Annotated in this window: 101 protein-coding genes, 1 tRNA gene and 2 pseudogenes (2 of these 104 cut by a window edge); 48 read left to right on the top strand and 56 right to left on the bottom strand. The window is 43.9% G+C overall.

Annotated elements, in window-relative coordinates:
• Positions 1-1,084 carry the 5' portion of an acetylornithine deacetylase gene (gene argE / locus AC58CZ_RS00725; protein WP_494223651.1) on the bottom strand. It extends 155 nt beyond the left edge of the window, so the window shows 1,084 of its 1,239 coding nt (coding positions 1-1,084); it begins with the start codon at positions 1,082-1,084; its stop codon lies off the left edge, out of view.
• A 106-nt stretch (positions 1,085-1,190) separates the two neighbouring features.
• Positions 1,191-1,844 (bottom strand): UPF0149 family protein, encoded by a 654-nt coding sequence (locus tag AC58CZ_RS00720; protein WP_071003031.1) that lies wholly within the window; start codon positions 1,842-1,844, stop codon positions 1,191-1,193.
• A gap of 212 nt (positions 1,845-2,056) precedes the next feature.
• Here AC58CZ_RS00720 and AC58CZ_RS00715 point away from each other — a divergent pair, with 212 nt between their 5' ends.
• Together AC58CZ_RS00715 and AC58CZ_RS00710 are read left to right on the top strand one after the other, a co-directional pair.
• Positions 2,057-2,497, top strand: a complete 441-nt coding sequence (locus tag AC58CZ_RS00715) for a hypothetical protein (RefSeq protein WP_071003030.1) — start codon at positions 2,057-2,059, stop codon at positions 2,495-2,497.
• 107 nt (positions 2,498-2,604) lie between these two features.
• A complete protein-coding gene (locus AC58CZ_RS00710) occupies positions 2,605-3,057 on the top strand; it encodes a cell division protein ZapA (protein WP_494223652.1) in 453 nt (150 codons plus the stop codon).
• A 133-nt stretch (positions 3,058-3,190) separates the two neighbouring features.
• Here AC58CZ_RS00710 and AC58CZ_RS00705 read toward each other — a convergent pair whose 3' ends face one another.
• From AC58CZ_RS00705 to AC58CZ_RS00690, 4 genes are all read right to left on the bottom strand, one after another.
• A complete protein-coding gene (locus AC58CZ_RS00705; protein ID WP_494223653.1) occupies positions 3,191-3,487 on the bottom strand; it encodes a hypothetical protein in 297 nt (98 codons plus the stop codon).
• A gap of 249 nt (positions 3,488-3,736) precedes the next feature.
• Positions 3,737-5,830, bottom strand: a complete 2,094-nt coding sequence (gene glyS, locus AC58CZ_RS00700; protein ID WP_494223654.1) for a glycine--tRNA ligase subunit beta — start codon at positions 5,828-5,830, stop codon at positions 3,737-3,739.
• 9 nt (positions 5,831-5,839) lie between these two features.
• The gene (glyQ, locus tag AC58CZ_RS00695) at positions 5,840-6,838 is read right to left on the bottom strand and encodes a glycine--tRNA ligase subunit alpha (protein WP_494223753.1); all 999 of its coding nucleotides are present in this window, start codon (positions 6,836-6,838) and stop codon (positions 5,840-5,842) included.
• Positions 6,839-7,301: 463 nt separating this feature from the next.
• Positions 7,302-7,514, bottom strand: coding sequence for a PspC domain-containing protein (locus tag AC58CZ_RS00690; RefSeq protein ID WP_201597988.1), 213 nt, complete (start codon positions 7,512-7,514; stop codon positions 7,302-7,304).
• Positions 7,515-8,096: 582 nt separating this feature from the next.
• Between AC58CZ_RS00690 and nadR the strand changes: the two genes are divergently transcribed.
• The 3 genes from nadR (at position 8,097) to AC58CZ_RS00675 (ending at position 10,649) form a co-directional block, all read left to right on the top strand.
• A complete protein-coding gene (gene nadR, locus AC58CZ_RS00685; RefSeq protein ID WP_494223655.1) occupies positions 8,097-9,155 on the top strand; it encodes a multifunctional transcriptional regulator/nicotinamide-nucleotide adenylyltransferase/ribosylnicotinamide kinase NadR in 1,059 nt (352 codons plus the stop codon).
• 115 nt (positions 9,156-9,270) lie between these two features.
• Complete coding sequence (gene pnuC, locus AC58CZ_RS00680) at positions 9,271-10,002, top strand: nicotinamide riboside transporter PnuC (RefSeq protein ID WP_494223656.1); 732 nt, start codon at positions 9,271-9,273, stop codon at positions 10,000-10,002.
• Between the two features lie 212 nt (positions 10,003-10,214).
• Complete coding sequence (locus tag AC58CZ_RS00675) at positions 10,215-10,649, top strand: Mpo1 family 2-hydroxy fatty acid dioxygenase (RefSeq protein WP_075107150.1); 435 nt, start codon at positions 10,215-10,217, stop codon at positions 10,647-10,649.
• A gap of 176 nt (positions 10,650-10,825) precedes the next feature.
• On the opposite strand, the gene AC58CZ_RS00670 is transcribed toward AC58CZ_RS00675, so the two are convergent.
• From AC58CZ_RS00670 to AC58CZ_RS00660, 3 genes are all read right to left on the bottom strand, one after another.
• Entirely contained in the window at positions 10,826-11,437 is a 612-nt protein-coding gene (locus tag AC58CZ_RS00670) for a nitroreductase family protein (RefSeq protein WP_058025043.1), read from the bottom strand.
• 207 nt (positions 11,438-11,644) lie between these two features.
• A complete protein-coding gene (locus AC58CZ_RS00665; protein WP_494223657.1) occupies positions 11,645-12,598 on the bottom strand; it encodes a pirin family protein in 954 nt (317 codons plus the stop codon).
• Positions 12,599-12,665: 67 nt separating this feature from the next.
• Positions 12,666-13,379 (bottom strand): pirin family protein, encoded by a 714-nt coding sequence (locus AC58CZ_RS00660; RefSeq protein WP_494223658.1) that lies wholly within the window; start codon positions 13,377-13,379, stop codon positions 12,666-12,668.
• Positions 13,380-13,538: 159 nt separating this feature from the next.
• Here AC58CZ_RS00660 and AC58CZ_RS00655 point away from each other — a divergent pair, with 159 nt between their 5' ends.
• Positions 13,539-14,444 carry a LysR family transcriptional regulator gene (locus AC58CZ_RS00655; RefSeq protein ID WP_075107146.1) on the top strand — a complete coding sequence of 302 codons (906 nt, stop codon included), beginning with the start codon at positions 13,539-13,541 and terminating at the stop codon, positions 14,442-14,444.
• Positions 14,445-14,530: 86 nt separating this feature from the next.
• Here AC58CZ_RS00655 and AC58CZ_RS00650 read toward each other — a convergent pair whose 3' ends face one another.
• From AC58CZ_RS00650 to AC58CZ_RS00635, 4 genes are all read right to left on the bottom strand, one after another.
• Positions 14,531-14,935 (bottom strand): roadblock/LC7 domain-containing protein, encoded by a 405-nt coding sequence (locus AC58CZ_RS00650; protein WP_143506577.1) that lies wholly within the window; start codon positions 14,933-14,935, stop codon positions 14,531-14,533.
• 8 nt (positions 14,936-14,943) lie between these two features.
• The gene (locus tag AC58CZ_RS00645) at positions 14,944-15,477 is read right to left on the bottom strand and encodes a GTP-binding protein (RefSeq protein ID WP_494223659.1); all 534 of its coding nucleotides are present in this window, start codon (positions 15,475-15,477) and stop codon (positions 14,944-14,946) included.
• A gap of 4 nt (positions 15,478-15,481) precedes the next feature.
• A complete protein-coding gene (locus AC58CZ_RS00640; protein WP_289115065.1) occupies positions 15,482-16,210 on the bottom strand; it encodes a BLUF domain-containing protein in 729 nt (242 codons plus the stop codon).
• A 185-nt stretch (positions 16,211-16,395) separates the two neighbouring features.
• Complete coding sequence (locus AC58CZ_RS00635) at positions 16,396-16,755, bottom strand: hypothetical protein (protein ID WP_058023797.1); 360 nt, start codon at positions 16,753-16,755, stop codon at positions 16,396-16,398.
• 463 nt (positions 16,756-17,218) lie between these two features.
• On the opposite strand from AC58CZ_RS00635, the pseudogene AC58CZ_RS00630 reads away from it, so the two are divergent.
• Positions 17,219-18,328 (top strand): annotated as a pseudogene (locus AC58CZ_RS00630) (IS3 family transposase).
• 241 nt (positions 18,329-18,569) lie between these two features.
• On the opposite strand, the gene AC58CZ_RS00625 reads toward AC58CZ_RS00630, so the two are convergent.
• Positions 18,570-18,644, bottom strand: a tRNA-Gly gene (locus AC58CZ_RS00625).
• 583 nt (positions 18,645-19,227) lie between these two features.
• Here AC58CZ_RS00625 and AC58CZ_RS00620 point away from each other — a divergent pair.
• From AC58CZ_RS00620 to AC58CZ_RS00605, 4 genes are all read left to right on the top strand, one after another.
• On the top strand, positions 19,228-20,040 hold the full coding sequence (locus tag AC58CZ_RS00620; RefSeq protein WP_494223660.1) for a M48 family metalloprotease: 813 nt from the start codon (positions 19,228-19,230) through the stop codon (positions 20,038-20,040).
• Between the two features lie 228 nt (positions 20,041-20,268).
• A complete protein-coding gene (locus tag AC58CZ_RS00615) occupies positions 20,269-20,589 on the top strand; it encodes a BolA family protein (RefSeq protein ID WP_058025709.1) in 321 nt (106 codons plus the stop codon).
• Between the two features lie 60 nt (positions 20,590-20,649).
• Entirely contained in the window at positions 20,650-21,009 is a 360-nt protein-coding gene (locus tag AC58CZ_RS00610) for a SirB2 family protein (protein WP_186473680.1), read from the top strand.
• Positions 21,010-21,194: 185 nt separating this feature from the next.
• Positions 21,195-21,596, top strand: a complete 402-nt coding sequence (locus tag AC58CZ_RS00605) for a hypothetical protein (RefSeq protein ID WP_494223661.1) — start codon at positions 21,195-21,197, stop codon at positions 21,594-21,596.
• Between the two features lie 139 nt (positions 21,597-21,735).
• On the opposite strand, the gene trxA is transcribed toward AC58CZ_RS00605, so the two are convergent.
• Complete coding sequence (trxA, locus tag AC58CZ_RS00600; RefSeq protein ID WP_494223662.1) at positions 21,736-22,173, bottom strand: thioredoxin; 438 nt, start codon at positions 22,171-22,173, stop codon at positions 21,736-21,738.
• Between the two features lie 140 nt (positions 22,174-22,313).
• On the bottom strand, positions 22,314-23,186 hold the full coding sequence (locus tag AC58CZ_RS00595; protein ID WP_494223663.1) for an MBL fold metallo-hydrolase: 873 nt from the start codon (positions 23,184-23,186) through the stop codon (positions 22,314-22,316).
• A gap of 182 nt (positions 23,187-23,368) precedes the next feature.
• On the opposite strand from AC58CZ_RS00595, the gene AC58CZ_RS00590 reads away from it, so the two are divergent.
• The 5 genes from AC58CZ_RS00590 to AC58CZ_RS00570 all read left to right on the top strand — a co-directional run bounded on the left by AC58CZ_RS00590 (position 23,369) and on the right by AC58CZ_RS00570 (position 27,494).
• The gene (locus AC58CZ_RS00590; RefSeq protein ID WP_494223664.1) at positions 23,369-23,842 is read left to right on the top strand and encodes a metalloregulator ArsR/SmtB family transcription factor; all 474 of its coding nucleotides are present in this window, start codon (positions 23,369-23,371) and stop codon (positions 23,840-23,842) included.
• A gap of 54 nt (positions 23,843-23,896) precedes the next feature.
• Positions 23,897-25,606, top strand: a complete 1,710-nt coding sequence (locus AC58CZ_RS00585) for a SulP family inorganic anion transporter (protein ID WP_494223665.1) — start codon at positions 23,897-23,899, stop codon at positions 25,604-25,606.
• Positions 25,607-25,831: 225 nt separating this feature from the next.
• Positions 25,832-26,158 (top strand): protein tyrosine phosphatase family protein, encoded by a 327-nt coding sequence (locus AC58CZ_RS00580; protein WP_058025715.1) that lies wholly within the window; start codon positions 25,832-25,834, stop codon positions 26,156-26,158.
• Between the two features lie 73 nt (positions 26,159-26,231).
• Entirely contained in the window at positions 26,232-26,564 is a 333-nt protein-coding gene (locus AC58CZ_RS00575) for a protein tyrosine phosphatase family protein (RefSeq protein WP_071003008.1), read from the top strand.
• Positions 26,565-26,744: 180 nt separating this feature from the next.
• Positions 26,745-27,494 carry a glutathione S-transferase N-terminal domain-containing protein gene (locus AC58CZ_RS00570; RefSeq protein WP_494223666.1) on the top strand — a complete coding sequence of 250 codons (750 nt, stop codon included), beginning with the start codon at positions 26,745-26,747 and terminating at the stop codon, positions 27,492-27,494.
• A 73-nt stretch (positions 27,495-27,567) separates the two neighbouring features.
• Here the strand turns inward: AC58CZ_RS00570 and AC58CZ_RS00565 are convergent, their stop codons facing one another.
• Together AC58CZ_RS00565 and ahpF are read right to left on the bottom strand one after the other, a co-directional pair.
• Positions 27,568-29,016, bottom strand: a complete 1,449-nt coding sequence (locus tag AC58CZ_RS00565) for an amino acid carrier protein (protein ID WP_494223667.1) — start codon at positions 29,014-29,016, stop codon at positions 27,568-27,570.
• 264 nt (positions 29,017-29,280) lie between these two features.
• Positions 29,281-30,858, bottom strand: a complete 1,578-nt coding sequence (gene ahpF, locus AC58CZ_RS00560; protein ID WP_494223668.1) for an alkyl hydroperoxide reductase subunit F — start codon at positions 30,856-30,858, stop codon at positions 29,281-29,283.
• A 362-nt stretch (positions 30,859-31,220) separates the two neighbouring features.
• Between ahpF and AC58CZ_RS00555 the strand changes: the two genes are divergently transcribed.
• Positions 31,221-31,469, top strand: coding sequence for a DUF465 domain-containing protein (locus AC58CZ_RS00555; RefSeq protein ID WP_494223669.1), 249 nt, complete (start codon positions 31,221-31,223; stop codon positions 31,467-31,469).
• A 432-nt stretch (positions 31,470-31,901) separates the two neighbouring features.
• Here the strand turns inward: AC58CZ_RS00555 and ahpC are convergent, their stop codons facing one another.
• Positions 31,902-32,468, bottom strand: a complete 567-nt coding sequence (ahpC, locus tag AC58CZ_RS00550; RefSeq protein ID WP_058025494.1) for an alkyl hydroperoxide reductase subunit C — start codon at positions 32,466-32,468, stop codon at positions 31,902-31,904.
• Positions 32,469-32,734: 266 nt separating this feature from the next.
• Here ahpC and AC58CZ_RS00545 point away from each other — a divergent pair, with 266 nt between their 5' ends.
• Entirely contained in the window at positions 32,735-33,643 is a 909-nt protein-coding gene (locus tag AC58CZ_RS00545) for a hydrogen peroxide-inducible genes activator (RefSeq protein WP_058025493.1), read from the top strand.
• Positions 33,644-33,666: 23 nt separating this feature from the next.
• Entirely contained in the window at positions 33,667-34,338 is a 672-nt protein-coding gene (locus tag AC58CZ_RS00540; RefSeq protein ID WP_494223670.1) for an HD domain-containing protein, read from the top strand.
• Here the strand turns inward: AC58CZ_RS00540 and AC58CZ_RS00535 are convergent.
• From AC58CZ_RS00535 to AC58CZ_RS00505, 7 genes are all read right to left on the bottom strand, one after another.
• Positions 34,316-34,918, bottom strand: coding sequence for a methyltransferase domain-containing protein (locus AC58CZ_RS00535; protein WP_494223671.1), 603 nt, complete (start codon positions 34,916-34,918; stop codon positions 34,316-34,318). The genes AC58CZ_RS00540 and AC58CZ_RS00535 overlap by 23 nt on opposite strands.
• A gap of 210 nt (positions 34,919-35,128) precedes the next feature.
• Entirely contained in the window at positions 35,129-35,776 is a 648-nt protein-coding gene (locus tag AC58CZ_RS00530; protein WP_494223672.1) for a YgjP-like metallopeptidase domain-containing protein, read from the bottom strand.
• A 49-nt stretch (positions 35,777-35,825) separates the two neighbouring features.
• The gene (locus AC58CZ_RS00525; RefSeq protein WP_494223673.1) at positions 35,826-37,361 is read right to left on the bottom strand and encodes a DUF1513 domain-containing protein; all 1,536 of its coding nucleotides are present in this window, start codon (positions 37,359-37,361) and stop codon (positions 35,826-35,828) included.
• A gap of 3 nt (positions 37,362-37,364) precedes the next feature.
• Positions 37,365-38,516, bottom strand: coding sequence for an imelysin family protein (locus AC58CZ_RS00520; protein ID WP_494223674.1), 1,152 nt, complete (start codon positions 38,514-38,516; stop codon positions 37,365-37,367).
• An 83-nt stretch (positions 38,517-38,599) separates the two neighbouring features.
• Positions 38,600-40,249, bottom strand: a complete 1,650-nt coding sequence (locus tag AC58CZ_RS00515) for a di-heme oxidoredictase family protein (RefSeq protein WP_494223675.1) — start codon at positions 40,247-40,249, stop codon at positions 38,600-38,602.
• 265 nt (positions 40,250-40,514) lie between these two features.
• Complete coding sequence (locus AC58CZ_RS00510; RefSeq protein ID WP_494223676.1) at positions 40,515-41,972, bottom strand: imelysin family protein; 1,458 nt, start codon at positions 41,970-41,972, stop codon at positions 40,515-40,517.
• 431 nt (positions 41,973-42,403) lie between these two features.
• Complete coding sequence (locus AC58CZ_RS00505; RefSeq protein ID WP_186473662.1) at positions 42,404-43,060, bottom strand: YiaD family glycine zipper/OmpA-like lipoprotein; 657 nt, start codon at positions 43,058-43,060, stop codon at positions 42,404-42,406.
• A gap of 451 nt (positions 43,061-43,511) precedes the next feature.
• On the opposite strand from AC58CZ_RS00505, the gene yihG reads away from it, so the two are divergent.
• The 5 genes from yihG to minE all read left to right on the top strand — a co-directional run bounded on the left by yihG (position 43,512) and on the right by minE (position 48,330).
• Positions 43,512-44,477 (top strand): 1-acylglycerol-3-phosphate O-acyltransferase, YihG family, encoded by a 966-nt coding sequence (gene yihG / locus AC58CZ_RS00500; RefSeq protein WP_494223677.1) that lies wholly within the window; start codon positions 43,512-43,514, stop codon positions 44,475-44,477.
• A gap of 341 nt (positions 44,478-44,818) precedes the next feature.
• Entirely contained in the window at positions 44,819-45,910 is a 1,092-nt protein-coding gene (locus tag AC58CZ_RS00495) for a hypothetical protein (RefSeq protein WP_494223678.1), read from the top strand.
• Positions 45,911-45,986: 76 nt separating this feature from the next.
• Entirely contained in the window at positions 45,987-46,814 is an 828-nt protein-coding gene (gene minC, locus AC58CZ_RS00490) for a septum site-determining protein MinC (RefSeq protein WP_494223679.1), read from the top strand.
• A 413-nt stretch (positions 46,815-47,227) separates the two neighbouring features.
• Positions 47,228-48,040: a septum site-determining protein MinD gene (gene minD, locus AC58CZ_RS00485; protein WP_058025481.1), complete on the top strand. Its 813-nt coding sequence runs from the start codon at positions 47,228-47,230 to the stop codon at positions 48,038-48,040.
• A 2-nt stretch (positions 48,041-48,042) separates the two neighbouring features.
• Complete coding sequence (gene minE, locus AC58CZ_RS00480; RefSeq protein WP_058025500.1) at positions 48,043-48,330, top strand: cell division topological specificity factor MinE; 288 nt, start codon at positions 48,043-48,045, stop codon at positions 48,328-48,330.
• A 143-nt stretch (positions 48,331-48,473) separates the two neighbouring features.
• Here minE and AC58CZ_RS00475 read toward each other — a convergent pair whose 3' ends face one another.
• From AC58CZ_RS00475 to pilG, 9 genes and pseudogenes are all read right to left on the bottom strand, one after another.
• Positions 48,474-48,995, bottom strand: coding sequence for a cytochrome b/b6 domain-containing protein (locus AC58CZ_RS00475; RefSeq protein WP_494223680.1), 522 nt, complete (start codon positions 48,993-48,995; stop codon positions 48,474-48,476).
• Between the two features lie 141 nt (positions 48,996-49,136).
• Positions 49,137-49,634 carry a hypothetical protein gene (locus AC58CZ_RS00470; RefSeq protein WP_494223681.1) on the bottom strand — a complete coding sequence of 166 codons (498 nt, stop codon included), beginning with the start codon at positions 49,632-49,634 and terminating at the stop codon, positions 49,137-49,139.
• A gap of 17 nt (positions 49,635-49,651) precedes the next feature.
• Positions 49,652-50,653, bottom strand: a complete 1,002-nt coding sequence (locus AC58CZ_RS00465) for a chemotaxis protein CheB (RefSeq protein WP_494223682.1) — start codon at positions 50,651-50,653, stop codon at positions 49,652-49,654.
• Positions 50,643-57,557, bottom strand: a complete 6,915-nt coding sequence (locus tag AC58CZ_RS00460) for an Hpt domain-containing protein (RefSeq protein WP_494223683.1) — start codon at positions 57,555-57,557, stop codon at positions 50,643-50,645. Before AC58CZ_RS00460 ends, AC58CZ_RS00465 begins: the two co-directional genes overlap by 11 nt.
• 30 nt (positions 57,558-57,587) lie before the next feature.
• Positions 57,588-58,523: a CheR family methyltransferase gene (locus AC58CZ_RS00455; RefSeq protein WP_494223684.1), complete on the bottom strand. Its 936-nt coding sequence runs from the start codon at positions 58,521-58,523 to the stop codon at positions 57,588-57,590.
• Positions 58,524-58,632: 109 nt separating this feature from the next.
• Positions 58,633-59,706 (bottom strand): annotated as a pseudogene (locus AC58CZ_RS00450) (methyl-accepting chemotaxis protein); the annotation flags it as partial.
• A 514-nt stretch (positions 59,707-60,220) separates the two neighbouring features.
• Positions 60,221-60,751 (bottom strand): chemotaxis protein CheW, encoded by a 531-nt coding sequence (locus AC58CZ_RS00445; protein WP_071002987.1) that lies wholly within the window; start codon positions 60,749-60,751, stop codon positions 60,221-60,223.
• A 3-nt stretch (positions 60,752-60,754) separates the two neighbouring features.
• Entirely contained in the window at positions 60,755-61,117 is a 363-nt protein-coding gene (locus tag AC58CZ_RS00440; protein ID WP_071002986.1) for a response regulator, read from the bottom strand.
• Between the two features lie 231 nt (positions 61,118-61,348).
• Positions 61,349-61,726, bottom strand: coding sequence for a twitching motility response regulator PilG (pilG, locus tag AC58CZ_RS00435; RefSeq protein WP_057761576.1), 378 nt, complete (start codon positions 61,724-61,726; stop codon positions 61,349-61,351).
• 678 nt (positions 61,727-62,404) lie between these two features.
• Between pilG and AC58CZ_RS00430 the strand changes: the two genes are divergently transcribed.
• The 7 genes from AC58CZ_RS00430 (at position 62,405) to AC58CZ_RS00400 (ending at position 71,028) form a co-directional block, all read left to right on the top strand.
• On the top strand, positions 62,405-63,661 hold the full coding sequence (locus tag AC58CZ_RS00430; protein ID WP_286708236.1) for an efflux RND transporter periplasmic adaptor subunit: 1,257 nt from the start codon (positions 62,405-62,407) through the stop codon (positions 63,659-63,661).
• Between the two features lie 298 nt (positions 63,662-63,959).
• Positions 63,960-64,682 carry a response regulator transcription factor gene (locus AC58CZ_RS00425; RefSeq protein ID WP_058025471.1) on the top strand — a complete coding sequence of 241 codons (723 nt, stop codon included), beginning with the start codon at positions 63,960-63,962 and terminating at the stop codon, positions 64,680-64,682.
• Positions 64,683-64,758: 76 nt separating this feature from the next.
• The gene (locus AC58CZ_RS00420) at positions 64,759-66,834 is read left to right on the top strand and encodes an ATP-binding protein (protein WP_494223685.1); all 2,076 of its coding nucleotides are present in this window, start codon (positions 64,759-64,761) and stop codon (positions 66,832-66,834) included.
• 254 nt (positions 66,835-67,088) lie between these two features.
• Complete coding sequence (locus tag AC58CZ_RS00415; RefSeq protein ID WP_178379262.1) at positions 67,089-67,859, top strand: methionine ABC transporter ATP-binding protein; 771 nt, start codon at positions 67,089-67,091, stop codon at positions 67,857-67,859.
• Positions 67,860-67,878: 19 nt separating this feature from the next.
• Positions 67,879-68,565: a methionine ABC transporter permease gene (locus tag AC58CZ_RS00410; RefSeq protein ID WP_427618336.1), complete on the top strand. Its 687-nt coding sequence runs from the start codon at positions 67,879-67,881 to the stop codon at positions 68,563-68,565.
• A 169-nt stretch (positions 68,566-68,734) separates the two neighbouring features.
• Positions 68,735-69,715, top strand: a complete 981-nt coding sequence (locus AC58CZ_RS00405) for a MetQ/NlpA family ABC transporter substrate-binding protein (RefSeq protein ID WP_071002981.1) — start codon at positions 68,735-68,737, stop codon at positions 69,713-69,715.
• Positions 69,716-70,179: 464 nt separating this feature from the next.
• Positions 70,180-71,028, top strand: a complete 849-nt coding sequence (locus AC58CZ_RS00400; RefSeq protein WP_186473639.1) for an aldo/keto reductase — start codon at positions 70,180-70,182, stop codon at positions 71,026-71,028.
• Positions 71,029-71,109: 81 nt separating this feature from the next.
• On the opposite strand, the gene ccmE is transcribed toward AC58CZ_RS00400, so the two are convergent.
• From ccmE to ccmA, 5 genes are all read right to left on the bottom strand, one after another.
• Complete coding sequence (gene ccmE / locus AC58CZ_RS00395; protein ID WP_186473638.1) at positions 71,110-71,610, bottom strand: cytochrome c maturation protein CcmE; 501 nt, start codon at positions 71,608-71,610, stop codon at positions 71,110-71,112.
• A gap of 254 nt (positions 71,611-71,864) precedes the next feature.
• Complete coding sequence (gene ccmD, locus AC58CZ_RS00390) at positions 71,865-72,086, bottom strand: heme exporter protein CcmD (RefSeq protein WP_186473637.1); 222 nt, start codon at positions 72,084-72,086, stop codon at positions 71,865-71,867.
• A gap of 16 nt (positions 72,087-72,102) precedes the next feature.
• On the bottom strand, positions 72,103-72,891 hold the full coding sequence (locus tag AC58CZ_RS00385) for a heme ABC transporter permease (RefSeq protein WP_058025463.1): 789 nt from the start codon (positions 72,889-72,891) through the stop codon (positions 72,103-72,105).
• A gap of 230 nt (positions 72,892-73,121) precedes the next feature.
• Positions 73,122-73,778: a heme exporter protein CcmB gene (locus AC58CZ_RS00380; RefSeq protein ID WP_186475475.1), complete on the bottom strand. Its 657-nt coding sequence runs from the start codon at positions 73,776-73,778 to the stop codon at positions 73,122-73,124.
• A gap of 135 nt (positions 73,779-73,913) precedes the next feature.
• Entirely contained in the window at positions 73,914-74,543 is a 630-nt protein-coding gene (gene ccmA, locus AC58CZ_RS00375; RefSeq protein ID WP_427618329.1) for a heme ABC exporter ATP-binding protein CcmA, read from the bottom strand.
• Positions 74,544-74,689: 146 nt separating this feature from the next.
• On the opposite strand from ccmA, the gene AC58CZ_RS00370 reads away from it, so the two are divergent.
• The 4 genes from AC58CZ_RS00370 (at position 74,690) to AC58CZ_RS00355 (ending at position 77,886) form a co-directional block, all read left to right on the top strand.
• Complete coding sequence (locus AC58CZ_RS00370; protein ID WP_494223686.1) at positions 74,690-75,799, top strand: hypothetical protein; 1,110 nt, start codon at positions 74,690-74,692, stop codon at positions 75,797-75,799.
• Positions 75,800-75,829: 30 nt separating this feature from the next.
• The gene (locus AC58CZ_RS00365) at positions 75,830-76,603 is read left to right on the top strand and encodes a YbjN domain-containing protein (protein WP_494223687.1); all 774 of its coding nucleotides are present in this window, start codon (positions 75,830-75,832) and stop codon (positions 76,601-76,603) included.
• 87 nt (positions 76,604-76,690) lie between these two features.
• Positions 76,691-77,608, top strand: a complete 918-nt coding sequence (locus AC58CZ_RS00360; protein WP_494223688.1) for a histone deacetylase family protein — start codon at positions 76,691-76,693, stop codon at positions 77,606-77,608.
• Between the two features lie 71 nt (positions 77,609-77,679).
• Positions 77,680-77,886 (top strand): DUF2905 domain-containing protein, encoded by a 207-nt coding sequence (locus AC58CZ_RS00355; RefSeq protein ID WP_071002974.1) that lies wholly within the window; start codon positions 77,680-77,682, stop codon positions 77,884-77,886.
• Between the two features lie 155 nt (positions 77,887-78,041).
• On the opposite strand, the gene AC58CZ_RS00350 is transcribed toward AC58CZ_RS00355, so the two are convergent.
• Positions 78,042-78,824 carry a TSUP family transporter gene (locus AC58CZ_RS00350; protein ID WP_494223689.1) on the bottom strand — a complete coding sequence of 261 codons (783 nt, stop codon included), beginning with the start codon at positions 78,822-78,824 and terminating at the stop codon, positions 78,042-78,044.
• A 42-nt stretch (positions 78,825-78,866) separates the two neighbouring features.
• Positions 78,867-80,249 (bottom strand): bifunctional phosphopantothenoylcysteine decarboxylase/phosphopantothenate--cysteine ligase CoaBC, encoded by a 1,383-nt coding sequence (coaBC, locus tag AC58CZ_RS00345; protein ID WP_494223690.1) that lies wholly within the window; start codon positions 80,247-80,249, stop codon positions 78,867-78,869.
• Positions 80,250-80,377: 128 nt separating this feature from the next.
• On the opposite strand from coaBC, the gene radC reads away from it, so the two are divergent.
• The 3 genes from radC (at position 80,378) to AC58CZ_RS00330 (ending at position 86,199) form a co-directional block, all read left to right on the top strand.
• Positions 80,378-81,061, top strand: coding sequence for a RadC family protein (gene radC / locus AC58CZ_RS00340; protein WP_494223691.1), 684 nt, complete (start codon positions 80,378-80,380; stop codon positions 81,059-81,061).
• A gap of 362 nt (positions 81,062-81,423) precedes the next feature.
• Entirely contained in the window at positions 81,424-84,330 is a 2,907-nt protein-coding gene (locus AC58CZ_RS00335) for an acyl-CoA dehydrogenase (RefSeq protein ID WP_494223692.1), read from the top strand.
• Between the two features lie 492 nt (positions 84,331-84,822).
• Positions 84,823-86,199, top strand: coding sequence for a cation:dicarboxylate symporter family transporter (locus AC58CZ_RS00330; RefSeq protein ID WP_494223693.1), 1,377 nt, complete (start codon positions 84,823-84,825; stop codon positions 86,197-86,199).
• A gap of 93 nt (positions 86,200-86,292) precedes the next feature.
• Here AC58CZ_RS00330 and AC58CZ_RS00325 read toward each other — a convergent pair whose 3' ends face one another.
• Positions 86,293-87,048 (bottom strand): TSUP family transporter, encoded by a 756-nt coding sequence (locus tag AC58CZ_RS00325; protein ID WP_238038848.1) that lies wholly within the window; start codon positions 87,046-87,048, stop codon positions 86,293-86,295.
• Positions 87,049-87,547: 499 nt separating this feature from the next.
• Here AC58CZ_RS00325 and nhaA point away from each other — a divergent pair, with 499 nt between their 5' ends.
• The gene (gene nhaA, locus AC58CZ_RS00320; RefSeq protein WP_058025452.1) at positions 87,548-88,750 is read left to right on the top strand and encodes a Na+/H+ antiporter NhaA; all 1,203 of its coding nucleotides are present in this window, start codon (positions 87,548-87,550) and stop codon (positions 88,748-88,750) included.
• A gap of 377 nt (positions 88,751-89,127) precedes the next feature.
• Positions 89,128-90,480 (top strand): oxygenase MpaB family protein, encoded by a 1,353-nt coding sequence (locus tag AC58CZ_RS00315; RefSeq protein WP_494223694.1) that lies wholly within the window; start codon positions 89,128-89,130, stop codon positions 90,478-90,480.
• 10 nt (positions 90,481-90,490) lie between these two features.
• Here AC58CZ_RS00315 and AC58CZ_RS00310 read toward each other — a convergent pair whose 3' ends face one another.
• Complete coding sequence (locus tag AC58CZ_RS00310) at positions 90,491-91,225, bottom strand: NUDIX domain-containing protein (protein WP_494223695.1); 735 nt, start codon at positions 91,223-91,225, stop codon at positions 90,491-90,493.
• Between the two features lie 764 nt (positions 91,226-91,989).
• Between AC58CZ_RS00310 and AC58CZ_RS00305 the strand changes: the two genes are divergently transcribed.
• From AC58CZ_RS00305 to AC58CZ_RS00295, 3 genes are all read left to right on the top strand, one after another.
• Positions 91,990-92,805 carry an SDR family oxidoreductase gene (locus tag AC58CZ_RS00305; RefSeq protein WP_494223696.1) on the top strand — a complete coding sequence of 272 codons (816 nt, stop codon included), beginning with the start codon at positions 91,990-91,992 and terminating at the stop codon, positions 92,803-92,805.
• Positions 92,806-92,809: 4 nt separating this feature from the next.
• On the top strand, positions 92,810-94,081 hold the full coding sequence (locus tag AC58CZ_RS00300) for an AGE family epimerase/isomerase (RefSeq protein ID WP_494223697.1): 1,272 nt from the start codon (positions 92,810-92,812) through the stop codon (positions 94,079-94,081).
• Positions 94,082-94,348: 267 nt separating this feature from the next.
• Positions 94,349-94,912 carry a zinc ribbon domain-containing protein gene (locus AC58CZ_RS00295; RefSeq protein WP_494223698.1) on the top strand — a complete coding sequence of 188 codons (564 nt, stop codon included), beginning with the start codon at positions 94,349-94,351 and terminating at the stop codon, positions 94,910-94,912.
• 81 nt (positions 94,913-94,993) lie between these two features.
• On the opposite strand, the gene AC58CZ_RS00290 is transcribed toward AC58CZ_RS00295, so the two are convergent.
• Entirely contained in the window at positions 94,994-98,074 is a 3,081-nt protein-coding gene (locus AC58CZ_RS00290; protein WP_494223699.1) for an insulinase family protein, read from the bottom strand.
• A 417-nt stretch (positions 98,075-98,491) separates the two neighbouring features.
• Here AC58CZ_RS00290 and AC58CZ_RS00285 point away from each other — a divergent pair, with 417 nt between their 5' ends.
• Together AC58CZ_RS00285 and AC58CZ_RS00280 are read left to right on the top strand one after the other, a co-directional pair.
• The gene (locus AC58CZ_RS00285; RefSeq protein ID WP_494223700.1) at positions 98,492-98,953 is read left to right on the top strand and encodes a universal stress protein; all 462 of its coding nucleotides are present in this window, start codon (positions 98,492-98,494) and stop codon (positions 98,951-98,953) included.
• A 175-nt stretch (positions 98,954-99,128) separates the two neighbouring features.
• Positions 99,129-99,590, top strand: a complete 462-nt coding sequence (locus AC58CZ_RS00280) for a universal stress protein (protein WP_058025444.1) — start codon at positions 99,129-99,131, stop codon at positions 99,588-99,590.
• A 99-nt stretch (positions 99,591-99,689) separates the two neighbouring features.
• Here AC58CZ_RS00280 and AC58CZ_RS00275 read toward each other — a convergent pair whose 3' ends face one another.
• Positions 99,690-100,625, bottom strand: a complete 936-nt coding sequence (locus AC58CZ_RS00275; protein ID WP_423725721.1) for a LysR substrate-binding domain-containing protein — start codon at positions 100,623-100,625, stop codon at positions 99,690-99,692.
• 222 nt (positions 100,626-100,847) lie between these two features.
• Here AC58CZ_RS00275 and AC58CZ_RS00270 point away from each other — a divergent pair, with 222 nt between their 5' ends.
• Complete coding sequence (locus AC58CZ_RS00270; RefSeq protein ID WP_494223701.1) at positions 100,848-101,972, top strand: YeiH family putative sulfate export transporter; 1,125 nt, start codon at positions 100,848-100,850, stop codon at positions 101,970-101,972.
• Between the two features lie 185 nt (positions 101,973-102,157).
• Here the strand turns inward: AC58CZ_RS00270 and cspE are convergent, their stop codons facing one another.
• On the bottom strand, positions 102,158-102,367 hold the full coding sequence (gene cspE, locus AC58CZ_RS00265) for a transcription antiterminator/RNA stability regulator CspE (protein ID WP_025644841.1): 210 nt from the start codon (positions 102,365-102,367) through the stop codon (positions 102,158-102,160).
• Between the two features lie 233 nt (positions 102,368-102,600).
• Positions 102,601-103,026, bottom strand: a complete 426-nt coding sequence (locus AC58CZ_RS00260; RefSeq protein ID WP_494223702.1) for a DUF454 family protein — start codon at positions 103,024-103,026, stop codon at positions 102,601-102,603.
• An 845-nt stretch (positions 103,027-103,871) separates the two neighbouring features.
• On the opposite strand from AC58CZ_RS00260, the gene AC58CZ_RS00255 reads away from it, so the two are divergent.
• A complete protein-coding gene (locus AC58CZ_RS00255; RefSeq protein WP_494223703.1) occupies positions 103,872-104,768 on the top strand; it encodes an ABC transporter substrate-binding protein in 897 nt (298 codons plus the stop codon).
• Between the two features lie 398 nt (positions 104,769-105,166).
• Here the strand turns inward: AC58CZ_RS00255 and AC58CZ_RS00250 are convergent, their stop codons facing one another.
• Positions 105,167-106,144, bottom strand: a complete 978-nt coding sequence (locus AC58CZ_RS00250; protein WP_494223704.1) for a hypothetical protein — start codon at positions 106,142-106,144, stop codon at positions 105,167-105,169.
• A gap of 293 nt (positions 106,145-106,437) precedes the next feature.
• Entirely contained in the window at positions 106,438-109,383 is a 2,946-nt protein-coding gene (locus AC58CZ_RS00245; protein WP_494223705.1) for a valine--tRNA ligase, read from the bottom strand.
• A 290-nt stretch (positions 109,384-109,673) separates the two neighbouring features.
• On the opposite strand from AC58CZ_RS00245, the gene AC58CZ_RS00240 reads away from it, so the two are divergent.
• Positions 109,674-110,828, top strand: a complete 1,155-nt coding sequence (locus AC58CZ_RS00240) for a formate/nitrite transporter family protein (protein WP_494223706.1) — start codon at positions 109,674-109,676, stop codon at positions 110,826-110,828.
• Between the two features lie 166 nt (positions 110,829-110,994).
• On the opposite strand, the gene AC58CZ_RS00235 is transcribed toward AC58CZ_RS00240, so the two are convergent.
• From AC58CZ_RS00235 to AC58CZ_RS00210, 6 genes are all read right to left on the bottom strand, one after another.
• Positions 110,995-111,918 (bottom strand): bile acid:sodium symporter, encoded by a 924-nt coding sequence (locus AC58CZ_RS00235; protein ID WP_494223707.1) that lies wholly within the window; start codon positions 111,916-111,918, stop codon positions 110,995-110,997.
• Positions 111,919-112,230: 312 nt separating this feature from the next.
• Positions 112,231-112,764 (bottom strand): heavy metal-binding domain-containing protein, encoded by a 534-nt coding sequence (locus tag AC58CZ_RS00230; RefSeq protein WP_494223708.1) that lies wholly within the window; start codon positions 112,762-112,764, stop codon positions 112,231-112,233.
• Positions 112,765-112,842: 78 nt separating this feature from the next.
• Complete coding sequence (locus AC58CZ_RS00225) at positions 112,843-113,280, bottom strand: heavy metal-binding domain-containing protein (protein ID WP_494223709.1); 438 nt, start codon at positions 113,278-113,280, stop codon at positions 112,843-112,845.
• A 108-nt stretch (positions 113,281-113,388) separates the two neighbouring features.
• Positions 113,389-113,946 carry a UPF0149 family protein gene (locus AC58CZ_RS00220; RefSeq protein ID WP_093069248.1) on the bottom strand — a complete coding sequence of 186 codons (558 nt, stop codon included), beginning with the start codon at positions 113,944-113,946 and terminating at the stop codon, positions 113,389-113,391.
• Between the two features lie 248 nt (positions 113,947-114,194).
• A complete protein-coding gene (locus AC58CZ_RS00215) occupies positions 114,195-114,431 on the bottom strand; it encodes a PA3496 family putative envelope integrity protein (protein WP_057761656.1) in 237 nt (78 codons plus the stop codon).
• Between the two features lie 185 nt (positions 114,432-114,616).
• A protein-coding gene (locus tag AC58CZ_RS00210) for a hypothetical protein (protein WP_494223710.1) crosses the window boundary here: on the bottom strand, positions 114,617-115,343 show its final stretch. Its footprint extends 740 nt past the window's final position; only the last 727 of its 1,467 coding nucleotides appear in the window; its start codon lies off the right edge, out of view — the gene reads right to left on this strand; the stop codon is at positions 114,617-114,619.

Genomic DNA, 115,343 nt, shown 5'->3' with positions numbered 1-115,343 from the left:
CTTCTGTTGCGTAAGCGACTTTATGACGCTCATCATCCCCTGTCAGAGCTGCTATTAATGATTGTAGCTCAGCGCTGTTATTATCCGTCATGGCAGGAACACTCTCTTCCTGCATCAGCTCGATACCCGTCTCAGGCGCACGCGCTTGCATTTGCGCATTTAACTCAGCAACTTTTGCTTGAATGGGCGCTAGTATATCGTCTTGGGTCATGTGCGGCAGGTTGCGATAGTCAAAGGTGAACTCACACAGATTGGGCACGATATTGGTGGCTGTACCGCCGTGTATAGTCCCTACTGACAATGTCGAATAAGGCACGGTAAACAATGCATCATTGTCATCACGAGCGCTCAGTTCTTCAGCAAGCGTGTCGACATAGCCCACCAATTTGCTAGCGTAGCTGATCGCATTGACCCCTTGTGCAATCAATGAAGAATGTGCTGATTTACCATGGACACGGCAACGATACACCGCGATGCCTTTGTGTGCAACCACCATCGCCATATTGGTTGGCTCACCGACGATGCAATAATCAGGGGTGATACCGCGCGCTTTTAAATCCGCCAACATCAATGGCGCACCCAAACAGCCCACCTCTTCATCGAACGACAGCGCGAGGTGCAATGGGCGACGCAGCTGACCGCTATTAGATAGCTGTACAGCTTGTGGCAATATTGTCAGCGCACACGCAATAAAACCTTTCATATCGCACGCACCGCGTCCGTATAGCTTGTCACCACGTATCGTCGCGGTGAACGGCTCTGATGTCCAGTCTTGACCATCGACAGGCACGACATCAGTATGACCTGAGAGCACCAAACCGTTATTAATTTGGTCAGCGTTTTCGCCAGCGGGTACGGTCACAAACAAGTTGGCCTTGGTCTTTGCCTCGTTAAAGGTCAAATCTACCGTCAGACCAAGCTGCTCACAATACGCTCTCACATCATGAATCAATGCTAGATTGGAGTGTCGACTGACCGTATCGAAAGCGATAAGCCGTGTCAGCCAATCAAGGCTATTACTCGGGTGCGTAGCAGGGTTTAACTGTTGGTCATTGCTAGCATTGTCATTAGTATCTTGGATCATAAAATATCCCTATTATGATTTTTAAGAACTATGTCTTAAAGAATTATGTCTTAAAAGTCATTTCTTAAAAGCCATTTCTTAAAAACTATGAGGCATCAGATTTGTCTTATGATGGATTATTCTGATTCATCACGTCAAGCACGGGTGGCATCGGTTTTGGCAACTTGCCTTCTGCTTGTAGCTCTTTGGTAGTTTTGGCATTGATAGATAGTCCAGCAATCAGGGCGATGTCTTTTACAGGCTTGCGCTTACGCGTCGCAAAGCTCACTGGCACCATACGAGCAAACTCGTAGATATAAAGATAAGACTCCTCTCCCCCCTCAAAATCCTCTTCTTCTTCTAACCGAATGCCACCAATTTTAGCCAAATCTGAGAGCATCTCATTCTCTTCGCTACTCAAATTACAATCAGTAATACCAAAACCCGTCATAAAGCCGTTTGACCACTGTTTCAATGCCATCACGCGCTCGTATAAATCATGTTCATCATCAGGGATCAGCGGCATGTAAGCATACGCATCATCTTTATCTTTTAACTGAAACACCGTGTCTTCTGCTTCTTCTGTCAGCAACGTCAATGCCGCCTCTGGTAGTGGCGCAAAGCTCAGCTCTTCAAACACCTTTGCCCATGTGGCCTCATCAGGCGCGTTACACGCCGTCATAAGCCCTGTCATCAGGCCGTGCACCTCACTGATAGACACGTCCGTCCAATCATCAAACGCAGTCAGCCAAGTATTCCAGCCAGAGATATTATCATTCATAATAGAGGTCCTAGTAGTTGATTACTGTTCAAAAAATAAAAATCGTCACGACAAAATGTCTGGGACAAATCATCGATAGATAAAAGTAAAAAGACAAAGCCTCGTACTTGTAATTACTTTGTTGATATAGATATTATGCGGTCACCTATGGCATTATTAAATGCAGCGAACAAAATTCATTCACGCTTACTTGTTAAGGATAAAAACTGACTATGTATGATCAACTTAGAATATTAGAAAAAATGGTACTCGACATCAAAAAACAGTATCAGCTTGTCAGTGCTGAACTTAGCAGCCTAAAACAACACCCTGTTAGCGATGCAAAAGAAGTCTCTGCTCTAAAAAACAAGCTTGATGCCAGCCACAGCGAGCGTGATGGCGCAAAAAAGCAACTGAACGATCTCGACAAGCGCTATCAAAGCCTTGCTGAAGCGCACCATATGATTGGTGAAGAACAAGACAAACTACAAAAACAAATCAGCCAATTACAACAACAAAATAGCGAGTTGCAAAAGCACAATAATGAATTAAAGCAGCAGTATAGCAATATCAAACAACAAAACAGTGAACTGCAAAAGAAGAATCAGTTGGCAGCAGAGCGTACGCAAGTCGTCTTGCAACGCTTAACCCGCATCGATCAAGCAGAAAGCTAACGCATTCCTGTAATAGATAGCAAAATATGCTACTTATTAAACCGCCCAACGCTATTTGTAAAACCTGATATCACTCATTTCACTGACCAGACATTGTAGGATGTATCATGACCGACAACCAAAGCAACGCTATAGAAAAACAGCCAGAAAATAACCCATCACAAAATACTCAAGCACCGAATAAAGACGTAGCCGTACCAAAATCCACTCAATCGGGGGCGAGCACATCCAGCACATCGTCTCAAGCCAATGGTAAAGCGACTGAGCCCCAGATCAAAAAAGTCGATATCGCGATTGCAGGCGTGACTTATCCAATTTTTTGTCCCGTTCATGAGCAAGAAGAGCTACTATCGGCGGTCTCTTATATCAATAACTATGCGCTTGATCTAAAGCGAGACGCACCAAGCCTCAGTCAAGAAAGCATACTGGTGCTGTGCTGCTTGAATTTATACGAAAAAATCCATGCCAACCAAAGAAGTGATGAAGACCGCTTGCAAAAAGATAAGCAATCACAGGCATTGCTAAATAAAATCATGAAAGACGCCCACTCTATTTTGTAATAGTCGCGGCGTTGTATCAGCAGACAGGTTATTCGAAAGGATAGACAGTCTGATAGAGAGCCGTTCAGCCTATTAGCGCTTAGTTCATCCATACTAAGCGCTTTTTTATGGTCAATCGTTTTTATCTATCTGCTTACGCATAAGGTTTGTAAGTCTTGCCTGCGTGAAAGTCTGCCTGATGCTCATAATTGCAAAAGAATAATTCTTGGGCTGATTCAGTATTACCATCACTGGTTGTCGCTAAGCTAGGCTTAGTTTCAAGGACACCGCGATACTCCGCCAAACGGTTACCGCAAAAATTGCACTGACGCGGTGTGGTGACATCACCCTCTTTTGGCATCATGCTTTTGGGTGGACGTGGGTACATAAACTTGTAAAAAGCCCACATGGAAGCCCAGATAATAAGAATGACAATAATAACGGCAAACACGGCAGCGCTCCTTCAACGACAAATAAACGTAATGAATAACAAGAGTGATGACACTTACCATGATCCAAGACGCTCGAATGCCTAAATTTTACCGTCAATAATGGTAATGGCACAATGCCTTTACGGTTAATTGTCGATGATGCTGGGTTGTCATGCATGGCACTGACGAATAGCCAAGTGCTATAGCAACAAAAAACTGGCCACAGTGAGCCAGTTTTTGTATCAAAATCTAAGATTAAAGGCTAGCAGTTATAGCTGTAGCTCGCTGATATCTGCCACAGTCAAGAACAAGGCGCGTACCTGCTTGAGCAATGCCAAGCGGTTATTTTTGAGCGCCGCATCGTCACTATTGACCATCACGTTATCAAAGAACTGTGTCAATGGCTCATCTAAGCTCGCCAGCGTTTGCAATACTTGCGTATAGTCCGCTTGCTCAAGCAATGGCTGTACCACTGTCTGTGCTTGCTGCACATTTGCATATAAATTTTGCTCAGCAGTCTCAGATAGTAGCGTCTCATCAACCGTATCAGCAACATCGACTTCTGACTTGGCCAATATATTAGCCACGCGCTTGTTGGAATCCGCGAGCATTGACGCTTGTGACAGCTCGCTAAATGCTTGTACGGCACGGATACGCTGATCAAAATCAAGCGGCATATGCGGGTTAATCGCTTGTACCGCCTGAATCGTATCGACGCTAACGCCCTGCTCGGTATACATCGCACGATAGCGCGAGTTTAAGAACGCCATCACTTGGGTAAAGGTGTCACCCATTTTGGCAATTTTGCTACCTTCAGCATCGCTATAGCCTTTAATCGCTTGCTCAACCAATGCGACAAGATTAATTGGTAACTGCTTTTCGATCAAAATACGCAAAATGCCAATAGCAGAACGACGTAGGCTAAACGGATCCTTTGAACCCGTCGGTGCTTGGTCAATCGCAAAAATACCAACGAGCGTATCTAGGCGATCAGCTAACGCTAAGCAAATACCAACTGGTGTTTGTGGTAATACATCACCACTGAACTTGGGCAGGTATTGCTCTTCCAAGCTTGCCGCAACTGCCTCAGGTTCCTCATTCAAACGTGCATAATACGTACCCGCGATACCTTGCAATTCAGGATATTCACCAACGAGCGAGCTGGCCAAATCTGCTTTGGATAAAATACCCGCACGTACAGTGTCATCGACGTTGATATCGTGGCCTTGCTGCTGCATTAGGGTAGCAATAAACGCGGCAAGCTTAGCAATACGCTCAGACTTCTCCCAAATCGTACCCAATTTGTCTTGGAATACACGAGTTTTTAGGCTCTCTGTGAGTGCAAATAACGGCTGCTTTTGATCTTGTAAGAAGAAAAACTCGGCATCAGCCAAACGTGGACGCACAACTTTTTCATTACCTTCAATAATCTGATTGGGGTCTTTAGACTCAATATTGGTGATAAAGATAAAGTACGGCTGCAATTTGCCCGTTTTATCCGTCAAGCAAAAATACTTTTGATCCGCTTGCATGGTCGAGATAAGCGCTTCTTGTGGCACTTGTAAAAAGCGCGCTTCAAAGCTTGCTCGTAGCGCAATGGGGAAATCAACCAATGCGGTAACTTCGTCCAACAAATCCTGCGGTACGATAGCATCAGAATTAACTTCATCTGCCAATGCTTTGACTTGGTTTTTGATCAGCATTTGGCGCTTATCAAAATCTGCCACGACTTTTAGACCATCTAACAGTTGCTCATAGTTATTGGCATGAGCAATATCATGGTAGTCAGGGCTGTGGAAACGGTGCCCACGAGTTTGCGAGCCTGTCTCATGCCCTTGGATAGTGGCATCAATAACAGTGTCATCCTGCATCAATACTACCCACTGGACGGGACGGACAAACTCGTTGCGACTTGCGCCTGAGCGCATACGTTTGGCAATCGGTAGGCTATCTAACGCCGTTTGAAAAATAGCTGGCAGTAGCTCGGTAGTCGCTTGACCACTGATCGTTTGCTCAAAGCCGACATAGTCACCTTTATCGGTGTTAATGGTCGTAAGCTCGCTCGCTTCAATACCTAAGCCTTTAGCAAAACCCATCGCCGCACGGGTTGGATTGCCATCGCTATCAAATGCCGCTTTGATGGCTGGTCCGCGTTTTTGCTCAGTGCGGTCAGGCTGCTTATCGCTAATGCCTTCAATTTGAATCGCCAAACGGCGCGGTGCGGCAAAGGCTTTGATGCTATCAAAGGTGATCTCAGCTGCAGATAATTGCTCAGTGACACTAGTTTGCAGCGCATCACGCAATGGTTTTAGGCTTTTTGGAGGCAGCTCTTCACACCCCAGTTCAAATAGAATAGTACTCATGGGATGCTCCTATTGTTTGTTCGTCGGTTGATTGTTAGTGCTTTCTTTGGCTAAGCTGTCTGTTGATGAGCCTTCTGTTACCGCGTCTTCTTTTGGCAAATACTTCTCAAGAGCTTCGGCGCGGTGCGCCTCATCAGCCAATGGGAAGCCTAACTTGGCACGAGCTTCGACATAACCAAACGCAACCTTACGCGCAAGCGTACGTACACGCAGGATAAAGCGCTGACGCTCTGTGACCGAAATCGCACCGCGGGCATCAAGCAAGTTAAACGCATGAGAGGCTTTTAACACCATCTCATAAGCAGGCAACGGCAGGCCTGCTTCAACCAACTTATCTGCCTGCTGCTCATAAAAATCAAACATCTCACCCATCATTGGCACATCAGCGTGCTCAAAGTTATAGGTCGATTGCTCAACTTCGTTTTGATGGAACACATCGCCATAAGTGACGCGGCCAAACTCGCCATCTGCCCAGACCAAGTCATAGACGCTATCAACGCCTTGCACATACATCGCCAGACGCTCAAGACCGTAAGTGATCTCGCCTGTTACTGGGAAGCACTCGATACCGCCGACTTGCTGGAAATAGGTAAACTGGGTCACTTCCATACCGTTGAGCCAAATCTCCCAGCCAAGTCCCCACGCGCCAAGCGTTGGTGATTCCCAGTTGTCTTCCACAAAACGTACATCATGCACCAATGGATCGATACCAATAGCGCGTAGCGAGTCCAGATATAGCTCTTGAATGTTAGGTGGGTTCGGCTTTAGTACGACTTGGAACTGATAGTAGTGTTGTAAACGGTTTGGATTGTCACCGTAGCGACCATCAGTCGGGCGACGCGATGGCTGTACATACGCTGCGTTCCAACGCTCAGGACCTAACGAGCGCAAAAACGTGGCGGTATGAAACGTGCCCGCGCCGACTTCCATATCGTAAGGTTGCAATACCACGCAGCCTTTGTCAGCCCAATAATTCTGTAGGGTTAGGATTAAGTCCTGAAAAGTCATCGGTTGAGGAGTTTGGTCTTGTGTCATCGGGGTTGTCGCTTCGGATGTCATAGTTTGGGTTTTCATAGTAAGTCACTGTGAAATGGGTATGATTAAATAAATCTCTGATAGCACTCATCACCTATTTGGCAACGACGCTATTTGCCTGCTCACCTTACTAAAAATTGACTATTTTATCCATATTTACGTTAACTAAATTTGCGTTGTCGATAAAAACACGCGACTATATCCCTGATTTACGACCGAACCATCATAAAAAACGCCTGACCGGCGACTAATCTTGAAAACAAAAAAATACCCAAATGCGTGAGCATTCGGGCAGGAGGAAAATTGTATCTTGGGCATCCTGATGATTCAGGCTTTTTATTTTTGGAGACTGCTTGTTGGACAGCTGCTTGTGGTACAGATTTATTTCTTTTAACGGGTATTAATGCCTAAATATTAAGCTTGGTTACTGACTTGGTTACTGATAGGAATCGCTATTGGCTTTTGGCATGATTATCCATAATACGATATAGATCAAAATACCCGGTACAGCAGCGCTTAGCGACGAGACAATTACAAATAGTAATCTGACCCACGTAGGTGACCAGCCGACATATTCTGCAATACCGCCCATCACGCCCGCTATCATGCGATTATTTTGTGAGCGATGTAATTTTGCTAACTTAGCCAAACTAAATACCTCTCTGTTATCTATTTTTATAATGTATTTTTTGTTTTTTTCTTGCTTCTTTAGTCTCAAGGCTACCTTGCCTTGCCATCTTATAAATAAGTATATCAATTCTTGAAAATTTATCTGTTGAAGGTATAGACGTACTTTGTGAGTTTATGATACGTAAGCTTGCCCTAACCTGTCATACCACCACGCAAGCCCCTGATTTTAAATAGTTATTTCAAAATGTTTCAGAATTTACTTTGTTGCTAAAACCTTGCTCTAGCTATTTACACAGTTCATTATTTTTTAAATGGATCAAAGAGATAAGTAGTGTTTTGATAGCGACTTGACAGTGGTAATGAATGCTCAAATCTTCAATTGTCAAAAAATCATCACTCGCTTTTTATTTTTAGATTCACACAAAAACCGCTGATGAAAAACATAATAATCTGTGTAAGAGTCAAATATAAGTCAGATTTACAATAACCTACCTGTAAATCCTCCAAAACCTTTATACCATGCTCATAAGTAACTCAGGTTTTAGAGAATTTATCCTTAAACCTGAAACAAATATAAGCCCAAAACAGAATAAGGATGGCTATGTACGACAACGGATTGATGATTGGACACTTTGAGCCCTTACATTTGGGGCAAATGCGCAGCATATTAGAAGCAGCAGGACAAGCAAAGACCCTGCATATCGTCATTATGACGCATCCATCACCGCATCCAGATTTTACGATCACCTTACAAGACAAAGCGCGTTGGCTACAGATGGCCTGTGCGGATTTGCCATTTATTCATATTCATACTACTGATGAGATCGAGTTACCGCTTCATGAGCATCTTTATGATAGTAGCGAAAATGTCAGGATCGATGTGGCGACTAGTAATGCCAAATTGCAGCGCTTGATAAAGGCATTAGCACTCCCTGCAGAGACAGCATTGTTTATGGCGGAGAACCACCCACTGACGCAGAGTGATGTACAAGAGCAACTTATCCTACAAGTGGTCACTACTACGCTACAGCCTGAGTTCGACTCGTACGCCATTGCTCGCGACCCAGTCGCCCATTGGTCAGCAATCCATCCAGAGGCACGCGCTAACTATACAAAAACCGTTGCGATCGTCGGCGGCGAAAGCTCTGGCAAGACAACACTGGTGCATAAGCTGGCTAATTACTATGGTGCCAGCTTTGCGCTGGAGATGGGCCGTCTGTATGTGGGCACAGATTTGGGCGGTAGCGAAGTTGGGCTACAGTACAGCGATTACGGCCCTATTTGTCTGGATCATGCGCAAGCGATACGCGATGCTAAAGCCAATGCAACGGCTCCGGTTACGATCGTTGATACGGATTTTGTGACCACACAAGCGTTTTGTGAAGAGTACGAAGGTCGCACGCATCCTTTTGTCGCTGCTTGCGTTGATGAGTTTCGCTTAGACCACACCATCATGCTCGATAACAATACGCCATGGGTTGATGACGGCATGCGCTCTTTAGGTACGCCTGAAGCACGTGGACGGTTCGAGCAGCGCCTACTAGACATTTTTGCTCGTCACGATATCGCGCCGCATATGATTGACCAGCCCGATTACGATGCTCGTTATCAGCAAGCACTGCAATTTATCGATCAGCATATTTATGGCAAAACATTATAAGAGGCATCAAAGAGTGCCCTATTTATCATCATTTATTCAGCTAGCGCGTTGCAGTTAACATTATGTTGTCGTTAGCACTATATTGAAATCAGTATCAATTTTAGAGGAAAAATTTATGCGTATTCAGCTACTGGATAACATCACCGGAAAATGGTCGATGCAATGGATCATCGTTTGGTTTATTTGCGGGGTCATTGCCTTATCCGCAGGTTTTTGGCTCACAACCGACCATACCATGCTTGATTGGTTTTACTTGGCTGTCTCGTTTATTGGTCTGATTTGTGTGGTGTCACTGTCATTTCGCAAAAACGTCATGGGCAATGGCTTTGGTATGGGCGCAACCGCAGGGGAAGTCATTGTACAGGCCACATCTGGCGCAGTGGGTCTGATGCTCGCGCCCCTATTTAACTTTTTTACCCATGTCTATGGCATCTTTTACTGGTCAAAACACACCGACCCTGATGGCGACATGATCCCAAAATCAGCGAGCAAAGCGGTGTGGTTGATCACTGCCGCATTTATCATCATCGGTCTTGCCCTTTTCCCAACCGTCAATGATCTACTGGCGAGCTACGGTTATGCCGTCGTAGAGGATGATAATAGCCTGTTTTTGGGATTCATCTCTTTCTTTTGGATCAACGTCATTGCCTTTGTGCTGTCTATTACCGCGCAAGCTGCCATGATCCTGCGTTATTCCTTTAACTGGTGGTTATGGATCATCGTCAACTTTGTCTGGCTGATCGTCAATCTCATGTCTGGCAACTATATTTTTGCGATTCAGACGATGGTGTATCAGGTAAACGCCTTTGTCGGTCTCTATGAGTGGCATCGCAGCGAACGAGGTTAATAGCAACATCTGTAGAAAAAAGCGTTTGAGATATTGAGATAAGTCTTACCAATATAGCATTGGCAATACGAGCGAAATTGACTGTGCCGTCTAACAGATAACATGGTGGACACGCGCAATTAGTGCTACAACTGGTACTAATTGCGCATGTTAATATTTAAATTGATAGCGCATGTCAGCGTCTTATTTCATTTACTAACAAGGAGGTTAGTATGTCTCGTCAACCCAAAATATCCAAACGCACGCTTGAGCAGTGGCTCAGTGAGTATGCAGTCAGTCACCAAAACCTGATTAATAAGAAAATCCATTGGCTATGTGTGCCGACGATTTTTGTGAGTTTGTTGGGGATGGGAATGTCGCTGTCTGTATGGTTTACTCTCGTACTGAGCGCATTAGTCTTATTATTTTATATACGCTTATCGACGCCGCTATTTTTGGCAATGGGGCTGTTTATTCTGATTTGTCTGTCGGTTATGGCGGCTATGCCATGGGGATTCAAAGCGTGGGCGGCAGTATTTGTTGTTGCTTGGATTGGTCAGTTTATTGGTCATAAAATCGAAGGCAAAAAACCCTCGTTTTTTGAAGATTTACAGTTTTTATTAATCGGTCCAGCATGGGTCGCCAACAGTTTGATGCAACGTAAATAATCATTAAATTGTCGCATCAGTTCTGCAAATATCCAATGTAGCTGTACTGTCTTTAATATTTATTATTCATAAAAAAACGCCACCCGATGCTTGGGTGGCGTTTTTTACGTGCTCTGTAGTTTATTTAGCAAACTTCCTAAGCAAGGCCATAGGTTGTCTATTCTCAAACAACAACATTAAGCACCAAATACTTTCATACGCTCATCAAGTGGCTTGAATTCTTTGTCGCCTGCTGGCTGCTCAATCTTACCAAATACCATTTGCGCTTTTAGTTCCCAATCTGCATCGATGTTCCAAGTGCTCGCGACTTTCTGGTCGATTACTGGGTTATAGTGCTGCAAGTTCGCACCAACATCAATGCTTGCTAGCGCCGTCCAGATGACGTACTGATGCATCGCGTTGGTCTGAGTTGCCCAAATTGGGAAATTATCAGCATATAAAGGCGCCGCTTCTTGCATGCCTCTCACCACTGCTTTATCTTCAAAGAACAATACCGTACCAGCACCCGCTCTAAAGCCAGCAATTTTGTCTTTGGTAGATTTAAACGCTTCTTCATCACCGACGATTGCACGTAGTACATCTTCAGTCATATCCCATAGTTTGTGATGATCATCGCCGAATAACACAACGACACGCGTTGATTGCGAGTTAAATGATGATGGTGTATGCAAGACAGCATGCTCAACTACTTTTACGACTTCATCGTTAGATACTGGCAACTGGTCGCTTAGTGCATAGATAGAACGGCGCTTTTCTGCTAATTGCTGTAAGTCTTTTAGTTCTGACATGGTACTTCTCCATATTGTTGTAGGAATGATTTGCTCTGGGTTGATAGACCTTGTCAATCTTATGATCAACAAGTTTTTATGAAATAGTTTGTTTATGTGGGCTATTATCGGAACAATTTACCTGAAACCCCATGTATTTTTTGTAAAAAAACTTAACGATGATGATTACCTTTGAAAAATAGATTAATAAATTTTGCGTATTAGTGGTTAACCTTTGAAGCCTTTGGGTAGTTCTGGTGCCACCAGACGCTGCATATCAGAATCCACTTCACCAAAACGCTCATGACCATTGTTCCAATCAATGACCGATTGCTTGAGCTCCTCTTTGTTGTCAGCGACAAAATTCCACCACAGTAATACTTGGTTGCTTAGAGGCTCCCCACCAATGAACATCAAACGTGTGCCTTTCTTTGCGACCAGCGTTATCGTTGTATCGTTAGAAACGTCTGTACGATGAAAACGTAATAACTGGTCTTTCTTGTATACTTGACCTTCAAACTCTAGCGCACCGACAACCACTAAAATACCGTACTCAAAGCTCGCCTCCAAATTCAGCGTGACGTCTCCATCTTCTAAAAAATGTACATCGATACCAACTATCTTTGAGTACTGCAACGTTGGCGCTTGATGGTGCTCACCAAATGCTGATTTGTAACTGCCCGTGGTCAGAATCAGCTCGACGTTGCCCTCAGTCCATGCTGGCAGCTCTGGGTAATGATGAAAACTGCGTTCAATCTGCTGGTCAGTGGGTAAAGCAATCCACAGCTGTATCATATTGATACTACGTGCAGCGACGCTTGAATCAGTATTGTCTGAGTCAGCATTGTCCAAAAAAACGCTTTGCTCTGTATGGCTGATACCTTGCATCAGCCCAGTACCTGCTGTCATGAGGTTGACTTGGTTTTTGGCAATGACTTGCGCGCTACCCAAGCTGTCTTTGTGTAAAATCTCACCATCAATCATCCAGCTAAACGTCTGTAGATTGGTATGCGGATGGCGACCAACTTGAACCCCTAAATCATCTTGAGCAAACTCAGCTGGCCCTGCATGATCCAAAAAGCACCATGCGCCAATCGGTTGTTTGCCTTTATTGGGTAATAACCGTGCGATAGGAACACCACCAACCTCCGTTGATCGTGGCTCTAGAGTTCTAATCGTCATGTGGCACCTCTTGATCTGTATGCGGTTAGTCGAGCGAACGAACGATGCTACGGCGCTCATCCGTGATCTACATAGAAAGCGGCACTTCCATCAGCAATACTTTTGCCGCCTCTTTCACTTCCATAGTGAAGTGCTTAGTATCCCAAACCCCAAGGCCATCTCGAGTAGACAAAATGTTACCGTCTATCACGACTGTTCCTGCAATCACAAAAATATAAACACCATTATTAGGATTGTTTAGTTGGTAGGTCTGCGTCACGCCTTCATCAAACTCTCCCATACTGAACCAAGCATCTTGATGAATCCAAACCCCTGCATCATCTGCATTTGGTGATAGCACCTGATTGAATTCATTGGGCGTCATGATGGTTCCCATGTGCACTTGCTGATAGCGAGGAGCAACACTCATTTTATTTGGCATGACCCAGATCTGTAAAAATCTCACAGCTTCTTCACGACTGCCATTCATTTCACTATGAGTGATGCCTGTGCCCGCTGACATGACTTGGATCTCACCCGTCTCAATCATGCCCTCATTACCGATGCTATCGCCATGCGCAAGTTTGCCAGCTAGAGGAATGCTGATAATTTCCATATCACGGTGCGAGTGCTTGCCGAACCCTTGACCACCAATGACAAAATCATCATTGATGACACGTAACACCCCGAAGCCAATACGTTCAGGATTATAGTAATTGGCAAAACTAAAAGTATGACGGCTTTTGAGCCAGCCGTGATTGGCATTACCGCGGGAGTCTGCTGCATGATAGATCGTTTTCATTATTTATCCTTAACTGTCCATACGTTTATTATCTATATATTTGTTATTAATTCACGTGATTGAACAATGTATCTATTATAATTGTTGACTATATAGAGATAAACAGACATAAGTGCAAATAACTATTCTTTTTATTAGAACAATAATGAGGCATCGATAATGGGACAGTTAGAAGACATGGCGATGTTTGTACGCATTGTCGAGGCAGGCAGCATCACTAAAGCCGCCGAACAATTAAATATTGCAAAGTCTGCCGTTAGCCGCCGCCTAAAAGACTTGGAGGCGCGCCTAGGCACTCAGTTGATCAGCCGTACGACGCGCCACTCTCACTTGACACAAGCAGGTGAGCAGTATTATCAGCAGGTCAACAGTATCTTAAACGCGGTTGATGCCTTGAACGAGACTACCAATGATACGCCAACGCGCATTGGGGGTACGCTAAAGATGACCGCGCCATTATCGTTTGGTCTTATGCATCTGACTGATGTGATTGATGAATACGCCAATCAGCACCCAAACCTGAAGTTTGAATTGGATTTTTCTGATCGGCATGTTGATCTGATTGAAGAAGGATATGAGCTGGCTATTCGAATCAGAGAGCTACGAGATTCTAGTTATCAAGCAAAGCCGCTGGCACGGATTCGTTGCGTCATCTGCGCCAGCCCCGACTATTTAAAAAAAATGGGCACACCTGATACATTAGAAGATTTGGAGGGGCATGAGTTTTTGCAATACAGTCTTGGTCAAACAAACAATATAGAGCTGATTGACGCACAAGGAAAAAAGCATTATCACGCGATGAACGCCAAAATTAAAGCCACCAATGGTGAGTTTTTAACGGATTTGGCAGTAAAAGGACATGGCATTACTGTCATTCCAACTTTCATCGCTTATAAAAAGCTGGCGCGTGGCGAGCTTGTACCGATTTTGCAGCAGTATCAATTGCCAATACTAAACGCTTATGCCGTCTATCCAAAAAATCGGTTTTTATCGCAGCGTTGTCGTTATTTAATTGACTTCATTGCTGAGCGCTTTGGTGATCATCCGTATTGGGATGATTTTTGATAAGATTTGATTGAGCAAGGTTAATCTTTTACAAAGCATAGCGTTGCAGCTACTTTAAGAAGCGATCTACTAGCAATAATTTCACGTTACTCAGTAATAGATGAGATTTCACCAATCAGCTTTTTAGTCTTATATCTTGCTTCTGCTAATGCCATCTTGTCTTGTGCCACAACGGTCAATACACATGGTTTGCCGATATAGTCTGTTTTGACAAACAGCATATTGCCAGACGTGGCTTCAACGATTGTGATATCGCACTTACCTTGTTTCATCTGGGCAGCTGATGAGTCGCTGAGCGCTGATAGCGTACTGCTCATCGCCGCAAACTTGTCGGATTGGTTGCTCAACTCTTTGATCGAGAAGCAGCTAATAGGAAAACCATCTGTGGTGCATAAGCTGACCAATATGATTTCTCTATTGGCCTCACACAACGCTTTCATGTGACCCAAAAGTGCTATTTTTGCAGGTGATTTTTCGTTTTGTGTAGTCATATCTAACATCAACCTTGATTGTTCAGGGTATTAAATAATGATAATAGAGACACAGCGGACTCTTTGTTTCTTGGATCTACATTGATCACAGGCGCGACTATATCGTGTTCCATCAGCATGACTCTGATCTCTTGTCCGAGCACAGCCACGCTTTGTTTATCGGCATCTTCGCAGTGAGTAATACCAACGATACAGGTCGTCTGCTTTTTTGCTGGTGCAAAAAAGTGTAGCAGTTTATCTAAATTTGCATAATCAGGCGTCTCGCCATGCTTGATTAAGATGAGCAAGCCCCACAAAGAGTGGTTGACAAATTCCCACAAAAAAGAAAAACGCTCTTGACCTGGAACTCCATAGATACCTAGTGCCATATCATCAGATAAAGTAATTCTGCCATAATCGATACCGACAGTCGTGTACTCTTTACCAATATCGATACTCGATCTTGCCTCTGTCTCAAAAGGGTTAATTTCACTCAACGTCTTAACCATTTGAGTTTTTCCAGCACCTACCTCACCAATGATAGCTAACTTCTGATAATTCAATTTTTTACCTCATTCCTAAGAATTTCTTGATCGCGCCATAAAACTTATTAGGCTTTTTTTCATTAACCTTTGGCTCGTCTAACGGCTGTGTCTCTGTCACGCTCAGTATACCTGATTGATCAAACCCATTGATTATTTCTGTGACTTGAGGAGAAGATCCAAACTCACCACTAGCGACCAATGTATCAAACGGATAAGGTTTTTTTGTCAGTTTGACACATAAATCCATAATCATTTGAGGATTACTGACATGATTTAGGTCAGGCCAAGCCAATAATTTGAGACTTTTACCTTTATAATCCTTTTGGGAGGCGGTATTAGACTTGTGTATATCAAAAAAGGGCTGAATACGTTTTGTTTGCTGCTCATCGAAACTGTTTAAGACAACGCTATTTTTTTCAATAAAATCATCAAAAAAAGTGCCTTGATCCACAAAGTCGAACACGCTGATGCCCCAATTACGAAAGCTACGTTCAGTTACACTTTTATTCAGAAAAACCCAGATATTTTCATGCCTAGTATCAGATGATATCTTAGCCATCAGTCTATCTACTTCAATATCAGGACCTTCCAGCACCTGAAGATACTGCCCTTCACGATAGGATATGATGCCTGTAATGTGTGACTGTGGATTGTGCTTACTAGAGACGCTAATGATGTCTGATAACCCACTAGGCATACGAATACTGCGATATTTGATAGGCACTCTGCTGACGTATGCAATACATTTCATTTTGCCACCATTTGATAGAACATCTAAAACTTAATTAAGTTCTTATAACTATATATAAATTAATAATTCGTTATATACATACTGTATATAACGAATTTGACCTTATTGTGTATCCTAGGTAATACATCAGATGTAATAAGGCAGAATCAATAAACTAGTGACTGGCTCAATTGATTTTGGCCAAATTATATTTCTAGTTTGCTTTCGATTGACTGTACTTTACGGCGTGCCAATGCAAGGTTCGCTTTTGATTTATCAAGTACTAAGTAGATAAATAAATCTTCATGATTGGCTGTCGGACGAATGATGTGTAGCTGAGACTCTAGTGTGATCAACATATCTTCGATTTCACCTTTGATGTCGAGTGATTTCATCGTTGCTACTTTTGCCTTTACAACTTGTGAGTTACCGGCAGCAGCCAGCTCAAGATCGACACCGCCACCAATCGTGCCTAACACCATACCTGACATATAATCCACAATGCAGGCACCCATCGCACCATCAAGATCCATTAACTCTTGTAAAGACTCATTGATATTTGACATACTTTTTCCTATTTTTCTGTGTTGAGATAATTCTCGATTAGAGACACTTGCATAATCGAGCAATATCAAATTATGCTAAGCTGAATTGACTATATAAACATTAGTATAACTTAAATATGCTTACTTACACTTAAGGAATTATGATAATTGAATACGAATAATTAAATGTATTGTTAAGTACAGGAACTATAGCGTAATCGTAAACAAATTTCCGTAGTGACTGTTATTATATTCTATATACGGGGTCAGGTCACATTTCTACTCGACCATTCAAGGAGAAATAACGACCACTAGGTAGGAAAAATCATACTAATTGATAATGATTATATTTTAGAGCCTAGAAACTACTTTTTTGACGTTAAATGGTAATCACTCCAAAAAATAATAACACTTAAAAGTAGAAACTAACTGCTAAAATACCAGCAGGAGTTTTGATATGAGCAAACGAATGACTGAGACCTAAATCGTATCGATATTAAAAGAAGCAGAAGCTGGGATACCTGCTAAAAAGCTGTGTCGTAAATACGGGATTGATAGCTCGACTTTTATAATGAGGAACGTTAAGAAACAGTCTGGGATACTGTTTTAGTGACGCAAGACGAAGCGATAGCGAAGTTAGATCCAAGTATGGAGGTATGGAAGCCTCTGATGTTAAGCGATTAAAAGAGCTTGAAGAAGAAAACCGTAGGCTCAAACAGATGTATGCTGATTTAAGCCTTAAAGCGCAAATGCCCGAAGAGATCATAAAAAAGCTATAGCGCCTGTACCCGAGCGCAAAGTCTGGGCGCAAGAATTGCAGGCGCAGTATGATGTCAGCATTGCAGTGAGTTGTCAGGTGGTCTGCATGAGTCGAACCGCTTACTACTATAAGCCTATGCTATCTGATGATAGTGAGATTATTGATGTCTTAAACAAGCTTACTGACAAGCACAATCGTTGGGGTTTCCCTAAGTGCTTTAAACGCATACGTAAGCTTGGCTATCAATGGAATCATAAGCGAGTACACCGTGTTTATACCGCGTTAAACTTAAACCTACGCCGTAAGTCTAAAAGACGGCTACCAGCACGTAACCCCCAGCCGTTAAGTGTGCCAAATGCATTGGGTCATACTTGGTCTATGGACTTTATGAGCGACAGACTACACAACAATATTCGCTTTCGAATCTTTAATGTGATTGATGATTACAACCGTGAAGTATTAGGTATTGATATTGGTACCAGTATGCCCTCACTTCGAGTAATTCGCTACCTTGACCAGCTAGCCGAGTGGCATGGCTATCCTAAGCAAATTCGTGTGGATAACGGCAGCGAGTTTACATCCAGCATATTCACTGATTGGGCATCAGCTCATGGCATCTATATTGATTATATCGAGCCTGGCTGTCCTTATCAGAATGCTTATATTGAACGGTTTAATCGCAGTTACCGCAATGAGGTTTTAGACTGTTATCTTTTTAATAATTTAAACGAGGTTAGTAAGCTGACTGAAGACTGGATCAAGGTTTATAACAACGAAAGACCCCATGATTCACTTAATGATATGACACCTACTGAGTACAGGCAGGTGGCTTAATTATTCTACGATGATGTTGTGTTAAGAATGGGGTATTTACAAAAGTACTCAAGTATTTAAGTTGATACGTCTAGTGCATAGCACTCATGACAGCTATTGCTACCTTGTTTTCTTTCCATAGAGCGTCGATCTGTCCTTTATCTTCCATTATTTATCTAAAAAGTAGCGCTAAGTCGGATTTTACGCATAAAAAAAAGCCTCACTATAAAGTGAGGCTTTTTGCGCTTTTTCAAGCCATATTTGGAGCGGGAAAAGAGATTCGAACTCTCGACCCCAACCTTGGCAAGGTTATGCTCTACCACTGAGCTATTCCCGCTTATTATCGAATCATCGTGTTGTCAACAACTACTCCGTCTCGATAGGCTGGCTATTTTAGCAAATATTCTGTGGGTGTCAACACCTTTTTTTAAAATTATGGCTGATATTTTCAGTCCAGACCTTCGTTTTTGAGAAAATACCACATAAGCAATTGATTTAAAGAAGGAATTGCTTTTAGAAAAATATAAATTATTTCATATTAATAATAGCACTTTAAGGTTTATCCTCTGACATTGATACCTACTACTTCATTTAAACCCTATCAGTCCACAGTTTACCTTACATCACGTTTGTAAAAGATTATAAATTTTTTTGCTATCATTAAAAGCAAAACGTTACTTCATTATGAACAATGTCTATTTCACTTACAATCATACGCTCTATTGTTACTTTTCCTATCTTGGTTTTACTTGGTTAACATTATTATACTTATTTACAATGATAGCTTAAACAGGCTTTTACTGTCTTAGTAGGTGATTGGGCGTCGATAAATAGCCATAAAAAATAGCGCCATTACTTGCTGCAACGAGATTTACTTTGTTTGATTTTTCTTTTTACCATTTATCGAGAGGATGCTTTTTATGAAAAAACTATTGACCACTGGTGTGATGACGGCTTCATTGTCAGCGCTCACATTGACAGGCTGTACCAGTACGACCAATACAGGTGCCGTTGGCGTCGATCGTCAGCAGTTATTGTTGGTTTCTAGCGAGCAGGTATTGCAACTGTCAGCACAGAGCTATACCAAAACACTACAAGAGGCAAAATCAAAAGGTCTACTAGACACCAATAGAGCTCAACTCAACCGTCTAAAAAATATCGCCAACCGTTTGGTAGGCCAAGTGGGTGTTTATCGTGCAGATGCAGCAAAATGGAAATGGGAAGTACATACGATCAAATCTGATCAGTTGAATGCTTTTGTTATGCCAGGTGGTAAGGTTATGTTTTACTCAGGCATCATTGACCGTTTGAACTTAACTGATGATGAGATTGCTGCGATCATGGGTCATGAAATCTCTCACGCATTACGTGAGCACTCACGTGAACGCATCTCACGCGAATACGCGACCCAAACAGGTATCGGTGTTGCTGCTAGTATCTTTGGTCTATCACAAGGTCAAGCGCAGCTAGCAAGCGTTGCTGGCGATCTAGGCTTGAGCCGTCCGCACAGTCGTACCCAAGAGAGCGAAGCCGATCAAATTGGTCTTGAGTTAATGGCGCGCGCAGGTTATAACCCGCAGGCCGCTATTACTTTATGGCAAAAAATGCAGCGTGCGAGCCAAGGCGAGCCGCCTCAATTCCTAAGCACTCACCCAACGAGCAGCAGCCGTATCGCGGAGCTACAATCATTGATGCCAAAAGTAACGCCACTGTATCAAAAGGCGCGTCGTTAACACGTGACTTGGCGTATTAAGCTACGACTCATGAAGTGCGCAAATACCAAAAAGCAAAGTACAGACTCTGAGCTGCGCTTTGCTTTTTTACTTTTACTATTTATGGTTGTCACAATTTAAGAGGTCTTAAAACGCGCGCTATACTGGTTTCTATGTCTGCTATAATGCCGATAGATATCATTTGCAGATTGCCTAATAGAATTGCGCAATATACATTGAAGGATTGTTATGAGCACTACACCTACCGCCGATGCACTTCATGCCAAGCTACAGGCTCTAGAGCCGCAGCACATTGAACTAATCAATGAGTCAATGGCCCATGCTGGCTATTTCGAAGGCAAAGAAAGCCACTTTAAGCTCACTATTGTCAGTGAGGCATTCGAGGGCAAGCGACTGGTCGGGCGTCATCAGCTAATATATGGATTGGTTACGCCTTTATTGACGTCACAAGGCGGTCAAGTACATGCCTTAGCCATTCATGCTTATACACCGACAGAGTGGCAAGGTCAAAGCCCTGACAGTCCATTATGCGCGGGTCAAAATAAATAGCTGACAATAAAATTTTTTAAATAAGCCCATATAATGCAGTTCTAGCAGGAGCAATATTCGATGAAACATCTACACATGCTGATGGCAGTACTGACCATTGTGCTGTTCTTATATCAGAGCTACTTAGTGCTCAGCGCAAATAGACGCGCGCCACGCGTGGTCAAAATCGCCACTCATATTATATATGCATTACTGATCCTGTCAGGTGCGATCATGCTCATGCAACTGATGAGTGTTAATGCGCCTGTACAGTGGGTATTTGCCAAAATCATCTTACTTATCGCAGCGATTAGCTCAAGCATCAAAGCCTTTAATGCCCATGCGACACCCACTCAGAGCAAAACAGGTATCCTGATTTCAGCTATCGCATATGTTGGCATTGTAATACTCGCCTTTGCCAAACCCGCCAACCTATTCTGATAAGCAATTGTCGTTGTAGCAGCGCTTTAATATTTTGAGTAAATATCGTACTGCTATCGCACAAGCAGCCGTATTGATAAGACAATAAAATATTTAACCATTTATATTTTTTCAATATCTTAAACATGCTATTTTTGCTATCTTAAATAGATATAAATACAATCACTTAGCCTAATGGAGCCACTATGAAAACGTTCACCACAGCGACACTACTGGCAACAGTTGGCGTTTTTGCGCTCTCAGGCTGTGCCTCTACGGGCAATGTCACGCCGCAATATGTGCCGCCCAGCACTTATCAAAACTATGATTGCCAAGCATTGAGCCAAGAATACAATCGCGTCAACCGTTATGTCGAAGCGGCGCGCAATGAGCAATCTACTTTTGCAGCGTCCGGCGTGGGCGTGGGGATTTCTGCAGGACGCTGGGGTATCTCTCCCAATATTAGCTTTGGGGTTGGCAAAAGCAATAATACCAAAGCGCGTGACGCAAAGTTATCGCGGCTCTATGGTGAGCGCGATGCGATTATCCAATCTGCCCGTATTCAACGTTGTAGTTTTGCCAATGGCATCAAGATTTATGGTGAATAAGATTTAGCGATCTGCACTCTCGTTAATATAGAATCGTGACATAACAAAAAAGCCAATACGCGCTCAGCATATTGGCTTTTTTATAGCTATAACTTTTATGAGTCATACTCTAATCTGAGTAATACTACTTTACTAAGCCCTACGCCTGCAGGCTTTGCACCCACTGGATGATTTGATTGCTTGGTAGTGTGCCTGACTGACGCGCGACTTCCTTACCATTTCTGAAGGCAACCATCGTCGGTAAGCTTCGGATATTATAAGGGGCTGCCGCTTGCTCGTATTTATCCGTCTGTACTTTGGCAAACACTACCTGCGGCAATTGACCAGCAGCCGTCTTGAACTCTGGTGCCATCATAATGCACGGCTGGCACCAGCTCGCCCAAAAATCTACGATGGTCAATACGTCGTTTTTTTGGATAACCTTATTGGCCGTTTGTGCATTAAGCTCATGCGTGCTTGCGGTCAATAATGATTGACTACATTTACCGCATTTCGGTGCAGCGCTTAGCCGTGCAGCCGGAACACGGTTGGTGGCCTGGCAATGCAGGCATACTAAATGAAAACTGTGTTCACTCATTATCTGTGTCCTATTTTAATTGTTCTGGAGTGTCTCGATCGGTTTGTATCAATAATTTTAGCATAGTCATTTATAGATAAGTGCCTACCCTACAGCGCGATACGATATATCATATTTTTTAGGGCGTGACACGCTTTGATTTATTCACCAAGGACATTGATAGGTACTTTTAGATAGCGCGTACCGTTGTCCTCTGGCGCGGGAAAGTTCCCCGCATCAATATTCACTTGTACCGCTGGTATAATCAGACGCGGCATGTCCAAGGTCGCATCGCGGCGCTCACGCATTTGCACAAACTCTGCTTCGTTGATACTGTCTTTGACATGGATATTTTCTAATTTTTGCGCCGCAACGGTAGTCGTTGGGCAGTGCTGGCGACTCTCACGCGGATAGTCATGACACAAGTACATCACAGTATCTTCAGGGAGTGCGAGCAGTTTTTGGATAGAGCGATAAAGCGTCTTTGCGTCACCGCCTGGGAAATCACAACGAGCCGTGCCCACATCAGGGGCAAATAACGTATCGCCGACGAAGACCACTGTTTTCTCATTATCAGCCGCCACATAAGCCATATCGGCACGGGTATGACCCGGCACATATATTGCGGTAATCGTAATATCACCAAGCGCTAGTGTCTCACCATCGTCCGTCAAAATATCAAACTGACTGGCATCGGTGCGGAAACTGGTATCAAAGTTAAAGATTTGCTTAAATATTTTTTGTACTTCAGTGATGTGCTGACCGATGACCAATTGTCCACCAAGGCTTTCTTTGACATGGATCGCCGCCGATAAATGATCCGCATGAGCGTGCGTCTCAATAATGTATTTCAGCGCCCAACCGCGCTCACGTACGAACTCAATGACCTCGTCAACGCTGCTTGTGCTCGTCCTGCCTGATTTTGCATCAAAGTTTAATACTGGATCAATCATGGCACATAGCTGCTGCTCGACATCAGCCAGTACATGTGTGTAGGTTTCTGTGTCTCTATCTAAGAAAGAATGAACTTGCATGGCTGCCTCTTTGTCTATTTATGAGTGTTGTGGCAATGTGGTTTTTATATTCAATTAACGCTTAAGTATGATATCGAGTCGTATATAATGATTGCTTATCATTACGATTTATTTGTTATTACTAATATAGCAACTGCAATACATTTTATCAATTTATATAATGTAAATAACGATATCTTGCTATGTGGCGCGATATCATTGATAATCAACCATATATTATTAAAAATAATATGGCAGTGACTGCCCTATTATATAAGGAGCTTATTCTGGCTACTTCTACTTCACCAATGAGTACATCTACTCACAGCGCTCACCATGATACCTCCTCTGATAGCGCCGACTTTTCATCTATTGATCTTGCCAAACAAATGCAGCAAGCATCGATGCAGGCCAGCCAATTACTAAAGTCGCTCTCTCATCCTGATCGCCTACTTTTACTTTGTCAGTTGACACAAGGTGAGTACTGCGTCGGTGAGCTTGAGGGGTTGGTTGGTGTTGGACAGCCAAGCTTGTCGCAGCAACTGGGTATCTTGCGTAAGGATGAGCTGGTTGCCACTCGCCGTGAGGGCAAGCAAATTTACTATCGTATCGCAAGTGATGATGCTTTAGCCGTATTAGATCTGCTTTATCAGAGATTTTGTGCCAAAACCGAATAATGCCGTACTCGCCTGACTGTTTTATACTGCTTTCTATCTTGGTGATGTATTGATATGTCTTCTATCGCTGCACGTCTGATTCCTACTTGGCTGCGCCAATACCAACTCACAGCATTACCGACTGATCTGGTCGCAGGACTGGTGGTGGGCGTACTGGTGATACCACAAAGCCTAGGTTATGCGGTACTTGCTGGTCTACAGCCCGTGTATGGTCTGTATTCTGCGATCGTGCCTGTACTCGTCTATGCTTGGCTTGGTTCTAGCAACGTACAAGCTGTTGGGCCCGTCGCGATCACTGCCATCATGACGGCCAGTGGTCTACTGCCTTATGCTGAGCAAGGCACAGAGCAGTATGCCCTGATGGCGAGTTTATTGGCATTAATGGTAGGGGCATTGCTGTGGATTGCAGGGCGACTAAAGCTTGGCTGGATTATGCAGTTTATCAGTCGCGGCGTCTCAGCAGGGTTTGTGAGCGGCGCGGCAGTGCTTATCTTTGTCAGTCAGCTAAAGTATCTGATGGCGATACCTATCGCTGGTAGCAGCTTGGTTGGCTATTTATCTACCATGCAGCGCTATGCCAGTCAGGTGCATCCGCTGACCTTAGTGATTGGTATTATCGCGTTTGTACTTTTGGTCGCTAACCGCTATGCGAGTCAATGGGTATGGCGAACGTGGCTGTCATCATCGTATGCCAAATGGGCCGAACGTTTATTTCCATTGGTTTTACTGGGTATTGCTATCGTTCTAAGTATGCTATTACACTGGAATTCGTTAGGGGTTGCGACCATTGGTCGTATTCCACAAGGTCTACCCAGCTTTACACTACCGCATATGACCGACCTACAAGAAGCGCTCAAACTCTTGCCGACCGCAGGATTGATGGCACTGATCGTCTTTGTCTCTAGCAGTTCCGTTGCCAGTACTTACGCACGCTTGCGCGGTGAGAGCTTCGATGCCAACCATGAGCTGACGGGTCTTGGTCTTGCCAATCTATCTGGCGGACTGTTCCAGAGCTTTGCGGTCGCAGGTGGCTTTTCACGCACGGCGATCAATGCGGATTCAGGTGCAAAGACACCCCTTGCCAGCCTTGTGACGGTGCTGGTAATGATTGCCGCGCTGATTGCCTTTAGTAATGCGCTTGCACCCTTGCCTTATGCGTTACTCGGTGCAACCATCATGGCCTCTATCATTGGTCTGATAGATATTGCCACTTTAAAGTCTGCTTGGCAACGCGATCGCTTGGATGGGGCTAGCTTTTTGGCAGCGTTCGTCGGTGTGCTCATATTTGGGCTAAATACGGGTTTGGTTATTGGGCTAATGGTGTCATTCGCCAGTCTCATCTGGCAATCAAGTAAGCCACATGTCGCCATCGTGGGACAGCTGGGCGGTATCGGACACTTTCGCAATATCAATCGTCACGATGTGGTGACTTTTGACAATTTATTGATGCTGCGTATCGATGAGAGTCTGTTTTTTGGCAATAGTGAATCGGTACACCGCCGTATTCTAAATGCCATGCAGCAATATCCAGCAGCGCAGGAAATTATTTTGATCATGGCAGCGGTCAATCATATTGATCTGACAGCACAAGAGATGCTCAGTACCTTAAATAAAGAGCTTGCGCTGCAAAACAAGCGCTTACATTTTAGTTTTATTAAGGGCCCTGTCATGGATATCATCGGGCAGACCCCGCTCATTAGTGAGCTGTCAGGGCAGGTATATCTCAGTACGTTAGATGCCGTCGATGCCTTGAAGGACATTTAGCTGCGTCATTATTTTTGTACCGCACTTTCAATCGCTACTGTCGTCTATCGTACAATATCGCTATGATAGAGCCTGTGTTATGCTAGATTGACTGAACATAGGCTAATGGTACATAAACACATATCACCCGTCGTTTCAGTCTCTACAATGCATGACCTTATTTTTATCATCTCTGCCACGAGCTCAATAATAAATATATATTAATAACGATAACTGAAGCTATTTATGACCGATGACCTAACGATTTATAAGCAAATCTATCCAAGCCAATGTATCAAAATTGCCGAGCTTGGCTATCGCTCAGTACTCAATATACGTCCAGACGCTGAGATCGAAACGCAGCCAAACAGCTGTGATTTGGCAACTGCCACAAAAGAAGCAAACTTAACCTATCATCATCTACCATTCGATGATGAGCGCTTGAGTATGCTGACCGTAGAGCAGTTTGCTGAGTTTTATCATGCGATGCCAAAGCCCATATTGATGTTTTGCGGTACGGGCGCACGCGCCAAACTGCTGTATCAAAGCGCATTGATGCAGGGCTTGCTATAGTCATATTGCTCGCTTTGGCTCAATCATAAATGTATTTTACACCACCAACTCAACCAATAAAAAAGGAGCTCCTATGAGCCATGAAGTTAGCTTTACCGGACAGATCACCCCTGACCAAGTGCCTATGATTGCCGAAAACGGCTTCAAAACCATTATCAACAACCGTCCTGACGGTGAAGAACCAAATCAGCCAACCAGTGCAGAGATTGAAGCTGCAGCTAAGGAAGCAGGACTTGCTTATAAAGAGATTTCATTCTCAGGTAATGGCTTGACGCAGCAGCATGTCGAAGCATTTGCAGATTTCTTTAACCAAGCTGAGCAGCCAATGCTTATCTTTTGCCGTACGGGCAACCGCTCAAACGGTATCTATGAAGCCGCCAAGCAAATGGATTTATTAGACGATTAGTCTTTCGCCAAATTAACGAAATGTCCTACTTAAAACTGAAAACGCCCGTCCATATATTGGATGGGCGTTTTTTGGGATATCATTTGAATGATAGAGATATCACGCAAGTTATAGACTGGTTAATTTTTGACATTGAGTACATAATCAAAAGTCACTGTGATCGTTGAATAGGATTTAAAAATGCAAAAACCACTACTGATTATCGGCAATAAAAACTACTCCTCTTGGTCGCTACGGGCATGGTTACTCTTAAAAGCGTTCAATGTTGACTTTGACGAGCAGCTGATTGAATTGTTTGATCCCTCAGCCCGCCCAATACTTGAGGCGCATTCACCAACAGGAAAAGTCCCTGTATTGGTCTACGGTGAAGGCAATGAAAAAGTCACTGTTTGGGATACGTTAGCCATTGCGATGTATGTTAATGAGTATTTTACGGATATCAATATTTGGACAGGCATCAATAAGCCTGACACTAACGCTCAAACTGACCATCAAAATAGAATCAACAGCGCCTATTGCCAAAGCATCATTGCTGAGATGCATTCAGGATTATCAGGTATTCGTAATGAGATGCCGATGAATATCAGAGCAACTGCTAAAATACAACCGAGCAGTGCGTGCTTATCTGATATTGCTCGTATTGAGGCTATCTTTGCCGATTGCTTAAAAGGACGTTCGACGAACAGTTATTTGTTTGGACATTTCACAGCAGCTGATGTCTTTTTTGCCCCAGTGGTGTTGCGATTACAGACCTATGCTGATGCATCCAATATCACTTTGCAACCACTGACTAAGCAGTATTGCCAGACCATGCTGAACAACCCGCATATCAAGGCTTGGATTCAAGCAGCACTGCAAGAGACACGGATTATCGAAGAAGATGAAGCCGGTGAGGTTGTCTCGTTATCGGGTATATTGTCGGCTAAATAACACTTTCCACAAAAAAACCACTTTAGCCAAGCTAAAGTGGTTTTTTATCTGATAAGACTTCAAGCATAACGTTTTACTGTTTTTGCTCTAATGCCTCTTTTACTGCTTTTTTGCCCCATGCACTCAGATCGAGATCTAATTTCTCATACTCTTGCGCATCGAATAACGGCTCTTTGATGCCTGATTTTAATTGACGGGCAAAGTCGTCAAGTAAGCGCTTGGCACGCGGGAACAGCATAATCAAGGCCAATAAGTTGGCAAGTGCCAGTACGCCCATCAATGGATCGGCGAAGAAGAACACGGTGGTTGCCGCAGGTGCTACTGCGCCCAAGAACAAGATCGCAATCACCACAACACGCAACACCAAGGTTGCCGTTTTAGTATTCTTCTTAACCAAGAAGTTAATCGCATTTTCGCCCATGTAGTAGTTATACATGATCGAGCTTAATGCAAACAATAGTAGCGAGATGGTTAACACGTACTGTGACCAATCACCAAGCTGAGCGGTGAGCGCTTGCTGCGCCAGTACAATACCATCAACTTCGGCACCTGGCTGATAAACGCCGCTGAGCAAAATCATAAATGCCGTGGCACTACACACAACAATCGTATCGATAAATACTGATAGTGACTGCGAGATACCTTGACTGACTGGATGCGTGGCATAAGCAGTGGCGGCAATGTTAGGCGCAGAACCCAAACCTGCCTCATTAGAGAACAGGCCGCGCTTCATGCCTTGCTCAATCGCCACACCGATACCGCCACCAACGACGGATTCAATACCAAATGCATTTTTGACAATCATTGCCATCAGTGCAGGCAGATCGGCGATATTCAACACGATGATAATTACTGCCATCCCAATGTAAATCAGCGCCATTACAGGAATCACAACGTCAGCGACTTTTGCAATACGCTGGATACCACCAAAGACGATAAATCCACCCGCAACCACCAGTACCGCACCTGATATCCAGCGATCAATCCCGAAGCTTTCAAGCGCGGAACCTGCTACCGTATTACCTTGGAATGCGATAAATCCAATGGAAAAAGACAGTAGTAAAGCAATAGCATAAATGACAGCGAGCCAACGATAATCTTTACCTAAACCGTGTAAAATATAAGTTGCAGGGCCGCCGCGAAAGTTACCATCATTATCTCTGCGCTTGTAAAGCTGAGCCAAGCTACATTCAACAATACTGGTCATCATGCCGATGAGTGCCACAACCCACATCCAAAAAACTGCACCGGGACCACCTAAAGAGATTGCAACGGCAACACCAGCAATGTTACCACCGCCAACACGTCCGCCGATCGACACGAGCAACGCCTGACGGGCAGAAATGCCGTCGTCTCCTACTTCGTCCGTCTTAAACACACGGAACATACGTTTAAAATATGTAAACTGAGCGAACCTGCCCACAATGGTAAATAATAAACCAAAAATAATTAACATAGGCACGAGTGCCCAGCCCCATGTTAGATCCCCGACTAGGGCAAAAAAAGATTCTATATATTCCATGCCTATTTTCCTTATAGTTCATGACGCTATGATAGGTTTTATTGGGCTTATTATCGCATCTAAGACCCGTATTTGTAACGAAAATGGCGCATTTGTAACGTAGATGATGACATTTTTCAAGAGAAATTGCTTTGTTCACTCATCAAAATGACTGGTTTTTAAACTTTAGGCGCTATTCTATAGAAAAATTCCTATAAAAACGCAAAAAAAAGCCACCTCAATTAAGGTGGCTTTTTCTTCTAAGACTAATTCTGATACTAAAACTTACTGCATAACCAAATATTCAAATGCTGCCAATGCTGCTTTACTACCCTCACCCATTGCAATATTAATCTGCTTAAATGGTACGGTGGTCACATCACCACAGGCAAAAATACCTTTGCGATCGGTGCGGCAGCGCTCATCAATCTCAATCTCACCAAAGCGGTTTAAATCGACAAAGCCTTTAACAAATTCAGTGTTTGGTACGAGACCGATTTGTACAAACACACCTGATAAATCACGCTCATGTGTCTCGCCTGTGCTGCGATCTTGATAGACGATGGACGATACTTTGCCATCAGTCGCCTTGATCTCTTGGGTTGCAGCACCAGTGATGAATTCAATATTGGATTTTTCTTTGGCTTTATTGATCAATACCTGATCTGCTTTTAACTCATCAGCGAACTCTAAAACTGTGACGTGCTTAACAATGCCTGCCAGATCTAACGCAGCCTCAACGCCTGAGTTACCACCGCCGATCACTGAGATGTCTTTACCTTTGAAGAATGGACCGTCACAGTGGGCACAAAACGCCACGCCTTTACCGATATTTTCTTCTTCGCCCGGTACGCCAAGCTTACGCCATTGGGCACCTGTCGCCAAGATAATACTACGAGTTTCAAACGTCTCGCCGGTATTTAGATTGATACTGTAGTTTTCTTCTTCTGTCTCGCCGATATCTTTCACACTGACATGCTCTCTTAGCGTGATATTGTACTCAGCCAAGTGCTTAACGAAATTAGTCGACAAATCAGTACCATTGGTTAAAGGTACAGAGATCAAGTTTTCGATATCCTGTGTGTCTTTGACTTGTCCACCGATACGATCAGCGACCATGGTGACTTTTAAGCCTTTACGCGCGGTATAAATAGCTGCTGCAACGCCTGCAGGACCTGCACCAATGATAGTGACATCTTGCTGCTCTAGTTGCTCAGCATCATCTTCCACATCTGACAATAGATCAGGAAACTGCTCTTGTAATTTTCCAATCAGTTTGGCAGTGTCAATCAGACCATTGGCAAATGGTTTACCGTTCAAGAATACGGCCGGTACACCTTGGATTTTGTTTGCTTCTACTTGCTCTTGGAAGAGCGCACCATCGATCATCTCATTGCTGATACCATCGTTTAGTAGCGCAAATTGATTCAACGCCTGAACCACTTCTGGGCAGTTATGGCATGATAGTGACACGTAGGTCTGAAACTGTAGCGGCTTGTTGAAGCGTTTGACTAGCTTTTGGATACCTTCATCCAATTTCAGCGTATGACCACCCGCTTGCAAAATGGCTAGGATCAATGAGGTAAACTCATGACCACCAGGAATACCACTAAATACGATACCTGTATCAGCAGTCTCTCCATCAACATGACTGACTACTTTAAAACTAATCGCGCTTGGCAAACTGTTATCGATAACCTGCTCATCGAAATTGATTTTGTCAGTCGTACCCGCAATCTTGCTCAAAAAGTCGATCAATTCAGCGCGCTTATCGTGCTCACCGCTACCCAATACAAAAGTAATCGGGCGCGTCATGTTTTCGCTATATGTCTTAACTGCGTCTAATAAATTTTGATCTATCATGTTAGTTCCTCATTATGACTGAATATGTAACGGCAACTGTCATGCTGCACGCCTAAATATGAAATACTTACACTTAATAATTTTATAAAAAACCTTGTATATATCGAGCTTTCGCTCTTGAATGACCCTATTATCAGGTGTTCACAGTATTTGGGCAAGCTGAGAAACTCAAACCTTACGTTTTATAAAATCAATCGTTAACAGGTTTAATTAATTAAATACAAATATACTGGTAGATAATAGCCATAGTATCTAGGCTATTTTTTCGCTACAATCGAGAATAGTTCTTAAGTTAAGCCTTCTTTTTAACACCATACGCGATTGCTTATGACAAGCTTGCGTTTCATGACAAGGATGAACACATGAGAAAAACAGATACTTTCCACGATAATAGAGATATTATTGCCGAACTGAAGCTCAAAGACAGTCATTTTGCGAGTATTTTTGATGAGCATGCCGAGCTTGATCAAAAAATCAATCAACTCGAAAAAGATCTAGTCAAGCATGCCAGCCGTGAAGAAGAAATAGAACAAATGAAACGGCGTAAATTACATCTCAAAGACGAGATTTATAAGATTATTGATAAAAATAAAGAACAATCTCGCGCCTGATATAGTCAATCCTAAATAAAACAGATACATTATATATCAAGGTGGAACTGGTCTAAATTTTCCTTGCGTGCTGTGCCTACGCAGACAGAGGCTGCGAAAAAATTATCCCAGTCCCACTGTATCGTTTTTATACTGAATTCACTATATAGTCAATCAATATTAAAAGTGGTACAAGGCAGACGAGTGCAAGTACTACAGTAGTAGGCTAAACGAGTCTAACGCTGTAACACTTTAATAGTGGTTCGACTATACTACGCCTACTACGCTTATGATCAATAAATAAGACTCATAAGATTGTAGCTAGCGCCATAAAAAGCCCCCATCAACATCAGTTAATGGGGGCTTTATTTGTAGAACTGATTCACACTACAAGTATGACGTTCAGTGCTACTTTATCTAAGCGATGCAATATCTAAGGGATGAAATGACTACTTAGATTTTACCAACTAGGTCAAGACTTGGCTTAAGTGTATCGCCGCCTTGCTCCCAAGCTGCTGGGCAAACTTCGCCATCGTTTTCACGAACATACTGAGCGGCTTTTACTTTACGTAGCATATCTTTTGCGCTACGGCCGATACCGCCAGCGTGAATTTCTGCTACTTGAATCAGACCATCAGGATCTACTAGGAACGTACCACGCTCTGCTAAACCTGCTTCTTCAATCATGACATTGAAGCCACGAGTGATTTTACCAGTAGGATCGCCGATCATTGGATACTGTACTTTGCCGATCGCTTCTGAAGAATCATGCCATGCTTTGTGCGTGAAATGCGTGTCAGTTGATACTGAGTACACTTCGACACCAAGACCTTTTAGCTCATCGTAATGAGCGGCCATGTCTTCTAGCTCAGTTGGGCAAACAAAGGTAAAATCAGCTGGGTAAAATAGGAAAATCGCCCAGTTACCTTTTACGTCTTCTGAGGTGATGGTTTTGAACTCACCGTTTACGTATGCATCTGCTGAAAACTCTGGGATTGCTTGATTAATAATAGACGCCATGATTGGCTCCTCTCTTGTTAAGTAAATTAAAATTATTTATAGGGATTTTTTAACTAGCCCTTTAGCTTTCTGGGCTACCCGACAAACTATACGCGAATTCTACGGTTAATCCAGTTAAAAGTTTTTAATGTGATGTTTTGTTTTATTAAACTTGTTAAACTATGCTTTCTATATCCTATCATTGGTACATAACTGGTAATTTGCTGCCTTATAGAGGCTTACTGACAGGATAAATTACATTAAAAACCCATTAAAAGAGAGGTTTTATGATTACTTTACGACAACTTGAGTTTGCCCTAGCCGTCGCCAAACATCGTCACTTCAAACGTGCTGCCGAAGATTGCAATATTTCGCAGTCTGCCCTGAGCTTGGGTATCGCAGAATTAGAAAAACAGCTAGATACACAGATTTTTGAGCGCAATAACAAGCAAGTACTGATTACGCCTATCGGTCAGGAAATCCTCACAAGGGCACAGCGCGTGTTCTCTGAAGTGAGTGATTTGACCACACGCGCCCATAGCCATCAGACACCGCTGGCGTATCCGATGACCGTCGGTATCATTCCCACGATTGCGCCTTACTTGCTACCAAAGGTTCTACCTGCGCTGCGTGCTCAGTATCCAGAGTTCCGCATGACGATCGTTGAGCAGCAAACCGAGCGGTTGCTTGAGCAAGTGCGCTACGGTCATATCGATACGGCTATCATTGCGCTGCCATATGCTGTAGATGGCCTGCACAGTTTTGAGTTTTGGAGTGAAGACTTCTTTGCCGTCTTCCCAAAAGACGATGTACATGCCAAGCTTGATACCATCAGCGCTGACGAGCTAGCTACTGCCAATCTTATGCTCCTTGGTGAAGGCCACTGCCTAACCGATCAGACGCTATCTGTCTGTCATTTTGACCGTGCACAGATGAAATCAAGCTTCTCGGATGCCAGTCTAAACACGCTGATTCAAATGGCGCTTGCCAACATGGGTACGACGCTAGTGCCTGAAATGGCACTCGATCAGTTGCACTTGCAAAATCAAAATGCTGTCGCTGTACCTCTAGCTGAAGAAGGACCACACCGCCATATTGCTTTTGTCACCCGCTTAAATTATGCCCGTGTCGATGATATCAGCTTGCTCGGAGAAGTATTTAATAAGGCATTTAAAGATGCGGCTAATACAAAATAAATGGCAAGTGACAAAGGTTAATTATGAATGAATTGCCACCTATAAATATGGAGCTGGGCAATGATTTTTACTTATGCTTGTCTGCTCTCAATAGTGATGTGACACCAGACGACGCACAAGCCCTCTGGCAAGATATCTCTGTGCGCTACGGTGAACCACAACGAGCTTATCATACCCTGAGTCATATTGAGCAGTTATTGGTACAGTTTGACAGTATCAGACACCATCTAACTGCTCCGTATCTCGTGGCGTTGGCACTGTATTATCATGATGTGATATACGACCCAACACGCGTAGATAATGAGCAAAAAAGCGCTGAATATGCCGTAGGCGCGTTGAGTTCTTATCTACGCCCAGAGCAATGCCAAGACATCTATGCATTCATCATGATGACGGCCAATCATCAAATAGATGAGTCGATAGATAGTGTTGAATACAGTGATGCGGCATACTTATTGGATATGGATTTGAGTATTTTGGGTGCGCCTTGGCCTACCTATCAGCAGTATGCACAAGCGATACGTCAAGAATATGCACACGTCGCAGATGACAACTACCGTGATGGGCGCACTGCGGTATTACAAGGATTACTAGCGCATCCCAAACTCTATTTGACTGATTATTACTATAGCCAATTAGAAGCGCAAGCTCGGGACAATATCAAGCGCGAGCTTATTTCGCTCGCAGCTTTATAAATAACTCACTACCTTGCCGTGCTGGATGTGAATTATAGCTAGGTTCCATAATATCAATATCAAAATGGCTTTGAAAACGCTGCTGGTACTCTTCTTTAGTGCCACCAAATGGTGGTTCCTCTCGTCCAAAGTCAGTATCAAATAACAAACCCACCAGTTTGCCTTGTGGCTTTAACAGATTTGCCATCTGCTGCACGTATTCATCACGGCGCGCTGGATTAATCGCACAAAAAAACGTCTGCTCAAGTATCCAATCAAATTGATACTGCCCAGCTGACAAACTAAAAAAATTCGCACAAATTAACTGCTCAGATGGGAAGTCGGGATAACGCGCCGCAAAGGCTTCAATCGGGGCTGGCGCAAAATCAACCAACGTGACATTGGTAAATCCTTGCTCATATAGATAGCCTACCTCGTAAGCATTACCAGCACCTGGTACGAGTATCGCCTCATCCTTGGCACTTTCAGGCAGCTGGTCAATATAAGCTTTGAGCGGTGGTGATACTTGTCCCATATCCCAGCCAGTACTGTTTTTCTCATAGCGCTCCTGCCAAAACTCAGCTTGATTGACGTTTTCCATCTGACATCCTTGTATATAAAATTGCATTTAAACGACACGATTTGTATCGTTATTTCTTATCATATCAGGCTTGTCGAAATTATTTATAGTTGATTCAGTTTAAAAGAGAGACAAGGCAACCAAGCGCAGATGTATATGTGATACTTCAAGTAAGGTTGACGCTGTGACTCTTTTATAGAGGATTGACTATACATTATTTAGATGGCATGTTTAATCCAACTGGCCTATCTTGCCTGCCAATATGTTATGCCATTGCTGATAATCTGGCATCGCACTCGCCACCGTTTGCCAAAATGCAGGGCTATGATTGGCATGATGCAAATGGCACAGTTCATGGACGATCACATACTCGGTGCATTCTATAGGATAGGCAGGAAGATAAACGGACAACCAAATTCGCTTCGCGCGCGTGTTGCAGCTGCCCCAGCGTGTGTACATTTTTTTTACTCGTATCTCATTGGCGTAAGTGCCAACAATTGGCTGCCACTTCTCAAATAGCGACGGCATGACATCGGAGAGCTGTCGGCGATAGTAGGCCATTTTTTCATCATGACTTAACATAAAGGTCTGCTCAGTGCCCCATAGATAGACAGGGTTCTTAGAAGTTGTAAGACCTGATGGCGCGCTTTTTTTACGCTGGTTTTGCTCTAGCACTTGTGGATGGTGGTTAATCGCCCAAGACACTCGCCGCGCCACCGCGTCAGCAGCTCGTGAATCACTAATATGCAGTGGTACAGAAACCATCAAGACATGCGGCTTTAAACGAAAATTGATGTTTTTGACACGCTTTTTGCTGATATGTAGCTCAATATCTGCCTGTGCGAGCTGCTGTCTAATAGTATCTAAACGGATTTCCAAGCTAATGTTTTATCTCCTCAATGACAGTAACTGTGCCAATGGCTACGTATTATAACGCTTGCAAATGGTTATCAAAGGACATCCTATGCAACTGGCTGTCTGTACTAATATGCTTATCATCTTTACCATTCAATTTTGAATCTGGCGAAACACTTACTCTTAACGCTGTCAATTGCCCTTGCCCATCACTGATGATAAATCCTGACGGTTTAATATCATCTACGTTATTGGTGATTGCACTATTACTGGATAAGACGGATGCCCCTGCACAATCAGGCAGGCTCACATCGTCAATCAACTCTCGAGTATGCAAATCATAAATTGCCGCACAGCCACCGATCGGAGTGGTCACACAAAGCAAATTACGGTCGCTATCAACGGCGACGCTCGCAATATATTGATGAAAGCGTTGCCATTGATTGTTTGGCATAGTCAGTGGCGTAAAGCTAACATCACCGCGCTGGTGAGTCAGTACTAACGGTACATTGATATGCTTTTCGCCTTGGAACTGAATACCGATCATGACAGTGCCATCATTGTGCATCGCTAAATGACGTATGCTCATCTGATTGTGCTCAGGCACCACTTGCTCAAGCAGTGTGCCATCATGACGATTGAGGTAGACTAGCGATGGTCGCATAGTATCTAAATTTAGCTCTTCACGTGAGGCCTGCTCAGTCTTAATGCCACCGTTTGCAATGACTAATGTTTCTCCATCGGGATGCATAATTAGCTCATGCGGGCCGATGCCATAAGAGTTAAATTCTGCTACTTTTTTATAAGCGTTGTTAGCATCATAAACACCGATTTTACCTGCCAGACTCACTGTGTCATTCTCAGTTACGTAAAGCAATTTTCCATCTAAGCTATAACAAGCATGGCCATAAAAGTGACGATGTAAATCCGCTTTGATCGCATGTTGTACTTGTCCATTTGAGGTATCAAGCACCCAGAATTTTTCACTTGGACGCCGACCCATGACGACGACGTCGCGCCTTTGGTCGACATTGCTATCCTGAACTTGAGATTCAGATACATTTGTAGGCTGAACAACGATGTCATGGACACGCTCAGGCATGGTCGTCTGCCAAACGATTTGTCTATCGGCATCAATACCTACCACGCCAAAGTCATGCTCATTTTGATTCAATGACGCGTTATTTTTTGGCATAGAGGCAACACCGCTGACCCAGCGAACAGGCCGTGCGAGCATCGTCGTCGTATGCATAGTAGTAAGATCAAGCACGTTACTCTCATTATCATCTATGACATGATGATAAGCTTGCTGCCACGTCACCGCTGCTTGCTGACAAGCATAGCGAAAACGTTTAAGGTTTGGCGTTGAGCCAGTGGCCGGCTGCAATACTTGTAACTGCGCTCGCATACCCGCCACATAATCTTGTAGACTGGCATTTGGATGCTGCTGCTTACGATAACGATGGTGAATACCGACCAGCGCTGCTGTGCCGACTGCCGTGAGCATGGACGTTGTCAAAAGCTCACGGCTTACTGAACTGGCTTTTGGCTCATTTGATCTGTCATGACGCTCATCTTCTGACACCGTATTGCCTTTAGTAATAAACATCCCTTAATCGCCATCGGTGCTATTAAAGCCCACTCGGATACCGAGTGCTGGAATTAGCTCGCGTTTAATCAAGCGAGTAACGGTAGTGAGATGGTCATATAACGCTTGTTGATCGTCTTTGTCTGCAGCTGATAAATCTTCTGGCATTTGTGCCAATAAAGTGGTCGTGTCAGCCAGTGCCGTCGATAGATTATTAGCGACTGTGCTCTCATCATTGCTATTAAGTATCGCCGTCAATACGGGATCCGTCATGGCTTTATTGATGGCATCTAGTTTTGCATTGATAATAGCTCGGCTTTGACCAGCCGTAGCCGCTGGCAAATGACCTTTTGCTTTGCCGCTCAGACCGAGCGGCTGGTCAATGGCGTTAGACTTCATGGTCTCAACCAGTGACAATAGCGAGTTAAACCATTGGTTCAAGCCTTGATCGCTCTCTGCTGTTTGATCTATCGCCAATAACTCAGTCGCGTTTTGCTGCCAGTTTTTCTCGATGTCTTTTAGACGCGTGCTCAAAGCACCACTGGCGCTAATGACGTAGGCGCATTGACCAGCATTTAAGCTCTCATTGGCAAACAAGGCTTCTTCTAGTCCTGGTACACCTTGTACGATAGCGCTTTCGCCCGCGAGCTGCTCTGGCGTTAGCTTTGGATTAGCAGCAATCAAATCAGACACGCCGCTATGTACCAAGCCGCGCTCATCAGGATAATAGTTGATGTACAGATTGCTCATACTGGCAGTCGCAGGACCAAAATTAATCATCTCAGCACTTGACCACGCTTGTGCCAATACTAGCCACTGCGCGCGTAATGCTTGTAGCTCAGCGCCGCTGACGGGTGCTTGCTGACAATGTTTCTGCGCCAATTCATTTAATAGATCACTTTGTTTTGCGGCATCAGCATACGCAGGAATCACAATGTCCTCTGCCACATGCGTCAAATACGTTTTTTGAGTCTCAGGGCTGATATCTACCGCAACGATCTGCTCAGTGCTTTCCTTGCGGCTTTCTGCTGAGCTGTCAGTAGTCGAGTTATTCTGTGCAACTTCTTGACTATCCACTTCTGCAGATTTGTTGTCGTCGGCAAGTTTAACACAGCTGATCAGCAGCCCGGCACTCAATGCAGACAGCGCCATCGCCAAAGCGTGATTTATTTTCATAGATTTCTCGGTAATGTTATAGGTAGTAATTTATAGCGTTTTTGTGCTGATTTTATAATAGTGACTGTATTACAGTGACCTTATTATAGCGACTTTAGAAACGCATTCAGCTCGGCGCGACCTTGCTTGTCTAATTTCAATACTTGTTGCTGTTGCTTTTCGGCTTCTCCGCCGTGCCAAAGAACCGCTTCCATCAGCGTACGAGCGCGTCCATCATGCAAAAACGTCGCTTGTGGATCAACCGTTTGCGCAAGCCCCACGCCCCAAAGTGCGGGCGTACGCCATTCATAAGAATTGGCTAAAAACTCAACTTGAGCGTCTTTGGGTGGTAGCTTACCCGCGATAGTACGATCAGCAAGGTCATCACCCATGTCATGTAGCAATAGGTCGGTGTAAGGATAAATCACTTGTCCATGCTGCTCAAGATGATCGTCGTCAGTTTTTGGTAGCTGATATCTTGGCGTATGGCAGCTTTGACAGCCCATGTCATAAAAACGCTTTTTGCCCGCCAGCACAAGCTTATCATCTGCATTACGGCGGTGCGGCACTGCCAAATTACGGGTATAGAACTCCACAAACTTAGCCACATCATCGTTCACCTCAACGGGCGGTTTGCCATTGCCTTGCTCATCAGCACCTGTTGACGCATTTAAGCATTCGGTCTGGGTCGGCATGCAGGACTCATGAGGACGAATATTTGATGTCAAACCCATGTCTTCGTTAAAGGCACTTTGATTTTGGATAATCAGTTTGGTTTGACCGGCTTTCCAGCCAAAACGTCCAAGCGCACGTTTGCCCGTCTGTGGATCCATCACCCAATTGAACTTACCACTGATGTCGCTATTGCTCTTATCGTTTGCTTGTTTTTTAATATCGTCATCAGGTATTTGCTCTAGCAGCCCAAGCCCAATCATTGGGAGCGCCACTCGCGGTGATACCATCATCGCCTCATCAAAAGCGCCATAACCAGGATTGGTCAGATTAAAGGTTGGCGCACGTAGCGTCTCAACATGACCATCAGCAAAGGTGACTGACTTATCTGTCCACTGTACTGCAATTCTGGCCTCAGCAGGGACACCTTGGATACCTCGGTCTTGCAACTGCCCGCCATACATAGGGTGGACGACCTTTTCAATCAGTGAGTCCTGTAACTGTTGTCGCTGCTCATCCGTTGTTGCTGGCATAGAGAGACGAAGCAATAAACTGTCCGCATCATCATCGGCAGTCATGGGCGCATGACCGCGGCCGTCTTTGATATGGCAAGACTGACAAGCCGCCACATTGAATAGCGCACCAAGCCCATCTCGACTGTCGGTACTGGCAGGGGCGACCACCCAAGGCTGCTTAAAAAATGCATTACCAATGAAAAACGAGCCCTTGCGCGACGCTGTCAGGTTCGATGAAGGCTTAGAGTAGCTTTCAGCACTGGTAATACTGATACCAGAGTCACCACCCTGCTTGATCTCTTGCGGATCAAAACTGACCAGTTGCTGCATCGGCATGCCAGCCAGTGCTTCGATATTTTCGGCACGTTCAGAGGTGAGCGGTTGAGTTGTTTCACTGGTGCTTGCGCTGCTCTCATTACCCGAGGTCTTATTCGAAACGCTATCAGCTGGTTGACATGCGCTCAGTGCCACCGTACCCACCATCATAAGTGCAAGTTTGGATGGCAAATTTTGTATTATGCTAGATGAGAAAGGAAAAACAGAGGATTTGATATAAATGGCTTTCATAAAAATTAAGTGCCTTGGTTTTAGAGTAGAACCAATATGTCGATGACGATTACATATCTAGTCATCGACTTTTATGGTTCGGAACACCGACCTATCGGCCTATGTTCCGAACTTTTGATAATTGCAAAAATACGTTGCCGACCGTAATCGACAACGTATATATGAGATCCAATCTATATTTTTATAAAAGTGAGCCTTGTTACTTGATAACAGTTGACTCAGCATGATGAATATAATAAAAAGCCTTTAATAATCAAAAATGCGCTTAAAACTGTGACCCTGCATCTGCATCAAGATTATCAATACCAACGGCTTTTGCGGCATTTTCGATACCAGCGGTCAGCTCTTGCAAGCTATTAATACCCGCTTCTACCCAGCCGCGACGGATATTCTGCTCTTCAGCAGAAACGCCTTCTTGACTTGCTTGACCAACCGTTGCAATCATTTGGTCAATTTTGATGCCTTCTTTCTCGCCCTTTTCAACCATGACGTTGAATGCACCTTCGACTTTACTAAAGTCAGCGGCCAATTTATCAGCTTCCTCTACATGACCGCTGTCAACGAGATAGTCTTTAACACCATAGCCACCGACTGTTTTACCAGCGACTGTCTGGTAGCTACCATTAAAGACATTTTGGATACCGCGGGCATTATTGGCATAGCTCAGATGCGTCAAGTCACTAAAGCATTCGTGCTCATCTTCGGTAGACCCTGTGACAAAAGCGACCTGCATACGCTCAGAAGCCAACTCACCCAGTGCTAAACTACCCATTTGGTACATAATCTGACGCAGGCCATTGTCATATTTACGCGCCATCAAATCACTGCGTAAAGTATTTTCGGTATCAGGCTGCCACTGGGCTTCCATCGCTGTCAAATCATCCACCAGTAGTTGAGTAGCGGCTTTTAAAAACTCACCACGACGCTCACAAATACTGGCATCTTCATTAACCGTATCACCGCTGGTACATTGTTCAGCTTCCGTCACATAATCAGTGACTGGGCGATTACCCGCGCCTTCTTTTACGCCATTGGTATCTTGACCCCATAGCATAAACTCAATCGCATGATAGCCCGTTGTGACATTGGCTTCGCTACCACCGATCTCGTTCATTTCTGCAAGCAGCTCAGGTGTAATTGTACTGGTATCTTGCTTGGTACTACCGACCGTAATGCTATCGCTATTGATGATATTTTCTTGACTGTTGTACTCACCTTCATAGTCATCACTGACATAATCAATCAGCGCTTCATCCAGTGGCCAAGCATTGATCTGACCTTCCCAGCTATCAATGCTATTGATCGCGCGCTTATCATTTGCCGTCACAAACCCTTCATCAAAACGAAAGATTTCCGTCTGTGAGTACGGCTGGCGCGCAGCTTTATAGGCAGCTTTGGCCGCATCAAGGTTGGCTTGAGTTGGCGTCGCAACATAGGTATCTACCGCTGCTTGTAATGCCTTAGCAGTATCTAGCGAGTCTTTGTAAGCGGCGTGTGCCATGTTTGCATAGCTGATCATCAGTCTATCAATATGTGCTTTTTCGGCAGCTGATATTTCTGTATTGTCGCCTGTTTCTGTGCTTACAACCTCTGTCTGCGTCTCAGTAGCAGCAGTGTCTTCTTCGGTTTTTTTGGTACAGCCCGATACCATTAACAATCCTGCAAGTGCAACAGCTAAAGTAGTTGGTAAAATCTTACGGCGTGTTTCTGTGGTAATCGTCATACAAATCCTCAAAGAGATAGCAAAATTCGTTTTGGTTAAATGGCTTCCATCATATCGATTATCAAATCACGCCTTAATCAGCTGATTTGATCTCGTATATTTATGCTTATCGCATATTATCAAGCCTGTAACTATTCAGTAATAAAACACTAACAAATTATAGTGTTATTGATAATCGTTATCAATACTTAATTTTATGTTAATAATCATTAATCTTTATGCTCCTTTTATAAAATGTTATCAAATACTAAAAGAGCACTATTCTATTTTGAACAGCAGACATTACATTATACCTGCGCTATCCTAACTATCGAGTTTGATGAACCAAAATTTAGCGCATAAAAAAAGAGCCAGCATATTGCTGACTCTTTTTGCTAGATAAGTGCGTGAAAATCATGTGCACCTACCAAATAGCTATATAGAACTGTCAATTAGTTTACACTTTGTGGTGCATTAACCGTTAGCTCAACACGGCGGTTTTGCTGACGACCAGATTCAGTGTTGTTGGTAGCAACTGGACGTGACTCGCCATAAGCAACTACATTGATACGGTTAGAAGCAACACCGCGAGCCGTTAGATAGTTAGCAACTGAGTAAGCACGGTCACGTGACAGACCCATATTGTAAGATGCTGAACCTTGGCTATCAGTGTGACCAGCGATCGTGATTGTGTTCTGGTTATACTGGTTCATGGTTGAAGCAAGCTTGTCTAGCGTTGGCTTGAATGATGAGTTAAGTGTTGCATCATCAAATGAGAAAGTGATGCTACCTGGCATAACAAGATCAATGTTACCAGTGGTTGGGTCTTGGTTAACAGTCACGCCTGTACCAGCCATTTGCTGCTCAAGCTGACGAGCCTGACGCTCCATGTAGTAACCAACGCCAGCACCCAGTGCTGCACCGATAGCAGCATCACGACCAGTCTTTTCGCCGCCTGTTGCTTTTGAGATAGTTGCACCACCTGCTGCACCAACCAAACCACCCAATGCAGCTTTATTCAAACGTTGCTGCCCAGTGTTTGGATCAGTCGTACAACCGCTAAGTGCTAGACCTGATGCTACTGCTGCAATTAATAATGTATTACGCATGATATTTCCTCTATAAGTTTAAAAATATTATAAATCGTGCTTTATCAAGATTGTCCGTTAATCTTATTAAGTACTTATTTACTTTCGTCATTATTATGGCAATTACAATCTAACTCTGTGTAATATTTTGTCACACCTATGTATGAGAAGTGCAGATTAACTTTACGGTATTTCTTAGCATCTAAACTATCCAATACCTGTTCCTTGTTATCACTAGTCACGTTTACACTCGTACACTGCGAAACGTTTCTGCTAAAATTATGTGGCAAAATCTGTATGATCAAATGACCGTCACCTCAGGGTTCCATTCATCTATTTGCTCAACTGCTTGCTCTTTATTCACTAGATTATTGGTCAATCACCGTACGGGCAATTTTAGGAATATTTGACGGCATCAGATTGTGCAATATAAGCCTTATTCATTAATCAGATTGAACAAGAAGGATCACGCATGCGACTGACATCTACCATTCGAAAACTGCACAAACGCACGCCCAAACTGGGTAAGGCGGTTTCATTAGCGACAGCAGCAAGCGTTATCACTGCCAATAGCTTTGGTGGTAGTATTCCTTTGTGGTTGATGGGTGTCGGCAAAGTCATCACGGGTGCACCTATTGCAGATAAAGCGGTCATCAAAATCGCGACTTACTGGATCAGTTGCAACAGTGCACTAATCGATGACATGCTGCCTCGCAAAGATTGGCGTATCAGCCTACCAGATGATATTCGCATCGATGGTAAATACCTTCTGGTCAGCAACCATCAATCTTGGGTCGATACCAGCATCGTGCAATACATTGGCGAAAAGCGCCTGCCATTGACGCGCTTTTTTACTAAATTTGAGCTGATCTATATCCCCATCGTTGGGCAAGCTTTTTACTTTTTAGATTTCCCCATGATGCGCAGACACTCTAAAGAAGCCATCGCCAAAAACCCAGCACTCAAAGGTAAAGATATCGAAGAGGCCAAGCGTGCCTGTGCCCTTTTAAAAGACAAGCCGTTCACCTTGCTCAACTATTTAGAAGGTACGCGCTTTACCAAGGCCAAACATGCCAAACAGCAGTCTCCTTATACGCACTTGCTAAAACCACGAGCAGGCGGCTTATCCCTTGCGATTAACGCCCTAGGCGAGGATATCGATGGCATACTGGATGTGACCATCGTCTATCCTGATGGCGTACCAAGCTATAGCGATCTGTGGAAAGGCAATATCAAACGTTTGGGCGTGGATCTAAGATATATCGATATACCAGATGCGCTGTTTGAAGGTATTAAGCAAGGTGGCTATGAAAATGATGAAGAAATAAAAGCACAGATGTTTGATTGGGTTGAACACATTTGGCGTCAAAAAGATCAGCGCATCACCGACATGCTGGCCGATTTTGAGACAGCCCCTGAAACTCAAGTGGCTCAATAAATGACTCACTTACGCCGTAAGTCATCACATACCTTTTAAAAGACGCAGCACTCATAGTCCGATAAAGGACAAAATCTAGCCATACTGCCATAAGCGCTTGAGTAATCAATAACGCAGGGGTTAATGATGATACGTGAGCACTGTACTGATGATAGTCGCGTTGCAAATGATCATTATTACTTTATAAGTGGCTATGCATGATTTTTAATCATAGATGGGTTGTTTTTTGGCCTTATTCATTGATAATGTGATTAATCATTTACGCATCGATTTTTGATGGTTATTTTTAATAGCGGTCAAAAATTTACTCATTTTTTGTACCATTTATCACTTAATAAGGTATGACTGTGCCCGCCTCTCCTACTACCAGCCCGCCTATTGCAACTGCACCGGTGTCGCCTCATCTTGCAAATAGTGAGCCGCCAAGGCCAAACCGTCCAAAGCCCAGTCGTTTAAAGCTCACTTATGATATCGTGATGCTTATCGCTATCAGTATTGATCTTCTGCTGATCAGTCTGGATGCTGTATTGATGAGCGACTTTAGTGCCAATGCTGCACAATGGCTGTCAGTCAGCGAAGGACTAAGTTGGTATCAGGCGACGTTGCATGAGCCGTTGCGTACCGCTGGTGGGTTTTTTACCATATTTTTGGTTGCTGAATTATTATTACGCTGGGCAATTGCAATCAAAGAAAAAGTCTATTATCGCTGGTTTTTCTTCCCTTTTGTCCACTGGTACGAAGTTTTAGGCTGTTTTCCGCAGCTACGTTTGTTACGGTTATTTAGAGCCGTTGTTATCGGACGCCGATTGTACCAGCTTGGCTACCAAGTACTCCCGCAGCCATGGATCAATCGTATTAAGTTCTATATTGACCTATTATTAGAAGAGCTCTCTGATCGTGTCATCCTGACGACCATCCAAAATTTTAGGCAGGAATTGACCAACCCTGAAACGCACAAATCTTTTATCGAGTCAGCCATCACGCGCAACCGTGCTGAGATTGAAGCGGCTGTATTATCCATTCTGCGCTCAGAGCTTGCACCAAAACTACAGGAGCTGACTGCCTCATCAGGTGGTGGCAGTCTATTAGCCAGCGAAATGGGCAACGCTATTGAAGAAGGTCTAGCCAATACTCCTGAGCTGCGACGCTATTTGCGCATGATTCCTATCGCGGGTAGCCTGATCGAATCACAACTGCAGCATGTCGGACACAACATCGGTGAAAACGTTGTTTATGCCTTAAATAAGCGCCTGCTTGACCCTGAGCGGCTTGACTCATTGATGGTCGCTATCGCCCGTGGTATCGCGCAAATAGACACCGATAATAGTGCACTTGATACTCTGATTTCGAGTATCATTGATGACAGTTTGACTGCATTTGAAGCACAAGTAAAAGTACAGCAATGGAAACACCAAGACATGCTCAATCTATAGTATGCCTACTAACATGACACGATAATAAAAATGACACCGTGAATACAGCGACAGAATTATTTTTAAGGGTTTATATATGACAGTTTCAGACAATAATAATCAGACTGCAAGCGCAGCACCAGCCTTAGCCCTATATGGCAAAATGCTGACCTTTTCGCGTTTACAGTTTAGCACCAGCGATCTGGGCGCTATTGAAGCCCAGCTTACTGAGACACTGAGCAATAAATCAAGCAACATTCCTATCTTGATCGATAGCGACGTCGAGCAAGATTTATCTGCCTTAGTAGAGCTATTATGGTCATGGGGACTACAGCCGATCGGTGTGGTGACAGGCCTACTTGATGATCAAGCGCGTGAGCAGCGCTTGGCCATCTTTCCTGCAGATGGTAAACGCATTGAACGTATCGTACCTAGCAAAACAGCCCCTACACCGTCCAATAAACCTAAAGAAGATAATCGCTCAGAATCAGCCAACGATACTAGCACCGAGAGTGCGGCAAATATACCTGCCACTGAAACCACCATCTCCAGTCTTCCAGATGAGACATTGTTAAGTGCTCAGCATATTACCAGCCTCATCTACGACCAGATGCTGCGCTCAGGACAAAGCTTGAACCATGTCGGCGGCGATTTGATTTTGACAAATAGTGTGAATAGCGGTGCTGAAGCCATCACTGACAACAGCTTACATGTCTATGGACGTGCGCAAGGTCGCTTGGTGGCAGGCGCAACAGGCGACAAAGATGCCCGCATTTTTTGCCAAGTTTTCAATCCTTCTCTGGTTTCTGTAGCAGGCACTTATTGTTTGCGAGACAACCTACCTGAGCACGTGATTGACAAACCTGTGCAAGTAAAGTTTGTGGAAGGTGAAGGCCTAGTATTTATCGTAATGGATGAAGCTTAATTATTACTCAGTTAAAAATAATAAACGGTTAGGTGATTGTCTAGTAAAGTAAACTGGGTAAGGTAAGCTGTAATTATATAAGCTGCTGTGTCAAATAAATAAAACAAGATATATTAAATTAATCGTACAATTGAGCTATTATTAAGTGTTGGTTCTAACGTTATTTGCCGTATATTTAAATAGCTGTCAAACGGCTAAAAATTATCGCCAGTAACTGTAAAATTTATAAGCAAAAGCCCTTTATAGCTCATATCTCAGTTGTTTTTCTGCTTTAATATAGACTTGCTATAAATCCTTGTATATTTATGCTAGGCTATCTTCGCAGATAGTACATATATAGTTAGTAGATAAATACCATGCAATTGTGCTATTTATATAAAAGATATCCCATTGATTCATAGGAGTGTGCCATTGTGGCGAAGATAGTTGTAATCACTTCAGGTAAAGGCGGTGTGGGCAAAACCACGACTAGCGCCTCTTTTGCCGCTGGCTTAGCATTGCGTGGCTATAAAACGGTTGTAATTGATTTTGATGTAGGTCTACGTAATCTAGACTTGATCATGGGTTGTGAAAACCGAATTGTTTATGATTTCGTTGATGTCATTACCGGTAGCGCACGCTTGTCGCAAGCACTTGTCAAAGACAAACAGCTTGAAAACCTGTATATCCTTCCTGCTAGTCAGACGCGTGATAAAGACGCATTGACGGATGAAGGTGTCGCAGAGGTCATGACTGAGCTGTCTAAACAGTTTGACTATATCATCTGTGACTCACCTGCTGGTATCGAGCGCGGTGCACAGTTGGCCATGTATCACGCTGACGAAGCCATCATTGTTACCAACCCTGAGATTTCGTCAGTACGTGACTCGGATCGCATCATCGGTATTTTGCAAAGTCAAACGAAAAAGGTTGAAGAAAACCTAGGCTCTGTACGTGAGCACTTGGTTATCACTCGTTACAATGCAGAACGTGCTGCTGCGAACGAGATGATGGACATCGACACTATCTCAAATGACATCTTAAAAGTACCATTGCTCGGCGTTGTGCCTGAGAGCCATTCTGTGCTCGAAGCATCGAACCACGGTGAGCCTGTTATTCATTATACCGACTCTGTTGCTGGTCAATGTTATGATGATATCGTCGCCCGTTTCTTAGGCGAAGAGCGTCCACTACGTCATATTGATGTGAAGAAAAAGAGTTTACTACAGCGCTGGTTTGGGGGTTAATGATGACTAAGAAAAAAGGATTTTGGAGTAGCCTATTTGGTACTGACGACAGTAGTGCAGGCAGTGCCAATCTAGCTACTGAACGCCTCAAGGTTATCGTTGCTAGCGAAAATCGTCTAAATAACCGCCTAACGGTTGATCGTATCGAAAAAATGAAACGTGAAATTTTAGAAGTGGTCAACAAATATGTGAATGGCGTGCAGATTGATGATGTCAATATCAATCATCGCTCAGAAGACAGCTTAGATGTGTTAGAGATGAACATTAATTTACCGGAACACAAAAAGTAAATTTGTAACCAGACCTTTAGACCGTAAGCACTTTCATTTATCACTTAAAAAGCCCTAAGTAATGTACTTAGGGCTTTTTTGCATCTTTAAGTTTATTGGTACGGCATGCTGTATACAGCATTCGAGCATTGATCAATAGCAGATCATTTCATACGTGATATTAAATTGTCTTTTTTGATAAACTGATGATACAAGGCAGCACCAATATGCAGCGCTGTAAAACCGATGATCATTGGCCAAATAATATCGGTATGTAAATCATTATAAAAGCGGGCCAAACTCCTATCAGGAGTCACAAACACGGGTATTTGGAATAAACCAAAGATATCGACAGGACGACCACCATATACAGTCATCAATAAACCAGCAAGCGGCATAGCGATCAGAATGGCATAGAGCGCAAAATGCGATAACTTAGAGACCATCGATTGCCATTTTGGCATTGGTATAGACGGTGGCGCTTTGGTAAAGATGCGGTTGATAACTCGCGCAATCATCCAAAACAACAAGCTTATCCCAAACGCTTTGTGAAATCCGATATATAGATTGCTATCGAGATTTTCATACAGCAGTATCATCACCCATGTGATCAATAATAAAACTGCGCTGATCCAATGAAATATACGACTGCTGAGCGACCATTTCGATACGTTAGAATTATTCATGAGCGGCTCTATAGTTTTTATTAAACGTTATTTATAATTGATATTATATATAGGGCAGCAACTCATTCAATAACAAAAAGTAATCAGCATTGCTCGGGTACTACCTATGAGGTGAAGCATAACTGAAACTTAGACGAGAATCTAGTCATCTAAATTCACCAAATGATGCGCAATTTTGTCCAAGTCTGGTACCAAATAAACATTGTCGTCAATCATAACGGTTTGATACAGATAAGAAAGCACAACGTTTTCGTCAGACTGCCCTTCTATTTTATCAACACCAGTATCCGCAAACTGCTCGGGAAGCTCTGTATCTTTGACGTCAGAAATACGGGCTTGTAATTGGCGCAGTTCACCTGCCGTTTGCAAAGCAAATCGATGCTCGGTGGTATTGCCCTCTAGTATGATGACTTTCTCTGGTGTTCTATCTTGCGGTAACAAGTGAAAGACAGCAAGATTTTGCTCTTGCCACTGATACTTGGATATACGCTCTTGATAATCGTCGACGCTCAAAATCAAACTGCTCGGAATAATCCAATCGGGTTGGTTAGATGCTGGCACGATAGTCACATCGAGCATACCATTGTTCGTGGTCAGTAAACTTACCGCTTCAAATGAGTGTTTCAAAATTTGTTTCATACGTCGCTCACAATCAGTTAGCGTGAATGGCTTGCTGCCCTTTCACCAATATAATCAGTCAGTTTTTTTGCCAAATCTGTCGGACTACCAACGAAACCACAATACCCTGAGTCAATAATAGCCTGAGGTTGACTCGGACATGCACTCAGACTAGGGTCTTGCGCCCACAACTGGCTGTTGTTGTCTTGAACCATATCCAAATACTGAGAGCCATCATTGCCCATACCCGAAAATATAATATTGATTAGATCGCTACCATAGACATCACTGGTGTTTTTTAGAATCTGACCAATAGCAGGCTTATATTCACCGCTCCATGCTTGACCTAACAAGATGACCCTACCAGCTGAATCACAGACTATTTGCTTATCAATAGGGGCTATGAGGCAATGCCCTGCTCGCAAACGCTGCGAGGACGCGATAACCTCACAGCGCCAATCATTATGGCGATTGAGTATCCGTGGTAACGTACCAATCATGGTCTGATTGAAATGATGCGCCAATAAAATACACACTGGCAGTGTCGCTGGCACATTGTCTAAAAATTCTTTTACCGCACTAGGACCGCCCATAGACGCACCCAAAAATACGACATACTGCCAGCTTCTTTCAGTGTCATCGCCCTTGTATTCGGGAGTATCGATCAGGGCTGGTAGTGCTAAAAGCTTTGCAAGTTTACGTTTTAACTTACGCTGCCATTTGGCATATTGCTGTGCCTCATTGAGATACGGTGCTTGGCTAAAGCCCACCAAGACAGCCGCTGATTTTGACGCGATTGTTGCGGTTGCTACACTGTCGTCGTAATCACTGTCTATCAGCCAAATATCAATATCTACATTAGACAGCTCACTTTTTTCTTGCCACTGTGCTCTTGACACACAACCTACAAGGGTAAAGCCGCAACTACGTACGGTATCTGAAAAAGCCAAGCGCTGGCGATGATCCTCTGCCATCACCAGCACTTTGATATCATGATTGCTTTTTTGTCGCAGTGCTAAAACACGTGCATTATCCGTCATTAGTTAGGCTAACCTCTTCACCTAGAAGTCTTTGAATTTTTTCAAGAAGCTCTTTTTCTTGGAATGGTTTACCCATATAGTCGTTCACCCCAATCTCTAGAGCACGCTCACGATGTTTTTCTCCAGTACGTGAGGTAATCATAATAATTGGGATATGCTGTAATCGACTATTGAATCTGACCTGAGTCGCCACCTCGAATCCATCCATACGCGGCATTTCGATATCTAACAAGATCATATCTGGTGTTGTATCTTGTAGTATCTCGATTGCATCGATGCCATCTTTTGCAACCGCCACATTGAATCCTTGACGCTCCAAGAAGCGAGACGTTACCTTACGTACAGTCACTGAGTCGTCGACTACCAGTATCGTTGATTTGGTGGCGATACGTCCTCGCTTGGTACTCGCAGATTTTGAGAGGTTTTTGACCAGCTGTGCGTTACGCATTAATGCAATTAAGTCTAGGATGAGCATTACCGAGCCATCACCCATGATAGTAGCCGCTGAAATACCTGGTATGTTTGATAGTTGCTGGCCTAGAGGCTTAACAACCACTTCGATACGTGATCCTGCAATCTGATCAACTTGCAGTGCAATATTTTGCCCTGTGCGGTTTTTAATAATAATCAGCGGCAGACTGGTGTTGGTATTAACCACCAGCTCGTTCAGTTTATTACCAGATAAGATCTCGTTGAGATAGCGTACACGATATTCCGTGTCTTCAAAGTTCAATGTAGCATCATCTGAATGATAATAGTCATAGAGCTTTTCTGGGTTAACCCGTACCACGCGCTCAATCTGTACCAATGGTATTGCATAGTAACGATCTGCGGCGCGCACAACCAGCGCATCAGAAACAGCAACAGTCAATGGCAAGCGCATCGTAAATTTAGAGCCTTTGCCAAGCTCGGAGACAACAGAGACCGCACCGCCTAACTGACGAATTTCACTAATAACAACGTCCATGCCAACGCCGCGGCCAGAAATCTGTGTCACCTGCTTACTAGTACTCAGCCCAGCATTAAAGATATATTGCATAATATCAAGATCAGAAAGACTGTCATCGTCTGCATCAATAAGTCCTTGAGAGATCGCTTTATTTCTTACCGCTTCTACCTCGATACCACGGCCATCATCTGATAGCTGGATGACAATCTCACTACCTTCACGATGTACCTCAAGCGTAATATTACCATTACGCTCTTTACCTGCTTTTAGACGTGCTGATGTGGTTTCGATACCGTGATCGACAGCATTTCGTAGCATATGCTCAAGCGGTGAGGTAATCCGCTCTAGGATGGTTCTGTCCATCTCATCATCAGCGTTGATGATGGTCAGCTCAACCGATTTATTCAACTCATTAGCCGTCTGCCGAACAATACGCTCAAGACGCGGTGTCAGACGCGTGAATGGTACCATACGCGAATTCATCAGCCCATCTTGCAACTCAGTCTGTGTCCGCGATAGCTGTAGCAACAGGCTTTCACTATCACGAGTCTTTTCTAATAAAGTATGGTTAATATCCACCAAATCCGAGGCAGATTCTGTCAATGATTTTGATAATTGATTCAGTGAAGAATACTGATCCATCTCGAGAGGATCGAAATCCTCATTATCAATCAGCTCATCATCTATTTGTGACAAAATCTGAGCTTCAAGCTCAATCTCCATACGGCGTAACTGATCTGCCAGTCGCTGTACCGTTGTACCCATCTCTTCGATACTGTTGGTCAAGCTACTAATACCCATATCAATACGGGCGCGGTTAATCGCTGACTCACCAGATAGATTAATCATATGCTCAATCAGACCACCTGAGATACGAATCATTTCATTACTACTAGTGCTGTCGTCCTCCTTATTGGTATTACTGAACATAGATGGCATCTCGCTAATATCTTTTGCAAGATAGTGAGAGTCTTGGTTTTCTTTGGCAATCAAAATTGCTTCGCGCTGAGACTGTAGGGATTCTTTAGGAACTTGTTTGAGACTATCAGGATTTCTCCCAAACTGCTCTAATGCCTCGATCAATAGTGCAGGCGTTGGTGGATTGACATGTTGCTGAAGAATAAATACGGCATCAGCAAGCCAATCATGACTGGCAACTAGCAACTCTAATACTTTCTGAGTAGGGGGACGACGGTTACTCACAAAATCCGTATAAACCGACTCCATCTCATGCGCCAAATCAGCGATACCGGACGCAGTCACCATTCGGGCACCGCCCTTAATCGTATGCAGATCTCGCTGAAGTGCTTGTAATGCTGTGGTATTATTTGTGTCGTTCAAGAACAAATGCAGGTATTTATTACGATTGGTAAGCTCTTCTGCCTCTTCTAAGAACACCGATAATATGTCTGGATCAGGCAATCCATTAGCCCATGATTGCTTAATCATGGTATCTAGGCTGAGCAATTCTGATGTTTCGGTATTGCTAATGGCCTCATCCGCCACTACGTTTTGAATGTCTGGTTCAAAATAGTTTTTCGGTACTGGTATGATCAGCTCTACCGTTTCTGGTAAGGTTTTTTCCTTTTCAAGTACTTTTAACTGCTCAATAAGCTCTGAGGTGAAAAAGGATTTTTTATGATTCACGATATGCATCACTTGTTGCGACATCGTGTCTTGCACCATTTGCATAATCTCAAGCCACTGTGTCGTCGGCTCTCGTCTGTTTTCTACAAAAGACTCATAAACACTTTCTGCTTCGTGAGTTAGATCACCAATACTACGAATGCCAGCCATCCGTGCGCCACCTTTAATAGTGTGCAAATGACGCTGTAATACTTTTAGCGAGTTGATATTAGTAATATCGTCACGCCATTTATTGAAACTCTCATCTAGGGCGTTATCAAGTTCTTGAGCTTCTTCTAAGAAAATCTCTAATAGCTCAATATCGGTATCAATCGTTTCAAATTGGATTTCAGGTGCTGAAATAGCTCGAACGACAAAGCCTTCGTCGTTATCGTCAAGGTTATCATTTCGATAGATACCTTGTAGCTCACTCATTACCTGCTGGTCTATTTTCAATGACGTACTACCAGCTAGGGCATCGAATAGCCCAATCAACTGGGCATGACCTGATAGCAGAATAGATTGGATATCTCTATCTCTCGCTTTATCAATATTATCACTCAGGTAACTATAGGCATTACCTAGCTCATTCAGAACGGTAATGAATTTTGGAAATGCTTGAGCTTTATCTATTAAACAGGTGATTTGTGAAATTTGCTGCGCGATATAGTCTTGACTGTGTTCTTTTTCAGCATGACCAAGCGCCTCCTCTAACTCCCACTCAGCATCTAATAACGTGTCGATATTATTATCTAATAGCTCTTCTATCGTTGGTTTGCTATCAGTAACAACGGTCGCATCAGCATCACTAATGACATACTGCTCAGCCAGCATTGCTTGCAATGACGCTATGTCTTGCTCTTGCTGACTGTGTGAATCTTCTACTATGACACTACGCTGCTGAATATTTTGTTTGTAGTTACTTAAATAACCATTTATCAGCTTGGCAGATTGCGCTAAAGCCTCTAGATGTTGGGCACTCATCGCTATATCTTGCTGATGCAATAGCTCCAAACTGTGCTCTATCGCTGCGCTAACTTCGCTGATAGCAGCCAAAGCACTGGAGCCAGATGCGGCTCGTAATGTGTGAAATGCACGTACTATTTCATCCGTTATCTCAATCAGTTGCTGATCTTGATTGTCGCTGACAAATTGATCAATGTGATGAAGTAACTCTTCTGCTTCATCAATAAATATCTTACAAAATGCTTTTTCTTCTTCGCTTTGAGGCGCTAAAACAACAGTTGTCTCTGCCATTTTTTCGTTGACAGAATGGAAAGTCTGTAGCGTCATGTCTATCGCTTCATTAGTCTCATCATAGGTAGGATTGTCTTCGTCTATGCTAGTTATCAATACAGGCTCTTGCGCGACGTCAGCTTCAGCTTCAGAATGGCTTGTTGCTTGCTCATATAAGCGAGAGTAACTAAACGCATCACCCTGTTGCTTACTATAGGCATTGGCGCAGGCAATCCATAAGGGCACTAAAGCTGGATAATCTTGGCTGTTATTTTCAAATGCTACTAACATTTCAGGATAAGCGGCCAATACATCTGACATCAGCTGACACATATCGCTTGAGACAACAACACTATGATCCAATACGCGATTAAGCATATTCTCTATCGCCCATGCTAGCTCGGCGGTGTAATTAGCGCCCACCATGCGACCAGAGCCTTTTAGAGTATGAAAACCGCGACGGATATCTTTTAGAGCGGCAAGGTCAGTCGATGCTAGCTGCCAACCTTCATATAAAGGTACGATTTCGGCAAGTACTTCCTCGGCCTCTTCTATAAATATCTCTTTAATATCAGGATCTGCATCATTCGCATCGGCTGCTAATTGCTCGGTTTCTTGCATAAACGGGATAAGTACTGCTGGAATCTCTAAACCAGATAGCGATTCTGGTATATTTGTATTATTGCTTTCAGAATCTGCTCCTTCAGCACCATCAACGCTCGAAAGTAATGTTTCTAACGATACATCACCCATTGAATCAGAGTCATTGATACCTAACGCTACTTCAGCTGATGTTTCAGTGATTCCAGTCTCAAACGTATCTAAACCAGCATTGACAGGCTGCTGCGTCATTAGGTTACTACTTTTCAGAATAGTAATAGCAGGATCAGAGCTCGGTAATTGTTGTGCGGCAAAATCTGTCAGTAACACTGGCAAACGTTCCGCCGTCTCTATTACCAGACGTACGACATCGTCTGTTACAGGGAGTGTCTTATCTAACAGACGGTTAAGTAGGTTTTCTATTGACCACGCCATCTCACTGATGCTAAAGGCACCAACCATGCGGCCTGAGCCTTTTAAGGTATGAAAGCTTCTACGGACTTCGGTCAAGGGTGTTAGATTTTGTGAATCCTGCTGCCAAATAGGAAGAAAATCTTCTAAATCAGTAATGACGTCGTTCACTTCTTCGATAAAAATATCACGAATCTCTTCATCAACTTCAAAGTTGTCAGGCTTGAGTTGTTCACGAGCACGCAGCAATGCATCACTCTCTACATTAGGATTAGTATCAGTGGTGTCTTGCGTTGCTATCACCGTTTCATTATCTGAGCCGGTCACAGGTGCGATCTCACCACTATCATCATAACGAAGCACATTCATCGCGACTGGCTTTTGCGTCAGCCATGTATCGTTAGTTGTTTCTGGTGATTTCGCATACGCATTAAGAAGCTGTGATGCTTTCGCTGCATACTCATTTGCCTGCGTCAATAAGTTTTGATCAAAGACTTGCTGCGCAAGATAGTCGAGTAACAATTCAATCGAGGTCAGACTCTCTGCTAAGGCTTGGGTCACATCCCAGCTAAGTACAGCAACCTCATGAGTGAGCAGTTGTGTGAATATACTACCTATATTTTCTATCGTCTCACTAATGACTGGCAGTCCCATATCATCAAAAGCATGGGCAATCTTGTCAAAGTCAGCAATGACTGGTAAAGACTGGATATCTTGACGTTGTATATACTCGTTAAAGCTTTCCTTGATTTCTTCAACGGCAATACGTAGCTCACGTAAGTCACTGTCAGTAGAAACTGACTCATGTCTATCTTCATCCTTTACATCACTGCTATCAAACGCTTCAGGTATAATAGCAAAAGAAGAAGAAGCGCCAATTTTGAGTGATATTACCTGCTCGGTATCGTAAATAGCACTATATAGCTCTTGTAACTTGCGCTCTATGTGCCATTGCTGCTGCGTAAACTCTGTCTCTGATAAGCGTGCTTGCTCTAAATCTGTAAGGATCGATTCAACTTGCGACGCATATTGCACCCAACCTCGACTCTCAAGCTGGCTCTTTATATGTCGTAGAGGGTTTATTAGCGTATCTGGCTTATCTAGATTGAAGATAAGAGTCTCAATCTCACTGAGCAATCGCGTTAAAAAACGTAAGGTCGCAGGCTCACGCTGTGATATCTCATTAAGGGTAGATTGAGTTCGCTCGCTACTATTCTCTAGGTAGATGAGCTGAATATAGACACTGTTGATTAAGCCTTTAACAAGGCTCGAAGATAAGTGCGTGGGCTGAGTAGCAGATTCTATGACGCGATCAAGCTGACCCAATAGTGGCGCATAATATTCAGGTGATGGCGCTTCATTATGGGCAAGATCACTCAGCCACAACTCGCTCAAATACCATAGACGCTGTAAATCATTGTCTTGAGTATTCTGCCATAGATATTGACTAACTTTTTCTAAAATTTGTAGAACAGGTGCCTGATTGATATTAGCAACCAGCAATTTTTGTACTTGCTGTCGCCACACCAGTAACATCTGCTGATAGTGTTGATCTTCTAAATTGGTCGTAACATTACTCGTAGGTACTGCGATCTGAATGCTATTGACAATATCTTCATGAACAATATCTTCATGAGTATCATCATTGTTTAGATGCGCATGCTGGGTATCAGTAGCATCTATAAATGCACCTGCTTCCACACCTCGTTGCGATAGTATCTGGGCAAGCTCATTAGTAGCCTTATTTATTAGAGCACGGTTGTATTTGCCTAGATGCGTATATTGATTGAGCGCATGTTGCAATAACTTATGAGAAAACTTGCCTATTTGACAGTCTCTAGCAGACAGATTGTGACTATCCCCCAAGCTCGCCATAAAACTCAACTTATTGGCAAGATCTGCTAGTAGAGGCAAGCGAATCATAGTCAGCGCACCACTAACTTGATAGTAGTGCGATGTCATCTGTTGATAACTGTCGATATCAGCACCTGATTGCCAGCCATCAGATATCTGTGATAATTGCTCATTGAGCAGTGGCGACAACCACTCAAGCGTCACTATGTCATTGGGCTGCTTTTTCATAGGTTTATCCTAACTCGTCTAGGCACTAATTTAGGCACTAATTTTTTGCCACACATTCACTTGTGGGTGCGCAATACGGCGCATATTCGAAGGGCGCCAAAACAACGCCTCACCTGGAGCCAATATAATATATCCCTCTACCGCACACTGCTCTGATAGCCATGCCAAAATATCACGCTGATCAAACTTGCGAAAATACAGCAGCATGTTTTGGCAGATAATCACATTTTGGAGATGCGAAGTGGGTGATTTTTGTTCAATAACATTGTGTAGAGCAAAGCTAACATAAGGTCGTAAAGCTGGCGCTACTTGCCAGTCAAACTGAGTATTGATAGACCTTTCTACTTTACTAGAAGTATCAGCCATACTCAGCTCACTACCTGCATTCTTGGTGATCAAAGGGTAAACAAACTGCTGACAATTTTGAGGAATTAATGAATACTGCCGTTGATCATATTGTCCTAATCGCGCGTTTGTAATCGCTTGCTCGCTCACATCTGTTCCCAGTATCACATGATTGGATAACTGCGCTGCTGTCAGACTCATGGCCAGTGACCAAGTCTCGTGCCCACTTGCACAACCAACGCTCCAAATGCGAAAGGGCTTACTCCTGTCATCTGCACACTTGTCTATTGCATATCGTGTGATGAAATCGATAGAAGGTTTATGACGAAAAAAGCGACTCTCATGAATGAGCACTTTGTCTAATAGCTGCTGACGAATCTCATTATTCTTTGGTAATTGATACCAGAGCTGCTGAGTAGTGAGTCCATTTAATGTTGCTGTGTGGTCAATGGCATTGGTCAACCACTGCAGCTGCATATTTGGCAATATAAAGCCAATCTCTTGTTCTATATATCTCTGCCATTGCTGTAAATTAGCACTATCGCCCTGTATCATCCCATCACCCCATACAGGTTCAAATGTATTAGATAGAGCCTTTTCTGCTTGTATATGATTGTTCACGTCGCCTGCTATTATTAATGCTGTACGGCGTCAGAACCTATACAGCATTTTAATTAAAATCTTATACAAAAAGACGTATCGATACCGATTCAATATTCAAGCTAAAAGGTTAGACAATTTCTGATAAGGTTTGTTCAGAGTTAATCATTTCATCATCTAACAATTCATCATCGTTCGATACTTTAAAGCCAGTAACAGATTCTTGTAGTGCGGCAGCCATTTCACTCAACTCACCAATAGAACGTGCTGTGGCCAACGTACCAGATGAGGTTTGTGAAGTAATATCTTGAATGATATTCATAGTATGAGAAATATGGCCAGCAGATTCAGCCTGCTGTAATGCAGCATTTGAGATGTTCTGAATCAAGTCAGCCAACGTGTTAGAAACACTCTGTACCTCTTCTAGTGCTTCACCAGCATCTTTTGCCAAACGAGCACCACGTACTACTTCAGATGTCGTCGATTCCATCGACATAACAGCCTCATTAGTATCCGCCTGAATGGTTTTTACCAATGTTTCAATCTGTTTGGTCGCATTCGCTGAACGCTCAGCCAGACGCTGAACCTCATCAGCAACAACTGCAAAGCCTCGACCAGCCTCACCTGCCATCGATGCCTGAATGGCGGCGTTCAATGCCAGTACGTTGGTTTGGTCTGCAATATCGTTAATCAAGCCAACAATATCACCAATCTCTTGAGAAGACTCACCAAGGCGCTTGATACGTTTCGATGTCTCTTGAATCTGATCACGAATAACGTTCATACCTTCAATCGAACGCTGTACAACTTCTGCTCCATTATAGGCAATGGCAACTGAACGCTGAGCAACCGTCGCAGACTCTGACGCATTATTCGAAACTTGGTCAATTGACACGGTCATCTCATTAATAGCGGCTGATACACCAGCAATTTCTTGCGCTTGATGTTCAGAAGCTTCAGCAAGCTCAACAGCGTTCATCTGCGTTTGATCTGAAGACTGTGCAACTCGGTCGGCAGTACTGTTAATAACCAAGACCAATTGACGTAATTGGTCAATTGCGAAGTTTACTGAGTCAGCAATTGCCCCTGTAAAGTCTTCTGACACGGTAGCATTGACCGTCAAATCACCTTCTGCCAAATCCCCTAACTCATCAAGTAGGCGTAGAATAGCGATCTGGTTACGTTCATTTTCTTCTTGAATTTGACGAGCTCGTTCAGACTCTGCTTCTGCTTCTTGACGGCGGCGTAACGTTTCTTTTTCAATCAGCAAACGCTCCGATCCACCACGTTGCTTAAGCAATTGATACGAGGCAAACATAATACCCAAAGCACCGATAGCAAAGACAAGTGCTGGTAAAACAATTGTTTGATTAAAGTTAGTAAAGTCTTGACTCACCGATAACACCGCGTTAGCCAACCAAACGACACAGACCACACTCAGCAGAATAAAAAATCCTAATAATAGCTTCCACGTATTATTGGTCTCTTTGCCTTCTACAGTTGTGTTGCCTGTACCAGCTACAGGTTTTCTTTTAACATCACTCATCTTGCGTATCCCTTTCAAACAATCGTCAAAGTCTTATCGTGACTGACTTTGACAATCTTGTTGTTATCAAAACAATGATTAGCAAAGCCTGTATAAACTGACATCCCACTGTATCGTGTCAGCCGCTATTAATCTGTCGTTACCGAATAAATAGATGTTTTATTGTCGATTACTATATCGCAGCATCTGAATACTGCAGATCTTGTGCCAGCAAGCTTGGCATGAAAACGTACCACTCCTGCTCGTCTTTCAAAAACTTACCATGGTTATAAGGTGCAAATGGTGAATTGGAATCAATCGCTTCTGGGCGGTAATGTTCCTGAGTGAACTGTTCGATACCAAGCACTTGATCGACCAGTAGCCCTGAAAAGTTATTATCGTGATCGATCACAATAACTTTGCGCTGGCTTAGCTGTGGCAAACGGCTTGGCACTTGTAAAAAGCGTGACAAATCCGTCAGCGGTAGTAGTCGTCCGCGAATATTGGCAATACCTAGCATCCAAGGCTTTACTAGAGGTAAGCTAGTGTATTCTGGCATGGATAACACCTCTGATACCTGACCCATAGGAGCAACTAAGCGCTGACCACCAATCTCAAATACCACCCCTTGCCAATCAAACTCTTGACCACCGCGGCGACCGCTTTTGCGCGCACGTGCCAAATCTGCTAGACGCAGAAGCTCAATGAATCCTCTAGAGGCCACAAGTTACTCCATCACTTTGCGAATCATATTGACCAATACGTTTTCATCGACTGGCTTATTCATATACTCTTTGGCACCTTGACGCTTACCCCACACTCTATCGGTTTCTTGATTTTTGGTACTGATCATAATGACAGGTATATGAGCGGTGGTTTTGCCGCGAGTGATTTTTCGCGTAGCCTGAAAACCGTTCATTTCTGGCATTACTACATCCATTAAAATGACATCTGGCAGATGATCAGCTGCCATCTGACAGCCCTGCTCGCCATTTGATGCTTCTAATACTTGAAAGTTATTTTTAGAAAGCATGTCGCGAAATTTCGCCATTTCTGATGGTGAGTCGTCAATGACTAAAACGGTAGCCATAGGATTTTCCTTTATTTTCTAAAATATCTATGAGGATATATTGTTGATAAAACGACTGAAAATAATGGCCAACAACTTATTCGTGATTTATTTTTATACTAGTCACTTAGTATGTTAGTCACTTAGTATGTTAGTCACTTAGTATGTTAGTCACTTAGTATGTTAGTCACTTAAATAGTGAGTCATTATTTTTAATCTTAGCAATCACTATATTTGAGTCTATAGAGCTGATTAACGGTACTGGTTAATCGCATCAAAAAGCTCATCTTTACTAAATGGTTTGGTCAAATACTCATCAGATCCGACGATGCGGCCACGGGCTTTATCAAATAAGCCATCTTTAGATGACAACATAATCACGGGTTTATTAGCATAATCAGGGTTATTTTTTATGAGTGCACAAGTCTGATAGCCATCTAAGCGCGGCATCATGATGTCGACAAAAATAATATCTGGGTTGTTATCAACAATTTTTGCTAAGGCATCGAAGCCATCTATAGCGGTTACGACTTCACAACCCGCTTTTTGTAGCAAGGTTTCTGCGGTACGGCGAATGGTTTTTGAATCATCAATCACCATTACTTTCAAACCTTCAAAATTATTTTCCATTATCATTATCCTATGAACGACTATTTATTCGTAACGCTCTCTGTCTATATAAAGCTCTAACAATCATCTTAAGTCATGATATCAGTCAATATGAGACCAATACAAAAGACTGAGACTTCATTAGACCTTTTATGACAGTGAATACCTTTTATCAGTGTCTGCCCATCAAACACAGCGTCAACATGAGTTACTATACGCACTTTGCTCGTAATAAGCTCATAAAATTGAGTGCGATTCTTAGCTTTTTAGGCCTGATATTTTACTTCTATAACCATCAAGCAAAGTCGTATTATCTCTTAAAACACTCAAAAGTTTTTGAACTCACTTACTTTCAGTGACAACGTCATTTAAACAACGAGGCAACCAACTTTATGATATCCCTGCATTATATAGAATCAATAACCACATTGCTGAATAATTTTCTTTTGTGATAAAAATGTATCACAGTATTTCGTTATGTTTGTTTTAGCACAGTTATTGATGCTTTTCCAGTCATTAGCGAATTAATGTTCTAACTAATGAGTATCATAAACCGCTGTTCTTATTTAATAAGTCGGCAACCTCATCTATTTTCTTATGACAAACGCTTACGCATCTAAGATTAGTAAGTGTGGCGCAATTGTTCCACCGCGTATCTATTCACTATATAATGAAACGACGACTATAACGGTGACTGCTATGACAGCCTTTAAACATTCCAAAAAAAGCCTCTACTTGCTCAGCGTTTTATTGCTTGCTGCTTGTCAACCCTCACCATCTGAGAATGAATCAGTCGCTCCTGAAAACACGGCAACGGCAGACTCCCCCGTTGTCATTACCAGTGATAGTGTCACGATCACACCAGAACACATACTCAGTATAAAGTCTTCCCGTTATCAGCCAAGTCTAGGGCTGCAAGGTAGCATCGAGCCTATCAAACAAACCAAATTTTTTGCAGTACATCCCGTCAATATAGAAAAAACGTTCGTTAGCGAAGGTCAATGGGTAGAAAAAGGTACGCCTTTACTAGTTGTCAGGCGTTTGGCGGCGGTGAGTGATCCTACCGTAAAATCAGACACATCTACAGAAGCCAACTCTTCTAAAGAAGAGATAGTGACAAGCACTACCAATAATAAGAAACCAGAGAATACACCAAGTATTGACGACAATTCTGACTCTAGCTCTACTAAGGCTTTATCTGTTGATAATGATGCTAATGTAAATAATACTAACAATGATAAAAAAGAGTCGTCAGCAGCAAACCTTGTGACAGATAATAGTGATAACGCCGATAGTAATGGTATAAAAACTGCTACTAAAAAACCGAACCCACAATATAATTTGGTGACGATAACTGCTAGCTTTTCAGGTCGTGTAGAAAACCTATATGCCACAACTGGTGAAAAAATGGCGGCGCGCACGCCCCTATTAGAAATTAGTGACGAGACCAAATTGCACTTTGCGGCGACACTACCCATTCAAGCGGAGCCTCAGCTTTCAGTTGGTCAGACTGTCAATTTTACGACCGAAGGTATCACTGACAAGTTTACAGGTCAGGTCAGTAAGCTTGTGCCTACCAGCCAGCCAAAAAAACTGTTGGTGTATGTTAACGTCATTGACAATGAAGCCAGCCGTGACAAGCTACAACCAGAAATGAAGGTCACGGGGCGAGTCAATTATGGACAAATAGACGTAGGTACTATCGTGCCCAAGCGCGCCTTGCATGATGTTGACTTAACGGAGTTACAAAAACCGCCATATATGCCGCTTAAACCGTTGACCGCCAATGTCTGGATTATTGGCCAAGACCAGCGTTTGACACGCCAGCCTATTGAGGTTGTTGAGTATGATCCGACCACGCAACAATATTTGATTGCTGGTGTGAGTAACGATAGTTTAATTTGCTTGGCTGACTTACCTATTGACTCTGAAGGCAAAAAAGTCATCGTGTCATAGCCATTCACGCTGACAGTTACATTTGGTAGAAACATTAACAAAGCCTATCTTGTTTTGTAACAGCATCATTAGGCAATATAGTCGTATTATATATAGCACTATCCGAGTATTTAGGACTATTTTTATCACTACGTATTTTTATCATCATGATAGTTCAGTACTCTAAAACACCTGAAAACTTAGAGGCTCAGAGGTTTAATGGCATAGAATGTAAAAACTATTGATACTTCTATCATAGTTAAGCGACTAGCACACATTAGACCTTTGGCAAATTATAAGAACAATTAGAGGATATCCTATGAGCAAGCAGATTTTATTGATTGAAGATGATCCAGATTTAGCAGAGCTGATCAGTGATTATTTGACCATGAATTACTATGACGTCCATCATGCAGGTTTGGGTCAAGAAGGCCTTGATCTGTTAGATACCAAAGAGCGTGATATCGATTTGGTCGTACTTGATTTGATGCTGCCTGACATGGATGGTATGCAAGTATGTCAAAAAATTCGTGGCAACAAGAATAATATGACCAATAAAGTGCCTATTATTATGCTGACCGCAAAAGGGGATACAACTGATCGCGTGTTAGGTTTGGAGATGGGTGCTGATGACTATATCGCAAAGCCTTTCGAGCCGCGTGAGCTTCTTGCTCGTATCCGTGCTGTTATCCGCCGTCATGAGCAGCCAAACCAAGCAGATAGCCAGTCAGATAGCTTAACCTTTGGTCGTTTGAGTGTGTTCCCTGACAGTCACGAAGTTACTATCGATGATGAGCCTGTACGTTTAACGACGCATCAGTTCCAATTACTACACTATTTTGCTACTCATTCTGGCAAAGTGCTAAATCGCGAGCAGCTTTGGCAGGCAATGCCAAACGACGACAGCTCAGACAACATCGATCGTGCCATTGACGTGCATATTTCACGCCTTCGTGCTTTGATCGAAGACAACCCACGTCAACCAAAACGCATTATCACGGTGCGCGGTGTTGGTTATCAATTTGCCACTGATCAGGTTTGATCATAAAAGATGGATTAATCGATAGAGAGCATATTAAGCTCAGTCGATATTAGTGTCCAATAACAGAGATTGTTTAATGCAGCAATTGGGTTTTCGTTCCGTATTTGCCAAACTATTTGCCAGCGTTATGCTGGCACTTATTTTATTTGCAGTTGCTATGGTGCTATTGACCCAACTGGTGCATGACAAGGACGCAGGAATCCGATCAGAGATATTGGCCACGCAGATTTTGGGTCAGATTGATCCATTTCTGCACGAATTGAATATCTCTATCAGTAAGGACAATCGCCTACAATCACGATTTATGCTAGCTGTTGTCAAAAAAAGCTTTGATATTTTTGATGAGTCACTACAGGCCAAAATGGGCTTGTACGACAGCGAAGGTCGGTTGCTCATGCAAACCGATAATAGCGATTTGCCGCTAGAGCTACCACCTACGCCATCTTTATTTTCACGTGTTTTTCCTTCGTTTGCAGATACATCCCCTACTAAGCAGGCTCAAGTCTATAGTAGCACTGGCTATACTCTGCTGTATGAGTCGCGTTTACCTCCTAAAAAGCCCGTGCTTTCTGCAGCGCTGAATCTGTTTACAGGTACGTTGTTGCTGCTCATTATTATGGCAGGTGTTCTGTGGCTGATTGCCCGTACCATGACATGGCGTATCGATCAGTTAAGTCAGCAGATGGCGCAGTTAGGTGATGGGGATTTTACGGTACGAGTGAACGCGCGTGGTAATGACGAAATTGCCTCATTGGCGCGTGGGTTCAACCAAGCAGCGCAAAAGATTGAGCACCTCGTTGATGCCAACAATTTATTATTGGCGCATGCTTCTCATGAGTTGCGTACGCCTATTACGCGCATTCGCTTGCAGATTGAAATGATGGATATGTTGGCTGGTGCGCTACCATCTGACACCAAAGCCAAGTTTGATAAACGCGCTCATGCCATCACTCGCGATCTATCAGGTCTCAATGATTTGGTCGAAAGTATATTGTTGGTCAGCCGTCTAGACGCAGGTCATGCTTTGCAGCAAATTGAGAACTTGGATTTATACGATTTGGTCAATCAAGAACGTCAGCACTATCCTGAAGCCACGTTGATTGGTGAGCACATCATGATCGACGGTCAATCATCAATGTTGACTCATCTCATTCGCAATCTACTGACCAATGCCATGCTTCATGGCAAGCCGCCCGTTACCGTGTTACTGTACGGCGTTCAGACTATCGAAGATGCTGGCACTGTTCCTGATTACCTATTGCAGACCGTGCTCTCTAGCAGTTTCACCGATTATAATAGCTTGTTGGATTTTGACTCTCATGAAGAGCCGCTTGATACCAATAGTGATGAGCAGGAGTCTGCTTCACCCGAAAATGCCGACTCTACTCTGAGCAATAAAGACAAAATTGATTCAGTCGAGCCAATAGCTGTCTTGCCAGCACCGCCAATCTACAAAAATGGTGAAAATCTAACAGTCGATGAAGATGTAAATTCTGATATAAGTACAGACCTTAACTTTATTAAAAATATCCCAAGTTCTGTAAAACCTGATGCTCATATTACTAGCACCGATTTAGATAAAGTGATTTGGAAGGCCGTTCCTGATTCTAAAGACACTTTAGACTCTAATAAAGACGCTAAGAAATCCGTACATAATAATCTTATCGAATCTACAGATGGAACAATCGACAATCGTGCGCATGCTCTTGAAAACGATAGCAATAGAAAAACTGACAAAGTAGCAACCGATACAACTACCAGCAAAAATGGCAGCAAAGATAAAGCGAAAAACAGTGCTAAAGCCAACACCCAAAATAATAACGAAGCCTCAGCCACACCGCGCAAAGAAGGCTTATTTGCTAAGCATCTAAAAAAGGCAAAAACTGAGCCGGTGCGCCCACTACCGAAATACGCGGTGCTAGCGGTGATTGATGAAGGTACAGGAATTCCTGAAGAAAAACGCGAAGAAGTATTTAGTCCCTTCGTACGGTTACAGCAAAAGAATAAAGGGTCAGGGTTGGGGCTTTCTTTGGTTTCACAGATTGTCACCGCGCATCAAGGGCGGATCACTACTGATACGCTAAACGGTCATACTCGCTTTTTAGTCGCCATACCCGTTGAACATGACCCTCATTACAATCAGCATGAGTAGTCAGCTATATTTGAAAACACGTTACTTTGTTGATATTACTCCCACTGATACCCCTCAAACATTCCTTCCTTAATAGCTATTCATCATAAGTCAGTCACGGATGTGCATATCCAAAGTGACTGATAATATGCTATATTACCGCCCCTTATTATACGGTTATTGACTATTGTCGTTTTGATGGGCTTCTTATCTAGTAATAGAAGCATAACAACACACGATGACCATTAAAAAATTTATTGAATTTTGAGCCCTCCATGAATGACATGATTGTCTTAAACGATGTGACCAAAAGGTTTTTAAGCGACCGATCAATCAAAGACAAAGACGGCAAACCACATTGGTTTACTGCTGTTGAGCCTACATCTCTGACTATCAAACAAGGCGAGATTTTTGGTCTAATGGGCTATTCAGGCGCAGGTAAATCTACCTTGTTGCGCTTGATTAACATGCTTGAGCGTCCAGATTCAGGCCAAGTGGTGATAGACGGTACTGACTTGACCACGCTATCTGCCAGTGAACTGCGTATTGCTCGTCATAATATCGGTATGATTTTTCAGCAGTTCAATCTCATGTCTAATCAAACGGTTTTTGACAACGTAGCATTTAATTTAAAAGTGTCAGGCTATCCTAGCCGCGATATTCATAAACGCGTTATGGAATGTCTTGAGATTGTCGATTTAACTGATCGCGCTGGACATTATCCTGCGCAGCTATCCGGTGGGCAAAAGCAACGTGTCGGTATTGCCCGCGCGATTGCCCCGAGTCCAAAAGTATTGCTGGCCGATGAGCCAACCAGTGCGCTTGACCCTGCAACGACTCGCAGTTTGCTGACTTGTTTGCGCGATATTAATGAGCAACTTGGTGTGACCATCGTCATCGTAACCCATGAGATGAGCGTCATTCGCAGACTCTGTGATCGCGCAGCATTATTGCATCAAGGTCAGCTATTAGAAGTGGCCGATGTACGAGATGGTCTGATTCAGGCAACTACCCCGATTGGTAAAGGCTTAGTCGTTGAGGACTAATGAGGCAGGAGAAATAGATATGTTAACTGGTACTGAATTATCCGCCTCTATAGACAAGCTGCTTGCCCTACGCAAAGAGATTGTGAGCGCGTTTGTTGATACGTTCGTGATGCTTGGTATTTCAACCACGGTCGCCATCCTTATCGGTGGGCTCTTTGGCGTATTCTTGTTTTTGTCCAGTGACCGACAGTTTTTGCAAAACAAGACACTGTATGGCGTACTTGGCGCCATTACCAACTTTATGCGCGCCTTTCCTTTTGTGATTTTGATGATTGCGATGAGTCCGTTTACCAAAGCTATCGTCGGTACTGGTATCGGTCCGATTGCCGCCTCTCTCGTCCTTGCGATTGCAGGTTCGTTTTATTTTGCGCGTTTGGTTGAGCAAAATTTGCGTGAAGTACCGCGCGGTATTATTGAAGCAACTGAATCGATGGGCGCCAGACCTTTTACCATCATCAAAGTACTGCTCAATGAAGCGCGCTCAGGATTGGTACTCTCGGTCACTATTCTTTGTATCAGCTTACTCTCTTACTCAGCAGCGGCTGGTATGATCGGCGGTGGTGGTTTGGGTGATTTGGCCATTCGTTATGGCTATTATCGCTATCAGACCGAGGTGATGATTTTTATCGTGCTGGTGTTGTCAGTGATGGTGATATCGATTCAAGCGTCTGGCAACTGGCTCGCCAATCGTTTAGACAAACGTTAAACCGCTTTAGAGAATACTTGACATTACGAGCGACTAGGTTTATTTTTGGCAACACTCAACCCTTATCTCAGCTCTCACAAAAAAGCAGCATTACTATTTATAATGTTGCTTTTTTAATGTTTCGACGATAAACGTTTCACTCAATTTTATTCATTATTAAGGACATATTATGAAATTAACAGATATCAGCCGTCAGTTAGCCACCGCATTTGCCGCGGTTGGCGTATCAGGTTTGGTCTTAGTCGGTTGCAGCAACTCATCAGCGCCAGAAGCGAACCAAGAGCCTGTCACTGAAGGTGCCACCGCAGAAACGACTGCTAGCACTAGCGACATCGATCCTGAACACACCAAAATTGTTATCGGTACGACTGAAGGTGATTTTGCTGATATGGTTCGTAACCAAGTAAAAGGCACACTTGAAGCTCAGGGTTATGAGGTTGAGTTAGTTGCATTTACTGATTATGTTCGTCCCAACCTTGCCTTGGCAGAAGGCGACTTGGACATCAACATCTTCCAGCACAAGCCATATCTTGATACCTTCAAAAAAGAGAACAACCTTGATCTCGTTGAAGTATTCCAAGTGCCAACTGCACCACTTGGTATCTACTCAGGCAAAAAGTCTAGCCTAGATGAAGCATTCAAAGGCATGAGTGTTTCTGCACCGAACGATCCAAGTAACTTTGCTCGTGCGTTGGTCATGATGGACGATCTTGGCTGGATTAAACTAAAAGACGGTATCGACCCATTGACTGCATCAAAAGCTGACATCGCTGACAACAGCAAATACGATATCGATATCGTTGAGCTAGAAGCGGCTCAATTACCACGCGCGCGTGATGAAGTTGACTTTGCAGTAATCAACGGTAACTATGCAACTGACTCTGGCATCAAGCTGACTGAAGCATTGTTCCAAGAGCCAAGCTTTGCTTATGTGAACTGGTCAGCGATCAAATCTGCTGATGCTGGTAAGAAATGGGTTGAAGATGTCACCAACGCCTATAACTCAGAGGCTTTCAAAAAGTACGCGCATGAAACGTTCCCTGGCTACAAGTACCCAAAAATCTGGGGTTCTGACACTAGTGCAAGCACTGATACCGCAGCTAAAACTGACAGTACTGAAACGGTAGAAACAGAAGCCGCGGCTCAGTAAGACACTAAAATCATCAGTGCCCAGCTATACGGGTATTTCAATGATTATCGGCGCTCATCACTTAACCGTGGTGGGCGTTTTTTTAATGTCTTCGTTTTGCTGATCTTACCTCTTTTTAAGCTTCCTATCATCCTAACAGGTTATCGAGTTCACGTTACAGCCTGTTTGTCCTTTGTAGGGATGCGTCACACGCTCTTCCACTTTGCTCTAGTTTTTCTTATAGTAGACAAATTTGATTATTAGATGAGCTAAACAACTGCTAAGTTTTTCTACTAATATCAACTGTATTAAATGTTTTTTTTAAAACCATTTTTAACTCAAGACATACTATAAATTATAAATAAAATATAGTTGATCCAATTTAAGAGTGGTACAAGGCAACCGAGTGCAGATGTATACGTCATACTTCAAGCGAGGTTAACGCTGTAACGCTTTTTTAGTGGATTGACTATAAGGATAAAAATATGAGGACTAAAAACTATACTATTCGTACCGCAGGACAAGCAAATATTCCCGTTTTAGGACTGGGTACTTGGCAATCAACTGGTCAAGACTGCGTAGACGTGGTTAAAAAAGCCCTAGAAATGGGCTACGAGCATATCGATACCGCCCAAGCTTATGGCAACGAAAAAGAAGTGGGTGAAGGTATCAAGCAATCGGGCGTGGCGCGCGATAAATTCTTTTTGACGACCAAAATTTTTCCAGATGACATGAAATTTGAGCCAGAAAAGCTCAAAGCTGCAGCTAAAAAGTCTCTAGAAAATTTGGGCGTGGACTATGTCGATCTATTGCTACTACATTGGCCAGATGATCGTGTACCATTATCTGAGACCATCCCTGCCTTGTGTGAGCTGCAAAAGCAAGGGTTGACCCGCCATATCGGTGTGTCTAATTTTAATATTGATCACATCATCGAAGCCAAAAAATATGCGGATGTACCAATCGTTGTGAACCAAGTAGAATTCCATCCGTTCATCAAGCAAGATACCTTGCAGGCATTTTTGAATAACCATCATATTTTGCTAGAAGCTTACTCACCATTGGCACGTGGCGATGTATTTGATAACGATATCATCAAAGAGATTGCAAATAAGCATAACGTCACGCCAGCGCAGATTTCATTGGCATGGATCTTATCAGACAAACACCGCGTTGCCATCCCGAAAACGTCTAACCCTGATCACCTGCAAGGCAATTTAGACGCCATCAAAGTAGAGTTGAGTGCAGATGAATTAGAAAAAATCGGCAAGCTAGCCAGTTCTGATGGTCGTAAGATTGAGCATCCTGATTATAGCCCTGAATGGGATGACTAATCATTGATTGAATAGTCTCAACTCAAAAAAAGGCCACCGATAATCGATGGCCTTTTTATATGTCATCAATACTTATCATCATTACTGTTGCAGGGTTTCAGTCTCATGAATTCTTTCGGCAGGATTGTATTGCTCAGAAGAAGGCACTGCCCCGCTACGATTGTTTTCTTTCATTGATTTAGCGACTTCTGGTGGCATATAGTTTTCGTCATGCTTTGCCAATACTTCACCAGCGACAAAGGTATCGCCTTGCATCTTGCCTGTAGCCACCACACCTGAGTTTTCGGCAAATAAGTCTGGCAAAATACCTTGATAAGTCACAGGTACGGTTGATTGAAAGTCAGTAATCGCAAACTCAACATTCAATGGATTGTCTGCTGCACGCTGCACACTACCAGCCACCACCATACCACCAGCACGAATACGCTTGTCTTGAGGCGCCTCACCTTGAGCGATAGCGGTCGCATCAAAATAATAGTCGGTTTGCTGCCCGATAGCATAAATAACCAATATGACTGCTACAGCTGCACCTGCCAGCGTAAACATCACCCACGTCAGTTTTTTCCGACGAACTGCATTCATACCTCTACCTCGTTGATGAGTCTCTGTTTTAAATACAATTAGCCCATAAAACAGAAAATATTAAAGAAACGACGATTAGAAAAACGCTTGCAAGAAATATTGTCAAAAAATCTTTCTAATCGTAATCTTCTAATGATCATATGATAGCATTTTTCGGACAAATCAATAAGCCCTATAGCTACTCGCGAGGTCATATTTTTGTCAATAAAAGCATATAGTTTCTTATGCTAAAACCCTGATATTAATATATTTTCTCAGTCAGACTGCTTGGTGATCGGTGTGGATTTTTTGGTCGTGCGCTGTGCCTGACGTACTTGTTGAATCGTCAGCTGCTTGATAAGCGCTTGTCTTTGTCTGCGACTATAAATAATAAAGGCCAGCATCACACCGATGGTAATCGCCCAACATGACCATACAAAGACCCCATGCTTACCCATGGCGACAAACTCAGATATGCTATAAAAGTAAGGCTGCATAGTAGGTTCCTAGCCGTTATTTGTGTTGAGCACGAATGTATTCTTTGACCCACGCTTTGCCTTGGTCACGATGTAAGATCAGCGTATTGGTACGATAAATCGCCATGGTCGCAACCAACAAATAACTACCGATAATCATGAGCAACAGTGGCATCCACATGTCAGCTGACATCTTCGGTGCTTCGGTCAGACTAAAAGTGGCCCCTTGATGTAAGGTATTCCACCATTCTACGGAGTACTTGATAATCGGTAGATTCACCGCACCAACAATAGATAAAATAGCAGCCGCTTTACCACGATTGGCCGTGTGCTCAAAAGCAGCAAACAGCGCCATCACCCCTGCGTACAGAAACGCTAATATCAGCATTGAAGTAAGACGCGCATCCCATACCCAGTAGGTCCCCCATGTTGGCTTGGCCCAAATAGACCCTGTGAGCAAACTGATCACACAAAGCAAAAATCCCATCGGAGCCAATGCCTGCGCAACCAAACTGGCTGTCTTAATCTTCCACACCAAATAAATCACCCCCAAGACGGCAAGGGAGAAATAGATAGAGATAGCAAGACTGGCTGCGGGCACATGGATAAAAATAATACGGTAGCTATTGCCCTGCAAATAATCAGGCGGCGCAAAAGCAAGACCCCATACGCTACCAATGAGCAAACAGAGACTGGCTAATATCGCGAGCCACTTGACCCAAGGACTAAAAATCTGAAAGAACTGCTTGGTACCTACGGTGGTCAAGAAGCCCTGCCAAATGCGCTGCCATAGGCTAGGAGACGAGACGTTATTCAGGTTGGGCATGGGAATAAACCTATTACACAGCTTACTGGTCATGACCGATGTGGCCTACAAAAGCACACTATCAGCTCACCTGCTGGCGTTAAACACTGGATAGAATCTACAAAGAGCTGTTTACGTATTCAATTGACTATTATACCAAAATTGCCCGTTTTCAACACAATGATAATACATGGCGTTTAGATAACTGGATTTAGACGACTGGGTTTTTTAATATCTGGCAAATGTATTAATCAATTGAGCCATGACATTTTTAGGGTCAGCGCAATGACCCATGGCATCACTAGGACGGATATAATACTTCCTGCCAGCAATAGCGCCAAGATAGGTAAGCCATTCAGGCCAGTGGCAAATAAATCAACCGCGCCTGTAGCAAAAATTAATACTGGCAATTGCATCGGCAAAGCAATTAAAGGCACTAGCACCGCGCCATTCTTCAATGACAGCGTTAAGCTACTGGCGACTGCGGATAGCATCAAAAGCATCGGACTGCCTGTCACGATAGAGGCCATCAATATCCCCGCCTCAAACCAACTCAGCTGAAATAGCGGCACAGCAAGCAGACTAAGCAATGCCACAATACCACTGCTAAAAATCCAATGAATGACCAGTCTAATCAATACCCATAACGGTAGTGACGCGTTGGCGACGACCAATTGCGCAAGCGTACCGTTATCAAGTGCAGGCTTGAACAAGCCATCAACACCCATCACCAAGGAAAGCAATGCAGCAATCCACACGGCTGATACGCCAAGACGCTGCAAAAGCGCAGGCTCACTACCGACCGCTAGTGGAAACAAGGTGATAATCACTAAAAACAGTACCAATGGGTACAACCATTGTACCGCCCCTTGCTGCTTGACTTGCCATTCACGGCGCCACAACTGCATAAACCCAATACTGCGCGGCGTTGTGACAATAACATTTGATTTTTTATTCGCGGTTATGGTTGTGCTCACTTGCATTGGACTGTCTGTCATTATTCATCCTTTTACCGATACTGATGGTACTGATAGCAGTCACATTTAGACCATGTAATCTGACAAATCGAGCATTTGATTGGCGACACCTACTGCCTGATGACTGGTCATGAGTATCGAGCCGCCAGCCTGCGCAAAGTCGCATAACCGTGCTTCCATACGTGCCACCATATCGACATCTAGCGCGGTAAACGGCTCATCAAGTAACCACAGCGGTGTGACAGCTGGTGTCAATAAATACAATCTTGCCAGCGTGATGCGCCGTGTCTGACCAGCGGATAGATGACTCGAGCTGATCGTTTCAAACCCTTGTAGCCCAACCCAAGTGAGTGCATCGTCAATATCAGTAGCGCTAGGCGTGATGCCATATAAATTCAATAAAAATGTCAGGTTTTGTGCCACGGTTAGATTCGGATGGATACCCAACTGGTGCGAAACATATAACGGTTGAATAGGGAGACCTGATAGACCTTGATAAGAAATCTCACCTGTTAAAACCGGTAATAATCCTGCCAGCTGCATGAGCAACGTGGTCTTTCCGGTTCCATTTGCGCCAATCAGATGACAAATACTACCCGCTGACAAAGTTAGCGTCACCCCTTCACAGAGCGGTATCTCGCCGCGCTGAACCGTCATCTCATCAAGCGTTAGTACAGGCGTATCCAAAACCGTCATCAAAACCTCTGGTTATTTATCAAGGAGCAGTCAATATTCATCACAAACAAAGGTAATGTTCGTGGCATAATACCCTATGCTCACCGCAAACACACAGTATAACAAATTGTCGATTACTCTTACTTCAAAAAGTACGACCTCAAAATATGACTTCAAAACCTATGCAGACTTCACAAGATAGCCAAAATCAAATGCCAGATGCGGAGACTAATAGTGTCAATGTAGACACCAACTTGTCAAAAGCCCCATTAACCAGCCGCTTGACGATAGAGAGCTTGATTGACGCGCAAGTTGATTTTATGCAGCAGTGGTTGCACAAGCAGGCCGAGCCTTTATCGATGGAAGCTTGGCGCTGGTTTGGTGCTCAGCCCTTAAGCAACTACATCACCTGTGACCATTTACAGCATTTAATGAAAGACTGGCTGTTAAATCAGCCAATGACTGAGGTGATGCGTACAGATATCCGTGATATTTTGCATACCATTATCTATCATCCAGTCAATGACAACGTGCCTTTGTCTGAGCTGGTCGATGACACCCAAGTTGAGACCCTTGCTAACTATATTGGTAGCCATGAGCAGCAGCGTAACGTCCTCATTCATACGCTGGTGGGTAACGAAACCTTTGCGGATCTATTGACCCAAACGCTCTATCACGCTATCAATGATTTTATGGAGACCACGCTTGATAAAGCGGGCGGCGTTGGTAAACTGATGAAGCTTGGGCGCAGCTCGTTTGAGAAAGCGACCAATAGAAACCTCGATGAAAAACTACAAACGTACTTGCATCGCAATATCAAAGATTTGACGCGCAAAGCTGAGGCCAATGCACAAGAGCATTTGTCAAATGAAGAAGTGGCGCGTTTGCTCATCATGGGCTGGGATCGTATCAAAGACCAACCGATTAGCGAGCTACAAACTTACTTAAGCGATGAGCCTAATAACAGTAGTATCGACCATATCGAAGCGGGTATCCAGCAAAGCTACAACCGCCTGCGACTGTCACCCTATCTACACAGTTTGGTATCAGCGAGTATTGATACTTGGTATGCCAATCATCAATCCGATACGATAGCGACCATCGCTGCAAGTTTGCACATCGATGACGCAGCTATGGCGCAATGTAGTAGCGCTCTACTACCTATCGTATACGACGCCATTGAAACGCCTTGGTTAACGGCTCATATTCGTGACATGCTAGAAGCATTCTATGCACAGCCTGCTGTCAAAGAAAGTTTGACTCTCAATCACGATTAATCTATAACTTTTATTTGTTAGCATACTATTATGAGTCAACCCAATAAACTCAGCTTATGGCAAAAAATCAAACGATTATTGACGGCTTCCGCACCGCAGTCAGTAATCGATGGTATAAGCGAGCCAGTACAGTCATCACTTGCTGACAGCGATATTGATAATACTGCCTCTAAAACTGCAACCAAAGATGATACTATTCAAAGCAACGAGAAAGCGCAAGCAAATGCGTCTCACCTTAAAACTGACAACCCAAGTTCAGAACCACAAAATCATAGTGACACGCCCATTGTTGACTGTCTAAAGCAATACTTCAATGCCAAGCAATGGCACTATACGCACTATCGCCCCAAAACCGGCGACAGCCAGCAATCGCATCATTTATCCCTAAGAATGCGTCATAAAAAAATAGACTGTGGTTACCTGTTTCGTGTTCAGGAAAAAAATAAACTGTTAGCAATCTATGGCATTTTGCCATTTTTGATACCAGAGAGTCATCAGAGCGCCGCCCTACTACTCATCACTCAAATTAACTATGACATGCTGATTGGCAACCTAGAGATGGATGTCAATGATGGGGAAATACGCTACAAAAATGCGATCGATGTCGAAGCCGTCGGTATCAATGACGATATCATCGAACATATCTTACAAAGCGTCGTTGCGATGACCACGGTTGCAAGCAAGCTGTTTGGCGACTTGATTAATAATCAGGACCCTGCTGAAGATATGCAGACATTACTGGCAGAGCTGCGCCAACAGTCAGATGCGCGGACGTTTTTTTTGCCAACGCAGTTTGTTCAATAGCCAAATAATTTGATGACGCTCCGAACAACAAACACTTATGTCTATTTTTACTCATCAAAAAACCATCAACACTAAGCTAGAATTCTTATGCTAAAAATTGCCTACTCTGACGTCTTTCGCTACTCTGTGCCCGAAAAGCACCGCTTCCCCATGCAAAAATACATCTTGATTCCGGAGCGCTTATTGAGTGAGGGCACGATCAGTCAAGATAACTTCTTTGCCCCTGCCTGCTTAAGCGAAGAGGAGATTTTGACCACTCATACAGCAGAGTACTGGTATCAGCTCAAAACCCAAACGTTACCGCGAAAGGCGGCACGAGCGATTGGGTTTGAGATGACACCGCAGTTGGTGGAGCGCGGTCGCTATATCGCCCATGCAACTTATGAATGCGCGCTATATGCTCAGCAATATGGTGTGGCCATGAATGTTGCAGGCGGCACCCATCATTCTTTTGACGATCATGGCGAAGGGTTTTGTGTGTTCAATGATGTCTGTATCGCTAGCAACTTACTATTGAATCGCGGACAAGCGAAGAAAATTTTGATTGTGGATTTGGATGTTCATCAAGGCAATGGCAATGCCAGCATCATGAAGGGCGAGCCACGCGTTTTTGTCTTTAGCATGCATGGCGCCAAGAACTATCCGTTTCGCAAGCAGGTATCAGACCTAGATATTGAATTGGAAAACGATACTGGTGATGACGAATATTTAGAGATATTAAAAGACACACTGCCACGCTTGATTACTGAGGTTGCACCAGATATGATTTTTTATCAGTCTGCAGTCGATGTGCTGGCGACCGATAAACTGGGTAAACTTAGCTTAACGCAAGCAGGCTGCAAAGCTCGTGATGAATATGTGCTTGAGCAAGCAAAAGCCGCTAGCATTCCAGTTGCTATCGTCATGGGTGGGGGTTATTCTGAAAATATTGAAGATGTGGTCGAGGCGCACTGCAATACCTTTCGAGTGGCACAGCAGATCTTTTTTGATACCGCAGCGGATTAATGACTGGATAAGTAATAGGTATAAAAGAGCTGATATTAAAAAGCTGGTATAAGAGAGATGGCGAGGATGATATGGCAAAAATACTGATTGTGATTGGCATCGTGTTAGTGGTTGTCGGGGTCATTTGGCTGGTTTTTCCCAATGCCTTTTCGTGGTTCGGCAATCTGCCAGGCGATATTAAGCACACCTCAGGCAATACTCGGGTTTATTTTCCAGTGGTCACTATGGTAGTTATCAGTGTTATCGCGACCATCGTGTTAAATTTATTCAATCGTTAACCTGAAAAACACTCCCTATAGTCAACTTACTTTAAACCGAGTCAGTGCTACTGGGAGGTTGTTTGTGCCGCATCGAACGATAGCAGCACGCAAGCAAGATTTATACCAGTAGCCCGTAATAGTTGATGGTTTGATTCTGTTTATTACTGACCATACTACAAAAACGCCATCACGCCTTGCCAGCCCACGCGTATTCCAAGCACGACTAGAATCAATAAAATAAGCTGACGAAAACGCGCTTGTGGCAAATAACGACGTAGACGAATCCCGACTAAAAGCGTAACAATAGATATCACACTGAGCAAGGCAATCAGCTGCCACTCACCGCTACTCAATGCCATGATAGGCTCACGCAACACGATAATTTGTGCCACTTTGCCTAAGAAATAACACATGTTGCCGACTTTGGCGATGGTGTTTTTATCATCACTGGCAGAGAGCAGATACATCATCAGTATGGTCGACATCGCATTGGTTGAGCCGCCAATGACGCCTGCACCAAAACCAACAGCAATCAACATGGGCTTCGTATCTGGTAAGCGAATTTGTTTGCCGAGCAAGCTACTCACGACGTAAAAGGTAATCACAGCAGCCAACAACAAAAGGATATAAGCGCTATCGACCCATAGCAGTAGCTTCGCACCTAGAATACTGCCTAGCAAGCTGGTAAGCGCAAGCAGCCAATAGCGTCTGCCATAGTAGATAAAGTTTTGCCAAATGGTGCGCTCACCACCTACTAGCCAAGTCATGACATTAACCACTAGCGAGGGGAAAATCACCAATACAATGGCATATGGCAATGGGTACATGCTAGCAAGCGCGGTAGTCGTGACGAGCGTCGCGCCAAGTCCGCTAATACCGTGTAGCAGCGATGCCAGCGCAAAAATGAGCGTAAGCACTAGCATCTGAGTGCTATCGTCACCAGCTATATTGGTCATATTGTTTATACCATTTGAGGCTCAGCGCCTATATTTATACCACTAGCTGTTTTGACGTTGAGCGATTATTTCACCAATAATACTGGCTAACTGCTCAGCGATCTTGTCTTTGCTGGCTTTGTCTAACGTTATCGCATCACGCTCATAGCGCTCAGAGAAAAATACCTGCATGGCATTATCGTCACTAGCAAAACCAATATCTGCCCGTGAGACATCGTTACAGGCAATCATATCTAGCGCTTTTGCAGCTAGCTTACCACGCGCATAACGCTCGACATCCTGTGTTTCTGCGGCAAAACCAACGACAAACAGTTCTGGATGAGCAAGAGAAATCGTCGCTAAAATATCAGGGTTTTTAACCAAGCTGAGATTCATAGCATCTTGTGTCTTTTTAATTTTTTGCGGTGCGGCTTCTTCAGTACGATAATCTGCTACTGCGGCGGTCGCGATAAAGATATCTGCCTTTACGAATTGGTGTTCAGTATAAGCCTGCGGTAGTTCATGCTCATCACCGCAACCACAATCGCCATGATGGTCATGGGTGTGAGAATGATTATGTTCATGTGCGTGCTCATGAGAATGGTCATGCTCATCTTCAAGATCCAATTGAAGCTCGCTATGCGTTCCATCCACACATTGCTGGGCAGCGATTAGCATATCTTTAGCAGACAGTACATCAATTCGTGTGACATTAAGCGGCGTGGGCAATGCCACTTTACCACCAGCGATTAGGATCACCTCTGCGCCAGCCGCCACACAAGCGCGCGCTAAAGCAAAGCCCATTTTTCCTGAAGAATGATTGGACAAATAGCGCACAGGATCGATTGCTTCTACTGTAGGTCCTGCGGTAATGACCACTCTTTTGCCTGCTAATAATTGCGGCGTCGTGTTCATTGCTTTGAACAAGAGCACCTCATCTAATAATTGCTCAGGCTCAGGCAGCCGCCCTGCACCCACGTCACCACACGCTTGCTCACCGCTAGCTGGCTGGATAATCTGATAGTTCATATCACGCAGGGTTTGTACATTCAGATTTACCGCAGGATGCGCCCACATCTGCTGATTCATCGCAGGAGCGATAATGACTGGTGCGGTTGTGGCAAGGCACACTGTGGTCAACAAATCATCAGCCATTCCCATAGCCAGACGTGCGAGCGTATTGGCGGACGCAGGGGCAATGACAATTAAGTCCGCCCATTTAGCCAGCTCAATGTGCCCCATCCCCGCTTCTGCCTGCTCATCGAGTAATGAGACATGCACCTCGTTACCCGTCAACGCTTGCAGAGTCAGCGGTGTGATAAATGCTTGTGCGCCTGTCGTCATAATGACGCGCACATCAAAGCCTGCCTTAATCAACAGGCGGGCAAATATAGCAGATTTATAAGCGGCGATACCGCCAGTAATAGCAAGCACAATATTGGACATAAGCGTGGCATCAATAAAAAAGTGAAAAGATAAAATTGCGCTTATAGTAACAACTATGAGATAAATTGGGTAAAATTTTCCGTATTTAACTCAGATAACAATTAGCAATTTATTCTTAAGGAGTGGCAATGGCGATTAAAGACTGGCATGAGGATGACAGACCACGCGAAAAATTATTGAAATTCGGTGCCGCTCACTTATCTGATGCGGAGATACTGGCCATATTTTTACGTACGGGTACGCAGTCACAGTCAGCGATTGAGCTCGCGCGTCATTTGATCGATCAGTTTGGCAGCCTAGCTGAGCTGCTTGCCGCACCGCAAAAAACCGTTCTTGCTTGTCATGGGATCGGTCCCGCCAAGTACGCTCAGATATTGGCATCGCTCGAGATGGGCACACGTTATCTGAATAGTAAGCTAAAAACGGGGCAAGCACTTGGGCGCTCGCAAATGGTCAAAGACTACATCAGCACCCAGTTACGCGGTGAGCATCGTGAAGTATTTGCTGTCCTCTGTCTGGACAATGCGTTGAACCTGTTAAACTTTGAGATACTGTTCACAGGCGGCATCTCATCGTGTTCCGTCTGTATCAAGCATGTACTCCGGCACGCACTAAGCCACGCGGCTAGCCAGCTCATTATTGCGCATAACCATCCTCATACCGATGCCAAGCCCTCAGCTGCTGACAATCTACTGACCTATGAGCTAAAAAAAGCGTGTGACCTACTAGATATCTCACTGGTCGATCACATCATCGTTGGACGTAACAATACCTTATCTTATGCCGAAAGCAATCTGATACCTTTTGGTTAGTTCATGACACTGACCACTCAACTGGTCAGCAAATTTGAGCTACTTGGCAAACCCTACTCATTAGAGTCTATTGGGTATGATACCTGATACATATTATCGACACAGCGTAGCACTTTGGCTATTGATAGTCATCAACATCTATTTCATATTAGTAGCTTGTTCTATGGCAGCTGACGCAGTGCGCTTTTGTTTTAGCCGTATACAGTACAAGAGTCTGCTAGCAGCATCAAGGTTATTTATGCTGCCAACTATTATATGGATAGAACTGTTTGTTATAAAACACAACAATAATCATAACGGTTCATATCTTTTTATTTTCTTATATTTCACACTTTTTATTTAATATCCCACAGGAGATAGTCATGGCAATTGGCTTGTTTATTTTGGCAGTCATCATTCAATTAGCTGTGGTCTTGGCCATCTTTTTGCTGTCCTTATCACGAGTCACGGGCAGTATTGTTGCCCTGATCACCGTCATTGTCACTGCCATTATCAGTCCATGGTCGCTCCTCTTAGGGGTGCCCATCGCGCTGCTTTGCTTGGTTTTACTCATCACTCCACTGCGCCAATCACTCATTACCAAACCTGTCTATAAGGCTTTGGGTGGTGCAATGCCGAGTATGAGTGATACGGAGCGTGAAGCACTGGATGCTGGTACCAGTTGGTGGGAAAAAGAGCTGTTTATGGGAGCGCCAAATTGGGAGGCTTTTGCCAATTACCCTTATCCAAAGCTGTCAGAGGAAGAGCAAAGCTTCATTGATAACGAAGTAGAAACGTTATGCGCCATGCTCGATGAATGGCAAATTCAGCATAAAGATAAAGAGCTGTCACCTGAAGCGTGGCAATTTATCAAAAGTAATGGTTTTTTAGGTTTAATTATTCCAAAAGAGTTTGGTGGTTTAGAATTTAGCTCTTATGCGCAAAGCCGCGTGATGAGTAAAATCGCGTCGCGCTCACCGACTGCGGCAGTGACCTGTATGGTACCCAATTCGCTCGGTCCTGGTGAGCTACTAATGCACTATGGCACGGACGAGCAAAAACAGCGCTGGCTACCGGGTCTCGCCAAAGGTGATGAAGTACCTTGTTTCGGCTTGACTGGACCTGAGGCAGGCTCTGATGCAGGTGCGATCCCTGATACAGGCGTCGTCTGTTATGGCACGCATGAGGGCAAGCAGGTACTTGGTCTGCGTATGAACTTCTCCAAACGCTGGATTACATTAGCACCTATCGCTACTGTCGTGGGTTTGGCTTTTAAGATGCATGATCCTGAAGGGCTGCTTGGAGATCCCAACAAAACCGATTATGGTATCACCTGTGCACTGATCCCTGCCAATCATGAAGGCGTTATCACGGGCCCACGTCATAACCCAATTGGCTCGCCATTTATGAATGGTACGGTCGATGGCAAAGATGTTTTTATCCCCTTAGATTACATCATTGGTGGTGTCGAAAACGCTGGTCGCGGCTGGCGTATGCTGATGGAGTGCTTGGGCGTGGGTCGTGGTATCTCCTTGCCTGCTCTATCGACCTCAGCCAGTGAAATGACCTATCTGTCTGTCGGTGCATTTGCAAAAGTTCGCGAACAGTTCAAAATATCAGTCGGTAAATTTGAAGGCGTACAGGACGCCACCAGCCGCATGGCAAGTAACACTTATATGTTAGAAGCGTTCCGTCATTTGGTGACTTGCGGGTTAAACCAAGGTGGTACGCCATCAGTCATGACTGCAATGGCAAAATATTATGCGACCGAAACCATGCGTAGTGTGGTCAATGATGGTATGGATGTCGTTGGTGGTCGTGCCGTACAGATGGGCCCACGTAACTTCTTAGCGATACCTTATCAAGCGATTCCTGTATCTATCACTGTTGAGGGTGCCAATATTTTGACCCGCTCGCTGATGATTTTTGGTCAAGGCGCGATGCGTTGTCATCCTTATCTATTCGATGAGCTGCAACTGCTACAGAGTGAGGATAAAAAAGCAGCGACTGAAAAATTCGACACGCTGTTCTTCAAACATTTAGGCTATACCTTCAACCGCGGGGCAAAAGCCTTTATCGCAGGTTACGTCGGTGATAGTGATAATGCGCCACGTTTTGCTGATGCCTTTACTCGTCCTTATTACAAGCATATCAACCGCCTAAGCGCAAGCTTTGCCCTAACTGCGGATATGGCGTTAGGACTGTTAGCAGGGGATCTAAAACGTAAAGAGATGCTGTCTGGTCGCTTAGCGGATATTCATAGCCACTTATTTATCGCGACGGCTATTTTGCAATTTTATGAGCATGGTAGTAAATCCGAAGCTGAGCGTTTACATGCCAAAGTAGCACTCCAAAACAGCTTATACACGATTCAAGAAGCTTTTGTATCCTTCTTTGCTAACTTCCCTAATCGTATGGCCGCCAATGTGGTGAGCTTCGTGACTTTCCCAAGTGGACGTATCTTTACGCCAGCAAGCGATGAGCTAAAACGTCAGCTGGGTGATACCTTTATGGATGATTTTGCTGCCAACCCATTCCGCGATTATCTCAAAACCATGGTTTATTACAATACCGACCCAGATGATGTGACAGGCCGTATGGAGCATGCTTATCAGACCTTGGTTGAGATCGAACCACTGTGGCAGAAGTTTAAAAAGGCAGAACATCAGGACAGCTTTGAAGGCCTAACCTTCGAAGACCATGTGGTACATGCGAGCCAAAACGGCGGTATTACTGAAGAAGAGGCAGAAGTGCTGATTCAATACAATGCCATGCGCTTTGATTCATTATTGACCGATGTATTTGATAAGCATCTATCAGAAGCTCAAGAGCGCGATAATCCACATACGCTCGAAAACGCTGTCAATCAACTAACAAATTATGCAGCGCTAAAAAAAGAAGTAAAAAACAAAAGCAGCGTATCGACTGACGGAGAGATGCCAGTCACGCATGAGTTAAATGATACGACAAATACAGAACCACACACTGGTGATGCCAATCCTAATCACGGCTATGAGAGCGATGGTGATGTAGAAATGGTCAGCGAGCAAGATACTGTGAAAGAAATCAAGTCACAGGCGAACTTTGAGAAATCAAATCCTGAAGCCGAAGCGCTTGATCATCGCTACCGTGATGCAGAGTCTCACCTCAATGAGCGTATGAGCAACAACCACAGTCGCCACATTGCTCCACCTGATGAGGTCGACGAAAGCGCAAGTGACAAACACCTCCAAACCTTAGATGATCAGACGCATCTGCCGCGCGAACGTGAAGAAGATGATAAGGTATAACTAAAAGGTCAATGCAAACGCGTAAACTCATGAGTATCGTGATTATTCATGACGATAAATATAAAACTTCAAAAGCCAGACTGTCCACACGCGACAGTTTGGTTTTTTTTGGAGTTGCCAAAATGTAAACGTATTTTATGACATCAAAGTGATAACACTGGTTTAATATCAATAGTTTGATATATCCATTTACCCTAAAAACTCTTTCATGAATATATTGTTTCATATCAGAAACAAACCGTTTACAATAAATCATCACTATTTTATGGGCACATAGTTGTGACAGGGATTGTTCTCTTGGAATAAAATGATAAAAAAAATCTTGCAGTGCCCTTAACTATTCTTTTATATTGTCCTCGAAAATGTGACATCAAGCGACAATCACAAGAACTTAATAGTCATAACACGCATTATAGTTAGATTGGCAAACACGGTCACATAGATTTGGGTGACGCTGACTATAGCGCTGTTATGCACACAAAGGATATGGATATGTGGAAAAATATGGGACTGACAGGCAAGATTATCGTTGCCATGGTGCTCGGTATCATACTGGGTCTATTTTTAAACTACTCAGGATTGAATGGCGAAGGCAGCTTCGTTAATACTTACATCACAAATGGTGTCTTTGCTATTATCGGCAAGCTATTTGTTAACTCGCTAAAAATGTTGGTCGTACCTTTAGTACTTATCTCACTGATTTGCGGTGTGTGTGGCATTGGTGATATCCGTCTGCTAGGACGTATTGGTACCAAAACATTTATGATCTATATGATGACAACCGCGCTTGCTATTGCAACGGCGATTGGATTGGGTGTGCTATTTGGTATCGGTAAAGGCATGAATATCGAATCTGAAGCCACGTTTGAAGCCGCATCAGCGCCGCCACTGCTCGATGTGTTCTCAAACATTATCCCATCAAATCCCATCAGTGCGATGGCAAATGGCGACATGCTATCGATTATTTTCTTTGCCATTCTAATCGGTATCAGTATTTTGATGGTGGGTAAACCTGCCAAAGGCTTGGTTCAAAGTCTAGAGCTTATCAATGAAGTCATCTTGAAGATGGTGACCATCATTATGAACCTAGCCCCTTATGGTGTATTTGCGCTGTTAGCCAAGGCGATGTCTGAGCTAGGCTTTGAGTTAATTTTGTCACTGCTAAGCTATATGGCAGTATTGGTTGGGTCTTTGGCCTTCCATTTCTTCATTACTATGATGATTGTACTAAAAGTCTCTTCAGGTCTATCTATCAAGACCTTTTTGGCAAAAATGCGCGAAGTACAAATCTTTGCGTTTAGTACGTCAAGCTCAAACGCGACCATTCCTATTACCTTGCGTACCGTTACCAAACGTATGGGTGTGAATAACTCAGTGGCTTCGTTTACCGTTCCTTTTGGTGCCACCATCAATATGGATGGTACAGCCATCATGCAAGGGACAGCGACCATCTTTATTGCCAATATTTATGGTATTGATTTGGGCGTGACCGAATATCTAACCGTTATCTTGATGTCAGTACTGGCCTCTGTCGGTACGGCTGGTGTCCCTGGTGTCGGCTTGATCATGCTGTCTATGGTATTTGCTCAAGTTGGCTTACCAATCGAAGGTATTGGTCTGATCCTAGGTGTGGATCGTATCCTAGACATGCTACGTACTGCTGTCAACGTCGGTGGTGATGCAGCAGTGACCGCTATCGTGGCAAAATCAGAAGGCAAAATGGATCTGGCGCTATACAACGATCCTAACGCTGGTGCTAAAGACGTGTTTGACGGTCATATCGATGAAGACAACGAGCGTGAGTTCTCTAAAGTCATGAATGATGGCATCATGGGTAGTGAGTACGATGACGTTGATCGTCGCCACTAATCACCTCTGCTAGATAGACCTTTATAAAATAAAAAACCTCAGTCACATTGGCTGAGGTTTTTTTGTGGTAGATCATGAGTGTGGTTACTCTCATTAGCCAAAAACGTATTTGGTCAACATTGCCAAACACACCAGTACAATCATCGGACGAATCAGCTTACTACCGCCTTTGACAACCATATGTGAACCAAAATAGGCACCGATGGTTTGTCCCACCATCATTGCCAAGCCCACTTTCCACAACACATTGCCACCCAAGATAAAGAATATCAATGAGCCAATATTGGTCGATAGGTTCAACACTTTTGCGGTGCCTGTCGCTTCAATAATCTGACGACCACGCAATGCCACATTACCCAGCGCAAAAAACATCCCTGTGCCGGGTCCAATATACCCATCATAAAAACCAATCAGAGGTGCTACTCCTTTTTGCCACTTACCCTCTGATATGCGGGGAGCGGCCTCTACCTCACCAAGCCTAGGGGCAAATAAGGTATAAATACCGATAGCGGCAATCAAAAAAGGAATCAGTTTTTCGAGCAAATCTGGCGGCGACATCTGCACCGCAATGGTACCCAAGACTGATCCGATAAACGCGGCAATAATAGCCACTTTAATACGCTGCGGTTTGACGACGCCCTTTTTTATCATAGTAATGGATGCGGCCAATGCGCCAGAAGCAGCTTGTAGCTTATTGGTGCCGAGCGTGAGCACTGGTGGAATATTGGCCAATAGCATGGCAGGTATGGTCAACAGACCGCCGCCGCCAGCAATCGCATCAATAAATCCTGCCAATGCTGCGACAGCCGTAAGCATCAAAATAATCTCTAGTGAGAAGGTTAAGTCCATAATGCTGACCTACAAAATATGGTGATAAGAGAAAAGGAAGCCTCAGATACTAGGCTAAAAAATTACTAATGACACTACTATCGTTGGTAATAGCTGTTATTGGTAATAGTAGTGATAAGACGATAAATTCCCTGAAAACTTCTTAAGACATGAGATAACGTCATAATGCGTCGATCATTATAGATATAAAACTGCAAAAAAAGCCAAAAACGTCACAAAGTCTGCTAGATTTAGCCAATAGTGTTCTAAATCTCTCATATAACGGACAGTTTGTTAAAAAGATTTAACGACTTACAACTATTTTGCTCGTCGCATCGCCTTTATAATGTCACTGTCATTGAGACGATATAATGGGCTAATGGCGTTATTTCAGCGTATTTTGTTGTCTATATTAATAAGAGTGTGAGAAACTGTTTTTATCTGCTTGCTATATCGTCATGAATAGTAGCGTGGATATTTGAGATTATTTAGTAAATTGTACTTAGGAGATGAGGATAATATGGCAATACGAAGGATTAAGGCATTTTTTGAATTTGAGGCAGCGGGCGGTATCGTCTTAGCATTGGCTGCCGTTGCTGCAATGATCATTGCCAACTCCCCTCTTAATGTTTGGTACGAAGGTTTTATTCACGCACCAGTTGCCATTCAAATTGGCGAGTTTGCGATTGCCAAAGATGCTCACCACTGGATCAATGACGGTCTAATGGCTGTTTTCTTTTTCTTGGTCGGGCTTGAGCTCAAGCGTGAAGTATTGATTGGTGAGCTGTCCAACGTCAAGCAGATTATCCTACCAGCTGGTGCAGCACTGGGCGGTATGATCATGCCTGCGATTGTTTATCTACTCTTTAACTACAATGAGCCTGAGTTTTGGAAAGGTTGGGCCATTCCTGCGGCAACGGATATTGCCTTTGCGCTTGGTATTTTGAGCCTTCTTGGCAACCGTGTACCCAACTCTCTAAAAGTCTTTTTGGTCTCTATTGCTATTTTTGATGATATCGGTGCGATTTTGATTATCGCTCTGTTTTATACCAGTGAGTTGTCACTAGAGTCGTTAGCTTTGGCTGGCCTATGTCTGCCATTCTTGTACCTTCTTAATCGTCGTAACGTCACTAGCATCACGCCTTATCTACTCATTGGTATTATCATGTGGATTGCAGTGCTCAAATCGGGTATCCATGCAACATTGGCCGGTGTGGTCTTAGCACTATTTATTCCTATGTTTGACCGCACTGATCCTGAGCACTCTCCGCTTGAAGAGCTAGAGCATGACCTACATAACACCGTCGCCTTTGGTATTTTGCCAATATTCGCTTTTGCCAACTCAGGTATCTCACTCGAAGGCGCAGGTCTTGCTGAATTATTCCATTCAGTACCACTAGGTATTGCCGCAGGTCTGTTTATCGGTAAGCAGTTGGGCGTCATGATTATGTGCTGGTTAATCTTTAAGCTTGGTATCTCAACCATGCCAAAAGGTATGAACTATAAGCAAATCTACGGCGCAGCGCTATTGTGCGGTGTTGGTTTTACCATGAGTTTATTCATCGGTGGCTTGGCGTTCGCTGGCGACACCACTATGTTTGATGAGCGCTTGGGTATCATCATGGGTTCTATCGTTTCTGGTATCGCAGGTTACATCATGCTCAAAGTGAGCTTGAAAGATAATGTCAGCGGCACATCAGTCGATTTGACTCGCTCTCATTAATAACAAAACGAGCGACTTATGAGCCTATTAGCTTATAAGTCGCTTTTTATTATCTGCAAAAACTTTTAATGAAAAATGTGTATTCAGCCAAGGTTGATTATTGTTAATGAACCCGCTGTAGCATTAGCAATAATTGTCATGTCGGCAGACGAGAATATCCAATACATCATGCCTCCCCTATCGTTAGTGCGAAAGACGCGCGTGCAAGACTGCTGTTCTTATCTGATGAAATATATGACCTAAAATCTCGTATCAGTACGATACAAAGGCAACGAGAGTCATTGAGTCCATCAATTAACGCTTATAAGTGATGGTTATGGATCGCTCTTACGATACGAATGTTGTTTTATAGCTGACTTATAAAGGTGTTTGATCATATGGATAAGAAAATCAGCAATACTGCAAATATTCCCACCAATAAGACGCAGCATCCATCAACAGCGTTGTATTTGCGTCATGGGCGTACGACTGCTATCGATGACCATAGTGATTTGCAAGTGTTAAAGCGGATTAAGCGATATCTACTGCCAAAAGATTTTGCTATCTCGCCTACGCTACTAGAGGAGATAGTCGCCGGCTACGATATTGGCGATCCACTCGCAGATGCTTTGGCCGCTAACAATATCCGCTTTGCAAAGCCCCTACAACAGATTATCAGAGGCAGCGATGGTCTAGACCTAAATAGCGATCTCGCAACTAACGCCTCATTTAATGCACTAACCGAGCAATTTAGCAGTCATCCTGATTGGTTCGATCCCAAACTCGCTCAAATCGGTGCGGTCGCCTATCGACGCTATCCACTGATGCTCATTTGGCTACTGCGTAATGTCGCGCTGATGGCAGGTTATAGCATCCCAGCCCTATCACTACCACTCATTCAGACTGGCGCGTTGATGCACGATGCGCTACCACGGCTCATGCGTACCTATGCCTATATCTTGGCGGTGTCTGAGCATCCACAATCAGATATGAGCATGCGCAATCACTCTCAACCTATCGATCAAGTATTGGCGATTGGCTCTGAGGGCTGGCGACAATCCATCAAAGTACGTCAGATTCATACATTGGTACGGCAAAACTTGCTCAAAGGTAAGGGCAATGCGGCAGCTGGCCTGATACCAAACGCCGAGCAACATCACAATCCTGATGGTAGCTGGAATACCGATTATTGGGGCGTGCCGATTAACCAAACCGATATGATTGCCACCCATTTACAGTTCTCGTTGTTAATTATGCGTGGCCTACGCCTGCTCGGCGCCCGTATTAGCCCTGAGGAAGCGGAAGGTATTTTGCACTTATGGAATCTTGCCAGCTACTGGATGGGCGTTGATTTAGAGCGTCTGCCAAAAGATGAAGCGGCTAGCTGGGAGTGGCTGTATACCTACTTATCAATACAGCAGCTAGACTTTAAGACGGGGCAGCCACTGGCAAAAGCCTTGCATGATCTACCGCGTCAGTTGATGGGCGAAGACAATCGACGTGGACGCTTTGTGGAGATGGTCAATGCCAGTGTGACACGCACCTTAGTCGGTGATGACATTGGTGACGGCTTAGCTTTACCAAAATCAAAAATACGCTTTGGCGTATTGTCTTCAGTGCCGATTCTTTTTGCACTTGATACTGCGCGGCAGCACAATGCAACGGTTGCCCAAAAATTAGAAGCATTTCGTGCCAAGCGCCAAGACAATATGAATTGGTGGCTTAAAAAGAACGATGATTATTATAAGTAGATGATATCTATCAGCGTTTGTTTTCTACGCGGTAATACCATTCTAGCTGACGATCAAACCCAGTTTCTAGCAAATTGGCAATGACGCGCCCTGTCAGTCCCCACACCGTCTCACCATCCACTTGCCAACTCGGCGTCAGTATGGTCGCGGTTTGTTCTTGCATTTTATATTCTACCGCATACTCCACCGTTGGCTGGTTGACTAACGACTCTAAATCCGCCCAAAAGATACGCGATATCTCTCCCACTTCAGGAACTAATACCAGACCTGGGGCGATGAGCGCGACAATTGGACGTACACTCATACCGCTTTTGGACGTTTGGATCGGTAGTTGTCCCAGTAATTGCACTTTATTAGGTGGCAGCGCCGTCTCTTCACAAGCTTCACGTAATGCGGTCACGACGTTGTTGCCATCACCTATCTCGTGTTTGCCGCCTGCACAGGAGACCTCTCCCGCATGGCTGTTCATATGAGCGGCTCGGCGCGTCAATAATATTTTTGGTTTACGTTCATGAGTGATCGCGACCAATATCGATGCATCAGCAATGGGTGTCTGATATAAGCTGTCCAAAATACGCGTGCTTTGTGAGGTGTTGCCACTCTCGTACATCGCTGGACTCGTGAGCGCATTCAATGTCTCGTGTTGTACTCGCTCGGCCAGTTTTCTAAGTGTGGGATGACGAATAAAGCTTGGGACAGCGACGCTAAACTTATTAAAAAAATCAATATTTCCGGGTACAGTCATTATCAAATCCTATGAGTGGTCATTTTCATATTATTCATGAAAATACCGGTGCCAGCATAACAGTATAACCTGTCGCTAGTATGGCAGCCTTTTTTATTAATCAGATTATCGCTTTTGTAGATGTATCTCATATTTACGCTATTTCCGACAAAGTGCGACTTATTGATGCATCAGCTGACTGCTATACATACAGTAGAACCTCAATAAAATTGATACAGCATAGGAAACGCGCTCGATTAAACGCTACTTTTCTTGCTTGCTGTGACTGCGTCTCCAGAGCCTGCGAAAAATAGCGTTTAATCTTCTATACCATTTTTATAATGGTTTCACTATATATGTGGTCACTATGATAAATATAAAACGGCTTACCGCTTGTGTATAAGCTTTGTTATATAGACTGAGCCTCTATCCAAGTGAGCCTTTCAACTAAATGTCTATTTTTTTGCCGCGTCTTTACACCTTTCTAAATCACTCAATATCTCATACCGTCTGTCTTAGACGGTGATCGCTTTATTAATTAAGATTTTCTCAATATCCTTTTTGCTTGGTACTTATCAATGATAATAAGCATCATAACTGCATCTTTAAATTACCAAACATTAACCGAGTAATATTTCAAAAAATGCATTTGGGCATTATGATGACTGCTAGCAAGACTATGAGGCGGACATCCTAAAATAGCATTATAAAAATACTGATGCCAGCGTCATAGAATTGCTGTAATAACAATAAACAATACCTCAAAAGAACAAAGGATACAGATTATGACAGACCAAATCGACAACATGATGCCACCTGCTGAATATATCAATGATAACTATAAAGGCTCAGGAAAACTGGCTGATAAGCGCGTTTTAATCACTGGCGGAGACAGTGGTATTGGCCGCGCAGTGGCTTTTCATATGGCACGTGAAGGTGCCAAAGTTGCCATCCTTTATCACTCTGATGAAGAGAGCGCAAATGAGACACGTGAAGGCATTGAGGCAGAAGGCACAGAAGCATTAGTCTTGCAAGGTGATACGGCTGATAGCAGTAGTTGCACAGCGGCGGTAGAAGCTGTCGTGGCACAATGGGGCGGCATTGATGTGCTAGTCAACAATGCTGGTATGCAAAAGCCGTATCATGATTTGTCTGAAGTCAGTGATAAAGACTGGCAACAGCATTTCGATGTCAATATGGCAGGAATGTTTTATGCAACCCGCGCCGCCCTTGAGCATATGAAAGAAGGCGATAGCATCATCAATACCACCTCCGTTAATGCGTATGTCGGCAACGATGTATTGGTGCCGTACACCGCAACCAAAGGCGCTATCGTTGGCTACACCCGCGCGTTATCGCAACAACTACTTAGTCGCGGTATTCGTGTCAATCAGGTAGCACCAGGTCCTGTGGTGAGCGAGATTCAACTGGTATTTAAAGACTTTGATAAAGATATTTTAGAATCAATGTCCTCACCAATGGGACGTATGGGTCAGCCACGTGAGATGGGTGCTGCCTATGTATTTCTTGCTTGCCAAGACAGTAGCTTTGTGACTGGGCAGACCTTGCACATAAACGGAGGCATGATTACCAATGGCTGATATCATGGATTCTCCTGACTCCTCTGACTTGCTATCTGTCTGTTGGGCAGATAGCAGTAGTCATCGCCGTTGGTTGCTCGCTGAAGGACAACGTTTGCTCGATCATTATGCCAAAGCGCGCGTGCCATCAGGGTTTGCTACTCTCGGTCACGATGGGAGCATGGTAGATGACACTGCAAAGAGCATCATCACTGCGAGGATGGTGCATTGCTATGCGCTAGCGGCACTAATGGGTATACCAGGTGCAGCAACACTTGTTGACCATGGCCTAGATGCGTTGCTCGATGGCCCATTGCGCGACTCGGTACATGGCGGTTGGTTCAGTGATGCTTCCTCAACTCATGAAAACCCATCACGCAAAAACGCCTATCTGCATGCGTTTGTCGCGCTTGCTGGCGCGTCTGCTAGCATTGCTGGTCGCCCGCGCGGTACAGAGTTGATGGAGGCTGCAATAACAATCATTGATCAGCATTTTTGGTTAGAAGATGAGCAATCAATGCTGCCTTCTTTTGCCGCTGATTGGTCTGATCCCGAAGATTATCGCGGCGCCAATTGCAACATGCATACGACCGAAGCCTGCTTAGCACTGGTAGATGCCACGGGTGAAACGCGCTGGCTAGACCGCGCACTACACTTAGCCAAGCGCTTCGGTCATGATATGCCTAGTACTTACGATGGTCGCCTACCTGAACATTTTGATAGTGAGTGGAATCTGTTGCACAACTACGATGCGAATGAACCTTCTGATGACCTGCGTCCCTGGGGACTCACACCTGGTCACTTTGCAGAATGGGCAGGACTGCTGCTCAAGGTTGAGTCTGCTTGTACGGCACGTGATTATGAGGTGCCTGATTGGCTGCTACCTGATGCCATCGCATTATTTGATAGCGCTATCGATCGTGGCTGGGCACCTGACGGTCAGCCCGGCATGGTTTATACCATTGGCTGGGATGATGAGATTTCAATACCAAACCGTCCTTACTGGGTACAGGCTGAAATGGCAAATACCGCACTGATGCTATCGCGCCGTACGGATGATCCGCGCTTTGAGTATTACTACCGCTTAGCTTGGGATTATATTGCCAGTACTTTGATTGATCTTGAGCACGGCGGCTGGCGTCATGAGGTAGATGTAGATGGCAACTTAAGTACGGTCGTATATCCGACGCGCGAAGATCTTTATCATGACTTTCAAGCCACTGTAACGCCATTGATTCCTATCTCTGCGTCGGTAGCTGGTGGACTACGCACACAAATGCTCAAAATAAAAACCTAATTGCTATGATCTAATTTTTATGACCTAATTGCTATGTAGGATATACTCGATAATATAAGAACGCTTTGATGGCAATTAAAATGCGCTGTCAGAGCGTTTTCGTTGTAATCATAAAAATTAAATAAAATAACTTTTTCGTTAAAAGTAAAACGATATCCTCAAAAGTATTTGTCACTATCGCTGCTGTATACAAAAGCAAACATCAGAACGGCAAAAAAACTTTTAAGATAAGTGGACATACAATATTTACTAATAAAGGTAGTTGGTATGAGCTATTGTCTCCAATGCGGTTATAAAGCAGAACGAAAAATCCCACCTACAGATAATATGCCGCGCTTGGTGTGCCCCAATTGTCACTATATCCACTACGAAAACCCAAAGGTTATCTGTGGTTCGCTAGTCGTACACGAAGACAGAGTCCTACTGTGCCGCCGAGCGATCGAGCCGCAATATGGGCTATGGACGATACCTGCAGGTTTTATGGAAAACGGCGAAACCATGGCTGAAGGCGCCGCACGCGAGAGCTACGAAGAAGCTGATGCCATCGTACTGAATCCGCATCTATACTGCATTTATGACCTACCAGATATTGGGCAGATCTACTCTATTTATCTCGCCGAGCTAAAAGATGGTGCGTACGGTATTGGCTCAGAAAGCCTTGATTGTGCGCTATTTAGTGAAGAAGATATTCCATGGGATACGCTCGCCTTTGAGGCCATTCGCCTTACCTTAAAAAACTATTTTTCTGATCGTAAGCAGTATAACGAGTTGTCAGAATTCCCGATCCATCAAGACAAAATCGGCAAAGATTTGAGTATCAAACGGTACTAAGCAAATACTACATACAAAAAAGCCAAGCATCATGCTTGGCTTTTTATATTTAACTTTTAATAAAGAACAAACCTAATTGTCTTAGCTCTTAATTCTACATACTTCAAAACCAAGACCTTTCACCGTCTCTTCTTTATCATAAGGTGCTAACACGGCACGTACATGGTTTTGACCTTGCAGATATTGCTTGGCAACACGCTGCAAGTCATCGATAGTCACGGCTAGGATAGCGGCGCGCATTTTACGTTGCCAGTCAGCACCGCGATGATGCAAGTTGGCAAAGCACGCCTTAATCGCTTCTCCTGCAGGCGAGCCCGGTTTATCCATACCGGATATAATACCCAAAATGGCCTCTTCTAATTGCTCATCGGTTTGTGGCTCGTTTAAGATCCACTCGATACTGGCCTCAAAATGCTCAAAGGTTTCAGCGCACTGCGGATCGCGGTAACTAAAGAATTTAAACGCACATGCATTGGCGTCATAGCCCGCACCGCCGCCATAGGCACCGCCACGCTCACGAATCGCACTGTGCAAGTAGCCATTACGTAGGTAAGGCGCTAATACCATTAATGCAGCAGTATCAGGATGGTCAGCCGCTGGTACCGTATAAGCGCTGGCATTATGGTAAACGTTGGTTGGCACTAACCACGCTAAATCTGCAACATCGAGCACATCGTTTTTAACATCGTCGCCCCTCTCTAATACCTTGACTGCATTAGTCTCACCATTTAGAGCAGTGTCTAGATGCAGATTTGCAAACTCACTTGGAATGTTAGCTTCAGTGTTGATTACATTCTCAGCAGCTTGTAGTGCTTGGCTATCTTTCCAACTATCGACGATTAAGCCACTCAAGCGTTCCGTTTGCTCGGCTTCACAAATGATGACGGCATGCTTAGGTAAGCTGATCAAACGTTGATGCAAGTCCATCAAACTGGTCGCTAATTGATCCCACTGTGCATCATCAGTACTGGCATGACCCAAGAACGCTTTTAGTGCGTTTAGTGCTGGTAAACCACTACGCACATATTCTAGCTGCGCTTGACGACTCATACCGCGACTGGCGGTTTGCATTGCATATGAGTGACCAGAACCTGCCAAATTAGATTGCCAGCTGGCTTGACGCTGCTGCAAGATTTCTTTGATGCGATCATGCTCAGTAAAGATGCTGTGTTCCATCACTTCTTTGAGCAAATCAATCGCTTCAGGTTTGCGGTTGAGCGCGCGCGTTGCCACGACAAAATAGCTGCTAATCGATTGACTATCATCCACGTGGGTACGCTGGCTGATACGCGCGGTCACACCTGAAGAATGCGCGGCTTGCTTGGCCTGCATCTCATGAGCACTCATCGAGTCTGTGCCCAGCTCAGACAGCAAGCTCAGATAGATAGGCAATAATGGATGATTGATCACCTCGTTCACAGGCAAACTGCTGGTGTCCTGATTACCAATGGCTTCAGTCAACGGCACAATGACTTGATAGTAATAGATACCATTGGTGCCCGCTTCATATTCAAATAGCGTACTATCTTGCCCGCTCAGACGCACCTGCTTTTGGGTGCCTTCTTTAAAGCTAATATCGGTTGGTACGTCTTCTAGACCTACCTTTGGCAATAAGCTCAAATCATCAGGCGCGGCTTGGCGTGCGGCCAGATCGAGTGCTTGCTTGTGCAAGATATCTTTATCATCAGCGCTCAAGTCCATCGCGATGGTATCTAAACGCACTTGCTCTGCTGCAGCAAGGCGCGCTGATTTTTCGCTATCTGGAGTCATGGTCACGCGCACACGGTGCTGATTGTCCAGCAGATGCGTTTTGATTAAGTTCGGTAGCCACTGCGGATCGACCACTTGCTCGCGCAACCACTGTAAATGCTCATCCACTTCCCACACATCGATAGGGTTACCATCATGAATGGCAGTACTAAAGCCCTCTAACATCAGGTTTAGACCATAAGGAATGCTATCACCGCCGATGTGACGCTGATCAATTTCAATCTGATGCAAGATGGTTTCGATCGTTTCATCATCAACTGGCGCGCTTGCCACCTCAGTCAGCAGATCAATGATGCCCTGCTCTACCGCCTCGGCATGCTCTGGGTTAGAGCCGCGCAGACCTGTATAAAAGACCATTTCATAATGGCTGTCATCGAGCCCCAATAGTGGACTTGGCGCTTTACCCAGCGGGTGACTGTCAAGATAAGCACGCAATGGCGAGCCTGAGTGCTCAACCAGCACACCTTCGAGCAAACGCAGCGCCAAACGCTGCTTAGGATCAGTGATCGACGGCAACAACCAAGCGACCACGTGATGGGTCTGATCTGGACCGGCTTCATCAGCAGTGTACGTGTCAACTGCACTAATAGGTGCAGACAAACGCTGCTCTGGACGCGATACGTGTTTTTTACCTGCTTCGAATTGAATCAAAGCATCTTCGTGTATTTTCGCTTGCGTCTCAGCAACAGGAATATTACCAAAACTCATGATGACACTATTCGATGGGTGATAGTGACTCTCATGAAAAGCTGTCAGCTCAGTATGCGTCAGGTCAGGAATCTGAGCAGGATCGCCACCTGAATTGTAGTGATAAGTCGTCGTTGGGAATAGATGATGCGCAACTGTATGATAAAGCTGATCAATCTCACCACTCATCGCGCCCTTCATCTCGTTAAAGACGATACCTTTAAACTGTGGCTTGTCGTTTTCGTCCAGCTCTACGCGGATGCCTTCTTGCGCAAAATCAAGCGGGTGGATATTGGGGAAAAACGACGCATCAAGGTACACAGCAAGCAAATTAAAATAGTCGTTTTTGTTTTGCGTGGCATACGGATACGCCGTCCAATCGGCTGCGGTCATCGCATTCATAAACGTGTTTAATGAGCGCTTGATCATTGAAAAGAACGGGTCACGTACTGGGAATTTCTTAGAGCCACACAATGCGACGTGCTCCAAAATATGCGCCTCGCCTTTTGAGTCCATCGGCTGAGTACGAAAACCCACCAAAAACGCATTTTCATCGCTTGGGTGCGCTAAATGATAGTGCATCGCGCCTGTCTTCACATGCTGACTGATCAGCACATCCATCGATAGCGCCTCAATATGGCGATGCTCAATCAGCTCAAATGCTGGATGCAACGTGAGATCAGCAGTAAATGGGGTATCAGTCATAGTTATCCTTATCGCTTACAATGCGTATCGTGTGCCCTGACTATCAGGGTAAATAGAGTGGTAAAAATTATTGAACTATCAGTCGTAAAAATGGCTATTAAAACATTTTGACTTACAATTTCTGAAAAAACTGAATGCTAAAACCCAATACTGGCTTTTGAACTCAATTATGCAGGTATTTATAGTGACTATATTGGCTATATTGGCTAAAAAAGAATTGGCTTAGCGCTATTAGTGGGGTTTGGTCGTTGATAAGTCAAGTCAGCACATGGGCAATAATATATCGTGAAGTGCTCGCCACTCTTTCAAACAGCCCAACATAATTCCAACAAAAGCCACATTCAAATGATGGTCATATCGCTTAACAGAGACCGTTTGCACTGCTACCATGAAGTTCACTACCAATAGGAGCACCTCATGAGCTACCAACACGTTTTACTGGTTACTGACTTATTATCCGATGCAGACAAGGTTGCTCTAAAAACCAAACGTATACTCGCAGGCTCTCCTAAGGCCAGACTGTCTGTCCTGCATATTGTCGAAGACGATATGGTGCGCTTTGGGTATGAATTAGTACCTTCCTCTAGCCTATCAGGCGATGTCCATAATGAAAAATGGCAAAAAGCGCGTGCTAAGCTGGCACGCTTCCTTGAGCGCAACGAGCTAGAAGCAGTCAACTCAGAGGTGACAGCCGCTATCTCTAACAGTAAAGGTATTGTTGATTACTGTCATGAAAAAGAGGTCGACTTACTCATTATTGGGCGTCATGAACGTCACGGTATCGCGGCTTTGTTAGTCGGTGCAACAGCCGATAGTATCTTGCCAAACGTCCCTTGCGATAGCCTAGTCGTCAAGCTCGATGAGCCAGTCACTGAATAATCGGTACTGCTCAGTCATATGCTCGGCGTATTGATCGCTAGCATATGACTGTCAGTGTCATCCTTTTCAAAGGGTTCTTTCTCTCACAAGATATGTCTCAGAGATAGACAAGCATTACTTAACAGCGCTCTCTAGTAGTGCTATAGTAAATACTATCTGACATGAGGAAGACGTTATGAGTTACGAACATATTTTACTGGTCACCGACTTACTCTCTGATGCGGATATCGTCGCGCAAAAGGCCAAGCGCATCGTTGAAAACCGTCCCGGTTCTAAGTTGTCTGTGCTGCATATTGTCAAAGATACCATGGTGGGCTTCGGCTATGAGCTGGTACCTGCGTCAAGTCTTTATGATGAGATTGATGACGAACGCTGCCAAGAAGCACGGGCAAAACTGGCACAATTCCTTGAACGCAACCAGCTCAATGCGGCAACGTCAGAAGTCACTACCGCTATCTCTAGCAGTGAAGGTATTGTCAGCTACTGTCATAAACACGACGTCGATCTGTTGGTAATTGGTCGCCATAAGCGCACGGGCATTGCCGCATGGATCAGTGGCGCGACAGCAGATAATATCTTGCCTAACGTGCCTTGCGACAGCTTTGTAGTAAGGCTTGATAAACCAGTTTCGACGTAGCAATTTGCTTTGGCTATATGGAATTATCAGTTAACAAAAAGCGCCCTATCATGATTGATACGGCGCTTTTTTATTCCTTATATTTTGACATTACCTCAGTTAATCTTGTTGGATAATATCTATAAACGTCTGCCAAATGGGGCTTTGATGACGGGCTTTGTGCCAGACCAGCCACCATGTCCGCGATAGATCGATTCCTGCAACGCTTACTTGCACCAGCTCACCTGTTGCCAATTCTGTCTCAATCACATGCTGCGATAGGCAGCCAAGACCAATATCTGCACTCACCATATGTTTGATGGCTTCTGATTGGTGTATGGCCTTTACCACTTCTGCATTGGGTAGATACTTTAGCAACTGCTCATCGATAATCTGCCGTGTGCCCGACCCTGCCTCACGTACGAGTAGCGGCAACTGTGCTAGCTGATTAATGGTCAGCTGATAGCAGCCCTTATCTTGGCTATAGGTAGCGACGTTCTTTAACCATTTACTATCACGTTTGGCAAATATCATCAGCGTATCCGTTCGCCATTCGCGCTGCTCAATGGCTTTCATGTCTATCGGACGCGGCATCCCTTCTACTAAAGCAATATCGATATTGAGCTGCTCAACCTCACTCACCACCTCCTGAGTATTGGCAATATACATATCGACATTGGCATCTGGTAGCGCCTCATATAACTTACCAAGCAATGATGGCAGCACGTAATTGCCAATCGTGGTACTCGCCCCGATATGTATCTGCCCCGCCTGATATTGGTGATAATGTTCAAGCGTGAGCGATTGCCCCAAGATAGCCTGTGCCTGTATATAAATAGGATGGGCATTGGGATGCTGATTAAGCCTGCGACCGACGCGCTCAAACAATGGCATCTGTAATCTAGACTCAAGCTCTGTCAGCGCACTGCTGACCGCCGACTGTGATAAATGCATCTCTTCACTGGCACGGCTGGTGCTACCTGTCTGGTAAATACTGACAAAAACAGCGAGCTGCTTAAGTGTAATCTTTGGCAATGTCTGTACAGATTTTTTCATGTTATTGATGATGCCTTATGTCATTTTTTAGCCTGTCTTATTCGTTATACATGTCTTTTTTTGCTACTCATGCGCGGTATATCTATTTCTACCGTAAGCACTAACCTAAAATATCGATAGTTTATATCTTATTAATCTGTTTTTATTATAAATATAGTCAGCTTATACTGTCTACTCATAAGCTTATGCTTATTTTAATATCAGTAATAGGATATGCCTCTTATGCATACACTAGCCAAATCAGTCAGTCGCTCAGTGAGTAACTACATTCCAAGCCAACGCCACTTGGCTGGTTTGGCTGTGGTACTGATCGGTGGTTTGTTTTGCTTATGGTTAAACACGAGTTTGAATATGTGGTCAAACGGGCGTATCGTTGGCTTATCCTCTTTAACGCTCGCGATTTTGCTGGGTATGGTCTTGGGCAACACCGTCTATCCAAATTTTGCTGAACGCTTAGGTAGTGGAGTCGCTTTTGCAAAAGGTCAAATTTTACGACTTGCGATCATGTTTTATGGGTTCAAACTGACCATGACGCAAGTGGCGAGCGTTGGTATGCCAGCGATTATGACCGATGCCCTCGTCCTGACGTCAACCTTTATGCTGACCTATTGGATCGGCACCAGATGGCTAAAAGTCGATAAAGAAACCGTTATACTCATCGGCTCAGGCGCGAGTATCTGCGGGGCGGCGGCTGTCATTGCCGCAGAGCCAGTGGTCAACGCGCAAGCACATAAAGTGACTATCGCTGTGGCGACGGTCGTGGTCTTTGGCACCATATCCATGCTGCTTTATCCTTTTCTCTATCAGCTTGGTTGGTTGCAGCCTTGGCTCAGTGCCCAGCAGTACGGCATGTACACGGGCTCAACCGTACATGAAGTGGCGCAAGTCGTGGTCGCAGGCAATGCCATCAATACTGAGATTGGCGACACTGCTGTCGTGACCAAAATGATACGGGTGATGATGCTCGCACCTTTCTTACTTATGCTCTCATTTGCGCTAACCAAAGATCGCACCGTAGATAATGCCGCTATAGACGATGAGGGCAGTAAAAACGAGGCAGCGTCATTTATGACCCGCGTCAAGCAAGTCAAAGTGCCATGGTTTGCGTTTATTTTTATCGCTATTGTCTTATTGCATACTTGGATACCAATGTCTAAAAGTATCGAGCAAAGCATGATTATGCTAGATGACATATTGCTGACGATGGCGATGTTTGCGCTAGGTTTGACTACTCATCTAAGTGCGATTAAGCAAGCGGGCGCTAAACCTTTGATTTTAGGAGCGGTGATGTTTGGCTGGTTAATACTGGGCGGTGGTCTGATCAATATCGGTATTAGCTTTATATAATAAGTAAATTGCTCACGCTTATTTACTTACCTCAGTACCCAGTACAAAAATGCCTCTAACCATCCATATAGTCGGAGGCATTTTTATATCTGTCGTTTCATTTAATACCTAATCACAGACGAAAAAAAACGAACCAAAAGGTTCGCTTTTTTACATCTTTTCATCTATCTGTCTATAAAGACAAATTAGATAGCAACGATGTTATGTGCTTGTGGGCCTTTTTGGCCTTGAGTTACAGTGAACTCAACTTCTTGGCCTTCAGCCAAAGTTTTGAAGCCTGAGCCTGAGATTTCGCTGTAATGAGCGAAAACATCTGCGCCGTTTTCTGGAGCGATGAAACCAAAACCTTTAGCTTCGTTGAACCACTTAACTGTACCTTTTTGAACGTCTGACATAGTCATAACCCTGATATTTAATTTATTTGTGGTCTAATAGACCGATAACGCTTGCAAATAGCTACTGAACGATAAATATTAAAACGAAGGATTATAACTAATACTACGAGGTAATGATTTGGTGCAGAACTGCTCTTAAGCTTGGATGTATTATAGGGGGAACATCCTAGTATCGCAAGCCTTATCTCAGGTTTTATGTAACTGGACTTAACTACTGCCCTATATTGGCGACTTTATTTGGCATTTGGCAGACGAAACAAATAGACGGCAACCCCGCTACAGACCAGTGCTACCAGCCATGCCACCCATGTCATATCAGCGGGCAGACGATAAAACAACATGGCAGTCGATATCGCCATCATGATGGTCGCAAGCCACTTAGCATAGAGCGGTACTGCATGACTTTCTTCCCAATCACGGACGTATTTGCCAAAGTATTTGTGATTGATTAACCAAAAATGAAAGCGCCGCGAGCTACGCGCCCAGCACCCTGCCGCTAGTAGTATAAAAGGCGCAGTCGGCATGACGGGCAGTAATATCCCAATAATACCTAAAATAAAAAATACCCAGCCAAGCGTTACAAAGGTCCAGCGTATCATTGGACTTCTGGATTGGTTGGTCTTAGGCCTATGATAAAACGTTTTTTTATTATGGGTCATATAAGTGATGTCGATGGACGGTGCGGTGAATGATTTTGGTAGTCATCAAAAGTATTTACATGGCTACTTGTATGAATAACCAAGCATGCAATATCACCAAAAATTGTACAAGCCCATTTATACAAGCTTTTTGCTATCGATCAGTATCGTTGGTTAGTGATTGGGTAAGTACCAATGGCAAATACTGCGCTCTTCTATTAACACGTCGATTGAAAGCGCTTATAAGATTGAAAGCGCTTATAAAAAGCCGTCACAAATGAGAACTGTTATAAAGGGCGGTTAACGAGCGTCAGTCATCACCTTTCATTGTCATTCCTGATACGCTTGCATCACCGCTTACAAGTCGTCTATAGTAGAACCTCAATAAAATTGATGCAGCATAGGAAACGCGCTCGATTAAATGCTACTTTTCTTGCTTGCTGTGACTGCGTCTCCAGAGGCTGCGAAAAATAGCGTTTAATCTTGCTATACCATTTTTATAATGGTTTCACTATATGATGATGCAGTAGCTATCGATAATAGCCATTCGCAGTACTGATTCATTAGCAGTACTGATCAAAAATAATGCAGCACCACTCAATCTTGTCGGGGTGCTTTGCTTTTAACCTTGTAACGATTGTTAAAACCATCGCTGAGACACACCCGTGAACCTGAAGCAGTTAGCACTGACGTAGGAAACAAGCATGACAGACCCTAAGCAGTCTATAAATAAGAGAAACCTCTACCTGACGCGCTGATCTGATAGCGCCTTACATGTTGAGATTTTGCCTTTCTTGTTTTGCCTTTTTTGTTTTGTTTAAACAGCATCAGTCTGATTGTTTTCTATCATTAAAAAGGAAACAACCATGCAGCCGACCACCAAACTGACCCTCACCCTCGAATGGTTCTTAAACCCTGATCACCTGCCCTTTATCGCGGGTGTGACCACAGGCGCGTATGAGCAAGCAGGGCTGGATATCACTATCATTGAGCCTGATGACCACTATGATGGCTTTGCTGAATTGCAAAATCAAAGCATCGATCTGCATGTGAATGAGCCAATTCATCTGTTTGAGCATTACGCGCCGAACTTGCGCGCGCTTGGCTGTTTTTTTGAGACCGATGGCGGCATATTGATGCAGCAGTCCAGTATGGATAAGCTCAAGAACAATCAGCCGATTCGCATTTGTACCCCGTCGGCTGAAGAAAAAACCAATCGTATTGGCTTTGAGATATTAGCCCGCTATGCCAAAAAAAATGGCTTTACTATCAGCCGTGACAATGTGAGCTTTGTACAAAAAGACTTTTACCATATAAAAAACCTGCAAGAAGATCCAAGCCTTGATGGCGCTTGGCTTTGCTTTTATAACTTTGAAGGCGTTGAAGCCACTCATGAAGGGTTGGACTTTACGTTTATTGATCAGCATCTGTCCCCTTATCCGAATTTTTCGGCGTTAGAGATTCTCACGACTGATGAGATCTATAACGCGAAGAAAGACGCGATAGATACCTTTATCCAAGTGACCAATCAGATGACAGAACTGTGTAAAAATGATCCAGAGACTGCCCACCATATGTATTACAACTATAGTAAAACTGAGGCGGACGCGCTGATGGATGCCGTAATTGATAATACGTTAGGCAGATTGATTACACCGATCACACCTGATGTAAGTAAATGGCAAGAGCTACGCGAGATGCTGGCCGAAATCGATATTGTGACGTTGACTGATGAGCAGTACCAGTCGCTGTGGGCGCTATAGAAAATTCATAAGTTAAGTTATTTTAGAAATTAAGATATGTTGAATAATAAAAAACCGCCATAGTGTTTGCTATGGCGGTTTTTTTGAGTGAAGCTAAATTAGTGAAAAACAGCTGATATCGGGCTTTGGCGAGTAAATTTGAGCGTGGTTGGCGCGGTGTCGTCAATAGCAAGGTTGCTTAAAGGCGCGCGTTGTCCGACAGTAAGATGGTTCATGGCATTCCTTACGTTAGCGTGTTATTCCTTTAAAGATAATAGACTAATTACTGACATAAAAAAAACCGCTTCGGCTTGAGGCGGTAGCGGTTTTTTGCCCTAGGTAGCTAAGAATTTAATCTTGTTAAAGGTGAGTTATAAATTGATCATATCTAATCTTTACACATAATAGAATATAAATTATTAAAATGGTATTTCGTCAGAGTTACTGTCTAACTTTTTTAACTCAACTGGCACATTAAGGCTGCTTACCACATAGAGATTTAATATATCGTCTCTGTCCATAAATAGAATTTGGCTTCTTTTAGATGCATCTAGTTTATTGCCTAACCAATTTCTAGCTTGTTTAGTAATTTCACCACCAGCTATAATAAAAGCGTGATCAACTAATACTCTCTTACTGGTTTCAGGATCAAAAATCTCATGACCAAGCATCATCAATAATTGGTTATAAATTTCAGCAACGTTTGCATTAGTTTTTTTAGTAACTCCTGCTGAATCAAGCTTTCCTTTTTTTACTTGTATACCAAAATATAATACATGCTGCGTAGGTAGAATATAACGCATCCAAATATCTTTGCCATACTCAAGAGATTTGTCTTTATGACCTGCTGCGGTGATACGCTGATAGCCTAATTGCCGAAATAAGGGTAGTAAAATTTCTTCTATCAGCTCATCCTCAGAACAACTACTCAAGTACTTAGTAAGTTGCAAATATTTTTCTTGTTCTTTAGAGGTAAAAGGTCGATGAGGTGTAGATGTATAAGTAGAGATTTTCTTCGTAGCATTATGACGAACGTAGAGTAGATCATCTTCTCCGTAAAAAGCTTCAAAACCTTCGCGAGAAAGTGGTTTATTCAACTCATCAAGTGCTTTTGAACGATCTGGGTCATCTAAATGTGCATCAGACTTATGCATCAAAATCTGTAAAACACTTAGAAACCGATTTGGTAAGATGTTAGCTGTATCAGATGGCTCATCTAGAAGTTCTTGTAGTCTGTCTGCTACCCAATATTTACGAGTAGAACCATCATGTACAAAATCTAGGTCACATTCTTCAAAAAACTCTGTTATATAGCTACTAGAACGATAAGGAAAATGACCTTCATCACCAATTATTAATTCAGCTAAAGCTTTTAAGTTTCTTGGTTTGAAATTCATAAACTTATTCCATTATTATAAAGTCTCATCGCACTATACAATGCAACAAACGATATCAAATAATTGTTTATTAAGACATATACATAAGATGTACAGTAACTCGTAATCAATAAAAACGCGATAATTAATATTGTGGTCCGCTAAATTAGCTCACCTATATATACAGTTTTACCTTTGCGGGAGGGACAAGCGCCGAGCTAAACCTCTAAAAAAACACTGCCCCATGCATCGCATATTTCTATGGTGTAAAGAACTCCGATGCTGAGGCTAGTCTTTTTAGTCTTCTGCTTTTTTTACAACGCCTTTAACTGCTCAATCTGTGCATTCATCGTATCGAGCTGCCCTTCTAGCTCAGCCAGTTTCGCTTTCTCAGCATCGACCACTTCCGCAGGTGCTTTACTGACAAAGCCTTCATTACCCAGCTTGCGCGAGATACCGTCCGCTTGCTTTTGTAGCTTTTCATGCGCTTTGCCAAGACGTGCTAGCTCAGCCGTAGGGTCAATCAGCCCTTTCATGGGTACAAGGACGCGTAGCTGGCCAACCATGCTCGATGATGACAGTGGAATCTTTTGATCAGAGCCATCACCACTATTTATAATCTCTAAGCTCTCGACTTTGGCAAGCGCTTTGAACTGGTTTTTGATACGGGATAGACGCGCTTCTTCATCGGCAGAGACGTTTTGTAGGAGTACTGGCAGACGTACGGCGTTACCCAGTTTCATCTCACCGCGGATATTGCGGATACTGGCGATCAGCTCTTGTAGCCATGCCATGTCCGCCTCCACCTGCTCACTGATCTGCGTATTATCAGCTTGAGGATAAGCTGCGACGACGATGCTGTCGGTATCTTTACGGCTCAGCAGTGGCGCGATGGTCTGCCAAATCTCCTCGGTCAGATACGGCATGATTGGATGCGTGAAGCGTAGCGCCGTCTCTAATACGTGCAGTAGTACATAGCGGATTTGCGCTTTACGCTCGTCTGTCACTGAGTCATCATGGAGACTGGCTTTGGCAAGCTCAACGTACCAATCGCAGTACTCGTTCCAGATAAATTCATAGATATCTTGGCTGACCATATCGAGACGATACTGGGCGAAATGCTGGTGAATGTCTTTGATACTAGAATTCAGACGACTCATAATCCATCTTTCGGGTAGCTCCCACACCTCAGGCTTCGCGCTTTGGTCGATAGGCAGCGCGCTCCCCTCTTTATCGACACAGTTCATCAGGACAAAACGGCTGGCGTTCCAGATTTTATTACAGAAGTTACGATAGCCCTCGACACGCTTGAGATCAAAGTTGATATCGCGACCCGTACTGGCTAATGAGGTAAAGGTAAAGCGCAGTGCATCGGTACCATAAGCTGGGATACCTTCTGGGAATTCTTTGCGCGTTTGCTTCTCAATCTTGGCCGCGTCTTTTGGATTCATCATATTGCTGGTGCGTTTTTCGACCAGCGCTTCTAGCTCAATACCGTCGATTAGATCGATCGGATCTAAGACGTTACCTTTTGATTTTGACATTTTTTGACCATTGCCATCACGTACCAGACCATGCACATAGACGGTCTTAAACGGTACTTGCGGCGTGCCGTCTTCGTTTTTCACGAAGTGCATGGTCATCATGATCATGCGCGCCACCCAAAAGAAGATAATGTCAAAACCTGTCACCAGCACGCTGGTTGGGTGGAAAGTCTCCATCACGCGTGGATCGGCGTTGACGTCTGCCCAATCAAGCGTACTGAACGTCCATAGACCCGAGCTGAACCACGTATCGAGTACATCGTCGTCTTGGCGCAGTTTGACATCATCGCTTAGGTTGTATTTAGTGCGTACTTCCGCCTCATCACGTGCGACATAAATCTCACCTGTCGCATCGTCATACCATGCAGGGATACGATGACCCCACCACAGCTGACGGCTGATACACCAGTCTTGCAGATCGGTCATCCATGCCATATACATGTTTTTGTACTGGGCAGGGACAAACTCGATGCTGCCGTCTTCTACCGCGTCAATCGCAGGCTTGGCAAGCTCTTTGACCGCAACATACCACTGATCGGTCAGCCATGGCTCAACGATCGTGCCGCCACGCTCAGCGCGCGGGGCTTTAAGTGCGTAGTCCTCAATGTCTTCTAGCCAGCCCTGATCGCCTGCTTGCTCAACCAAGAACTTACGCGCGGCAAAACGCTCAAGTCCTGCGTACTCGCTAGGCGTAGTCTCTAGCTCTGGCTCACGTGTCTGCAAATCAGGATAGACTTCCATCGCTGGCAAAATGTTGGCATGCTCATCAAGGATGTTAATCAATGGCAAGCTATGACGACGACCCAATTCATAATCGTTAAAGTCATGCGCAGGCGTGATTTTGACACAGCCTGTACCGAAGTCGCTCTCGACATAGTCATCAGCGACGATAGGCACGACGCGACCCGTAATCGGTAAAGTAATGGTTTTTCCGACCAAATGCGCGTAACGCTCATCACTAGGATTGACTGCAACAGCGGTATCACCAAGGAGTGTCTCAGGACGCGTAGTAGCAACGACCAGATAGTTTTTGCCATCTTGAGTGGTTAGGTCTTTATCGGTGAAATGGTAGCGGAAATGCCACAATCTGCCTTTTTCATCGTGGTTTTCGACTTCAAGATCTGACAGCGCAGTTTGGAACTTTGGATCCCAGTTCACCAAACGCTTACCACGATAGATAAGACCATCGTCAAACAGGCGTACGAATACTTCTTTTACCGCGTTAGACAGACCATCATCCATGGTAAAGCGCTCACGCGACCAATCAACCGAGCTACCCAAACGACGAATTTGGCTAGTGATACTGCCGCCCGACTCTTCTTTCCATTCCCACACTTTATCGATGAAATCTTCACGTGTCATATCACGGCGGCGGATGCCTTGCGCTTCTAATCGACGCTCAACGACCATTTGGGTTGCAATACCGGCATGATCCGTACCTGGTTGCCACAGCGTGTTGTCGCCATCCATACGGTGATAACGTGTGAGCGCATCCATGATTGCATTGTTAAACCCATGACCCATATGCAGCGAGCCCGTGACATTTGGCGGTGGCAGCGCGATAGAGAACGACTCATCTTTATCAAATGTTGGGGCAAAATAACCGCTTTCTTCCCAGCCTTGATACATGCCTGCCTCAACTTGTGCAGGGTTATAGGCGTTTTCTAATTGATTGAGTGCCGCTTGAATAGAGGCAGTTAGGTTGTGGTTACTCATAATGGCATTATCTTTTATTGATTGAATGTGATCAAAGTTAATTGAATTAAAGAGAATATAAAAATTAGGAAAATAATGAATAGAGTGATTTTAACGCAGATAGGCAGATTTTGTTAGATGGTAAGGCAATTTATAAAGCCTGAAGGTCATTTTTCATGCCGTTATCGAACAATTAATAACCCCAATTGGTTAAACACTCAACAGAACCTACCACAGTCATACGCTAAAATAGCATCGATAGCGTTGTATCAGCTCTATCCATATACCAGCCGACCAACAGTGAGTCACCCTTGTCCCAAAATAACACACCTAACCAAAGCCGTCGTCAGGATGCTCAGGATATCCTACCAGATAGCGCGCGCGTGAGTACCACCAGTCATTCATCTCAGGATGATGGTGCAAGCGATCCTCATAAAAAAGACAATATGGCGCACAGTCGTACGCTACAGCACAGCCACTCTCCAGAAAACAGTCACGCCAATCCTCATGTGGACAGCCATCATCCAGACGACCATATAAAAGCCACCGAAGATTTAGACAATGATGATTTGCCAGAAGAGATCAGCGAAGAAGACAAGGAAACCATCAAAAAAGTTGCCAGTGACGATAATTTAAGCCAAGCAAAAAGCTACGCCAGTATCTTGGTCGAGCAAGTCATCCATGCCAAAGAAACCTTTGAACGCTCGCTTGGCTCGCTGTTTACCAGCGCCTTTACGGCTGGGCTTGAGATTGGTATTAGCTTTTTTGTGATTTTATCGGCGTTTGCCTTACTTAATGATGTGCTGCCGAGTCGCTATGCGATGGTACTATCATCCCTGCTCTATCCGATCGGCTTTATTATCGTGGTGATTGGTCAGTCGTTATTATTCACTGAGCAGACCTCCCTACTCAGTCTACCTGTGCTAAACAAGATTGAACCACTGCATAAGCTGCTGCGTCTATGGGGCATCGTTATCGCTGGTAATATCGTCGGTGGCTGTTTGTTTGCTGCCTTGATGATTGGCTTAGGGCTGCATATGCATCTGTTTACCGACCATGCTATCGATGCTTACGCTGAGCATATCTTAGGGTTTGAGTGGTGGGTCATCTTTGGTAGTGCGGTACTGGCAGGTTGGATGATGGGCGTGGCGGCATGGCTAGTCACATCTGCACGCGATACCCTTAGCCGTATTGTTTTGGTTTCCATTATCACTGGTAGTATCGGGTTTTTGGGTCTGCATCACAGTATCGTTGGCAATATCGAAGTGTTTTCAGCATTGCTGTATGGCAATACGGTCAGTCTATGGCACTATTTGATATTTTTAGTCGTGGTCTTAGTGGGTAATACGGTCGGCGGCGTAGTATTTGTCGCGGTACTCAAAAACCGCACATTCTTGTTTGAAATTGAAAGAGTCAAAGAACAAGCAGCCGAGGCAAGAGCAGAAGTAGATAGGCGCAGATTTTAGCGTTGAGCAATGCTATCCGTATTGAATCAACCCACACACTTTAAGAAACCATGATAAATATGAAAGCCCACAATAACTCTTATCATAGAAAGTATATTGTGGGCTTATTTTATTGAGTCGTGCAATGCGTACTTAGCAATGCACTGCGGCTTACATTCTGATTAAACTACATTCTTCTTGCAGCCAATACGCTATTTTCTCTTTCTATTCTATTTGCTTTATTGTGTTGCGCGGTAAATACTCTGACCATGATACCTGCGGTTAAGAACATGATTAGCGTATAAATAGCTGGAGTCAACGACATCTTATAGTTAGCGAGCAGCGTCAATGCCATAAACATCGACAGCGTACTGTTTTGTAGCCCCACCTCCATCGTGATTGATCTTCTCTGCGCAGGATTTAGACCGAACCATTTACTGGTGTAATAACCAAGCGCCATCGTCGATACGTTCAATATAAGCGACACAGGACCAGTAGCAACTAAGGCCTCGACCAAAATATCTCTTTGCACATATCCTAAGAAAATTACCAAGAAGCTCAAAAATATCACACCAAAACGAGACACCATCACCTGTGCTTTATCAGCAAAGTTAGGCTTATAGTTTTTGATGAGCATACCAATACTGACTGGCAGTATCGTCAGAGCAATCAAGCTGATCATGGTCTTGGCGACTGGCAACTGAAACTCACTACCAGCACCCATGAAGTACACGAGCGAAAAACTCAGCACGATAGGAATGGTAAATACGGTGATAACACTGGCGATCGCCGTCATCGTGACTGAAAGCGCGACATCCCCTTTTGCCAAATAAGTAAATAAGTTAGATGTCGTGCCACCAGGACACAGTACCAGCAACATAACCCCAACCGCATACTCAGGCTCTAATGACATAGACACCGCTAAAGCAAAACCAACCAGTGGTAAAAATATAAGCTGATTGGTGAGACCTATACCGACGGCCTTGGGGTACTTAACGACTCTTTTAAAGTCATTGGTAACTAAGGACAACCCCATTCCCATCATGATCAAAAAAATACTAATGGGAATGACTTTTGAATTTACAAACGTGACTAACTCCACACCTTCCATAACTACATCCTTGTAGATATAACCCTTACACGGGCAGGTTTATGACAACGTCATGATGCTCAATCAGCCAATCCTGCTGATATCTTGGGTAAAAGCCACCGACATTGTCAGCGTTTTTATACGACACTTTGTACACAACAATTTTTGGAATCATCACTACTGACATACACCCAAAAAATGTCGAAACATTGAAAGTCAGTATATCGTTGTAAAAGTGTATGTATTTGATTTTTCTGACTACTGGTCAGTCAGCGTTGGGTTTTGTGCTGCGACAACCACAGAGGAGAATCTAAATAGCAGTGCTACGAGGTATTAAGAGATGCTAGGAAGTGCAGAAGGTACACGTGCAGGCGATGTGTGTGTAGCAGAAACGATAGGTGTGTGATCAGTACTGATGACCGCCGTGCCATAAGCAATGGCTTCTACCATACTGCCCAATTGGTTGATGTTAGTGACTTCTAGACGTACACCATAAATATGAGTGTAGCCTTTGGTTTTTGCTTGTGTACGCATACGGACGATTGCCTCACGGCGAGCGCGATCAAGCAGGGTCTCATAGGTGGTTAGGTTTTTGCCAAAGAGACTAAGCACGCGAGCAATGATCATCTTAAAGTAATCTTGAGCAATAACGACGCTGCCAAGAACTAGCGCGCCCTCACTACCGACAGCCAGCTCAGGACGGTAGAAACGCTCGCTTGAAACCGTAATATCCCCTAGCGCCTGCTCTGCTACTGTTAGCTGTGCCAAATGCTGACGCTCGTGACGTGAGCCAAAAAACCAACCAGCGGCGAATAAAAAGATAAACGGCCCATAATTGATAAGCACTTGCGTGAGTGAGTCATTCATGGGACGTTTCTCATTATAAAAATCATTACGGTTTTTAGCATTGTTGTTTTTAGTGCTACAGCTTTTAAAGCGCTAAGATCAACCAAAAGGATTAAAACGCGGTAAATCATCTGGCGCAGTCTGGACTTGAGGGTTGGGTGTTTGACCGGACGGATAGTGATTATCGCTTGGTGGGTTCTGGAACTGCTGCGACATCGGTACCGCTTTGACCGCTGTTCCATAAACAAACAGCTCAGAAGCCCCTTGTGCGATACTAGAGGTAGAGAAACGCAAGCCGACGACAGCATCGGCACCAAGCGCTTCTGCCTTGACAATCATGCGATCGATCGCTTCTTGGCGCGACTCTTCTAACAGCTCGGTATAAGCGGTCAGCTCGCCGCCAACGATGTTTTTTAGCCCAGCAAACAAGTCTTTGCCCACATGCTTTGAGCGCACCGTACTGCCATACACCACATCTAAGCGCTCGGTAATTTGATAATTGGGTAGGTGTTCAAGATTGGAGAGTTGCACAGCCATAGTAAGACCTTATCGGTGACTTATAAAGTATCTGAAAGAATGACCAGAGCTGCGTGATGCAGTATAAATAAAAGACAGTACTACTAGCAGTACTGTCTTTTAGAATGACTAGTCATTGGTATGAAACAACAAAAACAGCTCGGTCAAATTGCCTTCGATGCTGTTGGCCATTTGAACCATCTTATCTTCATCGCGACGCATTGCTTCTAGCTCTGGATCTTCATCATCAATGCCGCTTAATACAATCATTGGTAAGGTCAACACAGCCACGTCTTCTGCTGTCTCTTCGTCTTCAAACCAATCACTTGCTTCATCGCCATACATGGCATCAACAAAACCAATCGACCAAGCCACGATATCTGACTCATCTGAAAAATCAACTGCCACTTCTTCGTCACCAGCATCTTCACCAAATGGCAACTCAATCGGAGTCTCGTTTTTTAGCTCAGCCATGATCGAGTCGCGCCAGCGCTTGATACCATCGATGACGTTTTCTGGAATCTCACTCACATGACCTTCAAAAAGCGCGTCCATCCAGTTCGGGAGTGGGCGACCAATGACCGTCGCTGTCAAAAACCCATGCGCGGCGACACTATCGAGCACGAACTGGCTCTCTTGGTTGTCCAAATAATCGAGCAGTTCATCAAAACTTAATTGGTTATTCATGGCTTAACAGTCCTTGAGAGATAGCCAACGTCAATCACAGTGATCGATCGGTTAAAGGCAAAAGGGTTTTAAAACAAAGGCTGCTTGAATAGTGAAAAACAAGCAGCCTTTACAACGTAAATATCATTCAATAGAGCGGGTTACACACGTTTATAAAAAGTAATAAACATCTGGCAACCTATATGACTGATTAGATGATGGTCAATCATTAGAGGACTTTAGTCAGCTTAGACAATGATGCCAATGAATTAAAAATCGTCGTCATCCCAATCATCACCATCTTCATCAAAATTGTCTATATCATCTAGATCATCTTTTAATTCTTTAGCCAAACGCTTCTCTTCTAGCAAATTATCGATCAGTCGACGCTTCTCAAGACTACTTAAACGCGTACGTACACTTGTCTCAGCTTCTTCAACCATCTTTGCGTCATCATCGTCGACAAAATCATCATCAAAATCGTCGTCAATATCAGCGTCACTCATGACAAACTCCTATCATTTTTAGGCAAGGGTGTTAAAAACACATCAATATATATATGCCTTATAAAGTCTCTATTGAATGTTGTCAATCCTTTTTCTTAATATGTCACATTTCAGCCTGAGTACCAAGACTATGATACCAGTTATATAATGGACAATTGTAGTATAAATGACCCATGTTAATACTGCTATGTCGCTGACTCATCTTCGTCTTCAATCATGAGCACGGCATTACGAACATCTGCCAAACGCTGAATCATTGAGTCGTTCCCGCCATCGAATATCGCACACTCGCGCTCGTAGACAGTGGTTGGACGCATGATGCTATGGACCTGTACATGATTGCTGATTTGTTTGAGGCCGGCGGTCGGTAGTAGGATAAGCAGTTGCTCTTTTTTGCCGATGCTTTCTAGTAGATGCGTCATGGGCTCTGACTGTGCGTCATCGCTCACGCCTGCTTTGGCTGGTAGTGCAAAGCGCGACAGCTCGATATGCTTGTCATGAATGATTTTGTTGAGCATCAAGTACAGCTTGGCAAGCATGACCCCAGCCAGTGCTACTTTGGCATGGCTATTATCTGCTTTTAGCACCACGCTTGCACCATCGTCCTCAAAGTGTGCCTCATTGGTCGCACTGACACCCAGTAGTAATGGCTGTTTGAGTAGTTCGGTCACGGCTTGATTGAGCAGCTGCGTACATAGGGCTAGATAAGGCAGGCGCTGCGCCGGTGCAAGGCGCTCGAGCATATTGAATTCATCATGAAAAAGGATTTGCACTCTCACGCTATCGACTGCGCGTGTGGCAGACAATTTAGACGTCTGACCACCAGATTGCGAACTATGACGCTTTGCGGTGCTAACAACCTTGTCTTCAATATCGCCTTCAGACGTAGCTGTTAGACTGCCAGTTTCGTCG

The sequence above is a fragment of the Psychrobacter sp. CR212 genome (assembly GCF_059693765.1).
Note: the sequence above shows the minus strand (reverse complement) of the source record. Positions and strands in the feature narration are given on the sequence as shown.

What these genes read in the sequence shown, in the direction of transcription:
- AC58CZ_RS00570 (WP_494223666.1), top strand. Translation starts at nt 26,745, where the DNA reads ATGCAAAAACCACTACTGATTATCGGCAATAAAAACTACTCCTCTTGG.
- AC58CZ_RS00300 (WP_494223697.1), top strand. Translation starts at nt 92,810, where the DNA reads ATGGATTCTCCTGACTCCTCTGACTTGCTATCTGTCTGTTGGGCAGAT.
- AC58CZ_RS00515 (WP_494223675.1), bottom strand. Translation starts at nt 40,249, where the DNA reads ATGAAAGCCATTTATATCAAATCCTCTGTTTTTCCTTTCTCATCTAGC.
- AC58CZ_RS00565 (WP_494223667.1), bottom strand. Translation starts at nt 29,016, where the DNA reads ATGGAATATATAGAATCTTTTTTTGCCCTAGTCGGGGATCTAACATGG.
- AC58CZ_RS00285 (WP_494223700.1), top strand. Translation starts at nt 98,492, where the DNA reads ATGAGCTACCAACACGTTTTACTGGTTACTGACTTATTATCCGATGCA.
- AC58CZ_RS00675 (WP_075107150.1), top strand. Translation starts at nt 10,215, where the DNA reads ATGTCTCGTCAACCCAAAATATCCAAACGCACGCTTGAGCAGTGGCTC.
- radC (WP_494223691.1), top strand. Translation starts at nt 80,378, where the DNA reads ATGGCGATTAAAGACTGGCATGAGGATGACAGACCACGCGAAAAATTA.
- AC58CZ_RS00440 (WP_071002986.1), bottom strand. Translation starts at nt 61,117, where the DNA reads ATGGCTACCGTTTTAGTCATTGACGACTCACCATCAGAAATGGCGAAA.
- coaBC (WP_494223690.1), bottom strand. Translation starts at nt 80,249, where the DNA reads ATGTCCAATATTGTGCTTGCTATTACTGGCGGTATCGCCGCTTATAAA.
- AC58CZ_RS00505 (WP_186473662.1), bottom strand. Translation starts at nt 43,060, where the DNA reads ATGCGTAATACATTATTAATTGCAGCAGTAGCATCAGGTCTAGCACTT.
- AC58CZ_RS00245 (WP_494223705.1), bottom strand. Translation starts at nt 109,383, where the DNA reads ATGAGTAACCACAACCTAACTGCCTCTATTCAAGCGGCACTCAATCAA.
- AC58CZ_RS00370 (WP_494223686.1), top strand. Translation starts at nt 74,690, where the DNA reads ATGACTTCAAAACCTATGCAGACTTCACAAGATAGCCAAAATCAAATG.
- AC58CZ_RS00380 (WP_186475475.1), bottom strand. Translation starts at nt 73,778, where the DNA reads ATGCAGTTGTGGCGCCGTGAATGGCAAGTCAAGCAGCAAGGGGCGGTA.
- AC58CZ_RS00640 (WP_289115065.1), bottom strand. Translation starts at nt 16,210, where the DNA reads ATGAAATGTATTGCATACGTCAGCAGAGTGCCTATCAAATATCGCAGT.
- AC58CZ_RS00350 (WP_494223689.1), bottom strand. Translation starts at nt 78,824, where the DNA reads ATGACCAATATAGCTGGTGACGATAGCACTCAGATGCTAGTGCTTACG.
- AC58CZ_RS00650 (WP_143506577.1), bottom strand. Translation starts at nt 14,935, where the DNA reads ATGACTACACAAAACGAAAAATCACCTGCAAAAATAGCACTTTTGGGT.
- AC58CZ_RS00215 (WP_057761656.1), bottom strand. Translation starts at nt 114,431, where the DNA reads ATGAGTGACGCTGATATTGACGACGATTTTGATGATGATTTTGTCGAC.
- AC58CZ_RS00670 (WP_058025043.1), bottom strand. Translation starts at nt 11,437, where the DNA reads ATGTCAGAACTAAAAGACTTACAGCAATTAGCAGAAAAGCGCCGTTCT.
- AC58CZ_RS00325 (WP_238038848.1), bottom strand. Translation starts at nt 87,048, where the DNA reads ATGGACTTAACCTTCTCACTAGAGATTATTTTGATGCTTACGGCTGTC.
- AC58CZ_RS00715 (WP_071003030.1), top strand. Translation starts at nt 2,057, where the DNA reads ATGTATGATCAACTTAGAATATTAGAAAAAATGGTACTCGACATCAAA.
- AC58CZ_RS00660 (WP_494223658.1), bottom strand. Translation starts at nt 13,379, where the DNA reads ATGAAAACGATCTATCATGCAGCAGACTCCCGCGGTAATGCCAATCAC.
- ccmE (WP_186473638.1), bottom strand. Translation starts at nt 71,610, where the DNA reads ATGAATGCAGTTCGTCGGAAAAAACTGACGTGGGTGATGTTTACGCTG.
- AC58CZ_RS00270 (WP_494223701.1), top strand. Translation starts at nt 100,848, where the DNA reads ATGCATACACTAGCCAAATCAGTCAGTCGCTCAGTGAGTAACTACATT.
- AC58CZ_RS00385 (WP_058025463.1), bottom strand. Translation starts at nt 72,891, where the DNA reads ATGCCCAACCTGAATAACGTCTCGTCTCCTAGCCTATGGCAGCGCATT.
- AC58CZ_RS00475 (WP_494223680.1), bottom strand. Translation starts at nt 48,995, where the DNA reads ATGAATAATTCTAACGTATCGAAATGGTCGCTCAGCAGTCGTATATTT.
- AC58CZ_RS00420 (WP_494223685.1), top strand. Translation starts at nt 64,759, where the DNA reads ATGCAGCAATTGGGTTTTCGTTCCGTATTTGCCAAACTATTTGCCAGC.
- AC58CZ_RS00470 (WP_494223681.1), bottom strand. Translation starts at nt 49,634, where the DNA reads ATGAAACAAATTTTGAAACACTCATTTGAAGCGGTAAGTTTACTGACC.
- AC58CZ_RS00520 (WP_494223674.1), bottom strand. Translation starts at nt 38,516, where the DNA reads ATGAAAATAAATCACGCTTTGGCGATGGCGCTGTCTGCATTGAGTGCC.
- AC58CZ_RS00665 (WP_494223657.1), bottom strand. Translation starts at nt 12,598, where the DNA reads ATGACGATTAGAACTCTAGAGCCACGATCAACGGAGGTTGGTGGTGTT.
- AC58CZ_RS00545 (WP_058025493.1), top strand. Translation starts at nt 32,735, where the DNA reads ATGATTACTTTACGACAACTTGAGTTTGCCCTAGCCGTCGCCAAACAT.
- AC58CZ_RS00230 (WP_494223708.1), bottom strand. Translation starts at nt 112,764, where the DNA reads ATGAATGACTCACTCACGCAAGTGCTTATCAATTATGGGCCGTTTATC.
- minC (WP_494223679.1), top strand. Translation starts at nt 45,987, where the DNA reads ATGACAGTTTCAGACAATAATAATCAGACTGCAAGCGCAGCACCAGCC.
- AC58CZ_RS00575 (WP_071003008.1), top strand. Translation starts at nt 26,232, where the DNA reads ATGAGCCATGAAGTTAGCTTTACCGGACAGATCACCCCTGACCAAGTG.
- AC58CZ_RS00410 (WP_427618336.1), top strand. Translation starts at nt 67,879, where the DNA reads ATGTTAACTGGTACTGAATTATCCGCCTCTATAGACAAGCTGCTTGCC.
- AC58CZ_RS00330 (WP_494223693.1), top strand. Translation starts at nt 84,823, where the DNA reads ATGTGGAAAAATATGGGACTGACAGGCAAGATTATCGTTGCCATGGTG.
- AC58CZ_RS00260 (WP_494223702.1), bottom strand. Translation starts at nt 103,026, where the DNA reads ATGACCCATAATAAAAAAACGTTTTATCATAGGCCTAAGACCAACCAA.
- trxA (WP_494223662.1), bottom strand. Translation starts at nt 22,173, where the DNA reads ATGAGTGAACACAGTTTTCATTTAGTATGCCTGCATTGCCAGGCCACC.
- AC58CZ_RS00220 (WP_093069248.1), bottom strand. Translation starts at nt 113,946, where the DNA reads ATGAATAACCAATTAAGTTTTGATGAACTGCTCGATTATTTGGACAAC.
- AC58CZ_RS00655 (WP_075107146.1), top strand. Translation starts at nt 13,539, where the DNA reads ATGGGACAGTTAGAAGACATGGCGATGTTTGTACGCATTGTCGAGGCA.
- AC58CZ_RS00585 (WP_494223665.1), top strand. Translation starts at nt 23,897, where the DNA reads ATGTCTTCTATCGCTGCACGTCTGATTCCTACTTGGCTGCGCCAATAC.
- AC58CZ_RS00275 (WP_423725721.1), bottom strand. Translation starts at nt 100,625, where the DNA reads ATGAAAAAATCTGTACAGACATTGCCAAAGATTACACTTAAGCAGCTC.
- AC58CZ_RS00465 (WP_494223682.1), bottom strand. Translation starts at nt 50,653, where the DNA reads ATGACGGATAATGCACGTGTTTTAGCACTGCGACAAAAAAGCAATCAT.
- AC58CZ_RS00295 (WP_494223698.1), top strand. Translation starts at nt 94,349, where the DNA reads ATGAGCTATTGTCTCCAATGCGGTTATAAAGCAGAACGAAAAATCCCA.
- glyS (WP_494223654.1), bottom strand. Translation starts at nt 5,830, where the DNA reads ATGAGTACTATTCTATTTGAACTGGGGTGTGAAGAGCTGCCTCCAAAA.
- AC58CZ_RS00425 (WP_058025471.1), top strand. Translation starts at nt 63,960, where the DNA reads ATGAGCAAGCAGATTTTATTGATTGAAGATGATCCAGATTTAGCAGAG.
- AC58CZ_RS00510 (WP_494223676.1), bottom strand. Translation starts at nt 41,972, where the DNA reads ATGACGATTACCACAGAAACACGCCGTAAGATTTTACCAACTACTTTA.
- cspE (WP_025644841.1), bottom strand. Translation starts at nt 102,367, where the DNA reads ATGTCAGACGTTCAAAAAGGTACAGTTAAGTGGTTCAACGAAGCTAAA.
- ahpC (WP_058025494.1), bottom strand. Translation starts at nt 32,468, where the DNA reads ATGGCGTCTATTATTAATCAAGCAATCCCAGAGTTTTCAGCAGATGCA.
- AC58CZ_RS00235 (WP_494223707.1), bottom strand. Translation starts at nt 111,918, where the DNA reads ATGGAAGGTGTGGAGTTAGTCACGTTTGTAAATTCAAAAGTCATTCCC.
- AC58CZ_RS00355 (WP_071002974.1), top strand. Translation starts at nt 77,680, where the DNA reads ATGGCAAAAATACTGATTGTGATTGGCATCGTGTTAGTGGTTGTCGGG.
- nhaA (WP_058025452.1), top strand. Translation starts at nt 87,548, where the DNA reads ATGGCAATACGAAGGATTAAGGCATTTTTTGAATTTGAGGCAGCGGGC.
- AC58CZ_RS00525 (WP_494223673.1), bottom strand. Translation starts at nt 37,361, where the DNA reads ATGTTTATTACTAAAGGCAATACGGTGTCAGAAGATGAGCGTCATGAC.
- AC58CZ_RS00315 (WP_494223694.1), top strand. Translation starts at nt 89,128, where the DNA reads ATGGATAAGAAAATCAGCAATACTGCAAATATTCCCACCAATAAGACG.
- AC58CZ_RS00460 (WP_494223683.1), bottom strand. Translation starts at nt 57,557, where the DNA reads ATGAAAAAGCAGCCCAATGACATAGTGACGCTTGAGTGGTTGTCGCCA.
- glyQ (WP_494223753.1), bottom strand. Translation starts at nt 6,838, where the DNA reads ATGACTTTTCAGGACTTAATCCTAACCCTACAGAATTATTGGGCTGAC.
- AC58CZ_RS00620 (WP_494223660.1), top strand. Translation starts at nt 19,228, where the DNA reads ATGAAAAAACTATTGACCACTGGTGTGATGACGGCTTCATTGTCAGCG.
- pilG (WP_057761576.1), bottom strand. Translation starts at nt 61,726, where the DNA reads ATGGAAAATAATTTTGAAGGTTTGAAAGTAATGGTGATTGATGATTCA.
- AC58CZ_RS00595 (WP_494223663.1), bottom strand. Translation starts at nt 23,186, where the DNA reads ATGCAAGTTCATTCTTTCTTAGATAGAGACACAGAAACCTACACACAT.
- AC58CZ_RS00605 (WP_494223661.1), top strand. Translation starts at nt 21,195, where the DNA reads ATGAAAACGTTCACCACAGCGACACTACTGGCAACAGTTGGCGTTTTT.
- AC58CZ_RS00310 (WP_494223695.1), bottom strand. Translation starts at nt 91,225, where the DNA reads ATGACTGTACCCGGAAATATTGATTTTTTTAATAAGTTTAGCGTCGCT.
- AC58CZ_RS00365 (WP_494223687.1), top strand. Translation starts at nt 75,830, where the DNA reads ATGAGTCAACCCAATAAACTCAGCTTATGGCAAAAAATCAAACGATTA.
- yihG (WP_494223677.1), top strand. Translation starts at nt 43,512, where the DNA reads ATGCGACTGACATCTACCATTCGAAAACTGCACAAACGCACGCCCAAA.
- AC58CZ_RS00335 (WP_494223692.1), top strand. Translation starts at nt 81,424, where the DNA reads ATGGCAATTGGCTTGTTTATTTTGGCAGTCATCATTCAATTAGCTGTG.
- AC58CZ_RS00590 (WP_494223664.1), top strand. Translation starts at nt 23,369, where the DNA reads ATGTGGCGCGATATCATTGATAATCAACCATATATTATTAAAAATAAT.
- AC58CZ_RS00540 (WP_494223670.1), top strand. Translation starts at nt 33,667, where the DNA reads ATGAATGAATTGCCACCTATAAATATGGAGCTGGGCAATGATTTTTAC.
- AC58CZ_RS00555 (WP_494223669.1), top strand. Translation starts at nt 31,221, where the DNA reads ATGAGAAAAACAGATACTTTCCACGATAATAGAGATATTATTGCCGAA.
- AC58CZ_RS00635 (WP_058023797.1), bottom strand. Translation starts at nt 16,755, where the DNA reads ATGTCAAATATCAATGAGTCTTTACAAGAGTTAATGGATCTTGATGGT.
- AC58CZ_RS00225 (WP_494223709.1), bottom strand. Translation starts at nt 113,280, where the DNA reads ATGGCTGTGCAACTCTCCAATCTTGAACACCTACCCAATTATCAAATT.
- AC58CZ_RS00255 (WP_494223703.1), top strand. Translation starts at nt 103,872, where the DNA reads ATGCAGCCGACCACCAAACTGACCCTCACCCTCGAATGGTTCTTAAAC.
- ahpF (WP_494223668.1), bottom strand. Translation starts at nt 30,858, where the DNA reads ATGATAGATCAAAATTTATTAGACGCAGTTAAGACATATAGCGAAAAC.
- AC58CZ_RS00615 (WP_058025709.1), top strand. Translation starts at nt 20,269, where the DNA reads ATGAGCACTACACCTACCGCCGATGCACTTCATGCCAAGCTACAGGCT.
- AC58CZ_RS00610 (WP_186473680.1), top strand. Translation starts at nt 20,650, where the DNA reads ATGAAACATCTACACATGCTGATGGCAGTACTGACCATTGTGCTGTTC.
- AC58CZ_RS00720 (WP_071003031.1), bottom strand. Translation starts at nt 1,844, where the DNA reads ATGAATGATAATATCTCTGGCTGGAATACTTGGCTGACTGCGTTTGAT.
- nadR (WP_494223655.1), top strand. Translation starts at nt 8,097, where the DNA reads ATGTACGACAACGGATTGATGATTGGACACTTTGAGCCCTTACATTTG.
- AC58CZ_RS00710 (WP_494223652.1), top strand. Translation starts at nt 2,605, where the DNA reads ATGACCGACAACCAAAGCAACGCTATAGAAAAACAGCCAGAAAATAAC.
- ccmD (WP_186473637.1), bottom strand. Translation starts at nt 72,086, where the DNA reads ATGCAGCCTTACTTTTATAGCATATCTGAGTTTGTCGCCATGGGTAAG.
- AC58CZ_RS00250 (WP_494223704.1), bottom strand. Translation starts at nt 106,144, where the DNA reads ATGAATTTCAAACCAAGAAACTTAAAAGCTTTAGCTGAATTAATAATT.
- AC58CZ_RS00495 (WP_494223678.1), top strand. Translation starts at nt 44,819, where the DNA reads ATGACTGTGCCCGCCTCTCCTACTACCAGCCCGCCTATTGCAACTGCA.
- pnuC (WP_494223656.1), top strand. Translation starts at nt 9,271, where the DNA reads ATGCGTATTCAGCTACTGGATAACATCACCGGAAAATGGTCGATGCAA.
- AC58CZ_RS00290 (WP_494223699.1), bottom strand. Translation starts at nt 98,074, where the DNA reads ATGACTGATACCCCATTTACTGCTGATCTCACGTTGCATCCAGCATTT.
- AC58CZ_RS00415 (WP_178379262.1), top strand. Translation starts at nt 67,089, where the DNA reads ATGAATGACATGATTGTCTTAAACGATGTGACCAAAAGGTTTTTAAGC.
- AC58CZ_RS00400 (WP_186473639.1), top strand. Translation starts at nt 70,180, where the DNA reads ATGAGGACTAAAAACTATACTATTCGTACCGCAGGACAAGCAAATATT.
- AC58CZ_RS00280 (WP_058025444.1), top strand. Translation starts at nt 99,129, where the DNA reads ATGAGTTACGAACATATTTTACTGGTCACCGACTTACTCTCTGATGCG.
- AC58CZ_RS00430 (WP_286708236.1), top strand. Translation starts at nt 62,405, where the DNA reads ATGACAGCCTTTAAACATTCCAAAAAAAGCCTCTACTTGCTCAGCGTT.
- AC58CZ_RS00360 (WP_494223688.1), top strand. Translation starts at nt 76,691, where the DNA reads ATGCTAAAAATTGCCTACTCTGACGTCTTTCGCTACTCTGTGCCCGAA.
- AC58CZ_RS00580 (WP_058025715.1), top strand. Translation starts at nt 25,832, where the DNA reads ATGACCGATGACCTAACGATTTATAAGCAAATCTATCCAAGCCAATGT.
- ccmA (WP_427618329.1), bottom strand. Translation starts at nt 74,543, where the DNA reads ATGACGGTTTTGGATACGCCTGTACTAACGCTTGATGAGATGACGGTT.
- minE (WP_058025500.1), top strand. Translation starts at nt 48,043, where the DNA reads ATGACTAAGAAAAAAGGATTTTGGAGTAGCCTATTTGGTACTGACGAC.
- AC58CZ_RS00535 (WP_494223671.1), bottom strand. Translation starts at nt 34,918, where the DNA reads ATGGAAAACGTCAATCAAGCTGAGTTTTGGCAGGAGCGCTATGAGAAA.
- AC58CZ_RS00405 (WP_071002981.1), top strand. Translation starts at nt 68,735, where the DNA reads ATGAAATTAACAGATATCAGCCGTCAGTTAGCCACCGCATTTGCCGCG.
- AC58CZ_RS00305 (WP_494223696.1), top strand. Translation starts at nt 91,990, where the DNA reads ATGACAGACCAAATCGACAACATGATGCCACCTGCTGAATATATCAAT.